We start from the raw sequence: 115,343 nt of genomic DNA, 5'->3' as shown, positions 1-115,343 counted from the left end.
TGTACGAGACGCCGATGGCGCGCTGGCCGGAGAACAGGATGCGGTCCGCCAGCGCGCGCGTATGCACGGTCAGGTTGGGCCGGTCCTTGGCCTGGTCCAGATAGGCCAGCGAGGTGCTACAGCGGCGCCCGCGCGCGGTGGTGGTGCGGTCCATCGGGCCGAAGCCTTCCTGCTTGTAGCCGTTCAGGTCATCGGTCTGGCCATAGCCGGCCTGCTCGCCGGCCTTGATAAAGGCGCGGAACAGCGGGCTGATATCGGCCTTGGGCGTGGTCACGTGCAGCGGGCCGTTGCCGCCGTGGTAGTCGTTGGCGCCCTTGTCATAGGTCTCGGCCTTGCGGAAATAGGGCAGGCAGTCGGCGTAGCTCCAGTTCTCCAGCGAACGGTTTTCGGCCCAGCCGTCGTAGTCCATCGCGTTGCCGCGGATATAGACCATGCCGTTGATCAGCGACGAACCGCCCAGCCCCTTGCCGCGGCCCTGCGTCATGCGCCGGTTGTTCATATGCGGCTCGGGCTCGGTCACGTAGGCCCAGTTATAGGTGGTGCCCTGCAGCGGATACGCCAGCGCGGCCGGCATCTGGGTGCGCCAGTCCAGGCGCCAGTCGGGGCCGCCCGCTTCCAGCAGCAGCACCGAGACATCGGCATCCTCGGTCAGCCGCGCGGCCAGCACGCAGCCGGCCGAGCCTGCGCCGACGATGATGTAGTCGTACTCATGGATTGCCTGCATGGTGCAATCTCCTTGTTTGCTTGACGCCGTGCGTGGCGGGCCGGGGGAGGGCCTGCCGCGCGCGCGATTGCGAAGTCAGCTGCGCTCAGGCGCCGAACCAGCCCATCGCCTTGGGGGCCAGGTTGATATAGCTGTGCTTGAGTTCGGTGTACTCGTCCAGGCCGATGCGGGCCAGCTCGCGGCCGATGCCGCTCGCCTTGTAGCCGCCCCACGGCGCTTCCGGGAAGTACGGGTGGTAGTCGTTGACCCACACCGTGCCGAAGCGCAGCCCGCGCGACATCCGGTTGGCCTTGTCCAGGTCGCGGGTCCAGACCGCGCCGGCCAGGCCGTACGGGGTGTCGTTGGCGGCACGCAGCACCTCTTCCTCGGAGCGGAAGCGCTCGGCCGTGATCACCGGCCCGAAAATCTCCTCCTTCGCAATTTTCATGTCTGCCGTCACGTCGGCCAGCAGCGTCGGTTCCAGCCAGTAGCCCGTCTTGAAGACGTCGCCAGCCGGCCGCTTGCCGCCGTGGACCAGCCGTGCACCCTCGGCAATGCCGGCCTGCACCATGCCCAGGATCTTCTCGTGCTGTTGCGCCGACTGCACCGGGCCCATCTGGGTCTCGCCGTGGAAGCCGTTGCCGATCACGATGCGCGGCAGGCGCTCGGCCAGCCGGCTGATGAATGCATCATAGATGCCGTCCTCGATCATCAGGCGCGAGCCGGCGGAGCAGACCTGCCCGGCGTGGAAGAACGCGGCATTGAGCGCGTAGTCGACCGCTGCGTCCAGGTCGGCATCGGCAAACACGATGTTCGGGTTCTTGCCGCCCAGCTCCAGGCCGATGCGCTTGAAGTTGCCGGTGGCGGCCTTCATGATGCTTTCGCCGGCATAGGCGCCGCCGGTGAAGGACACCAGGTCCACGTCCAGGCTCTCGGCCAGCTCGGCACCGACTTCGGCGCCGCCGGTCACCAGGTTGAACACGCCCGGCGGCAGGTCCAGCTCGGCCACCAGTTGCGTGAAGTGGTGCGTGGTCAGCGGCGTCAGGTTGCTGGGTTTGATCACCACGGTATTGCCGGCGCCCAGCGCGGGCGCGATCTTCCACGCGGCCTGCAGCAGCGGGTAGTTCCACGGCGTGATCAGGCCGCACACGCCAACCGGCTCGCGCAGGGTGCGGCTGATCACATGGTGCGGGGCTTCGTTGACGGCGCCCGACTCGGATGCGACCAGCCCCGCAAAGTAGCGGAAGGTGGCGGCGATATCGCCCATGTCGGTGCGGCTCTCGGTCAGCGTCTTGCCGGTGTTGAGCGACTCCAGTCGGGCGAGCTTCTCGGCATCGCGGTCAATCAGTTCGGCGATCTTGTTCAGCAGCCTGGCGCGGTCACGGATCGTCGTCTGGCGCCACGGGCCGTCGAAGGCCTTGCGCGCAGCGGCGATGGCCAGGCGCGCGTCGGCGCGGGTGGCTTCGGCTGCCTGGGCGATCACGGACTCGTCGGCCGGGCTCAGGATGGCGCGCGTGCCTTGGTCGATGGGCGACTGCCACTGGCCGTCGATATAGAGCTGGGTCAGGATCATTGCTGCGGTTCCGGTTCGGTGGTTCGTTTCAGGCGGCCAGGGCGTCGAGCACCATCTGCTGGAAGTGCTGCACGCCGTGCTCGCCGATGGCGGAGGTCTTGTCGTCGGTGACCAGTAGCGGGCCCTGCCCGTTGCGGTAGCCGCGCGACTTCAGGCCGCGCTGCACCGATTCGACGATGCTCAGGTCTTCGGGCTTGAGCACGTTCTTGTAGTACTCGATCAGTTGCTCCTGCTCGGCCGTGGGCGTGCTGTCGCGGAAGTAGAACTCGAAGTGCTGGATGGTGGTGTCGGCATCCACCGGGAACATGTAGAACACGCCGTAGTTGCCATCGCCCGGCAGCACGTTCAGCGTCACGTTGGGCCACAGCCAGTAGGCGGCGAAGTCGGTGTTGGGGGCGTCGCTGTCATAGGTGAAGGCGTCGCTGCCCGAGCGCGTCTGGCCGACCTGGCTGGTGTAGAGGCCGCGCACTTCGTGCTTGTAGGTCTCCATCCTGATCGACTCGACCAGCGCCGGGTGCGCGGTCTGGCAGTGCAGGCATTCCAGGTAGTTGTCGACCACCACCTTCCAGTTGGCCTTCATCTCGTAGGTGAGCTTGTGCGCGGGCACCAGCTTGTCGACATCCGGGCAGCGCGCGCGGATCTCGTCGTTGAGGCCGCCTGCCAGCTCGGCCAGCGGTTTCGCGTCCATGTCCAGGTTGACGAAGACCAGGCCGCAGAATTCTTCCACGCGCACCGGCGTCAGGCCGGCGTTGTCCTTGCAGAAGCCCGGCACGTTCTCGGCGTTGCGCACGTGGATCAGCTTGCCGTCCAGGCCGAACGACCAGGCGTGATACGGGCAAGTGATCACGTTCTTGGCCTTGCCCGCGCCATCCGCAAACAGCTCATGGGCGCGGTGCGGGCAGACGTTGTAGAACGCGCGCAACACGCCGTCGCGGCCGCGCACTACGAACACGTTCTCGCCGGCCACTTTCACTGTGGCGTACTGGTTGTTCTCGGCCACCTGGCTCTTGTGCATCACACACACCCAGCTGCGCGCGAAGATGGTCTTCTTCTCCTGCTCGAAGACTTCCTGCGAGGTGTAGTAGTGGGCCGGCAGCGTATAGGCCAGCGGCGGGGTGGTGCCGCAGGCGGGGGCGGTGGTCTCTTGCATGGGTTGTCTCCTTGTTGGTCTCGTTGCCTTATCGATTCACTAACAGTTAATTAAATTACTGTTGGTGATGTGAAGTGAAGTCTAGTGAGGAGCGCCGGGGTATTGCAATTCAAAAAACCGATGAAATCTGCTCGCTTGATGGTCCATGGCTATCAATTCGCGCGATTTGCGGTGATGGTGTAAGGTTCGAGTTACTCAATTCACCATCGGTTGAAAAAAAGCGGAGGGGATGCCCATGACGGAAGACACTTTTGCCACGCGCCTGAAGGGGGTGCTGGAAGGCAAAAGGATCATGCTCAAGCAGGTGGCAGAGGCGCTGTCGGTATCGCCGTCGGCGGTGCACAAGTGGACCCGCGGCGGCGAGATCGAATACGAGCGGCTGCTCGCGCTGGCGCGCTTCCTGGGCGTCAACTGGCTGTGGCTGCGCTACGGCGAGCAGGCCATCGCCGACCTGGAGGCCAGCACCGCCTCTGACCCACACATCAAGGAACTGCGCCAGAAGCACCTGGCGGAGATCATGGAGAGCGAGGCGCGCATGAAGTTCGCGCAGGAGGTCTCGGGCATCGTCACCTGGGAATGGAACGTGCTGACCGATGGCCTGACCTACTCGTCCAACGACGTCACGCTGTTCGGCCGCCACATCCGCAACATGGACGACTTCTGGGCCTGCGTGCATCCGGCCGATGTCGCGCGCCTGCGCGAGGTGCTGGCACGCACGCTGGGCGCGCAGGAGATGCACGAGTGGGAGTTCCGCGTCGTGCACGGGGACACCACGCGCTGGATCTCGTCGCGGGCCACGCTGGTGCGCGACTTCGACCAGCGCCCGGTCAAGATGATCGGCGTCAGCCTGGACATCACCGAGCGGCGCCGCGCCGAGGCTGCGCTGCGCCAGAACGAGGCGCTGCTGGCCAAGGCGCAGGAGATTGCCCACCTGGGCGGCTGGTACTGGAATATCCAGACCGACGACTGCGCCTGGACCGACGAGGCCTACCGCATCTTCGGCTGGGCCCCGCAGGCGTTCAAGGTGACCATGGAGCGCTACCTGGCGTCGATCGTCGAGGAGGACCGCGCGCGCGTGCAGGCGGCCATCCGCGCGGCCATCGTCGACAAGGCGCCGTACAGTGTCGACTACCGCATCCAGCTGCCCGACGGCAGCCATCGCGACATCCATGAGGAAGGCGAGGTCACGCTGGACGAGCACGGCAACGCCCTGACCATGGTCGGCGCCTCGCAGGATGTCACCACCGGGCCGGCAGCGCCGCCGGCAAGAGGCGGCGGCAAGGCCCCGCGCAAGCGTGCGGCGGACAAGCCGCGCGCACCAGCCTGACAGCGCCACAGGGCGGCATGCATTGCCGCCCTTTTTCATTGGGCGGGTCTTCCGCGTCACGTGAAGGAATAAAACCGTTTGTTTCAGTGTAAACGTTAGTGGAACGTTTGTTTCATATTCCGCTATGATGGCATCTCCATGGCGCCGGATACCGCGCGCCCGTACAAGGAGGAGATCCATCATGTCCCTGGCCAAGCCAGCCATCCCGCAGTCCCCGGGCCACGCCGCGGTGTTGCCGGACGCCGCCGCTACCGCGTTCGCCAAGGTCACGCGCCGCATCGTGCCGTTTATCGTGCTGTGCTACTTCTTCAGCTACCTGGACCGGGTCAACGTGGGCTTCGCCAAGCTGCAGATGCAGCAGGCGCTGGGGCTGAGCGACGTGGTCTATGGCCTGGGCGCGGGCATCTTCTTCTGGGGCTACATGCTGTGCCAGGTGCCCAGCAGCCTGCTGATCTACCGCCTCGGCATGCGCCGCAGCATGGCGGCCATCATGATCCTGTGGGGGCTGGTATCCGCCGCGACCATGTTCGTGACCACGCCGATGGAGTTCTACGCGGCGCGCTTCCTGCTGGGCGTGACCGAGGCCGGCTTCTTCCCGGCCGCGGTGATGTACCTGAACAAGTGGTACCCGGCCGACCGGCAGTCGCGCATCATGTCGATCCTGTTCCTGGCGATGCCGCTGGGCATGGTGCTGGGCGGCCCGATCTCCGGCGCGCTGATGTCAGCCACGCATGACCTGCACGGGCTGCAAGGCTGGCAGTGGATGTTCCTGATCGAGGCGCTGCCGGCCATCGTGCTGGGCCTGCTGCTGTTGCGCATGCTGCCCGAGTCGCCGGAGGCCGCGCCATGGCTCACGCCGGCCGAGGCGGGCGCCATCACCCACACGCTGACCACCGAGAACGCGAAGAAGAACACCCGCTTCATCGCCGCGCTCAAGTCGCCGGTCCTGTGGATGCTGATGGCGATCTGCCTGCTGTTCAATATCGGCAACTACGGCCTGGTGTTCTGGCTGCCCACCATCATCCAGTCGACCGGGATGTCGTCGCCGCTTGAGATCGCCATGCTGACGGCGATCCCGTATGCGGTCGCGTGCGTGGCGATGAACGTCAACGCCGCGCACGCCGAGCGCACCGGCGAGCGCCGCCTGCACTCCGCGCTGCCGCTGCTGGTGGCCGCCGTCGGCATGTGGGCGAGCGCGCTGTTCCCGCACAACACGGTGATGGCGATGGTGTTCCTGACTATCGGCATTTCCGGCCTGATGGCCACGCTGTCGATGTTCTGGGGCCTGCCGGGCCGCGTGCTGGCCGGCACCGCCGCGGCTGGCGGCATTGCCATGATCAACAGCGCGGCCAGCCTGGCCGGCCTGATCGGCCCGGTGCTGATGGGCGGCATCAAGCAGAGCACCGGCAGCATCTCGCTGGGCGTGCTGGCGCTGGCCGGGCTGATGCTGGCCGCGGCGGTGCTGATCCTGGCGATTCCACGCCAGCTGATGCAATCGCGGAGCTGAGGGATGGCGCAAGCAACCATGGCACAAGCAAGCGATGACGATCCCGCCGGCCTGGTGGCACAAGCCGCCGCGGGCCTGCAGATGCCGGTGGCACCTCAGGATTGCGAGCAGGCCGCCGCGCTGCTGGCCGGCATGGCGGCCATGGTGGCGGGCCTGCGCCAGGCGCTGGCGCAAGCGGAGGGGCAGCATGGTTGCTGACACGCTGACCGCCGCCGCCATGGCCGCGCAAGTACGCAGCGGCGAGCGGCTTGCCCTCGACCTGGTGCAAGACGCCCTGCAGCGCGCCGAAGCCGCCGCGCCGCTCAATGCCTGCTCGGCGCTGCTGGCGGACAGCGCACTGGCGCAGGCCGCCGCGCTGGACCGGCTGCGCGCGCAGGGCCGGCCGCTGCCGCCGCTGGCGGGCGTGCCGTTCGTGGTGAAGAGCCTGCTGGACGTGCGCGGCCACGCCACGCTGGCCGGCGCCGCGCCACGCGCGCAGGAGCCGCCGGCACTGCGCCATGCCGATACGGTCGAGGCGCTGGTCGCCGCGGGCGCGGTGCCCGTTGCGCTGGCGGCGATGGACGAATACGCGTGCGGCGCCACCGGCGAGAACGTGATCGGCGGTCCGGTGCGCAATCCGCTCGATCCGTCGCGCATCACCGGCGGCTCGTCGGCCGGCACCGCGGCGCTGGTGGCTGCCGGGGTGGTGCCGTTCGGGCTGGGTTCGGATACCAATGGGTCGATCCGCGCCCCGGCCGCGTTCTGCGGCATCTGGGGGCTGCGCCCGACCACGGGGCGGTTGTCCCTGGCCGGATGCGTGCCGTATGCGCAGAGCCTGGATACGGTCGGCCCGATGGCCGGCAGCGCCTGTGACCTCGCGCTGGCCTATGCGGCAATGCTCGGCGTGGACGCGCCTGCTGATCCGCAAGGCCGTGGTGCCGCGACGCTGCGCGTCGGCGTGCTCGGCCGCGGCTTCTCCGATTTTGCCGAGCCCGCGGTGCAGGCGGCGGTGCTGCGTGTGGCCTCGGCCTTTGGCGCGGTGCGCACCATTGACCTGCCCGACGCCGACAGTTCGCGCGATGCCGCCTCGGTGATCTCCGCCTACGAAGTCGGGCGCAACCACCAGGCCATGGGCTTCTCCGAGCGCCATGGCGGCTACAGCGCCTTCGTGCGCCAGCGCATCCTGGCCGGGCTGGCGATGCCGCGCGGCTGGTATGACATCGCGCGCCAGTACCAGTCAGCGTGGCGGCAGCGGCTGCTGGCGCTGTTCGATGACGTCGACCTGCTGCTGGCCCCTTCGACGCCCTATGCGGCCACGCCGATCGGTGCCGACACCGTTAACGGCACCGGCCGCATCTATTGCCCACGTGCCGATGCCGGGCACCTGACGCGCCCGTTGTCGCTGGCGGGCCTGCCCGTTGTAGCCGCGCCGTGCGCGGGCGAGGGCTTGCCCGCAGGCATCCAGATCGTGGCCGCGCCCGGGCTCGAGAGCCAGGCACTGGCGGCGGCGCGCTTCCTTGAGGCGCAGGGGCTGTGCCGCAGCGCGACGCCCCGATGGCTGTAACGACTGTTTCATGGAGTTCGGGCCGTTGCGGCAAAGGCATTCGTGCCGGCGCTGCTATTGTTTCATGATGACAATTTAAGAAACAAATGTTGCATTGGCTCGGGTCATGCCCCTATACTGCAAACGCGTAGCCGGGTCCAACCCAGGTACTGAACGGGATATCGAGATGCAAGATCAAAGGCAGCAGCAAAAGCGACGGTTCATGGCCACCCTGTTGTGGCTGGGCGCCGTGGGCCTGGCTGGCCCGGCAATGGCGGACAGCTATCCGTCGCGCCCGATCCGCCTGGTGGTGCCGTCAGCCGCCGGCGGCAGTCCCGACGTGCTGATGCGCGCATTGGGCGCCGAAGTCGGCAAGTCGCTGGGCCAGTCGTTCGTGATCGACAACAAGCCCGGCGCCTCGGGCGTGATCGGCATCTCCGAACTGGAACGCGCCGCGCCTGACGGCTACACGCTCGGCTATGCCAACAACGTGACGCTGTCGATCAACAAGAGCACCTTCCGCAAGCTGCCGTACCGGCCCGATGCCTTCGTGCCGGTGGTGCTGCTGTTCAAGGTGCCGAATGTGATCGCGGTCAGGCCGGAGATGCCGGTGAAGACCTTTGCCGAGCTGGTGGCCTACGTCAAGGCCAACCCGGACAAGGTCACCTATGCCTCGCCGGGCCAGGGCACGTCCGGCCACCTGACTGGCCAGCTGCTCGCGGACAAGGCGGGGCTGGCCTGGACGCACGTCGGCTACAAGGGCAGCCCGCAGGCCGCCACCGATGTGATGGGCGGCCAGGTCAATGTGCTGATCGACAACATGCCGACCATCCTGCCGCTGATCAAGGCCGGCAAGCTCAAGCCGCTGGCGGTGACCAGCCTGGCGCGCTCGCCGCTGCTGCCGGCGCTGCCCACCATCGCGGAGTCCGGCGTGCCGGGTTTCGAGGGGGTGGCCTGGGGCGGCCTGGTCGCGCCGCAAGGCACGCCCGCCGGGGTGGTGGGCAAGCTCAACGGCGCCTTCAACCGCGCGCTGGCGGATCCGGCCATCAAGGACAAGTTCGCCGCACTGGGCGCCGAGACGGTCGGCGGCACGCCGCAGGCGCTGGCCGGCTATGCCGCGCGTGAAACCGACAAATGGGCGGCCGTGGTCAGGCAGGCCGGCATCACGCCGCAGTAAGGCCCGCCAACGAGACAAGGATTGACGATGGCATCGCAACCAGCCGCGCCCCGGCGCGCCGACCTGATCTTCCGCAACGCCACGGTCGTGGACGGCACGGGCGCAGCCCGCCGCGCGGCCGATGTGGCAGTCGCGGGCGACCGCATCGTCGCCGTAGGCGACTGCGCTGACATGACCGCGGACCATACCGTGGACGCAGCCGGCCGCGTGCTGGCACCGGGCTTTATCGATGCCCACACGCACGACGACGGCTACCTGCTGGTGCATCGGGACATGACGCCCAAGGTGTCGCAGGGCATCACCACCGTGGTCACCGGCAACTGCGGCATCAGCGTGGCACCGCTGGTCAGCAGCGCGCCGCCGCAGCCGCTGGACCTGCTGGGGCCGCCCGCGCTGTTCCGCTTCGATACCTTCGCGCAGTGGCTCGACGCATTGCGCGCGACGCCGGCCAACGTCAACGTGGTGCCGCTGCTCGGGCATTCGACGTTGCGCGTGCGCGCGATGCCGGAGCTGAACCGGGCCGCCAATGCAGAAGAAATCGCTGCGATGCGCGACGAGGTAAGGCTGGCAATGGAGGCGGGCGCCTTCGGTGTCTCGACCGGCACGTTCTATCCGCCCGCGGCAGCCGCCACCGAAACCGAGATCATCGCCGTGTGCGAGCCGGTCCGCACCCACGGCGGCGTCTATTCCACCCACCTGCGCGACGAGACCGACGACATTGTGCCGTCGATCGAAGAAGCGCTGCGCATTGGCCGCGCGCTTGACTGCCAGGTGGTGTTTTCCCACCACAAGGTCGCGGGCAAGCGCAATCATGGCCGCTCGGTCGAAACCCTCGGCCTGCTGGCCGACGCCGCGCGCTTGCAGCCGCTGTGCCTGGACTGCCATCCCTATCCCGCGACCTCGACCATGCTGCGGCTGGACCGCGTGCGCCAGTCCACGCGCACCATGATCACCTGGTCCACCGGCTACCCGCCCGCGGGCGGCCGCGACTTCCACGAGCTGATGCAGGAGCTTGGCCTGGACGAGGACGCGCTCTTGGCAAAGCTGCGCCCCGCGGCGGCGATCTACTTCATCATGGATGAGCGCGATGTCGAGCGCATTGCGCAGTTCCCGCTGACCATCTTCGGCTCGGACGGCCTGCCGTTCGATCCGCGCCCGCATCCGCGCCAGTGGGGCACCTTCCCGCGCATCCTGGCGCGCATGGTGCGCGAAGACCAGCTGATGACGCTGGAAACCGCAATCCACAAGATGTCCGGCCTGGCCGCGCAGCAATACGGGCTGGCGGACCGCGGCCGGATCGTGCCAGGCGCGTTTGCCGACCTGGTGCTGTTCGATGCGGACCGGGCGCAGGACCGTGCCACCTTTGAAGACCCGCTGCAACTGAGCACCGGCATCCACGGCGTCTGGGTCAACGGTGCCAGGGTCTGGGAACAGTCCACACAGACGGACAGCGAAGGCAGCGCACTGCCCGCGTTTTCCGGCCGCGTGCTGGAGCGCCACCCCGCCGACACCGATTCCGCTCTGCGCCGCTGACGCGCGGCACCACCACCACACCATCATGACCCACGTATTCCATCGCAATCCGCGCCAGAAGCTGCCCGTTGCCGTTGCCGGGCAGGGCATCGAACTGATCGACAGCGAAGGCCGGCGCTATCTCGACGCCTCCGGCGGTGCCGCCGTGTCGTGCCTGGGGCACGGCCATCCGCGCGTGATCGAGGCGATCAAGTCGCAGCTCGACACCATCGCCTACGCGCATACGTCGTTCTTTACCACCGAGGTATCGGAAATGCTGGCCGAGACGCTGGCGCAGGCCGCGCCGGGCGATCTCGACCATGTCTACTTTGTCTCCGGCGGCTCCGAAGCGGTGGAGTCGGCGCTGAAGCTGGCGCGCCAGTATTTCGTCGAAGCCGGGCAGCCCAGCCGCCGCCACTTCATCGCGCGCCGCCAGAGCTACCATGGCAACACCCTGGGCGCGCTGGCCATCGGCGGCAACGCCTGGCGGCGCGAGCCCTTCCTGCCGCTGCTGGTGCCGGCGCACCACGTGTCGCCGTGCTATGCCTACCGCGACCAGCAGGCCGGCGAGACCGACGCGCAATACGCACGGCGCCTGGCCGACGAGCTGGAAGCCAAGATCCTGGAACTTGGCCCCGACACGGTGGCCGCCTTCGTTGCCGAAACCGTGGTGGGCGCCACCGCCGGCGCGGTGCCGCCGGTGGGCGACTACCTGAAGCGCATCCGCGCCGTGTGCGACAAGTACGGCGTGCTGCTGATCCTGGATGAAGTGATGTCAGGCATGGGCCGTACCGGCTTCCTGTTCGCGTGCGAAGAGGATGGCGTGGTGCCCGATATCGTCACCATTGCCAAGGGCCTGGGTGCGGGCTACCAGCCGATCGGCGCGATGCTGTCGACGCGCAGGATCTACGACGCCATCGTCGGCGGCAGCGGCTTCTTCCAGCATGGCCATACCTATATCGGCCATGCCACGGCCTGCGCCGCGGCGCTGGCGGTGCAGCGGACCATTGCCGAAGACAACTTGCTGGCCAACGTGCTGGCGCGCGGCGAGCAACTGCGCGCACGGTTACGCGAGGTGCTGGGTGACCATCCCAACCTGGGCGATATCCGTGGACGCGGCTTGTTCGTCGGTGTGGAGTTCGTGGCCGACCGCGACAGCAAGGCCACGCTCGATCCGGCGCTGAAGACGCATGCGCGCCTGAAAGCCGCCGCCGTGCAGAACGGCCTGCTGGTCTATCCGATGGGTGGCACGGTCGATGGCGTGCATGGCGACCACGTGTTGTTCGCACCGCCGTTTATTTGCACGCCGCAGGATATCGACAGGATTGTCGAGCGCTTTGCGGCGGCGGTGCAGGCGGTGCTGCCGGCTTGCGTGACGGCTTGAATTGCTGAAGGGTCCTGCCTCCCGCTGGTTTGCTCCCCTCTCCCGCTTGCGGGAGAGGGGGCGCGCATCAGTCAGCAATCCGCGCTGCCCACATCAGCCGAACGCCGCAACCTGCCTGAATGCGCCATGCCCCGGCGCCTGTGCTGACGCCGGCTTCGCATCCAGCTTGAACTCGCCCACCACGCGCTGCAGCTCAGTGGCCTGGCCCGCCAGTTCGTGCGAGGCACTGGCCGCCTGCTCCACCAGCGCCGCATTCTGCTGCGTCACGGTGTCCATCTGCGCCACCGCCTCGTTGACCTGCGCAATCCCGGCACTTTGCTGTTCAGAGGCCGCAGTGATCTCGCCCAGCAGCCCGGTCACGCTGGCCACTGCCTGAACGATCTCCTGCATGGTCTCGCCGGCCTGGCCCACCAGTGCCGAGCCGCTGTCCACCTGCTGCACCGAATCGTCGATCAGTTGCTTGATCTCCCGCGCCGCCGACGCACTGCGTTGCGCCAGCGTTCGCACCTCGCCGGCCACCACGGCAAAGCCGCGCCCCTGCTCACCCGCGCGCGCGGCTTCCACCGCCGCGTTCAGCGCCAGGATATTGGTCTGGAAGGCAATGCCTTCGATCACTTCGATGATGTCCGTGACCTTGCGCGAGCTGGCGCTGATCGCCGACATGGTCTGCACCACGTTGCCCACCACTTCGCCACCGCGCGCGGCGATTCCCGATGCGGTTGCCGCCAGCCCGTTGGCGGCGCGCGCGCGTTCGGTGTTCTGCTGCACCATCGAGGTCAGCTCGCCCATGCTTGACGCGGTCTCTTCCAGCGCCGCCGCCTGCTCTTCCGTGCGCTGCGACAGGTCGGTATTGCCCGCGGCAATCTGGTGCGAAGCGGCGGTGATCGAATCGGTGGAAGCGCGGATGCGTGTCACCAGGTCGGTGAGCATGTCTTCCATCTCTCCCAGGCCGCCCAGCAGCCGCCCAAACTCGCCGCCGCGCTCGGTGTCGAACTCCTGGCTGAGGTCGCCAGCCGCCACGGTCTCGGCTATGTAGACGGCTTCTGACAACGGCGCCTCGATGCTGCGCGCCAGCGCCCAGACCGCGCCCACCGCCAGGCATAGCCCACCCACGCCCAACGCGATCAGCAGGCGCCGCGCATCGGCCGCCTCCTGCATCCGCGGCAAGGCCACCGCGATCCCGATCGCCATCAGCGACCACATGGCGCCAAATGCCGCGCCCAGGCGTATGCGAATCCCCAGGTTTTGCATGTCTCTCCCCCGTTTCCACCCCAGAAGTGCAGGCGCCGGCGTGCCGGCTGCCTGTCTTGCCAATGTCTTCGCTGGCCAACTCTTGCTTAACGGCGGGAACGGTGCAGTCTTTAGCGGCTTGCAGGACAGGCTTGTCGCGGCATCGACTTACAATTGCAATTGAGTTGCGTTAATATGGCGCCGGTCGACACAGCCAGCGCCTCCATCAATGCGTAAGCATGCGAACTTCGTTCGTCTCATCTGGGCCGTGCTCCTGCTCTTGCTAGTGCAGGCGTGGGCCGCGGTGACGCACGTGCATGCGGTACCGGGAACGCGGTTGGAGGCTGTCGTGGCGAACACAAGCGCAGGCGCAATCCCCGATACGGCCGCCACGCCGGACACGTCCGACACGGACCGCGTGCCTGCCGATGGCACGACGGATTGCGATTGCCTGTGGTGCTCGCCCCGGTTGCATCTCTTCATCAGCGCCGCCATCGCGGTGCAATTGCTCTGCGTCATCCTGCGCCTGTTGTCACGGGTACGGCAGGTCGATGTCGCCGCGCCGACATGGCGTACCCGCTTCCTCTCTCCGCCCGCCTTGCGCGCGCCACCGGCGCTGGCCCGCGCCGCCGGCTAACCCCCGGCCGCATCCCTTTCCCGTATATCTGATTGCGCGTCCGCTGCGTCATGCCAGGCGGGCGGCATGCTCACGTCTGAATTTTGTACGGCAAGCCCGGTGCCCGTAGCGGATACCGCCGGGCTGCCGCGAGGCCTCATGAACAAGAACGAAAACATGGGTGCCGCGCGCCCCCTGGCCTGGACACTGCTCTCGCTCTCGTCGGGCGTCTTCAGTCAGGCCGCATTTGCCGAAGGCCAGCATACGGTGCTGCCGGAAGTCAGCGTGGTGGCGACGCAGGACACCAGCCTGCAAGGCAAACGCAAGCTCGTGACCACGGACAGCACCGGCCTGCCGGCCGCGGTCTCGGTCGTCACCGCCGACGAGTTGGGCACCATCAATATCGGCCGGGACATCTCCAACATGTTCCGTCGTGTACCTGGGGTGGTGGCCAACAACATCGACCAGGGCGACACGGGCAACGGCTTCCGCATGCGCGGCTTCGCCACCCAGGGCACGCACGGCGCCGACACCGCAGTCTATGTGGACGGGGTGCCGCAGAACATGCCGTCCAGCCAGGCCGGCGCCGGGCATGGGCCTGCATTCCTGGAATGGCTGACCCCGGACATGATCGGCCAGATCGACGTCATCAAGGGGCCGGTGTCCGCGTTGTATGGCGACCAGAACCGGGCGGGTGCCGTGCCGATCAGCACGCAGCCGGGCGACGTGCCCTCCAGCATCGGCATCGGCTTCGACCGGTACCACGGCAAGCGCGCAACACTGGTCCTGTCAGGCAGCCATGCGTTCCGGCCCGGGTCTGAGCCGATCAAGTCGCTGTTCGTGGCCGATATCTACCGCACCCATAGCTACCGGTACGACGGCAGCACCGACCGCGACAACTTTTTCTGGAAGCTGTCGACCAGGATCGGCGACGGCGTCTACAGCCTGCGGCTCAACCACTATCGCTCCGAATCGACAGCCGCCGGCTACCTGCTGCTGAGCGACCTGCAATCCGGCAAGGTGGACCCGCGCTCCACGCAATACGGGCTGCCGGGCTTCGGCAGCGGCAAGCGTTCGATGTTCGCGCTGAATCGCGCCCCGGCGCATGGCGAGGACGGCTGGTATGCGACGTTGTACGGGGAAGCCTTCGAGCGCGAGCGTGGCATTGCCACCAGCAGCGTGCAGCACACCGTGGGTTCGGATGACCGGAACATCTTCGGCGGCCGGCTGGCCAACAACTTCACCTTCGGAGACCGGGCCGCGCTCATGGTCGGCGCGGAAGTGCGCCGCGACCGCGGCGACGCGCAGCGCCAGATCTGGGTGCGTGGCGTGCCCACTGCGAACTATATCAACGCGCAGCAGCTCGACCTGCTCACCTACGGGCTGTTCGTGCAGGGGCAGTTCAGGCCCGTCGAAGCGGTCAAGCTGACCGCCGGCCTGCGGCGCGACTGGTTCGACTACGACATCGTCAACCGCAAGCTGCCGGCAGCGAGCACCGACTACTTCTCGGGCGTCACCACGCCGAAGCTCGGCGCGGTCTGGTCGGTGCTGCCCCGGCTCGACCTGTTCGCCAACGTCGCGCAGGGCTTCCGTTCGCCGGCTGCGGAGCAGATCAGCAGCAGCGGGGCCACGGGCCCGCTGGGCGCTCCCGGCGGCACAGTCTATGACGTATCGCCGTCGAAGGTGAAATCCTACGACGTGGGCTTTACCGCGACGCCGGCCAACAACCTGACCGTGACCGCAGCAGCCTACTACACGCTGAATGAGGACGAGATCGTGGGGCAGCCGGACGGATCGTTCAAGTCGGTCGGCGACACGACGCGCAAGGGATATGAGCTCGAGGCCCGCTGGCGGCCCATCCGCCCGGTGTCGGTCTACGCCAGCTATGGCCAGATCATCCAGGCCGAAGCGAACAACCCGCTGCCCAACACGGGGGCCAGGCTGTCGGTTCCCCGGCACCTGCTCAAGCTGGGCGCCGAGTACCGCCAGCGGCTGCAGGGCGCGCAGCTGACCGTCAATGCCGATGCCTATCTGACTACCGGTATTCCCTACTACATGGGAACGCCGCAGACCCAGCTGCGTTTCATGCCGGCCTACACGCGCTTTGACCTGCGCGCGGTGCTCGACTGGAAGCAATACCAGTTGTCGCTGTTCGCGGTGCTGCAGCCGCACCGGTTCTCGACCGAGGCCGCGTATGGGTCCGCAGCGGGGCTGCTGGTAGCGCCGCAGCCGAAATGGCAAGCCGGCATGGCGGCACGCTATTTCTTCTGACGTATTCGACGGAGACACGACATGCTTGAAATTCGTGACCTGGTTGTCCATCGCGACGGGCGTCGCGTGGTGGACGGTCTGAATATTACCGTGCCGAAGGGCTGCATCTACGCCTTGCTGGGCGGCAACGGCGCGGGCAAGACCACCACCATCGATGTGACGCTGGGGTTTGTCCCGCCGGCCGGTGGCACGGTGCTGGTCGACGGACTGTCGCCCGTTGCCGATCCGGCTGCGGTCAGGCGGCGCGTCGCCTACCTGCCCGAGAACGTCGCGCTGTATCCCTACTTGTCCGGCGCGGAAAACCTGGATTACTTCTGCGCGATTGCCGGCATCAGCCTGTCGCGTGCCGAGGCCACGGCGCTGCTGGACGGCGCGGGGCTGGCCCGCGACGCGCACGGCCGGCGCGTAGCGAAATACTCGAAGGGCATGCGCCAGAAGGTGGGCCTGGCCATCGCCCAGGCCAAATCCGCGTCATTGCTGCTGCTTGACGAGCCGACCTCAGGGCTGGACCCGGCCGCGGCCGATGACATGGCAAGCCGTGTCCGGCAAGCGGCGGACGCGGGCACGGCGGTGCTGATGGCCACGCATGACCTGTTCAACGCCAGGCAGCTCGCCGACCGCATCGGCATCCTGCGTGCCGGCGTGCTGGTGGCCGAGTTTGACGCGGCCACCGTCGGCCACGAGGCACTGGCCTCAACCTACCTGGCCCATGCGCGCGCGCAGGGTGTTGCGCCATGATCAGGACCGTGGTTGTGAAGGAACTCAGGGCGATGGCCAGGGAGGGGCGCTTCGCAGCCCTGCTTGCGATCGGCGCCGCGGTATTGGCCGTCGCCATCCTGGCCTCGCTGCAGCGGCATGCCGCCGTCGCCAGCGAGGTGGCGCAGGTTACCGCCGCCACGCGGCAGCAGTGGGACGACCAGGGTGACAAGCATCCGCATCGCGGCGCGCACTTCGGCTTGTACGTGTTCCGGCCCGCCTCCGCGCTGACGGTGATCGAGCCGGGGCTGGGCAACTACTTTGGCCAGGCGCTGTGGCTGGAGCCGCACCGGCGCAATGTGGCGCGCTTCGAGCCCGCGCAGGATGCGCTGCCATCCACCCGCTTCGGCGACCTGAGCGCCGGCTTCGTGTTCGCGGTGCTGTTGCCGCTGCTGGTGATCGCAGTCACTTTCGATGCCGTCAGCGGCGAGCGGCAGCGCGGCACACTGCGCATGATGCACGGCGCAGGCGTGGCGCCGGCCAGGCTCGTGGCCGGCAAATTCCTGGCGCTGGGCGCGGGCTTTGCCGTGTTTGCGCTGGCCGTCGCGCTGGCCCCGGTCATCGCGGCCAGCGCCGGCGGCACGCTGGATGGTGCGGTCTGGTGGCGGGCAGCGGGCCTGGGTGCCGCCTATCTGCTATACACCGCGATTCTGGTGGGACTGGGCCTGGCGGTGTCGGCCTGGCTGGCCGACGGCAGGAGCGCGTTGTTCGTGCTGGTGGGCCTGTGGCTGGCCTTTGTCTTCGTGATCCCGGGCATTGGCGCGGCGGTTGCGCGGCATGCCGTGCCGCTGCCGTCGGCGCAAGCGTTCTGGGCGGCGATCCAGCGCGACTTCACGGAGGGATTGCCGGGCGACGGCAACCTGGCGGCCCGCACCGAACGCCATGACGCGGCGCTGCTGTCGCGCTATGGCGTCACGCGCCTCGAGGACCTGCCCGTGGGCGCGGCGCCGCTGCGGCGGCTGGAGCGCGACGCCTACGCCGACCGGGTCCATGCGCTGCATTTCGATGCGCTGTGGCAGCGCTATGCGGCGCAGGAGAACGTGATGCGCGCCGCCGCGCTGCTGAGCCCCACGCTGGCGATCCGCAACTTCGCCATGAAGATGGCGGGAACGGATCTCTCGCACCAGCGCGACTACGAGGCCGCCGCGGAGCGCTATCGGCGCAGCGTCAACACGGCCATCGATGAATGGGATGCCAGCCACACGCGCGGCATGACTTCGTTCGATGCCAGGTACGCAGGCGCTGCGCTTTGGCGCGCAATCCGGCCCTTTGCCTACACCATGCCGTCGGCGCTGTTCGCGCTGCGGGCAGCGTTGCCGGAGATCGCGATCATGTTCTGGTGGTGCGGGCTGGCCGTGGCCGGCCTGTTCTTCTCTCTTCGCAGGATACAGCCATGAACCCCATAAGACAGACCAGGCAGGCGCTTGCCGCGCAATGCCGCCGCTTCTGCGCGGCGGGCAGTGCCCGTTGGGCGCTGCTGCTGTTTGCTGCCGCCCTGTGCGCGTGCGCGCTGGCATCGGGTCTCAGTGCGCGCGCATGGCATGAGAAGCTGCAGCAGCTGGAAGCAAACGGGCAGGCGGCGTTGCGCCTTGCCCAGGCCAAGGCATTGCCGGCATCGCGGGAGCAGGCCGCCATGGCGGCATTCCGGTTCGCCAGGTCGGAAGCCCCGGTGGCGCAGCTGCCGCCAGGTGGCGGGTTGGCGCTGGCGAGCAGCGTGCTGGACCTGCTGCCGCCGTCGGTTCGCGTCACTGTCGAGAGCCGCCACACCGACGCGCGCAACGAGGAGCGGCTGGCCAACCCGCTGTTGCAGCGCTATGGCACCTTCGACCTGGCGACGGCGATCGCGCTGCTGGCGCCGCTCATGCTGGTGTGCCTGTGCGCAGGCATGGTCCAGGGCGAGCGCGAACATGGCACGTGGCGGATGTTGATGGCTCAGGGTGCGGCCGGCGGGCGTGTGCTGTTCGCCGCCATCGCGGTTCGGGCGGGCGCCGTCTGGCTGATTGCAGTGCTCGCTTCCACGCTGGCATTCGTGCTGGACCCCGCAGCAACGCTGTCGGCGTATCTCGCATGGCTGTTCTGCGTGACGGCGTTCATCGCGTTCTGGAGTGCGGCCAGCGGTGCGCTCAACCTGCTGCCCGGTTCCGGCGCCACGGCGGTGCTGGCCGGGCTTGGCCTGTGGGCCATCGCCACCTTCGGCACGCCTGCGATGGTCGCGGCGCTGGCGGATCGCGCGGCGCCGATGCCGTCACGGCTGGCGGCAATCGTCCAGATCCGCGCAGCGCAGCAGAGCGCGGAAGCCAGGATGTCGGCCCTGGTGGACGAGTGGTATCAGGCTAATCCGCAGTGGGCCCCGGCCACGGCACGACAGCACGCATGGCCGGTCAGCTTCATGCCGCGCTACCTCGAGCAGGCAGCGCATATCCGGCCGGTCGTGTCCGCGTTCGACCAGGCGCGCGCGCTGCGTTTCGAGCAGGCGGAACGATGGGGCTGGTTGTCGCCGCCACTGTCGCTGCTGCTTGCTGCCGACCGGCTGGCAGGCAGTGACGCGCCGCGGTACGCCAGCTTCATGGCACGGGTAGACCGCTTCGAAGCGCAGTGGCGCGCGTACTTCGTCCCGCGCATCATGGGCTATCGTGGCGTGTCGACGGACGAGTACCGGAATGCGCCGCGGTTCGAGTGGATTGAAGGGGAGCGCGGGGAGGTGGGGATTGGCGGGCTGCAGCAATTTGGGCTGGCAGCGGCAATGCTAGGCTTGCTCGTGGTGTTCCGGGCGCGGTTGGCGCGCCCTTGAACGCCGCGCTCAGTCCACCTGCGCGCCCGATGTCTTGACGATGCGGGCCCACTTGTCCATGTCGGACGCCAGCATCTTGCTGAACTGCTGCGGCGTGCCCGTCATCACTTCGGCGCCCTGTGCCGCCAGCTTGTCGCGCAGGGTCTTGTCCGCCAGGATCTCCTGCATGGCCTGGCCGAGCTTTTGGGTCACGTCCTTCGGCGTATTCTTGACCGCGAACAGGCCGACCCAGAGGTCGCCGCTATACCCGGGCACGGTTTCGTTGATCGCGGGAATGTCCGGCGCGAACGGCGAGCGCTTGGCGGAGCTGACGCCGAGCGCGCGCACCTTGCCCGCCTTGATATGGGCCAGCACCGACGGCAGGCTGGCGAAGGCCAGCGGCACCTGGTTGCCCAGCACATCGTTCAGCGCCGGCGCGACGCCCTTGTAGGGCACATGTTCGAGCTTGATGCCGGCCATGCTGTTGAGCATCTCGCCCAGCAGGTGGTTCAGCGTGCCATTGCCGGCGGAGGCGTAGCGGTAGTAGTCCGGCCTGGCCTTGGCCATCGCGATCAATTCGGGCAGCGACTTGGCGGGGAAGGCGGGATTGGCCACCAGCACGTTCGGCACGCTTGCCACCGGGGCGATCGGCTCGAAATCCTTGACCGGGTCGAACGGGATGCTGCGGTACAGCGACGGGTTGATGGCCTGCGTGCTGCTGATGGTCATCAGCAGCGTGTAGCCGTCCGGCGTGGCGCGGGCCGCTGCCTGGGTGCCGATATTGCCGCCGGCGCCCGGGCGGTTTTCCACCACCACCTGCTGGCCGAGCCGTTGCGACAGGATCGCGGCGACCAGTCGCGCGACGATGTCGTTGGTGCCGCCCGGTGCCTGCGGCACGATCATCTGGATGGGCTTGGACGGATAGGGGGCGGCGGCGAGGGCCCTGGCGCTGAACAGCGGCAGGCATGCGGCCAGGGCAGCGGCGGCTGCCAGGGCGCGGCGGGTGCGTTGCATGGTGTCTCCTGGAATTGCGGGGCCGTGAATGCCGGCCCAGGCTGGTGGCAACTCTAGCCGACTGCCGCGCCGGCGTGAAATTCAATCGCCGACTACGGGCATAAGTTTTATTGATCGGCCGCAGGCGGCGAAATGAGCGGCTTGAGCGACCCGCCCGCCGCAATGCGCTCGGCCACCAGCTCACGCAGCACCTCCGCCACGGCCTCGGCTGCGCTGGTGCGCGGCAGCGCGCGTGGCCAGCACAGCGACAGCGTGCGGCGCAGTTCCGGCACGATCAGGTGCCGCGGCACTTCGCTGTCCGCGTCGGACAGCGACGACGCGGGCAGGATGGTGCAGGCCAGGCCCTCGCGCGCGGTCGCCAGCAGGAAGGGCAGCGAATCCAGGTCGGCCACCACGTTCAGCGACACGCCGGCCTGCGCGAAGGCAAGCTCGACCACTTCACGCAGGCCCTGCGAGCCGCTTGGCAGCACGAGTGGCAACTCGCCCAGTGCCTTGATCGCGACCGTAGCGCCTTCCGCACCGGCCAGCGCCCGAGGCTTCGCTTGCGCCTTTGCGCGCCCGCGCGTCACGGGAAGCGTCCCGACCAGGTATAGCGATTCGCTTGCCAGCCGCTCCAGTTCCACCGCGCGCGACGGCACATCGCGGAACAGGATGGCGAAGTCCAGCCGGTTGTGGTCCAGCAGCTCCGAGATATAACCGCTCATGCTCTCGAACAGCTGCAGCCGGATCTGCGGATAGCGGGCGCGCACTGCGCGGATCAGCGGCATGCCGAATGCCGCTGCCGCCGTGGTGGGCAGGCCGATGGCAACCATGCCGGTGACATCCGTGCCCGCCACCCGGGCCTCGGCGCCGGCGATCTCCACCTGCCGCAGGATATTGCGGGCGTGGCGATAGAGTGTGCGGCCGGCTTCGGTGGGTTTGACGCCCTTGGCGCCGCGATGGACCAGCGGCACGCCCAGCTCTTTTTCCAGCGCCGCCAGCTGCTGGCTGAGTGCGGGCTGCGCCACGCAGACCACTTCGGCTGCCCGCGTCAGGCTGCCCTGGTCGACGATGGCGATGAAATAGCGCATGGCGCGCAGGTCCATGGCAGGCTCCGGGAGAATTCCAAAGTATTCATTTTACTTATGATCCCCTCGGCAATCGGTATTTCCCAGGTGCGGCCCGCTCCGGTAGATTGCTGTCAGGACATTGCGCAAAACCGGATACCACCATGCCCCATCCCCTCGAAGGCATCACCGTCGTTTCCCTGGAGCAGGCGATCGCGGCCCCGTTCTGCACCCGCCAGCTGGCGGACCTGGGCGCGCGCATCATCAAGATCGAGCGGCCTGGCAGCGGCGACTTTGCCCGCGCCTACGACACGCGCGTGCGCGGCTTGTCTTCGCACTTCGTCTGGACCAACCGCTCCAAGGAGAGCCTGACGCTCGACATCAAGCACGCCGCGGCCGCCCCCGTGCTGGCCGGACTGCTCGAACGCGCGGACGTGCTGGTGCAGAACCTCGCGCCCGGCGCGGCCGCGCGCCTGGGCCTGGACTTCGACAGCCTGAGCGAAAAGTACCCGCGCCTGATCGTGTGCGATATCTCGGGCTATGGCAGCGACGGACCGTACCGCGACAAGAAGGCCTACGACCTGCTGGTCCAGAGCGAGTCCGGCTTTGTCTCCGTGACCGGCACGCCGGACGACGGCGTCAAGGCAGGTGCCTCGGTGGCCGATATTGCGGCCGGCATGTACGCCTATACCAATATCCTGGCCGCGCTGCTGGAACGCGGCAAGACCGGGCGCGGCAAGCGCATCGATATCTCGATGCTGGAATCGATGGTGGAGTGGATGGGCTTCCCGCTCTACTACGCCTTCGATGGCGCCGAGCCGCCGCCGCGCGCGGGCGCGGCACATGCCACCATCTATCCCTATGGCCCGTTTCCGACCGGCGATGGCAAGACCGTGATGCTTGGACTGCAGAACGAGCGCGAGTGGGTCGTGTTCTGCGAGGCGGTGCTGGGCGAACCCGATCTCGCCACGCATCCCGACTTTGCCAGCAACAGCCTGCGCAACCAGAACCGCGCCGCGCTGCGCGCGCGCATCGTCAACAGCTTCTCGGGCCTGACCGCCACCGAAGTGGTCGACCGGCTGGAGGCCGCCAGGATCGCCAATGCGCACGTCAACACCATCGCTGACGTATGGGATCACCCCCAGCTGGCGGCGCGCCAGCGCTGGCGCCAGGTCGACACGCCGGTGGGTCCGGTGCCGGCGTTGCTGCCGCCGGGCATGACCGAGGCACGCATGGACCCGATTCCGTCGCTCGGCGCGAGCACCGATGCCATCCTGGCCGAACTGGGCCAGACCGCGGCGCAGATTGCCGCGTTGCGCTCGGCCGGCGCAGTCTGAAAGGAGCAGCCATGCCGATCGCCAATCCTCGCAGCTACCTGTTTGTCCCGGCCTCGCGCCCGGAGCGCATCGCCAAGGCGATCGGCTCCGGCGCCGATGCCGTCATTGTCGATTTCGAGGATGCGGTCGCGCCCGCCGACAAGGGGCAGGCCCGCGACGGGCTTGGCGCCCCGTGGGCGGCGCTGGGCCAGCAGGCAGCGGCAGCCGGCGTCGCCATGCTGGTGCGCATCAACGGCGCCGATACCGCGTACTACGAAGACGACCTCGCCTGGTGCCGCGCACAGGGTGTCTCGGAAATCGTGCTGCCGAAGGCCGACCCGGCCGGCGCTCAAGCACTGGCTGCGGCATTGCCCGGTGTGCGCTGTTTCCCGCTGGTCGAGAACGCCGCCGGCTTCGCCGGCTTACGCGAGCTGGCCCGTGCTGGCGGCGTGGTCCGGCTGCTGTTCGGCAGCATCGACCTGATGTTCGATCTCGACGTGCAGGACGACGGTGAGGCGTTGCACTACTTTCGCAGCCGGCTGGTGCTTCATTCCCGCGCGGCGGGTTTGCCCGCGCCCGTGGATGGCGTTTGCACCGCAATCGGCGATGACGCTGCACTTGCCGCGGAAACGCGCCGCGCCCGGGCCTTCGGCTTTGGCGCCAAGCTGCTGATCCACCCGGGCCAGGTCCGCGGCGTGCACGACGGCCTGGCGCCGTCGGCCGATGAACGGCACTGGGCCGGGCGCGTCATGGCCGCGGCCGCCGCTGCCGATGGCGCCGCGGTGGCGGTGGACGGCAAGATGGTGGACCGCCCGGTGCTGGAGCGCGCGCGCCGGATCTTGTCCGGTGGGTAGTCTGCCACAGTCAGTCCAGCCGCTTGCCCGCCGTCTCCGGCACCATCGCCAGCCCGACCAGCGAAATCAGGCCGCAGCCGATCACATATAGCGCAGGGGCGCTGGCATTGCCGGTCAGTTCGATCAGCCAGGTGGCGATCAGCTGCGCGAAGCCGCCGAACACCAGCACGCCGATGCAATAGACCACCGACAGCCCGCTCGCGCGAATGCGGCGCGGGAACAGCTCGGTGATCAGCACCACGGACGGCACGACGTTCAGCACCAGCGGCAGGGCCAGCATCGCGACCACGGCCAGCAGCGTGCCGAGCGACGGCCGCGCGTTGAGCAGCAGGAAGGCGGGGTAGACCAGCACCAGCATCGCCACGCGCGACCACAGGATGGCGGGCTTGCGGCCGATGCGGTCGGACAGCCTGCCGGCATACGCAGACAGGGCCACCTGCACCAGTGCGGCGACGCAGCCGGCGGCCATGCTGAGCCCGAGCGGGATCTTCAGTACCGTCACCGCGTAGCTGGTCATGTAGTGCAGCACGATATAGGTGGCGGAGGTGCCGCCGATCGTCACCAGCACGCCGGCCACCACCACGCGGCCGTGCCCACGGAAGATTTCAGTCAGGCCTGCGCGTTCATGGCCCGGCGCGCCGGCGGCCGGCGCTTCGGCGGTTTCTTCCAGGTGGCGGCGGATATAGAGACCGAGCGGGATCACCAGGACGAGACCAGCCGGCTCGGCATCATCACGCGCCATAACGCGGTGCGCAGCCCCGCGGCGCAGTGCTTCACCGACTGCCTGCTGCAGGAAATCCGGCGCCGCGCGCGCTCGGCGGCGCAGAAGGACAGCGAGTTGTTCGACGAGCTGGAAGTCTTGTACTGAGCGCCCAGGCTCGCGACTGCCCGGAAAAGAAAATCGGCCCCATGTGGGGCCGATGTGTCTGGGTGCGACCGGATCAGGCAGCTTCTTTCAGTTCCGCCAGCGCGCGCCGGCCCGCGACCAGTTGCTGCGCCACTTCGGCCACGCGGGCACCCAGGTGCTCGGCGGTGCGCAGGTCGGCCAGCGGCGGCACCACGTCGGCGCTTTCATCGGCGTTGGACTGTGCGGCGGCGCCCAGGAAGAAGCCGTGGCGGTTCAGCGAGTCCTCGGTCGACTTGGAGTTGTTGTGGCCCGGGGGCAGGCCCAGGTTGACCCAGTGCATGCCGTGCTGCGCCGCAAAGATCGCGATCTGCTGCAGCGTGGCCAGCTTGTCGCCGGAGCGCGAAGCCGCGTTGGTGAAGCCGGCTGCGACCTTGTTGGCCCACTTGCCGCCCTTGGCAAAGACATTGCGCGAGGTGGCGTCCATAAAGCCCTTGAACTGTGCCGAGGCGCTGCCCATGTAGGTCGGCGCGCCGAATATGATGGCGTCCACCTGTTCCAGCGTGTCCCAGTGCTGGTCGATGTCCTCGACCGGGATCAGCAGGCTTTCAGTGCCTGCGACATTGCCGGCGCCGCGCGCAACGGCCTGGGCCTGCTTGGCGGTGTGGCCGTAGCCGCTGTGGTAGACGATGGCGACGCGGGTTTGTGCGGTGGTCATGATGGCGGATCCCCTTGGTAGTAGCGAAAATCTGAATACCCTTATGCTGCATCGCGTGATGGACTGGTGCGGTTGCGGCGGGTGGTGAAAGCAGTGTAGGGAGCCGTGGGGCGGACTGCGTGAGCGTCCATGCAATCAGTTGTTGAATTTTTCTGAACAACCGGAATCCGGTGCCGGCTCCATCTCCTCCGCGGGTTTTCCCCGCGGCCAAGCGCGTGGCAATAGTGCTGTGGACACGATAAAGTTGCGACACATTCACCTGTGCCCGGCGCCTCCATCCTCCGCGCCAGAACCCGCAACCGCTTCCGATCCCCATGAAACCAGGCGGCAGGCAGATTTTGGCGGTCCGGCAGCAGCGCCGTTCCGGTATCCCCCGCATCCCGTTCGCGAACCGCTCCGCGCTGGCGTTCGCCGCGCTGGTCCTGGCCAGCGCCGGCGCGCGTGCCGCCGACCCGCCCGGCACGGCAGTGGCCGCCGCCACCGCCGAAACGCTGCCCGACGTGGTGGTCAGCGCCACCCGCAGCGAGCAGCGCCGCTTTGACGCGCCGGCGGCGGTGGACAGCGTGCCGGTCGATCCGCTGCGCAGCGCCACGCCGCTGGTGAACCTGTCCGAGGTGCTGGCCGGCGTGCCGGGCGTGGCGGTGCGCGACCGGCAGAACTACTCGCAGGACCTGCAACTGGCGGTGCGTGGCTTTGGCACGCGCTCCACCTTCGGCGTGCGCGGCGTGCGCCTGTATGTCGACGGCATCCCGGCCACCATGCCGGACGGGCAGGGCCAGGCTTCCACTGCCGACCTTGCCAACGCCAGCCGGGTCGAGGTGCTGCGCGGCCCGTTTGCGCAGATGTATGGCAATGCGTCGGGCGGCGTGGTGCAGGTGTTCACGCCCGATCCGCCCAAGGACGGCTTCAGCGGGCGCGCATCGACGGGCTTCGGCTCGGATGGCCAGTGGCAGGCGGGCATCGCGCTGGCCGGCGGCAACGACCGGCTCGGCGGCTCGCTCGACGCCTGGACCTACCAGACCGACGGCTACCGCGACCACAGCGCGGCGCGCCGCTACCAGCTAAATGCCAAGGTAGTGGCGCAGCCGGCGAGCGGCACGCGCGTGACCGGCCAGTTCAACTATTTCAACCAGCCGCTGGCGCAGGACCCGCTGGGGCTAACGCGCGCGCAGGCTGATGCCAATCCGCGCCAGGCGGTGTCCGCGGCGACCCAGTTCGATACCGGCAAGAACGTCGAGCAGACCCAGGCCGGCGTGGTGGTGGACCACCAGCTGACCGGGACCGACAGCGTGTCGGCACGCCTGTACGGCGGCACGCGCAACCTGTACCAGCGGCTGGGCTTCAGCGGAGCCGCGCCGAATTCGGCCGGCGGCATCGTCGACCTGGACCGCACCTACGGCGGCGCCGCGCTGTCATGGAGCCGGCGCACCGCCACCGCCGCCGGCCTGGCGCTGCTGTGGAGCGCCGGGCTCGAAGCCAACGGCATGCGCGATGGCCGCAACGGCTACATCAACCAGAACGGCACGCAGGGCGCGCTGCGCCGCGACGAGACCAATACCGCGACCGACCTCGGCGCGTTTGCGCAGTTCGACTGGACCTTCCACCCGGCCTGGCAACTGGTGGGCGGCGTGCGCGCCAGCCGGGTGCGGCTTGGCATTGACGACCACTTCATCAATGCGGCCAGCCCCGATGACAGTGGCAGCGCGACCTACAGCAACGTCAGCCCCGTGCTTGGCGTGGTGTGGCACGCGCTCGATTCCCTCAACGTCTACGCCAACCTCGGCCGCGGCTTCGAGACCCCGACGCTGACCGAAGTTGCCTACGGACCCGGCGGCGTAGGCAGCAACCTGGGGCTGCAGGCCTCCACCAGCCGCCAGGGCGAGATCGGCATCAAGTGGCTGGCGGCGGGGCAGCGGCTGGAGGCGGCGCTGTTCGATGCCGACAGCCACGACGAGGTGGTGCCCCAATCGAACAATGCCGGGCGCACCGTCTACCAGAATGTCAGCGGCGTGCACCGGCGCGGCTTCGAACTGGGCTGGCGCGGCGGCTTTCTCGGTGAGGTGGGCACGCCGGGCAAGGGCGGCGGCAGCCGTATCGAGGCAGGACTGGCCTATACCTGGCTCGATGCTTACTTCGGCGACAGCTTCGTCAACGCGCAGGGCCAGACTGTGGCGGCCGGCAAGCGCCTGCCCGGCACCGCGCGCCACAGCCTGGGCGCGGACTTGTCATGGCGGCCGGCTGCGCCGCTGACGCTGGGGGCAGAGATGCGCGTGGACAGCCGCGTCTACGCCAATGATCTCAACACGCAGGCCGCGCCAGGCTATGCGGTGTTCAACCTGCGCGCTGGCTATGAGTTCCGCATCGGCCCGACCCGGCTCTACGTCTTCGGCCGCATCGACAACCTCACCGACCGGCGCTATATCGGCTCGGTGATCGTCAACGAGGCCAACGGGCGGTATTTCGAACCCGCGCCGGGGCGGCGCTTCTTCCTGGGGCTGCGCGCTGCCCTTTGAGGCGCGCCGGATAGCGGTCAGCCTGCGGATCAGGACTCTATGCCGTCAGGCTGGCAAAGCTGTCCTGTATCCCTCAGAGCGGGCTAATGCCACTGGTTCCGGCACACCGTTGGTGTGCTCCCCCCTATGCTCTCACCACCATCGACAACTCGCTCGCCAGCGACGCCCAGTACGACGCAGGCGCGCTGGTGGCACACACTGACCGTGTAACCCCCATTGCAAGAAATCGTCATGGCATCGCGGGAGACTCGCGCGCGCCGGCCTGTCCGCTCATACCAGCCAACGAAAATCCCGCCTGAAAACTAAAATTTTTTTTAATTCTTATTTAAATGGATCGCATTCATTTATAGGAAACGTCCGATATCCGGCTGTACTCCACTTCCATATAAAAGGCGTATTGATGCGCATCAAGTGCGGGCGCAGCGATCGCCCCGCAAAATAGCTAGCCATTGGCTGCCTGTGGCAGTCACCAATCCATTCTCACGGAGCGTGTTTGCATGGGCAGCCGATCGCTTTCCTCTCGTACCGTCACTGTCAAGGGCAATGGCCTGCCCGAATTGATGGGGCAGCCCGCGTTGGTGCTTTCCAAGCTGTCTGGCACCGAGCGCCTGTGCGAACTGTTCGAATACGAGTTGGAGCTGAAGACGCCGGACGACCGCCACGCGCTGTTCGGCCCGGCGGCGGACCTCGATACGAAGGCGCTGCGCGGCCAGGAGCTGACCGTCACGATTCAGCTCGACGGCATGGGCACCGGAATGGCGGGCGGTGTCGGCGCGGGCACGCGAGAAATCACGGGCATGGTCACCGATGTGCGTGGCCCCATTGCAGTCGGTCACCAGATTGTCTACTGCCTCACCCTGCGCCCCTGGCTGTGGCTGGCGACACTGACCAAGGACTTCCGCATTTTCCAGCAGCAAAGCGCCGTCGAAATCCTCGACACGCTGCTCTCGGACTATACCTTCCCGGTCGAGCGGCGCCTGGACGTGGCGCGCTACCCCAAACGCGAATACCAGGTCCAGTATGGCGAGAGCGATTTCGACTTCTTCCAGCGCCTCACTCAAGAATGGGGGATTTCCTGGCACATCGAACACAGCGAGGGCAAGCACCGGCTGGTGCTGACCGACGGCAACGGCGCCTTTGCCCCGTTTGCCAGCTCCGCCTACCATTCGATCCGCTGGGCACGCTCGTCCGACCGCATCGACGAGGAACACCTCCATGAGTTCGAGCTGCACGACCGGCTGGTGTCGGGCCAGTGGACCAGTTCCGACTACGATTTCGTCAAGACGCGGGCCGACTTGACGGTACGCGCTGCTGATCCACTCGACACCGCGCACGCCGGCCAGGAAATCTACGAGTTCCCTGGCGACCACAGCCAGCCGGCCACCGGCAACGACCCGTGGAAGGAAGGCGACCAGGTGGCCCGGCAGCGCATGGAAGCGCTGCGCCAGCATGGCAGCCGCGCCAGCGGGCGCGGGAATGTGCGCGCCATGGTGCCCGGCTGCACCTTCACGCTGGCGAACTTCATCCAGCCCAAGGCCAACCGCGAATACATCATTCTCGGCACGCACCTGCTGATCGAGGACGTACCGGAAGCGTCGGGCGGCAGCCAGCCGTGGCGCTGCGAGGTGGCATTCACCGCCCAGCCGTCCAACGAACTGTTCCGCCCCGAGCGCACCCAGCCCAAGCCGCGCACCCACGGGCCGCAGACCGCCACCGTGGTCGGTCCAGAGGGCCAGGAAACGTGGACCGATGAGTACGGGCGCATCCGTATTCAGCTGCACTGGGACCGGCAAGGCAAGCGCGACGCCAATAGCTCATGCTGGGTGCGGGTGGCCTCGTCCTGGCAGGGCGAGCGTTTCGGCGCCGTGCACGTGCCGCGCATCGGTCAGGAGGTGATGGTCGAGCACCTGAACGGCGATCCGGATTGCCCTATCGTGACCGGCAGCGTGCCCAACAAGCTGAACATGCCGCAGTGGCCGCTACCGGAGTTCCACGCGCTGTCGGGCTTCGTCAGCAAGGAGGTGCACGGGAATCGCACCAATACCTTCGTGCAGGACGCCAGCGAAGGACAGATCCAGACCCAGCTGCAGAGTGACCATCAGACCTCGTGGCTGGGGCTGGGCTTCCTCACTCGCATCATCCGCGGCAGTGGCCGCAAGGACAAGCGTGGCGAAGGCTTCGAGCTGCGCTCCGACGCGCAGGGCGTGGTGCGTGCCAATGGCCTGCTGCTTACCACCGAGCCCCGCGCCAACGCCAGTGCCCACCACAAGGACATGGGCGAGACGGTGCAGCGCCTCGCGGTGGCGCGTGACCAGCAGGAGACGCTGGCGGAACTGGCGCAGGAACACGACGCGCAAGAGTGCACCGACCAAGCCGAGGTCGCGAAGATCATCAAGGCGCAGAACGACGACATCCGGGGCAATGGTACCGCCAACGCCGAGACCGGCGACTTCCCAGAACTGGCCGCGCCCCACCTGGTACTGGCTAGCCCGGCCGGCATCGAGGCCAGTACCGCGCGCTCGACCCACTTCGCCGCTGGAGAGCACCTGGCCTTCACCAGCGCCGGGCACACGAGCCTCGCCATCGGGCAGCGCCTGCTGGCGAGCGTAAGCCGGGGCGTGCGCATCTTCATCCAGAGCATGGGCTGGCGGCTGGTCGCCGCTGGTGGCGACATCGACCTGCGCGCGCTGCAGGACAGCATCAACCTGCTGGCGAAGCTGAACGTCACGGCCACGGCCAACCGCATCACGCTTTCGGCCAAGGAGGAACTGGTGGTGGCGGGCGGTGGCAGCGCCACCATCTACAACGCGGGCGGCATCACCCACAAGACGAGCGGCGCGTACACCATCCGCGCGGCCAGCTATACCTTCACCAGTGCGCAGAAGTATGTCGCGCAGTTCCCCGAGCCGCCCAAGCCCGGCAAGGGCAATCTCGAACTGTTCAATCGCTACGCCAACCGCTTGGGTATCGATGGTGGCGACTTCACGGTCGAGGACGCCTTGGGCAAGGTCACCACTGGCAAGCTCGACACCAAGGGCTTCGCGGCGGTTAGCGGCATCGCACCGGGCCCGGCCAGGGTCAGCTTTGGTAAGGACCCGACCGATACCTGGGCCGAGGGCAGCTATGTCGCCAAGCCAACCTGGCCGCCGGCCGGCGCATCGGCCGACGGCGCAGGCGCGCTGACGCAGGCTTCAGGCATTGCTGTCGGCACCGCCGCCGGCGCCATGGCAAGCCAGGTGCTGGCAGCCGCTGGACAGGCCACCCAGGCACTGCAACTGGCGCAACAAGTGGCCGGCGCGGTCAAGGCCGGTCCTGCCGGCTTGGTTGGCCTGGGCCTGTCCGGTGCGCAGAGCCTGCTGGGCGAGGCCATGCCAACCGCAGGCACGCCGACGCTTGCCAAGGCCAGCCCGCATCCCACGCAGACCACGATGCGCGTGCCCGGCTTTGTCTGAGCACATCGAGCCAAGAATACGAACAATCCTTGACTTGACCTATGGCTGAACCTACACCCGCAGCAAAGCCGCGCGAGCCGCAAACCGCCGTCGTGCCCCTGAACACCATCGCGCTCGAGGACATCGGCAAGGGCGCCGCCAGGTTCGACGCCTGGCTGCAAAGCGCCAGCGGCGGCCTCGTGACGCTGGAGCGCATCAAGACCGTGGCGGGCAGCCTGCCGGTGGTGGGCAACATTATCGCGCTGGTCGACGCCTTGGGCGATGTCGTCACGCTGGTACGCACCAAGTCGCAGAACTTCCTGGACTGGGTGAGCCTGGGCATCAACCTGATCGGCGTGTTGCCCGCGCCGCCGACCATGGCCGCCGCGAGGATGAGCCTGCGCCCGACGCTGGCGCTGGTGCGCCAGGAGCTACGCCAGGCGGCCAAGGCCGCGCTGGGGGATGGGATCATCGAGGTGCTGGTCGGGCACCTGAACGCCACCATCATCGGTGAGATCGATGACTTCGTGGCCAAGGCGCAGGCCAAGCTCGCCACCATTCTCAATGATGCCGGGGTGCTGGGCGAGAAGATGGTGCTGGAGGTCGCCGGCGGCCTGGAGAAGGTGGCGCTGGGCAAGCTCAACGCTGCCGGCAATGCGCAAACAGCGGTCAGCCAGGCACGAGAAGGTGCCAGCCAACTCCTGCATGATCCCAAGAAGGCCATTGGCAACTTCTTGAACGCTACCTGGAACGCCTACAAGGCCGCTGGCAAGGCCGTTGTCAACACGGCGGTCAAGGTTGGCATGCCGGCCGAAATCCGGCAGACGGTGGTGGCCCATGTCGGCCAGTTGCGGACCATGGGGCCCGTGCTGCGCGCGCAGATGACCAGGCTCGCCGACCCGAGGCTACAGCACAGCATTGGCTGGCTGCTGTCGATGCTGGTCCAGGCGGTGGCTGCCTGGCGCAAGAGGAAAGGCAACCATCAGGCCGCCAACGTCCACCCGAAGCAAACCAGCCAGGCCCGCAAGACCGGCCACGAAGGCGAACTGGAGGTGAGCAGCCACCAGGCGCCGGCCAAGGCCAGCCCCGGCTGCAAGAACTGTCCCGCGCCGGCGGGCAGCACCAACAGCATCAGTTTTGCAATGGGCGACGAAACGCTGTCGCACACCGATTTTGTCTTGCCGGGGCTGTTCCCCATCGACTGGGCGCGCACCTACCGCTCCAGCCTGGGCGTCTATGACGGCGGTGAACAGGGCGCGCGCTGGATCACGCCGTACACCACGCGCTTTGATGTGATACGCAAGGAGGGCCAGGAAGCGCTGCGCTACCATGCCGCCGACGGGCGCAGCCACGACTACCCGCTGCCGGCGGTGGGCAAGTTCCACCACGACCCCATCGATAACGTGACGCTGGTGCGGGTGTCGGAGAACGGCCTGACGCTGGCGCGCGGCTTCGAGAGCCAGGAAACCTACCGGCGCCATGGTCAGCGCTTCCGCCTGACCGGCATTACGCTTAGAAGCGGTGCAGGTGTCGCGCTGCACTACGACCACCGCATTGACGGCGACACCGTGCTGTCGGACGTGATCGCTTATCAGGGCGAGACCGTCTTCGCCCACGTTGGTGTGCGCCCGGATGCCAAGGGCCGCATTGCCGAGTTGTGGCAGATCGCAGACAGCAAGCTGGTGCGCCAGCTTTCCCGCTACACCTACGACGATGCGGGCGACCTCACCATGGCGCAGGACGAGAACGCCGCGCATTGGGAGTACACCTATCAGCACCATCTCGTCACGCGCTATACCGACCGCACCGGGCGCGGCATGAACCTGCAGTGGCAAGGTGACGGCCCGGACGCCAGGGCCGTGCGCGAATGGGCCGACGATGGCAGTTTCGATACCCGCCTGGAGTGGGACGAGAACATCCGGCTGACCTACGTTACCGATGCCCATGGCAACGAGACCTGGCATTACTACGACATTCTCGGCTACACCTATCGCATCCAGCACCCGGATGGCTTGTCGGAGTGGTTCTTCCGCGACCACGCCAAGAACGTGGTCAAGCATGTGCACACCGATGGCGCGGTCGATCGCTATGCCTACGACGAGCGCGGCAATCTGGTCGAACACATCCGCCCCGACGACAGCGTGGTGCACTACGCCTGGGATGATAAGGACCAGCTCATCAAGATCCGCGACGCCGAGGGCGGGCTGTGGCTGCGCGATTACGATATCAAGGGCAACCTGACCGAGGAAATCGATCCGCTCGGGCACAAGACAGCATACGCCTACAACAAATCGGGCTTGCCGGTGGAGATCACCGATGCCAAGGGCGGCAAGAAGCAGCTCGCCTTCACCGCCACCGGACAGCTGGCCAGCTACACCGACTGCTCGGGCAAGACCAGCGCCTGGAAGTACGGCGAGCGCGGGGAACTGGTCAGGTTCACCGATGCGGCGGGCAATGCCACCCAGTACCACTACGAGGCCGGGCAGCTCGCCAGCGTTACCCATCCCGACCAGCGGGTGGAGCGCTTCGAGCGCGACGCCGAGGGGCGGCTGCTGGTGCACACCGATGCGCTGCACCGCCGCACCGCCTGGCGCTATAACGAGGTCGGTCTGATTGCCGAGCGCACCGACGCCGCCGGCCAGACGCTCGGCTACCGGTGGGACCGGCTGGGACGGCTGGCCACGCTCACCAACGAGAACAGCGCCAGCACCGAATTCCAGTACGACCCGGTGGGGCGCCTGCTGCGCGAGAGCGGTTTCGACGGCAAGACGACCGAGTACAACTACGACCCGGCAAGCGGCTTGCTGGATTGGACGGTGGACTCGGGCCAACTGATGACGGATTTCGTCTTTGACGCCATGGGTCGCCTCACGCGCCGCCGTGCGGGGCTGATCGACGCCGACAACCGGGTGCCGCATGTACTGACGGAAACCTTCGCCTATAACGGCAACGGGCGCCTGATCCTGGCCGAAAACGCCGACAGCCGCCTGCAATGGTTCCACGATGCAGCGGGCAATGTGGTACGCGAGCACCAGCACTACCGCTGCCTGAAGGAGCCGCTGGTGGCCGTGTGGCGGCACGAATACGACGCGCTGAACCAGCGCATCGCCACCGTTCGCCCGGACGGGCACCGCGTGGGCGTGCTTACCTACGGCTCGGGCCATGTGCACGGCGTGATGCTGGACGACCGGGAGTTGGTGCAGTTCGAGCGCGACAACCTGCACCGGGAGATTGCCCGCACGCAGGGCAACCGGCTGGCGCAGTCGCAGGTGTACGACCCCGCGGGACGCCTCCTGGAGCAGACGCTTTCACACGTCGAGGGCGCCCATGCGGGCCAGCGCATGCTGCGCCGCGAGTACCAATACGATGCGGCGGGGCAACTGTCCAGCATCCGCGACCTGCGGCGCGGCACGCTGCAATACCGCTACGATCCGGTGGGGCGCCTGCTGGAGGCCAACAGCGCGCTCGGGGTGGAAACCTTTGACTTCGACCCGGCGGGCAATCTGCTGCACGACCCCGACACGCGCGTATTCAAAGCCGACCCGGCCCGTGGCCGGCCCGAGTTCCACAGCCGCCTGCAAGGCCGCCCGAAGCTGGTGGACAACCTGCTCAAGCAGTACGCCGGTACCCACTACGAGTGGGACGAGCGCGGCAACCTGAGTTTGCGCGTGGTCAACGGTGTCCATGAGCGCTTCGCCTGGGATGCCTTCAACCGGCTGGTGGGCTGGCACAATCCGAAGGTGGAGGTGCGTTACCGGTACGACGCACTTGGGCGGCGGCTGTCCAAGTCGTCATCGGCCAACTACTTCGAGAATCAGAATGACGGCGAAATCTACCGGCGCAACGAGCGGGCACGGCTGAACCAGGAATACGGCTGCGCCTTCACGCTGTATGGCTGGGACGGTGACCAACTTGCGTGGGAGAGCCGCCAGGAACCCGAGGCCGGTGTCGGCGACCACTTCCGGATAATACCGGGTGCGGAGCGCACCACGCACTACCTGTACGAGCCGGGCAGTTTGGTGCCGCTGGCGCAGGCGGTGCGGCGCGAGGCCATCGACCTGCTGCCTGAACCCGCCTGGGAGGGCGACTACGACCTGGACGACGATCCGCTGTGGACCCGCGAGATTGCGCCGCAGCCGTTCGAGGCGCTGGCGTGGTATCAATGCGACCACCTGGGCACGCCGCAGGAACTGACCGACGAGGCGGGCGAGCTGGCGTGGAGCGCGCAGTACAAGGCATGGGGCGCCGCGCAGGAGGCAATCTCGAACGCCGCGAGGAAGGCCGGCATCCAGAATCCGCTGCGCTTCCAGGGGCAGTATTACGATCACGAGAATGGGCTGCACTACAACCGGCACCGGTATTATGATCCGGGAACCGGGCGCTTCGTCTCCAAAGACCCTATCGGGCTGGCTGGCGGGCTGAACCTGAATCAGTACGCGCCGAACCCGATAAGCTGGGTTGATCCGCTCGGGCTGGCATGCAGTCAGACGCGGCGCGCTAGTCTGAGAGAAGTTCGGCGACAGCTTGGCATTCCAATGTCTCAGCAACCAACAAGTCAGAAAATGGTTCCATTAACTGACTCAAGCGGTGCTTGGATCCTCGGCAACGACAAGCACCCGATCATGACCAGAGAGTTGACCTATCAGTTGAATGGGAAGAACGTGATTATTCAAGACCACTCGGCAGGGCACTACTACAATGAAGGAGGTGTTGGCGACCAGCCGTCGCACCATAATGTACGCCCCGAAGACAATACTCGGACGGGCAAAGTCGATGGTATGGACGATCATTACCATTTCAATTGCCGGAATAAGAAATGAAGACAACTGCGAGGTTAATGAATCCCAAAGCCATGATTTCCATATATGGTGAGTTTCCGTCACTTAGTGGATCTGAACTTTCTGACGTCCATGTCAAGCGCGATGAGCCGCGGCTATCGGTCAAGCTTATAACTGAAGAGAAGCCAAAATCTTGCCCTGACCGATGGCCCAAGAACTATGACGTGGTTCATATTAAGCTATCATTTGTCGGCTTGAGCTGCTTGTCCTTCAGCCACTGGGGGCATGAGAACATCATCGACAAGTTCGAATGGGAGGATATGGAAGAATCAGTATCTGTGCGGTTTGTATGCAAAAATCAAACTACGTTGGCATTCTCATGTGATTGGATTCGCATCGAGAGCATTACTTACGGGCATGTTGGCAGTCCGTGAAAGACATACGAAGGGGCCGCAAGCTGACGCCGCGCCCTCGAATCAGTAACGTGTCGAACCCGGTAGGCCCTGTGGAATTGAGTCACGGCAATCAGCCTGCCCCCGACCAACGGGCTATCAGAACCACAATGTTATCCATGATCGATGGACGGCATATCCGATACATTAGTGGGGCGACAAAATGATTTGCCACAAGGTGTGGATAGGATGAAATTGTTGAAGCAAGGATTAACAGGTCGCTGAAATACCTCCAGCGGACGTCAGCGTGACAACTGGCTGAAGCGTTGATTTGAGGACCCCATCCAACCCCACATTCATGCGCGGCGGAGACACCTTCACCGAAAGTTTGTTCACCATGCGGCGTCTGGATGATTTCGTGCCGAAGTCGCACCCGCTGCGCTCGATCCGAACCATGGCCAACCAGGCGCTGGTGAAGATGGACCGGTTGTTCGCGCAGATGTACGAGGCCGACATCAAGGGTGGCCGGCCTAGCATCGCGCCGGAGAAGTTGCTGCGCGCCATGCTGCTGCAGGTGCTCTACAGCATCCGCTCCGAACGTCAATTGATGGAGCAGACGCAGTACAACCTGCTGTTTCGCTGGTTCATCGGGCTATAGATGGACGCCCCAGTTTGCGTGCCAACGGTCTTCACCAAGAACCGCGAACGGCTGACTAAGCATGATGCTGTGATCGAGTTCTTCAACGAGGTGCTGGCTATCGCGCAGAAGAAGAACTGGCTGTCGGGGGAGCACTTCAGCGTCGACGGCACGCTGATTCAGGCGTGGGCAGGCCACAAGAGCTTTGTGCGCAAGGACGGCGGTGACAAGGACGATAACGACGGCGGTAACTTCAAGGGTCGCAAGCGCAGCAACGACACGCACGAGTCCAAGACCGATCCCGATGCCAGGCTGTACCGCAAGGGCAAGACTGCGAGTGAACTGCGCTACATGGGCTATACCCTGAGCGACAACCGCCACGGCCTGGTGGTGAACGCCATGGTGACCAATGCGGACGGACACGCCGAGCGCGAGGCCCGCGAAGGTCATGCATCAACGATGCCAGGCAGGTGACTGAAGATCTGAATGTGGAAGTCACCGTGGGCGCGGATAAAGGCTACGACGCGCAGGAGTTCATTCAAGCCTGCCTGGAGATGAAGGTGACGCCGCATGTGGCGCAAAACACCTCGGGTCGGCGCTCGGCGGTTCCTGATGCCATTGCCCGCAGCGAGGGATATGCCATCTCGCAGCAAAAGCGCAAGCTGATCGAGCAAGGCTTCGGCTGGGTCAAGACGGTCGGGCGCATGCGCCAGGTGATGGTGCGCGGACTGAAGCGAGGCGACTAGATGTTCGTGCTGAGCATGGCCGCCTACACCTCGTGCGCATGCGTTCGCTGGGAAAAATCCGTCCGCAGTTGCAGTAAGCGGGCCAAGAATGCCGGAAACGGGCGCCCAACAGCCGAAAAAAACGATTCAGGGGCGCATAGCTTCCGGATTGTGAAATCAAGCAGTGCTTACCTGCACAGGCGGAAAGCATTCCGTTTGTGCGGCAGTACTTCAGCAGCCTGCTAGTCTGCTATTACCTTGAGCGTAGCGCCGACAGCGGGTCACTGCTGGCGTTGGCCTATTGCGGGCTTCTTCCTGAACCTGTTTAACCTGGTTCCGCTTTCACCCTTCGATGGCGGGGGGCGGGCTGTGGCAATGACAGCACCAGCCCGTTACTGTTACGGTCACTGCGGCGGCGCGCAAGCCACCGAGGTAAAATCGCCCCGGCCGCACAATCCGGCGAGGCGCCGGGTGCTCTGCGATCTGTAGCCAGACTCCAGCAATTCCCAGTCAACCGCGCCAGCTGGAGGCATTGGTTTGCGAGGGGAAGCAAACCGCCAGCAGGCCAGTTTTCTCAGCGATCAGAGGGCACTAGCTCCTGACCAGCAACACCGGGCAGTGCGCATGGGCAAGCACTCGCCTGGCGACCGAGCCGATGATGGCATCCAGGAAGCCGCCGCGGCCGTGCGAGCCCATCACGATCAGGCTGGCGCCGATGCTGCCCGCGTACTCGACGATGCGGGCCGGTGCGAAGCCGACGAAGCCGTGGCACTCGCAAGCGATACCGGCCTCGCCCAGGATGCTCGCCACGGACTGCATCGCCTTGTCGTTCTGTTCGCGATGCCAGGCATCCAGGGTGGACCGGTCGATGAAGGTCTTGATGTCGCCAGCCACATCCGGTTCGCAGTGCACCACGTGCACCACGAAATCGCGGCTGAACAGGGGATTCTGTACCAGGTAGCGGGCGGCCGCGTCGCTATAGGCCGACCCGTCGGTCGCAAGCAGGATCTTGTTCATGGAATCGCTCCTTATGTGCGCCGGTTCCCTGCCCTGCGCTCGCGCGGGGCGCAGTGGCCGCCCAGTTCGTCCCCGGCGTGCGCAAGCGTGCGCCTGGCCCTGGCCCGGCTGACCAGGACGGACACGAACAACGTCATGGCGACGGCGCCGAGAGACCAGTGCACCGGCACATGGAACCACGGCTCGGCCAGCATCTTGGCGCCGATAAAGGACAGCACGATGGCCAGGCCGTACTTCAGATAATGGAAATGCTGCGCCAGGTTGGCCAGCAGGAAATACAGCGCCCGCAGCCCCATGATGGCGAAGATGTTCGAGGTGAAGACGATGAACGGGTCGGTGGTGACGGCGAAGATGGCCGGAATGCTGTCGACGGCAAACACCAGGTCGGTCGCCTCGACCAGCAGCACCACCAGGAACATCGGTGTCGCATGGCGCAGGCCGTCGACGCGCACGAAGAAGTGCTCGCCGTGATAGTCCGCGGTGATCCGCATATGCGCACACAGGAAGCGAACGATGGGATTGCGCGAGAGATCGGGGGCACGCCTGGAGACGAACAGCATCTTGATGCCGGTGAACAGCAGGAACACGCCGAACACGTAGAGGATCCACGAGAATTCGCTGATCAGCCACACGCCGAGCAGGATCATGACGGCGCGCATCACGATCGCGCCGACCACGCCGAACAGCAGCACCCTGCGCTGCAACTCCGGCGGCACCGCGAAATAGCCGAAGATCATCGCGAACACGAACATATTGTCGACCGACAGCGACAGCTCGATCAGGTAGCCGGTATAGAACTCCAGCACCTTGCGGTCTGCGGTCTCGCGTCCGGCGCTTCCGGCCAGCAGCCACCACAGGGCGATGCCGAAGAGCACCGCCAGCGTCGACCAGGCCAGGGTCCAGCCCAGCGCCTCGCGCGTTGAAACGCGGTGCGCGTGCCGGCCGCCAAGGACGAACACGTCCACCACCAGCGTCCCCAGCACCAGGACCAGGAAGCCGGCCCACATCGGGGCGGTGGCAAAGGTATCCATGCCGCTAGGGTCCTGCTCCGTCGGCAGATGTCATGGCAAGTTCCTCGCGGCGCGGGGCACTAGGCCCGCCTCGCATCCCGGTGCGTCGTGCGCCGCGCATCCGGTTCGCCGCAGTAATGGAGGATCTCGGCGCGGGCGGTGTTGCGCAGGCGCATGGCGGCGGGCCAGTCTGCGCCGTCCGGCCAGAGCGGGCTGCCGATGACCACGCCGATTGGCCCGCGGCGCGGCAGCCACTGGCCGTCGCGCAGCACCGAGCGGGTGCCGCGGATGGCGACCGGCACCACAGGCGCGCCGGCCCGCGCGGCCGCCAGGAAAGCGCCCGAGCGGAAGGCCTGCAGCCCCGGCGCACGGCCGAAGGTGCCTTCGGGGAAGAACAGCGCCGAATGCCCGGCGCGCACCGCGGCCACCACGCGCTCCACGTCCTCGTGCTCGCGCACGTTATCGAAGCGGTCGATGAAGTCCGCGCCGATGCTGGCCAGGTAGGTGCCGGGAATGCGCTGGCGCTGCAGCTCGCGCTTGGCGACCATGCATACCGGCGTGGGCAGCGCGGCCACCAGCACGATGCCGTCCAGGTAGCTGGCGTGGTTCGAGACCAGGATGCAGGGCCGGTTGCGCGGCAGGTGCTCAAGCCCTTGCACGAACCAGGGCACCGCGCCCAGCCTGAGAAACAGCCGGGCGGCGTGGTGGCTGAGCGTCCAGCCCAGTGCCGGCCGGTGCAGCGCAACCGATGCCAGCCAGGTCGCCGGCGCCAGCGTTGCGAACAGGAGCCAGGTGTAGAGCGCGTAGGACAGGCTCGCGGCGGTCTGCCGGCCGCGCCGCAGTTCCGGCCGCAGCGCGCGCCAGCCAAAGCGCGCGATCTGCAGCCAGGGCGCTTCCACGCCGCGGCCGGGGCGTCCGTGCTCGAAGCGCTCGCGGCAGGCGGCGCGCCGGATCTTGCCGCTCGATGTCTTCAGGATGCTGTGCGGCGGCACCAGCGCGATATGGTCGGGCGGCATGCCCAGCACGTCGAGGGCGGTCTTCAGCGCCTGCCGGTGCAGCGCGCGGCGCGCCTGCACATCCTTCTCTGCGGTTTCCGCCATCACCACGATGCGTTCCGTGCCGCTATCCGGATCGGGACTGCCGAACACGGCCACGCAGCCCTTGCGTATGCCGGGGATGGCGCCGACCGCCTGCTCCAGTTCATAGGGATAGATATTGCGGCCGCCGCGAACGATGGTTTCCTTGGCGCGCCCGGTGATATAGACCTCATCGGCGGCGATATAGGCATAGTCGCCGGTGTTCAGCCAGCCGCGGTCGAACAGCTGGCGGGTCTGCACGGGATTGCGGAAATAGCCGCTGGTGGCTGAAGGGCCGCGGAACTGCAGCAGGCCTTCATGCCGCTCGCCCAGTTCGCGTCCTGTGGCGTCGACGATGCGGACTTCGTGGCCGGACAGCGGCCGGCCGCAGGACGGGAATTCCAGTGTCTCGCGCTCGCCAGTGGGCCCGTGTTCGCCCGCGGGCACGGCCACGGCAGTACGCGTGAATTTGTCGCGGTCGATGCGGTCGGCCGCCAGCCCTCGGCCAAGCGGCGGAAAGGTCAGGCCCAGCGAGGCCTCCGCCAGCCCGTACACCGGCGCGGCAGCCTGCGGGCGCAGGCCGTAGCGGGCAAAGCGCTCCATGAAGACGCGCATGGTCTGCAGGCTCACCGGCTCCGCGCCATTGAAGACGAAGCGCCAGCTGGACAGGTCCAGCCCGGCCAGGTCGGCATTGGCGAGCTTGCGCAGGCACAGTTCGAAGGCGAAGTTGGGCCCGCCCGAGAGCGTGCCGCGGTACTTGTGGATCGCCCAGAGCCAGCGCTCGGGCCGCGCCAGGAAGGCAAGCGGCGACATCACCACCAGCGGGTAGGCGTAGTACAGGCTGCCCAGCCAGGCGCCGATCAGGCCCATGTCGTGATAGAGCGGCAGCCAGCTGACAAAGACGTCCTGCGAGCCGACGGCCAGGGTCTTGCCCATGGCGCGCAGGTTGGCCAGCAGGTTGGCATGGCTGAGCACGACCCCCTTGGGCGAGCCGGTGCTGCCTGAGGTGTATTGCAGCAGGGCGATGTCGTGCGCGCGCAGCATCGGATGGACCGGGGCGCCGCCGCCGTCCGCCAGCTCCTGCGGCGTGAGCACGCTATGCAGCGTTCCCGTGCTGGCCTTGAGCAGGGCCGCCAGCGGCCGCGCCTGTGCCACCGTGATCAGGACCGGCGCCTGCGCGTTGGCCAGGATGCCGGCGTGGCGCTGCAGGTGGTCGCCGATCTGCGCCAGCCGCGCCGGCGGGTAGAGCGGCACCGGAATCCCGCCCGCCAGCAGCACGCCGCAGAAGCTGTAGAAGTATTCGGGGCTGGTGGGCAGCATGATGGCCACGGCCGTGCCCGCGCTCACGCCGCGGGACACCAGCCCGGCCGCGATGGCCGCGGCGCCGCGGTGCAGCTGGGCAAAGCTGATCTGCGTGTCTGCGCCGTCGCCGTCCTGCAGGATGATGTGGGTGCGCTCCGGGTGGCTGCGCAAGTGCCAGCGCAGCACGTCCGGCAAGGTGGCGGCACTGTCGGGCGCCTGTGCCGCCGGGGCAGGGCGGGCCTGGCGCAGGTGCGTGCCGCTCGCTCCGGGCGGCAGGTCCTGGGCGGCGAGCAAGGCGCGCAGCAGCGCGCGCGGGGTGTCGGCCTGGGCCAGCACCTGCTCCGGCAGGCTGACGCCGAAGCGGTGTTCAAGGCGGGTCAGCAGCTCGGCGCGCGTGAGGCTGTCGAAGCCCAGGTCGCCTTCGAGCGTGCTGTCCAGCGCGACCGTCACTTCGGACTCTGCCGGCGGGCGCATGGCCGAAGACATCTCCCGCACGATGCCGAGCAGGGCATCTTCGTAGTTCTGCCTCGGGGGAGAATCCGCTTTCATGCGCGTACGGCCTCTGTCCACGCGACACCGCGGCCGCCGCCGAGTGCTGGCTGGCACGGCGGCCCTTGTCGATGACGCCTGGACTGACACCCTAAAGATAGGCTGCGTGCGGAAATTGTCGAGGCAGGTGCCGAACCGGGCACAGGCGGGCAAGCCCCGACTGCACGCCGATCCGGCAGCATCGTGCACATGACAATGAAATCCGCGCCCGCGTACGGGTTGCCTCTCTATGCTGGAAGGTAGAGCGCGGACGCGCATTCCCGAGGATGGCAAAGCCATGAACGCTGACGCAGCCCTGGCCGGCCGGATCCTGGAGGTTGCCCTGATGCTGGGCGAGCGCAGCGGCTGGGATGCCCTGCACCTGCATGACGTTGCCGACGACATGGGCATCGGCCTGGACCAGATCCATCGGCATTACCGGCAGAAGGACGACCTGGCCGAAGCCTGGTTCGAGCGGGCCGACCTTGCGCTCGTGCGCGCTTCCTCGCGTGAAGGCTGGGCCGCCCTGTCCCACCGCGAGCGCCTGGAGCAGGCCATCCTCGCCTGGCTCGAGGCGCTGGCTCCGCACCGGCAGCTCACCGCCCAGATGCTGCGCTACAAGCTGCAGCCGGAGCACGTGCATCTGCAGGTGCAGGGCCTGCTGCATATCAGCCGCACCGTGCAATGGCTGCGGGAATCGGCGCGCCTGCCCGAATCCGGCTGGCGCCGCGAATTGGGCGAGGTCGTGCTGACCGGAATCTTCCTTTCCACCTTTGGCTGTTGGCTACGCGACCGTTCTCCGGATTCCGGCCACACGCAAGCGTGGCTCGAACGGCAACTGCGCTGCGCCGAGCGCCTGGCCTGGCGCCGCCCTGGCGACAAGGGAGCCCGGTCCGGATGGACACGATCACCCATGCCTTGATGGGGGCGCAGGCCGCGCTCGCCATCCCTGTCGCCGAGGTTCCCGGCCGGCGACTCAGCACGCGCGAACGCCTGCTGCTTGGCGCTGCGGCCGGTGCCTTTCCGGATATCGATTTCCTGGGTTTTTTGGTCCATCCGCTGCGTTTCCTGGCGCAGTGGCACCAGGGGCCGACCCATTCGCTGCTGCTGCTCCCCGCCTGGGGCGCGCTGCTTGCCGGCCTGTTCTGCCTGGCGGCGCACCGGCGCGAGGCCTGGAGGGAAGCGTTCGCCGTCAGTTGCCTCGGCGTGGCCAGCCACATCGCGCTGGACCTGGTCACGGTCTATGGCACCCGCATCTTCTATCCCGGCTCCGAACGGCGCTTCAGCCTTGGCACCAGCTTCCTGATCGATCCGCTGTTGAGCGGCATTGTCGTGTCCGGACTGGTCCTGGCACTGTTGCTGGCGCTGCAGTGGCGCGGTCGGGCGGCACTGGCGGGCATGGCGCTGCTGTGTGCCTATGTCGGCGTCCAGGCTGTGCTCAGGCAACGGGCGCTGGAACTGGGCAACGAATCCTTGCGCACTGCCGGTATCCAGGCGCAGCGCGTGGATGCGCTGCCCCAGCCGTTCTCTCCGTTCAACTGGAAACTGATTGCCCGCGCGGAGACGGACTACCGCGTCGCCCACGTCAACCTGGCCGGGCATCGGGCCTGGGTGCCGCAATGGCAGGTGCTGGGGCGCCTGCCGGCCATGGCCAGGGCCTACGAACCGCCCGGGCGCATGGTCTGGACCGAGCGGCCGCAGCTGCTGGAGGCGCCGGCTGAGCAGGCGCTGGCATGGCAGCTCTGGGTGCGGCCGGACTTTGCCGATTTCAGGCAGTTCGCGGTCTATCCGGCCTTGTCCGCCATCACGGCGATGCGGGCATCGCCATCCGTGCCGCCGGGCGCAGCGGTCGCCTGCGTCTGGTTCACCGACCTGCGCTACGACCTGCCCGCGCTGGAAGACATCTTCCGCTATGGCTATTGCCGCGACAGTGCGCAGGCACCGTGGCGGCTGTACCGGCTTGCCTATTTCAGCCAGGACCAGCGCCAGCGCCTGGAGTAGGGCAGCGAGGCGCTTGGCCACGCATCGATTTGCCTGTTCCGCGATAGACCTTTAAGGTGTCGGCTTTGGCCGGCGCATACCGGGATTCCGGGGCCCGGCCGGCCCGGAGCCCGCCACATGACCGCACCCCAGCCCGACGACCGCACCCGCCGCATCATGCTGTGGGTGGTGGCGGTCGGCTTCTTCATGCAGACGCTGGACTCGACCATCGTCAACACCGCGCTGCCGTCGATGGCGCACAGCCTGGGCGAGAGTCCGCTGCGGATGCAGTCGGTGGTGATTGCCTACTCGCTGACCATGGCGGTGATCATCCCGGCATCGGGCTGGCTGGCTGACCGCTTCGGCACCCGCACCATCTTCCAGACCGCCATCGGGCTGTTCGTGGTGGGTTCGCTGTTGTGCGCCTACGCGCCTACGCTGAACTTCCTGATCGGCGCGCGCGTGGTGCAGGGCGTGGGCGGGGCCATGCTGCTGCCGGTGGGGCGGCTCTCGGTGCTGCGCACCTTCCCGCGCGAGCAGTACCTGCAGGCGCTCAGCTTCGTCGCCATCCCCGGCATGATCGGCCCGCTGATCGGGCCGACGCTGGGCGGCTGGCTGACGCAGGTGCTGTCGTGGCACTGGATCTTCCTGATCAACGTGCCGGTCGGGCTGCTGGGCGCACTGGCCACGGTGCGCTATATGCCCAACGCGCGGCTGACCGGCATCGGGCCCTTTGACATCGCCGGCTACCTGCTGCTGGCCATCGCCATGCTGTCGCTGTCGTTCTCGCTCGACGGGCTGGCCGGGCTGGGCTTTCAGCATGCCACCGTGCTGATGCTGCTGATCGCCAGCATGGCCGCGCTGACCGCCTACGGGCTGCACGCCAACCGGCGCAAGCAGCCGCTGTTCCCGCTGCGGCTGTTCCGCATCCACAGCTTCAGCGTGGGGCTGCTGGGCAACCTGTTCGCACGGATCGGCAATGGCTCGATGCCGTTCCTGATCCCGCTGACGCTGCAGATCAGCCTGGGCTATTCGCCGTTCGATGCGGGCCTGATGATGTTGCCCGTCACCGCCGCCGGCATGGCCTCCAAGCGCCTGGCCACGCGCCTGATCCAGCGCCACGGCTACCGCCGCGTGCTGGTGGCCAATACCTTCGTGGTGGGGCTGGTGATGGCAGCCTTTGCGCTGATCACGCCGCAGTTGCCGCTGTGGCTGCTGGTCCCGCTGCTGGCGCTGTTCGGCATGGTCAATTCGATCCAGTTCACGGCCATGAACACGGTCACGCTGAAGGACCTGAGCGGGGCAGGCGCCAGCAGCGGCAACAGCATGTTGTCAATGGTGCAGATGCTGTCGATGAGCCTGGCGGTGACCGCGGCGGGCGCCTTGCTGGCGACCTTCCAGCACCGCTTCGGCGGCGATTCCACGGCGGTGCTGCCGGCGTTTCATGCCACCTTTGTCTGCATGGGGCTGATCACGTGCGCGTCGGCCTGGATCTTCATGCAGCTGGGGGTGCGCGAAGCCGCGCCGGCGATACCGGTGCAGCATGGCGAGAAGGAGGTGTGAACGCCTGCGCCCGGGCGCCTGCGTGACACATGGGGCGCTTTGCGGGGGCGGCCGCGAACTTACCCGCACTTCGCGGCTCCTATCCACATGAGCCGGCAGCGCCCGGTGCAAGGAGGCGCCCATGCAGCCGACAGGCAAGCCCGAGACCGAACCCGCCATTCCGCCGTCGTCCGGCGCCACTTCCGGCGGCAGCACGGTGCCGCACACGGCCCCGGCCACCCCTGACGGCGCCGGCGCGGTGCCGGGGCCATCGGCGGCGCCCGGCAAGGTCCATGCGGCGGCGCAGCCGGCGCTGGTCACGGACCGGGACTGCCCGCCGCCGCACACGCTGCCCGGCTGCGCTTGCGCCGACATGCTGTCGCCCGCGGCGCGCTACTGCGAGCTGTTCGTCGACGTCCAGCACAGCGGCCTGTTTGCCGACAGCAAGACCTTCCCTGACTGCATTCCCAACTGCGACCCGGACCTGATCGTGGCACGCTACCGCGAAACGCGCGACACGCCGGGTTTCTGTCTGGCGGATTTCGTGCAGGCGCATTTCACCCGCGCCACCGTGCCGGAGAGCCACTACGTGTCAGACCCGGCCAGCACCCTGCGCGAGCATATCGACGGCCTGTGGCCGGTGCTGACGCGCGAGCCCGTGGCCCATCCGCCGTTGTCGTCGCTGTTGCCGCTGCCGCACCGCTACGTGGTGCCGGGCGGGCGCTTCGGCGAGCTGTATTACTGGGACTCCTACTTCACCATGGAGGGGCTGGCCGGCAGCGGGCGCGGCGACCTGATGGTGGAGATGGCGCGGAACTTCGCCTACCTGATCGACACCTATGGCCTGGTGCCGAACGGCACGCGCAACTACTACCTGAGCCGCTCGCAGCCGCCGGTGTTTGCGCTGATGGTGGACCTGCTCGAGCGCGAGCAGTTGGCCAGCGCCATCGACTTCCTGCCGCAGCTGCGCCGGGAATACGCCTTCTGGATGGACGGTGCCGACTGCGTGCGGCCGGGCCACGCGCACCGACGGGTGGTGTGCCTGCCCGACGGCGCGGTGCTGAACCGCTACTGGGACGACCGCCCGTGGCCGCGCGAAGAGGCCTTCCTGGAAGACATGGAGACCGCAATGCGCAGCGGCCGGCCGCATCACCTGGTGTTCCGCGACCTGCGCGCCGCGGCGGAATCGGGCTGGGACTTCAGCTCGCGCTGGCTCGATTCGCCATCCACGCCCACCGGCCAGCCCGCGGACCTTGCCACCATCCGGACCACGGCGATGCTGCCGGTCGACCTCAACGCATTGCTCTGGCACCTGGAAACGCGCCTCGCCGTGCTGTGCGAGCAGGCGGGCGATGCCGCGGCGGAGGCTTACCGCGTGGCGGCGCAGCGGCGCGAGGCAGCCATCCTGCAATACATGTGGAACGACACCGCGGGCGCCTTTGTCGACTACGACTGGTGCCGCGGCGCGCCGCGGCTGTGCCTGACCGCGGCAATGGTGATGCCGCTCTATCTCGGTCTTGCGTTGCCGTCGCAGGCGCAAGCCGTGGCGCAGGCGGTGAAGGACCGGCTGCTGGTTGACGGCGGGCTGGCCACCACGGAATGTGCTTCGGGCCAGCAATGGGACCATCCCAATGGCTGGGCGCCACTGCAATGGCTGGCCGTGCGCGGGCTGGCACGCTATGGCCATGACGACCTGGCGCGTGAGATTGCGCAGCGCTGGCTGGCGACCGTGGCCAGTCTCTACACCCATGAATGCAAGCTGGTGGAGAAATACCGCATCCGGCATATCGAAGGGCCGGCCCGGGGAGGGGGCGGGGGCGAGTATCCGTTGCAGGATGGCTTTGGCTGGACCAACGCGATTGCCGGCGCGTTGATGGCTCTATACGGAGAGGTGCCGGCAAGATGCCGGGCGGATGATTTGGCGAGCTGAGGTGGGCACACTGCGCTTGCATCGCGTTGGGGGGATTTGGGGATTGCTGCTCAATGCGGTCGGGGTGTCGCTCTTGACTAGCGTGGGCTGTTTTGCCGGCTGCGCCGGCGAAACAGCCCACGCCTGCCAAGAGCCACAGCCGAATCGCATGGCAACAACAAGAACAGCCACCTTCAAAATTTCACGGACACACTCATCCAGTACCGGCGCCCATCCTCGACATGCCCATAGTCGGTGTAGTTCACCTGCTTGTCGAAGAGGTTGTAGATCCCGGCAAACACCGACACGTTCCTGGTAACCGTGTAGGTCGCCCCCAGGTCGACAGAGGTGTACGACGGCGCCACCACGGTGCTGGATGACGGCCCCGTGATCGGCTGGCTTTCCTTGCCGCGGTAGTTGACGCGCGCCCAGGCATTGACCTTTTCGCTCGGCCGCCAGTTCAGCGTGGCCACCAGCAGGTGCATCGGCAACTGGTTCAGCGGCTGACCCTGGTACTGGCCGCTCTTCTGTTCCGACTTGGTATAGGTATAGCTGCCGGTCAGTGACCACGCCTGCGCGATCGGCCAGCGCAGGCTGGCTTCCACCCCGCGCGAGTAGGCGCGGTCCACGTTCATGTAGGTGGTCGGGTTGGCGCCGAACCGGTTAGGTCCGTCGGTGCACTGCGTGGCCGGGCAGGCGACGCGCGTGATCTTGTCCTTGAAGTCGTTGTTGAACAGCGTCACGCCCGCCTGCAGGCCGTTGCCCTTGTCATAGAGCAGGCCCAGTTCCTGCGACAACATCGTCTCGGGCTTCAGGTCCGGGTTGCCGTACATATTGCCGCCGCGGCTGGTCTGGCCCCAGCCGGCCACGGTCTGGCGCAGGTCCGGCGCACGGAAGCCGGTCGACACCCCGCCCTTGACCGTCCAGCGCTCGGCCGCATGCCACACGCCGTACAAGCGCGGGCTGTAGTGCTGGCCGAAGTTCTGGTCGTGATCCATGCGCACGCCGCCGGTCAGGGCAAAGCTCTGCGCCAGGCGCCACTCGTCCTCGGCAAACAGCGCCCACTGGTAGCGCTCGACCTGGTTTGGGCCGCCGGCGATCTGGTTGCCGGTCTGGTCGTTCAGGCGCTGGTTCAGGTATTCGCCGCCGACCGACAGCATATGGTTGCCCAGTGGCATGGCCCAGCTGGTGCGCAGGTCCAGGTTCTTGATCTTCATCCGGCGGCTGCGGTTGTCGAACTCCTCCTGCTGGATATAGCTGTCGGAGACGCCGAAGCCCCAGCGGCCGGTATGCGACAGCGCGTATTTCTCGCTGCGGTAGTCGGTCTCGGAGGAGGTGGGGCAGCCGGAGCGCGGGCAGGCGGTGCCGGGCGGCAGCGGCGGCACGGTCTTGCCCACGGTCTCGCTGCGCAGCTGGCGCATGCCGGTGGCCTCGAACACGATGTCGTGGTTGCGCGTGGGCGTCAGCGCCAGCTTGGCGGTCAGGCTCTCGGCGCGGCGGCCGCGGAAGCCGTAGTCGATATCGTCTTCGATGCGGTGCGTGCTCTGGCCGTACAGCTGCAGGCCCAGCAGCTCGCTCTTGAGCGGCCCGGCCAGGTAGAAGTTGCCCTGGTAGAGATTGCCGGAGTCGCTGTTCTCCTGCAGCGTGGCGTCGCCGCGCAACTCGCCCGTCCACGTCCTGGGCACCTTGCGCGTGATGATGTTGATCACACCGCCCATGGCGTCGGAGCCGTACAGCGACGACATCGGCCCGCGCACCACCTCGATGCGCTCGATCGCGGACAGCGGCGGCGTCCAGCTGCTTTCCACGCCGGACGAGTCGGAGTTGGTGCGGGTCTCACGCGAGTTCTGGCGCTTGCCGTCGATCAGGATCTGGGTGTACTTGGCGCCCATGCCGCGCAGGCTGATGTCGGTCCGGTCGCCGCCGCCGCTGACGATCACGCCTGGCACTTCCACCAGCGCATCGTTGATGTCGCGATAGGCCTTGTTCTCCAGGTCTTTGCGCGTGACCACGCTGATCGACGCGGGCGCGTCGCGGATGTCCTGCTCACTGCCGGCCGCCGTCACCACCACGGTGGCGAGGGTGGCTTCCGTCTTCAGCGCCTGCGCCTGTGCCCAGGCTCCCGTCATGCCGGAGGCGGCGCATGCCGCCGCCAGCATCCGCATCCATTGACCCCGTTGTACGCCCGCCGGTGCTGGCAACCCTGCCGCCGCTCTTGTTGCCGCCCCGATCCCGGCGACCTGCCTGAACTTCATCATTTTCCCTGTCTTCTGTAAATAGCAATCATTCTCATATTAAAATTCGAGATGAAGGTGCCTACCAGTCACTTTGGATAGCTTTTGTTTTCTTGACGTTTCTTGACGGAACCGGGGACCGGCGGCCACGTCCACGTCCGCAAGGCCCCGGCAAGCTGCATGCTGATGTGCTTCCACACGCCGCTCGCGCGCGTGCTGCTGATCGACGACGACCTGGAACTGGCGCAGATGCTGCGCGAGTACCTGGAGCCCGATCACTGCACCGTCACGCTGGCGCACACCCGCCAGCAGGGCGAGACCCTGCTGGCCCGCAACGACTACGACGTCGCCCTGCTGGACCTGATGCTCCCCGACGGCAACGGCCTGGACCTGCTCAGGCTGCACCGCGCGCGCTCGCAGCGCCCGGTGATCATGTTCACCGCGCACGGCGATGAAGCCGACCGCGTGCTGGGGCTGGAACTGGGCGCCGACGACTACCTGAGCAAGCCGTTCAGCCCGCGCGAGCTCAAGGCGCGCATGCATGCGGTGCTGCGCCGTTTCCACCGCGCCGCGCCTGCCGCGCCCGCACAGGCGCCGTGGCTGGAGGCTGGCGCGCTGCGCCTGAACCTGGCATCAGGCCTGGCCATCCACGGCAACGCCGAGGCGCCGCTGACCGGGGCCGAGCAGCGCGTGCTGGAAATCCTGATGCGGGCGCCGGGCCGGGTGGTCGCGCGCGCCGAGATCGGCCGGTTCGCGCTGGGCCGCGCGCCGGAACGCTACGACCGCAGCCTCGACACGCATATCAGCGCGCTGCGCCGCAAGCTGGCGCTGGACGGCATCACTTCGCCGCTGCTGATCCGCAACCTGCGCGGGCAGGGCTATTTGCTGGTGCAGGCGCCGTGAACTGGCGCCGCCGCGTGCGCGCGCTGTTTCCGCTGCCGCTGTTCTGGCGCAACTTCCTGACCTTCTGGCTGGGCATGGCCGCGATCGTCGGCATCGGCATGGCGCTGACGGCCGCGGTGGCCTGGTACCGCTTCGACGCGCTCGATGGCCTGAGCCCCGCGGCCCTGACCGAGGATGCGCTGGAAGTCGCCCAGACCCAGGGGCGCCCCGGACTCGAGCGCTGGCTGCGGGCGATGGATTCGCACGCCTCGGCGCTGGACATCTACATTGTCGACGACACGCTGCAGGAACTGCTGGGCCGCCCGTTGCCGGCGCGGCTGCGCAACCGCCTGGCCGACCGGCTGGTGCCGATGTGGCGCGCGGGGTTGATCGGCCATGCTGTCGCGCATGTGCCCGGGCCCGGCGCGCGCGTGTCATGGTGGGACCCGCAACCCATCGCGCTGCCGCAAGGCGGCGAGCTCCTGATGCTGTTCCTGCCGTTCGATTCGTCGCGTTGGGAGGTGCTGCACCTGTCGCCTGTGGTGCTCTCCCTAGGCCTGTTCGCGCTGGCCGTCTCGGCGCCGCTGTGCTGGGCGCTGACGCGGCATGTCACCGGCCCCGTGCGGCGCCTGCGCGAAGCCACGCAAGCGCTTGCCGACGGCGAGCTGGCCACGCGCACGCCGCCGGTGCTGGCCCGCCGCGCCGACGAGCTGGGCCAGCTCGCGCGCGATTTCGATGCCATGGCCGACCGCCTGCAGCGCCTGATGGACTGGCGCGAGCAGCTGCTGCGCAATATCGCGCATGAACTGCGGTCGCCGCTGGGGCGGCTGCGCCTGTCGCTGGAACTGGCGCGGCGGCGCGATGCCATGCTCGACCTGCAGTTCGAGCGCATCGAGCGCGAGACGGAACGGCTCGACGCGCTGGTCGAACGCACGCTGCAGCTGGCGCGGTTGCATGCGATGGCGCCGGTGCTCCGCCCGATCGACCTGGCGGAACTGCTCGACGTCATCGTCACCGATGCCCGCTTCGAAGCCGTGGCCCGGGGCGTGGCGATCTGCTGGACTCCCCCGGATGAACTGATCGTCGAGGCAGATGCCGCGACGCTGGGCAGCGCCATCGAGAACATCCTGCGCAATGCGATCCGGTACACCGACCCCGCCGCGCCCGTGACCGTGACGCTGCAGGCTGATGAGACGGCGATCCGGATCGACATCGTCGATGGCGGGCCCGGCGTTCCGCAAGACGCGCTGGCGAGCCTGTTCGAACCCTTCTACCGCGTACGCAGCGGTCCGGGGCATCCGACCGGGGCGGGACTGGGTCTCAGCATCGCGCAGGCGGGTATTGCCGCGCATGGCGGCACGGTGTCGGCGCACAACGTGGCGCCGCGCGGGCTGGCGCTGCAGGTCTGCCTGCCGCGCAGGACGTGTGACGGCGCTGTTGGCACGGCCGGGACTTTGGCCAGTTAAGGGCGGACGGATGCTGCGGAGATGGCCTTTGCACCATGCAGCCGCTGCAAGCGGCGCGTACTCCTTTGGCGTGGATGCAGCGCTTCAATGCGGCTGCCATGATGCAGATCAATCCGGCGCCTCTCTCCTCACCGTCCAGGCTCTTCGCAGGCACATCTGCCTTGCGCCGGCAAGCCAGATTTACACCTCATGACGCATAAGAACCACGGCGAGCTGTTCGCGGCAAAGGAAAAAATTCCGAGCAAGATCTAAGGCTTGCCTGATTGGTGGCATTAGGTGCCATACATATAGTTCAGCTGTCCCCGGGGCAACCGGCAACTGCAACACAGATCTGGCGGTTCAATGGCGGCACGGGGCGGGGCGGGATCCGTTGGATCCGAAAGCCATCTACCTATCAACTTATTTGAATCACCCATCATGACCCATACCAAGCTCCTCGCTGCTCTGATCGTCGCCGGTACCGCCATGGGCGCGCAGTTTGCACATGCCGCAAATGCCGACGGCCAGATCACCTTCAACGGCCAGATCACCGCCCAGACCTGCACGATCAACGGCAACGGCACGGGCAGCAAGAACTTTACCGTGACACTGCCGACCGTTTCGGCCTCCACCCTGGTCCAGGCTGGTGACACCGCTGGCCAGACGCCGTTCTATATCGCCCTGACCAACTGCACGCCGAACACAGGCAACGTGCATACCTACTTCGAGGCTGGCCCGACCACCGACACCACCACCGGTAACCTGATCGTGGACGCCGGCGGCGCCACCAACGTGCAGATCCGCCTGCTGAACGGCGGCACCGATAACAGCCCGATCAAGGCCGGCTTTGCCGACGCCGCGCAGAATTCCGGCGTAGTCGCCATCAACAGCGGCGCGGCCAAGCTGGAGTACTACGCACAGTACTACGCAACTGGCGCGGCAACGGCCGGTGCCGCCAACTCGACCGTGATGTACTCGATCGCTTACCAGTAAGCCCTGGTACCACAGGGCGCGGAGCGTGTTACCGGCGCGCTCCGCGCCTTCCGAACATTGAGTGTGTGCCGCTTCACCCGGTCAAGTCCGCTGCAACCATCATGAAAACGTCCATCAAGTCCCTGATTTCCGCCGGCGTGATTGCGCTGGGGCTCATGAGCGCGCTGCACGCGCAAGCTTCCGTGGTCATAGCGGGCACGCGGGTCATCTACAAGGCAAAAGACACCGAGACCACGATCAAGCTGACCAACGAAGGTCAGTCGCCGGCGTTGACGCAGGCGTGGATCGACAAGGGCGATGCGAAGGCTGCGCCGTCGTCCATCGACGTACCGTTCACCGTGACGCCGCCGGTGTCGCGCATCGACCCGAAAAAGGGCCAGACGCTGCGCATCATCTACACCGGCGAGCCACTGCCGCAGGACCGCGAATCCGTGTTCTGGCTCAATGTGCTGGAGATCCCGCCAAAGCCCACCGCCGAAGAAGCCGATGTCAACAAGCTGCAGCTGGCTTTCCGCTCGCGCATCAAGCTTTTCTTCCGCCCCGCGGGCCTGGAGGGCAACGCCGACGACGCCCCTGGCAGCATCAGCTGGCGCGTTACCCAGGCAGGCGGCAAGCCGGCGCTTGAGGCAAGCAACCCCAGCAAGTATCACGTTTCTTTCGCCAACCTCGAACTGGTTGGCGGCGGCAAGACCGCGAAGTTTGAAGAAGGCGGCATGGTCGGCCCGGGCGAAGCCAAAACGTTCCCGCTGACCGGCGATGTTGCGCAAGGCACCGAAGCCAGGGTTCGCTACAAGGCCATCAATGACTACGGCGGCGCCGTAAGCGGCGAAGCCGCACTGGGCAGCAGCGCCACCAAGGCCGCTTCGCGCTGACCACACGCCGGGCCGCGTCCGGCGTTCTTCCGAGCTGATTTCTCCGATTGACGATGCCGCAACCAGCGGCAGGGGCAAGTCTTGCCCGCGCAAGGCCAGATATCCGGCATAAACCCATGAAAACCCAGAAGACCTCTTCCTTCCCGTCCCGGCTGCGTCCGGCCAGTGCGGTGGTATTGTCCTTGTTCGCCGGCGTGGGGGCATGGGCCGCGCCCGGTGGTAACAGCGCGCCGACGCTGGTGGCGGAAGTGGAATTCAACGACACCTTCCTGCAGCAGCCCGGCGGTGCCCGCATCGACGCGAGCCGCTTCAACAAGGGCAACGTGGCCTTGCCGGGCAACTATCGCGCAGAGCTGTACGTCAACCAGGCCTGGTTGGGCCGTGCCGAAGTGACGATGCGCCAGGTGGGCGAAGACAGCCGCAACGTGCAGCCGTGCTTTGACCGTGCCGCGATCGAGCGCATGGGCGTGGACCTGGCCAGGTTGTCACCGGAGGCGTCGGCGCGGCTGGACACGGGGTGCGTGTCGCTGCCCGACCTGATCCCCGATGCCACGGCCAGCTTCGACAACGGCGAGCAGCGCCTGGACGCCTCGGTGCCGCAGATCGCCATGTCGCGCTCGGCGCGCGGCTATGTCGATCCCAAGTACTGGGACGAAGGCGTGACCGCGGCGCGCCTGCAGTACAACGCCAACGTCTATCACTCCGACTCCAGCGGGATATCGACCACGCAGAGCTACGTCGGGGTGAACGCCGGACTCAACTTCGGTGGCTGGCGCTTTCGCCATCTGGGCAACCTGACGCACGGCGACGTCGAGGGCACGCGCTACCAGAGCGTGCAGACCAACCTGCAGCGCTCGATTGCGCCGATCAGGAGCCAGCTGATCATCGGCGATGCCTTCACCGACGGCACCCTGTTCGACAGTTTCGGCTTCCGTGGCGTGCAGATTGCCAGCGACGACCGGATGTACCCGGAATCCCAGCGCGGCTATGCGCCGGTGGTCCATGGCATTGCCAACAGCAACGCCCGCGTGCAGGTCCGCCAGGGCGGCAACATCATCTACGAAACCACGGTTGCCCCCGGCGCATTCGAGATCAATGACCTGTATCCGACCGGCTACGGCGGCGATCTCGAGGTGGTGGTCACGGAAGCCGATGGCAGCGTCCATACCTCGCGCGTGCCCTACGCCGCAGCCGTCAATGCGCTGCGCCCGGGCGTCACGCGCTACAGCGTGACCGTCGGCCAGTATCGCAATACGTCGATCCAGAGCAGGCCGATGCTGATGCAGGCAACCGTTCAGCACGGCATCAGCAATATGGTGACCGGCTACGGCGGCGTCATCGCGGCACAGGACTACACGGCGGTGATGGGCGGCGGGGCGCTGAACACGGACTTCGGCGCCTTTGGCGCCGACGTGACCCAGGCCTGGACCAACCTGCAGAATGCACCCAACCGGAGCGGCCAGAGCATGCGGCTGTCGTACAGCAAGCTGGTGGCACCGACCAACACCAACCTGACGCTGGCCGCCTACCGCTATTCCAGCAGCGGCTACCTGAGCATGACCGATGCCATGGCGCTGCGCGACCTGGACCAGCGCGGCCTGGGCCCTGGCACGTTCCTCGGCGGCATCCAGCGCGGGCGCCTGCAGGTAACCATCAACCAGATGCTGCCGCAAGGCTATGGCTCGTTCTACCTGTCCGGCTCCACGCAGAACTACTGGAACCGCGGCGGTTCCGATACCCAGTTCCAGACGGGCTATAACAACAGCTACAAGCGCATCAACTATGGCGTCTCGGCGTCGCGCCAGTTCAACGTCGGCTCAGGCAAGTGGGACACCCGGGTGATGCTCAACGTGGGTATCCCGCTGGGCAAGGGCCAGCACGCGCCGTACTCGATGACCAGCCTGAGCCACGATTCCACCGGGGGCACGTCGCTGCAGGAAACAGTGACCGGCACCCTGGGCCAGGACAGCGCCTTCACCTACGGCGTGAACGCCGGCTACACCGGTGGCGGCGACACCAGGGATGCAGCCACTGTCGGCGCCAACGTCGGCTATGTGTCGCCGATGGCTACCATGACGGCCAGTGCCAGCAAGGGCCGCGACTTCTCGCAAGCAGGCCTGGGCATCAGCGGCGGCATCGTGGCCTATGCGGGGGGCGTGGCCTTCACGCCCACGGTGGGCGACACCATGGCCATCATCGAGGCCAAGGATGCCGCGGGTGCGCGCCTGGCCAACGGCAGCGGCCTGCGCGTGGACCCCTGGGGCCACGCCGTGGTGCCGACCCTGACGCCATTCGCCACCAACCAGATCGAGATCGACCCGAAGGGGCTGCCCATGAGCGTTGAGCTGAAGACGACGCAGCAGAACGTGGCGCCGACCGCAGGCGCGATTGTGAAGATGAAGTTCGAGACCGACAACCCTGGCCGTGCGGCGCTTCTGCGGGCCAACGGACCGGATGGCAAGCCGCTGCCGTTCGGGGCGGAGGTCTTCGATGCACAAGGCCAGAGCGTCGGCACTGTCGCTCAGGGCGGGCGCATCATTGCGCGCGGGCTGAAGACGGATGCAGGCCAGCTGAGCGTGAAGTGGGGTAGGGCCGTTGCGGAAGCATGCAAGCTGGATTATGTCCTGCCGAAGCTTGAAAAAGACGCGAATGCCTCGTATCAGACCGTGGAAGCGGTTTGCCGCTAAAGCTGGAGCGAATGGTGCCGCCCCCATTTTCTTAATGCATGCCAGCCACGGCATGCGCAGGACGTCAGGATGTTGAATTCTACAAGCCCATATCAAAGCCAGCGCGGTGGCGCCTTGCACAAGATATTGTCTGTCCTCACACGATCAGTGAGCAGAGGCCAGGCGACGGCCAGGCCATGGCACGGCATACTGAAGGCAGCTGCGCTGCTGTTTTGCCTGGCACTGCATGGACAGTCGTTCGGCGCGACCTTCTCCTGCACACCGAGTGCCGGTACACTGGACTTCACCGCGCCCACTGGTACATACGGCGTGCCGCGCGATACCCCGGTGGGCACGCATCAGAACAAGGAGTTTGCCGGGCCGGGCACTTATACGTCATCGCCGGGATTCAATATCGCGCTGAACAACTGCCCGGCCGGCATGACTTCGGTGAGCTATCGCATCGATGCCGTGACCCCGGCTCTCGATGCCGCCAACTCGGTGGTATCGCTCGATGCCTCCTCGACGGCATCCGGCATCGGCGTGCAGTTGCTCGATGATTCCGGCAATGTTTTCGGCTGGGGACCACCAAGGTCTTGAGCGACTATAGCCAGCACTGGTGGCAGCTACGTCATTCCACTGAAGGCACGCTACTACCAGACCGGAAGCACGGTGGCGGCCGGCGCCGCCAACTCGGGAATGACGTTCACCATGACCTACCAGTAGGGACGAGTCCCTCCGCGTAATGCCACTGAGCCCTGTGCGGCGCTGTATGCTGCCGCGCTGGGTTTCTTGTTTTGGCCGGCGATGGGATTGGTGAGGACATCTGTCGTGCTGCAATGTGATGCATAATCCCAGAGACAGTATTTCACCCACTTTGGGCGCTTGCCGATCCCCGCGCCGGGCGCTACGCGGCGTCAGGCAGGCTGCCGAGACGGAGCCCGCCAATGGTCAACTGGCTGTCGCGCGCGAACCGGCAGGTGCACAGCCGCCTGCTCACCGTTGTCGTTGGCCTGCTGATCCTCGTGATGAGCGGCTTCCTTGCCCTGTTTCTCCATAGCCTGTTCCAGCGCATCCTGTGGGAACAGGCGTCGGCCAACCGCTTGCATTTTGGCGCGGTGCTGGAAGTGAAGGCCATGCACGAGTATTTCATACGGCGCATGGCAGAAATCTCCGGGCCGGAGTATCGGCTGGTGCGCAGCGACCGGCTGGCTGGCCAGCTCGAAGCCATGCTGACGGGCGTGCCTCCAGGCAGTGCCCGTGCCGTCGAAGTGCCTGGACTGACCAATCCTGCCACCATGCTGATGGGCACGTCCGCGCCAGCGGCGCAGCGTCCCGCCACGGTTTCGCACATCGTTCGATTCGCCATCTTCGAGCGCGCGTACTGGGGTAAGGCGCCGCAGAGGATGCGCTCGGCTTTCCTGGCTGCCGACGGGAGCCAGGCATACGTGACACCAGCGCTTCCGGGTGCGCCGGGGTTGAACGGGCCGCTGCTCGCTGAGGTTGTCAGCAACTGGGCCAAAGCGCTGGCGAACCGGTCGCGCGAAGCGCAAGCCGAGACGCCGGTCGCCTCACCGCTGTGGACCGGGCCGTACCAGGGCACCATCGAGCGGGGCCCTATACTGAGCTGCTTCCTGCCAGTCCTTGACGCCAGCGGCAATCTCGTGGCGTATGGCGCGACTGCCATTCCCGTACGCGCGCTGATGGACGACGTCAGTATCCCGGATGCCACGCATACCGCGTCAGGCAGCCGGGCAATGTTCTTCGATGGGCAAGGGCGCCTGCTGTACCGGGGCAGCGACGCCGGCTGGCTGCGCCCGCAAGCGCTGGGTGAGCGGGTGGCGCGTGAGTTGGGCGGCGGCGGGCAAAGCGTAGCCTACTGGTTCGAGCAGGGTAGCCTGATGATTGGCCGCATGGAGCGCGACCATGGCTGGCGCGCGGCCTACGCCTATCCGCTGTCGCAGGCGCTGGCCGATCATGGCTCGGCGCTGGCGGCCGCGCTTCTGCTCTACGGGCTTGGTGTGCTTGCGGTGCTGACCGGTGCCGGCATACTGCAGCGCCGGATGTTGGTGCCGATGCAGGAAGACGCCGAACGGATCGAGGACAGCGAACGCTTCAACCGTACCGTGATGCAGGCCGCTCCGGTAGGCCTGCGGGTGGTGCGCACAGCCGATGCCCATGTACGGCTCGAGAACGCGCTGGCTGCGCAATGGCTGCCGCTCGACACGCGCACTGCGGGCCGCCCGTGGCTGGACCAGATGCTGGCGCGGCGGGGCGACCAGCCCGCGCGGCTGGAGCTGCAGGTGCCATCCGGCCATGGGGGTGCACGCGACGTGCTGGTAGTCGGCCGCCACACCCGCTTCGAGGGTGAAGACGTGCTGCTGTGTGCCATCCACGATGTCACCGGCGAACGCGAAGCGCACCGCGCTCTCGCGCGCGCGCGTCGGCTGGCGGATGAGGCAAGCGCCGCCAAATCGCAGTTCCTGGCCGCCATGAGTCACGAAATCCGCACGCCGCTGTACGGGATGCTGGGCACGCTGGAGCTGCTGTCCCTGACACAGATGGCGCACAGCCAGCGCGAGATGCTGTCGACCATCCAGTCCTCGTCGCAGGTCCTGCTGCAGATACTGGATGACCTGCTGGACTACTCCCGCGCGGAAGCCGGCCAGATCGAACTGGACGCCGTGCCGTTCGATCCGGTCGACCTGCTGGAATCGACGGTTCGCGCGCAGGCGCCGATCGCGCTGCAAAAAGGCATCGCGCTGCCGTGCTATCCACAGCCCGGCCTGCCTTGCCTGATCGGGGATCCGGTGCGGGTGCGCCAGATTATCGGCAATCTGCTCGACAACGCGCTGAAATTCACGGCACAGGGCCATGTCATTGTGCGCCTGCAGCGCGCGCCGCAGAGTGAAGCGCCCGATGCGGACGGCAGGATCGGCATCCAGCTTGAGGTGGCGGATACCGGGCCAGGCATTGCGCCCGAGGTCCAGGCGCGGCTGTTTGAGCCTTTCGTGCAGGCAGATGCTTCCACTGCAAGGCGGTTTGGCGGGTCGGGCCTGGGCTTGTCGATCTGCAGACGCCTGGCCGCCCTGATGGACGGCAGCATTTCCGTGCAGAGCGAACCGGGCAAGGGCAGCGTCTTCCGGGTATTGCTGAGGTTGCCGGAAGCCGGGCCGCGCGAACAGGTGGAGCCGGTGCTGCCGCCGGTGGCCGTGCTGTCGGAAAATGATGAAATCCGCAACAATGCCATCGACAATCTGCGCGCCATGGGCTGCAGGGCGATCGCTTGCCGCGGGCCGGCGCCGGAACCAGGGATGGTGCTGTTGGTCGCCACCCGCCACGTCGAGGCCATTCCCGATGGCTATGCCGGCGTGGTCTTTGCGCGCGCCGACGGCCCGGCGGAACCACAGCAGATCGCTGGCAGCTGGCTGGTCAGTGCCTATCATCAGGCGGGCATCCTGCGGGCTTTTTGCAAGGCGGCCGGCATGACGCCGGTCAGTGCGCCACCGCTGGCTGCGCCTGTCGACCCCACGCCGCAGTTGGGGCTGGAGATACTGGTGGTCGACGACCATCCCTACAACCGGCTGCTGATGCAGCAGCAGCTTGAGCGCCTTGGCTGCCGGCCGACGCTTGCTGCCAGTGGCGAAGAAGGGCTTGCGGTGTTGCGCCAGCACAGGTTTGACCTGATGCTGACGGATATCCATATGCCCGGCATGGACGGCTACGAACTGAGCCGCACGCTGCGTGCGCAGGGGGCGACGCTGCCCATCGTCGGGCTCACCGCGAGCATCGCGCAGGGTGAGGCCGAGCGCTGCCTCGAAGCCGGCATGAATCGCTACCTGTCCAAGCCCATCCTGCTGGGCGACCTGGCCGAGTGTCTGCGCGCCGTGCTGCCGGCACAGGCATCCGGCCTGGCACAAAGGGCCGCGGGCGCGGCGGGCGCCGCCCATGTGGAGGATAACGTTGCCAGCTTGGCGTTGCTGGAGCGCACCATGCGCGAGGATTTCAGGCAACTGTCCGCGGCCGCAGCCAGCGGGGAAATGAAGGCGATCCGCCACCATGCCCATCGTATGAGGGGCGCCATGGCGCATGCCGAAGATGGCGAGGAGATTGTCGAACTGTGCCGGGAACTGGAGCTGGGTGCGGCCCAGGCGCTGGCGGTCGTGCAAGCCCATGTCGACAACCTGGCGTTGTATCTTGCAGCATACTTTGACGACCCTGAAAGCGATAAGGGCAGCCAGGATGCGGCACGACGCAATTGGCCGGATACTATTTAAGGAATTCCTTAATTCAGTCTTCTCGGAAGACTCCTAATATTCAGAGCAGCGAAGATGACCGGCATTGAATGCCGGCAGTTCGGCGGCGCACCGCTACGCGGCCGCAGAACCGATAAAAAACAGGGGGATCGTAAATGATCAAGGTAATCATTGCAGATGACCACCCCGTCGTCCTTGACGGGATGAGCCGGGTGCTGGCGAACGAAGTGGGCGTGCAGATCGTGGGGAGTGCCGCCAATTCGACCCAGTTGGTGGAGTTGCTTGAAAGCACGGATTGCGACGTTATCGTGACCGACTACTCCATGCCGGGCGGCCAGTTTGGCGACGGCCTGCCAATGCTGCAGATGCTGCGCCGCCGTTATCCCACCACCCGGATCGTGGTGATGACCATGCTGGATAATCCGGCGCTGATTCGCAATATCCAGAAGGTCGGCATTTCCGTGATCCTGAACAAGACCGATCCGGTCCAGGAGTTGGTGCCGGCGGTGCGTGCCGCGTTCAGTGGGCTGAGCTACCAGCCCGCATCGGTGCGTGCGATCCTGGCTTCGGGCGGCCTCGACGAGCCGTCACAGCGGCCGGTCCTGACGCGCCGCGAACTGGAAGTGATACGGCAGTGTGCGGCCGGTGTCCCGGTCATCGAGATTGCGCGCCAGGCCAACCGCAGCAGCAAGACCATCAGCGCGCAGAAGAGCATCGCCATGAAGAAGCTGGGCCTGACCAACGACTACGAACTCTACGAATACGCCAGGACAAACGGCCTGCTGGGCGGCCCCTGATCCTGGCATCATCCCCTTCCTTGCGGCCGGTCCCCGGGCCGCGTTGCATTTCCCCTCCCTCCGCTGAATAGCATCCCTGGCTGCGCCGATGCCGGCCGGCTCCTCCCGTGCGGCGGCGCGTGCGCTATTCCTCTCCTCGGAAATATCCCCGCTTTTTTCAGGCTTGGCTGATTTCGAAAGCCAGGCGCATGGTTCATCCTGAATGCAGGAACGACAACGCTGGAGCCTAAGGCGGCCATGGAAAAAATCCGGGTGATCATCGCGGACTCGCAACCTGTCATGCGGCGCCTGCTGGGCCGGCGGCTCGCGGCCAGCGCCTGCATCGAGCTGGCTGGCGTGGCGGGCGACGAACCGAGCCTGGTGCAAGCGCTGCAGCAAGGCTCGTGTGATGTCGTGACACTGCGTTACCCGCTGTGGGACACCAAAGACCGCGAGCCTTCCGGCTATGCGCGCATTGGCACGCGGCTCGCCGAGCTGGGCGGGCAGCGCGTGGTCGCGATCGCCAACGTCGTCGACCGTGCCGCCGTGCTGCAGTTGCTCAAGGACGGCTGCCGCAATGTCGTGACAGCCAAGGACGGTGTCGACGAGATCATGAAAGCGGTCTGGATGGCATACCTGGGGCTGGCTTCCGTATCGGAAACCGCTTGCACGCTGATCTGGGGCAGGCCCTGCAGCGGTCCGCCGGACGGCGATTGGGCGGAGCTGCTGACCAGGCGTGAAAGCGAAGTGCTGCGCCTCTACCTGTCGGGCATGTCCGTGACCGGGATCGCCATGCGCACCGGCCGGACCGTCAAGACGATCAGTACGCAAAAGCAGAGCCTCATGCGCAAGATCGGCGCCGAGAACGACGTGGAGCTTGCCGCCATTGCCATCCGGCGCGGCATGTTGTGAGGCCCGGTACGTCGCTTGCCAAGTGCACTACGACCCATGCACTGTCCGGACGCTCCGGACAGTCTCGATGTCAAAACGAGGTATTCAATGAAACGGCTGATGTCGATCGACAGCAGCTCCGCGTTGCCGTTGAGCATTCGCCAGATCCGTTATCTGGTCTACCTGTTCTCCGCCTGCGTGCTTGGGCTGACCGTGTTGTCGTGGGGGGTGCTGCTGCGCTACCGCCTGCACGAGGCGGTCGAGCGTCAGGAGATGGTGCTGCAGTCGCAGTCCGAGCAATTGCAGGCAAAGCTGCACGGGGCCGAGGCGCTGACCGTGCGCGCGCTGGGATCGCTGACGCGGCTTTCCGATATCGGCCTGGCCGATGAACTCGCCGCCGTCAGCGATGAGCAATGGACCGACCGCCTGCGGCGCCGGGGCGACCGGCAGTACATCCCGCTGCTGGTCCCGCCCGCCAGCGCCAGGGCGCCGGGCGCCAGGCTGAAGAGCCTGGCCGACGTGATGACATTCACCTTCCGCGTGAACAACCTGCAGTACCGCGACGTGCAGAACGCCTACCTGGTCGACCTGCAGGCCGACCAGCTCTATGTCATCCCGCGCCGGCTGGACCCGGCACGCGCGCTCATGCAGCGCGATGACGTGCGCCAGACCTTCCTGCGTGACACGCTCGCGCGCCTGCGCAATGACGCGCTGGTCGCACGCCTGCGCGCCCATCCGGGCCAGGCGGTGGTGCTGCCGCCGGCGCTGGACTGGGTCAGCGGCATGCGCACCGTCACTTTCGCCACGCTGGTGCAAGTCGGTGGCGAACCGGCCGCGGTGCTGGCCATGGAGTTCCCGCTGTCGCCGATGCTGCCGGACGGACAGACCATTGACGGCGATTTCGTGCTGGTGACCGATGCCGGCATGGCACTGAGTGCGGATGGCATGCCGGCCGGCACCCTCGGCCAGTCGGTCACGGCATCGCTGGCCGCGCCCGGTACGCGCCCGGGTAGGGTGAGTTCGGCGCTGGTACGGCAAGGGCTGCTGGACTATGTCGTCGTGCTGGAATACCAGTTTGACGCGTGGGGCTGGCGCACGGTCGGCGTGATCGCACTGGGCCAGGTATGGCACCAGTTCCGGCAGAACGCCTTATGGATGCTGGGGCTGACCGGCTCGCTGTCGATGCTGATCCTGGCGTGGATCTGGCTGATCGACCGCCGCATCATGCGCCCTGCGCAGCGTCAGTCCTTGCGCCTGCAGGAAAGCGATGCGCTCGGGCGCTTCGTGATCGAAGTGGCCGGCGTGGGCCTGATGATCGTCGAGCGCAGCACCCGGCAGGTGCTGCTGGCAAATGCCGCGGCCCACTCGATTACCGACCAGGCCACGCCCGCCGGCCTGGCGCAGTTGCAGGATGCCTGTGACGCGCGGCTGACGAGCGAGGGCACCACAACCGAAGGCATGCCGCGGGTGCAGCCTTGTTTCGATGTCGATCTGGTCGGCCGCAACGGCCAGACCCGGTACCTGGAAGTGCGCCAGGTGGAGATTACCTATGAAGGGCGGGCGGCCGTGCTCCGCGCGCTGAACGACGTGACCGACGCGCGCCGCAGCGAGGCGCGCCTGCGCGAGGCGATCCGCGCCGCGGATGCCGCCAACCACGCCAAGTCCTCGTTCCTGGCCACCATGAGCCATGAAATCCGCACACCGCTCAACGGTATGCTGGGCAGCATCGAGTTGCTTGGCCTGACCCGGCTCGATTCGCGCCAGCGCGACCAGCTGGCGGTCATGCAGCACGCGTCGCAGTCGCTGATCTACATCATCAATGACGTGCTCGACTTCAGCAAGATCGAGGCAGGGCAAATGTCATTGCAGTTGCGGCCCTGCCGCGTCGAGGAGATCGTCGAGGACGTGACCCGGCGCTTTGCCGCGGAAGCGGCGCGCAAGCAGCTGCGCCTGCTGTGCGTCAATGATCCTTCGCTGGTTGAGCCGGTGATGGCTGACGTGGTCAAGCTCGAACAGATCCTGAACAACCTGGTCAGCAATGCGGTGAAATTTACCGAGCAAGGCAAGGTGATCGTCACGGCCATGCGCAAGCCGGGCGGCGGCGTGGAAATCCGCGTCATCGACACCGGCATCGGCATCGCCGCGCGAGACCAGCGCCGGCTGTTCGAGCCCTTCGTCCAGGCCGAGCAGCCGGACACGCGCCACTACGGCGGCACAGGCCTCGGGCTGTCGATCTGCCGCCGGCTGGTCGGGCTGATGTCTGGCGAGATACGGCTGGTCAGCGAGCCCGGCCTGGGCAGTTGCTTTACCGTCAGCCTGCCGCTGGCCAGCGCTGGCGCCGAGGCGCCGGCCGATGCCTGGCCGCGGACCGCGTTGCGGGGACTGACGGTCGGCCTCAATGTCACCTTGCGCGAGCTCTACCAGGGCGTGGAGCAGTTGCTGCAGTTCTATGGCGCACGGGCGGTCAAGTATGACCCCGCCGCGCCGCCGGCCACGCCGGTCGATGTCCTGGTGTGCGATGAGCAGGCCATGCCTCGCTGCAACGACGCCGATGTGGTGGTGTCGGCCATGGCGCCGGCAGTGCCGGACCTGACGCAGACCCCGGTGGTGGCATCGCCCTATGCCTGGCGCGGCTTGCTGGCGGCGATCGCGGCAGCGGCAGGCGTGGAGGTGACGGCAACGCAGGCGCCCGTGCCGGCGCGCGACGATACGCCTGCCGTGCAGCTGGCGCTGCTGCTGGTGGAAGACCATCCGATCAACCAGGTGGTGATGCGGGAACAGCTTGAAAACCTGGGGCAGAAGGTCGATCTGGCCGGTGACGGGCCCGAGGCCCTGTTGATGGCATCGGGCCGGCATTACGACCTGGTCCTGACCGATCTGCAGATGCCTGGCATGGATGGCTTCACGCTGGCGCGGTGCCTGCGCGATGCCGGCCTCGCCACGCCGATCGTTGCCGTCACCGCCAGCGTGGGGCCCGATGTCGCCGAGCGATGCCAGCAGGCCGGCATCGACCGATGCCTGACCAAGCCGGTGGGGCTGGGCACGCTGCGCAAGCTGCTGGAAGATCTGTCCGGCACCCATATGGCGACGCGGGCAGCGCCGGGCGCGCATGCAGGCGGCGACACACTGCTGCATGCCGACGCGCTGCGGCGGGACCAGCGCGCACTGGCCGAGGCGCTGCTGGCGGGCGACGCCGAAGCGTTTGCCCAACGTTTGCACGGCTTGGCCGGGGCGCTGTCGGTAATGGGCCATGCGCTGCAGAGCCAGGCGTGCCGCTGGCTGGAGCAGGCGGTCCGGCGCTCGGGGCTGGTTGCCATCGGTCCGGACTGGCAGGCCTTCCATGCCGAACTGGAACTGCTGGCAGACGGGCTGGAGTCGCAAGGCGGCACGCAGGGTGCCAACTACACGGCCGATTTAAGGCATGCCTGATGGAGCGGTCACGCGCCGGGCGCGATACTGCATTTGTGGAGCGTCTTCCCGATCGCTCCGCATTCTCCCGGGTGCGTCCCGTCGCGAGAATTTTCCCTGCCGCCTGCTTCCCCAGCAGGCGTTTTTTTGCGTGTTTCACAAATTCGTGAAATGAAAGCGCTTCGCCGAGCCCGGATGCGCGGATGTGCTCGACGACGCGACCGCCCGCAATCTGGAGCCAGCCCCGCTTAGCCTACCTGCGGACCTCCCAGCAGATGTTGGATCTTGCCCCTCTGAGCTTGCTTTCAATATCAGTCGCCCAATAGCACGAGGAGATGCCCAGCTCAGTGCCTTCGAACCTGCCGATGATGAAGATGTTTCCCGAGGCGCCGCTGAGGAAGACCTTCTCGCCATTGCTCTGGATGATGACCCGATTCAGCACCCTGCTGGTTTCAATGGCAACGTCCCGATAGGGCCTAAGTGCCTGTTGCAGGGCAAAATCGGCAAGCTGAGGTTCGTCATTGAATGCCTGATGGATGAGAAAGCGGCGCAAGTGGTCGCCAGCCAGAGGGTTCAGGCCATCAAACAGGCTTTGAACCAGTGGTTTCGGGTTGACGGCGAGGCGGTTGTAATCTGCCAGGGTCAGCTGTATGCGCAGGAAATCCCACCAGAACATGGTTTCGGCAACGCCGACTTCGAGCAGCAACGGTTGCCGGCAGACATGCTTCAACGCATGGGCGCGCAGGTTGGCATCGGGATTGCCATGGTCGCCCGGCCCCCAGCGCGTATATCCCATGAATCCGCTCAACGGAGGATGGGCGCGCAGCATCCTGGCCAGCGCAACAATGGTTCTGGACGTGATGCCGGCAGCGTTGCCCCCGTTTTGCATTACGGCTTTCATCACGCGCAGCGCATCATCGCCCATTCCTTCCTTGTTGGCGGTGTAAAAGATTTCCTCGATATCCGACAGTGCGCTTCGGGCATTGCGAGTCCGATAGAAGCGATCGAGATAGATCCTGTCTTGCTGTGCCACGCGAGCGCATGCCTCGCCAAGCGCTTTCCATCGCGACAGGGAGTTGATCTCCGGGAGGGCGCTTGCCGTGATGTTGAATGCGGCATTTATGCGCTTGATTGCATCGACCTTGATGGTAGCGAACTGGCTGGGCCGCAGGTAATCCAGGAAGGAGACCAGCCACTGGTACTTTCTGTCACAGCAGGCTCGCAGTTCGTCGGCAGCATCGTACGCGGCATCCAGGATCGGGCGCCCATATCCCGTCAGCCGGGTGACCTGTCCATGTTGAATGTTGGCGATGGAGTATGCCTGGACCAGATGGGAGGCTGCTGTCATTAGCGGCATGGACAATGGAAGGGGCATGGGATTCTCTCCGGGTCGGTCAATGCGTGCCAGCAGGCGGCCAAGCCCGATGTTACTTATCGCAGGAATGGTCGGAAATCCCTGAAATCGGGTAGGCCGGCGGCATGGGCGCGGCGTCAAATTTGGTCGCGCCATGACGCGCTGGCCGAACCGTGTCTATAATGCTTGACAACGCAACGATTGATCGGGCAATAAAAGTGACCCCACAGCCAGAAAAGTCCGAGGCCAACGGCCAGGTGCTGCCGTTTCGCGAGTCCCTGCTGGCCATGCTGGGCGTGGCCTTTGTGGTGATGCTGGTGGCGCTGGACCAGACTGTGGTCGGCACGGCGCTACCGACCGTGGTGGCGGAGCTGCAAGGCTTCGAGTACTACGCCTGGGTAGCCACGGCCTACCTGCTGACATCGGTGATCACCGTGCCGGTGTTCGGGCGGCTGGGGGACTATTACGGGCGCAAGCCGTTCGTGCTGGCATCGATCGTGGTCTTCTCGGTGGCCTCGGCGCTGTGCGGCATGGCGCCGAGCATGCCGTTCCTGGTGCTGGCGCGCGCGCTGCAGGGGATTGGCGGGGGCATGCTGGTCGGCACTGCCTTTGCCTGCATTGCCGACCTGTTTCCGGATACGCATGTGCGGCTGCGCTGGCAGGTGATGATGAGCGCGGCTTTCGGCATTGCCAATGCGGTGGGGCCGTCGCTGGGCGGGCTGCTGACGGAGTGGTACGGCTGGCGCGCGGTGTTCTATGTCAACCTGCCGATCGGCGTGCTGGGGCTGTGGTTTGCGTGGCGCTACCTGCCGCACCTGCGCCAGCAGGCTCATAGCGGGCCGATCCGCGTGGACTGGCTCGGCGCCTTGCTGATCGCAGCCGGGCTGGGGTGCGTGCAGCTGAGCGTTGAACTGCTGCCGGCGCGCGGGTTCGATGCCTATACGGGGGGCTTGCTGGTGCTGGCGCCGTTGTTCCGGCTGGCGGTGTTCACGGGCTTCACCATGTTCGCGCTGCTGCTCTATGCGCCGCTGCTGTTCCAGGGCGGCTTTGGCTATTCGCCGAAGGAGGCGGGCATCCTGATCACGCCGCTGGTGGTCTGCATCACCGCGGGCAGCATACTTAACGGCCGCATCGTCACGCGCATCCACCGCCCGAATACCATGCTCTATGCCGGCTTTGGCATGCTGGCGGTGTCCTGCCTTGGCCTGTCGCAGGCCACGCGCAGCATGCCGCACGGCGTCTTGCTGACGATCATGCTGATCGGGGGGTTCGGGCTAGGCTTCATCATGCCGAACCTGACGGTGTTTGCGCAGCAGACGGCAGGGCGCGAGCACCTGGGCATTGCCACGGCCATGCTGCAATCGCTGCGCATGGTGGGCGGCATGGTGGGCACCGCCATCGTGGGCACGCTGGTCACGCGCAGCTATACCGGTGGTGTGGAACATGCGCTTTCCGCCGCCAACGCCGGACAATGGACGGCGCGCATGGCGGATCCGCAGGTGCTGATCGACAAGGCCTCGCAAGTCGCGTTGCTCGGCCAGCTGGAGCAGGCCGGGCACAATGGCGCCCTGCTGCTGGAACAGGCGCGCGTATCGCTGGTCAGCGCCATCCACCTCGGCCTGGTGGTGGCTGCGGTGGCTGCCGCGCTGGGTGTGTGGTGCGCCCGCCGGGTACCGTCGATCAAGCTGACCCGGGCGCCGGCGCCCGCCATGGCAGCCGACTGAAGAACGTAACCTGAGGAAAACGGATGGAACTGGAGCGACAAAGCGTGGCCGTACTGCAGCAGTTCGGCCGCACCTACCGCGCCTACGCGGCCGCGTTCGAACAGCGCCTGGGGCTGCCGCTGCCCCGCTGGCGCATCCTGCATGCGCTGCATCACCAGGAGGGCGCGATCGGCCAGAAGGCGCTGGCTGACCTGGTCGGCATGGACCCCGGCGCGCTGACGCGCCAGCTCAAGGCCATGCAGGAACTTGGCTGGGTGGAGCGCAGCACCTCGGAACGCGACAACCGCGTGACCCACGTCACGCTGTCACGGACCGGCCAGCAGGTGGTGGCGCACGCCATGCCGCTGCGCTCAGCCTTTCTGGAGGATGTGCTTGCCGAGGTGTCGCCGTCGACCATGCGCGAGCTGTCGCGCGGACTGGCGCGGCTGGAGGCCGGCATTGCATACGCGCAGGCCCATGCGGCACAGGCAGCCGACGCCGCCTGATACGGCCGCGCCCGTGCCGCTGGCGCTCAGGCAGTCAGCAGCATGCCGTTCAGCGCCGCGAATTCAAACAGTTCCCGGTCGTTGGTGACGCCGAGCTTCTGCATGGCGCAGTTCTTCTGCCGGCTGATGGTCTTGACGCTGCGGCAGAGCAGGACGGCGATCTCACTCACGGACCGTCCGGTCAGGTACAGCCGCAATACTTCCATTTCACGCCGGGACAGGCGCTCCGCGCCGGCCTGGCCGGGTGTGGCCGGGTTGCCGGGATCGGCCTGCGACAGTACTTCAAGCGCGGATTTGCCGATGTAGTGGAAGCCCCGCTGGATACGGCAAACCACAGTCACCAGTTCTGACAGGGGCGAGTCCTTGAGCAGCAGGCCGTGCACCTGGGTGTCCAGGATGGAGCGCAGCACCAGCGGATTGGTGATCATGGTCAGCACGATCACGGCCAGCGACGGATGCCGCCGCCGCAGGCTGGCAAGCAGGCGCAGGCCGTCGCTGTTGCCTTCGCCGTGCGCGGGCATGTGGTAGTCGGTGATCACGACATCGGGACGCAGGCTTTCCACGCTGTTCAGCAAGGCCGTCGCGCTGGTCACGCAGCCGCACACCTCCCACCCGGTCTGGGTATGCAGGCGGTCCGCGACGGCTGCGCTGACCAGGGGGTGGTCGTCGGCAAGCAGGATCCTCAATGTCATCTGGTTGCTCCTCGATTCTTGTTCGTGGCAGCGCCGGCATCAAGAAAACGCCGCACGTCAGCGAGACGTGCGGCGCAAAAACGACGCCAAACAATACGACGCCAGACAACTGCGTGCATTGCCCCGGGACCGGGCCAAACGGGAGACGGCCGGACCGCGGCAATGCCATTGCAGGATATCGGCCGCGCGGTCTGGCGAAACTAGGAGGATTCGCAAAGCGCCGCCGTGGCGCAGCGGCCTGCACCGGTCAAATTGGCGCGAGTGTAGCGCAGGGTCAGCGCTCGGAAAAATGTCTCAAGACTGTAATAAGAACGCCGCCGCTTCTGCGCAGCCAAAGAAAAAGGCGCTGGCGCCATGGGGCTGCCAGCGCCTTGCGGGCGCCGCCGCTGCGGGGCGTTGCGTCACGCCAGTGCGGATTGCGCGTGGGCTGCGGCGCGGCCGTTGCGGCGGCTGTCGATGGCCTTGAGAGGGGCGCGCAGCACGGCGCTGCCGACATCCATGATGTCGCGCAGCACGCCCTTGTCGCCGCTGCGCTCCGGTGCCCAGAAATGCAGTGCGGCCCATTCCGGGAAGCTGCTCGGCGGTGCCAGCAGGCGCGTCTTGCGCTCGCGCGTGACCAGCGGCACGTTGAAGTCCAGCACCGGGCAGATGCCCCCGGCCGAATGCAGCAGCGTGATCTGGGTATGCCATGATGGGACCACGGTCTCGCGATGCCCCGGAGTGCTGGCCTGGCGGCTCAGGAAGGCCCGCAGCGGGCTGCCGGCCTCGCAGTCTTCCTGCAGCAGGATCCAGTCGCTTTCGCCTTCGTCATGGCTGCCGCCGCGCGTGGCGCTGACCAGTCGGCGCGGCGTGGCCATGATGTTGTGCTGGCGCACGCGTTCGGGATCGTGGCCGCTGTCGACGATGAAGGCGCAGTCCAGTTCGCCGCTGCCGAGATGGCCGGCAAGGGTGGCGTCGGCGATCACCGGGCGCGTGATAAAGCTGTCGCGCGGAAACTGCTCGCACAGTGCGGTCAGGATCTCGGTGATGACCGGGTCGCCGATCGACGATGAAAAGCCGATCGAAACGCGTCTGCCGTCGTCACGGCGCTTGCTCAGGCCAGGCTCGCCGGGGCGCACCAGCTGGTTCCATTTGGCCAGGATCTGCCGCGCCGTCTGCTCCAGGCGCAGCGCATGCGGTGTGGGTTCGAGCATCCCGTTGCGCTTGACGAACAGCGGATCGCCGGTGATTTCGCGCAAGCGCGCGAGGCTGTAGGCCACCGTCGGCACGCGTCCCTGCGTGCAGGCCGCAACGGCGCTGAGGTCCCGGTATTCCATGACCAGGACAAAGACATGCAACAACTTCGTGCTGACGTGACGCATTCCGACTTCTCCCGATCCATGACTTTGTTTTCTCTATTTTCTTGTTGGTCCGACACCTACAGCACTGCGTCGAAACAAAGGGCGCAAGCGCGGCCTGGTGTCAGGGCAATGATCCGGTCCCTGACAGTGACAGGCGCAAGCGGCATGCACGGCGCGCGCTGCGGGCATGTCCGGATGAAAGACAGGTGGGCGAAAGCCCGGGCAGGATGCTGCGAAAACGCATGGCACGACTCCTGAATGTCCGACTTGCGTCGACAAATGGCGCAGTGACGATTCGATCCTTCAGGCCCGGTACTGTTGGCAGCGTGAACGCGCACCACGTCTGGGTGGTGCGGGCTGCCTGGCCGCTCTTCTGCCGGCGCCGCCAGGGCGCCGCGCGAAGGCGTGCGAAATTTAGTTGTGCCGAGGAATCTTAATACATGCTCAGCAAAAGTCATAGAAACTTGAATTGATGGCAGTCTTCTAATTTTGTTTAGTACCTCTTTGTCTGTACATCAATACATGGCTTGAAATCGGGGCCACCGGGCGATTCATCCACGATCACTGCCGTGCAGAAGGTCGTCATGCCCATGTGTTATCGCGGCCGGCATCTTCGTTTCCGCGATGCGCAGCGCGAATGATCTAACTGGACTCCAAATTGGCTTAACGAAATTTGGCAATGCGCGCCAGCGCCGGCGGCAGCTTGTGCAGAGATAATTTTCTTAACTCGCGCAGCGAAGACACTGAATTGCTTTTTGGCGCGGCCGTGGGCTAACGTAGGGCCAGAGTCGGCACGGTTGGCGGCGCGGCTGGCGCCGCTTGTGGCCCGCCGTTGTGATGCGGAGAGATTCGTGAACAGACGGTATTCGGAAGAGCAGATCCGCGGCTACCTGGCCGAGGCGGCCAGCGGCGTGCCGGTGCGTGAGCTGTGCGCGCGCTATGGTTTCAGCGATGCTTCGTTCTACGGATGGCGGGCCCGTTACGGCCAGCCCAGCCAGGGTGATGCACGTGACGGCCGCAAGCTGCGCGAGCTGCAGGAAGAGAATGCCCGGCTGAAGAGTATGCTTGCGGATGCGCTGCTCAAGCTTGAGCTGATGCGCAACCGTACCGGCCGCCGCAATGGCACTGGCAAGGATCGCTAGCGGCGGACGGTTCTTGCAACTTGCAATGCGCCGCGGTGTCGCTTCCACGTGCCGCGGAGGGTTCTGGAGTATTGGTTTGACGAAGTTTCTGATCAAGGCGGGCGTGCTGGCATGCGCCGCCATGGTGGTTGTCCCGGCGTGGGCAGCCAGTGCTGCATCGGCGGCTGCGGCCGCCGGCACTCCGATGGTGGCCCCGCCGCCGCCACGGATGCTGGACGAAGCCACGGCCGTGGTGGAAGGATCTGATGGCAAGGTGTCTGCGTCGCAGCGGCAGCACTGCCAGTCATTGCTGGACCAGGTCAACGCGCTGCCCGGCGGGCCGCAGTGGTCCACTGGCAAGTCGTCGGTAACCACTGCCGACGGGCGCACATATCCGACACTGGAACGCCAGGCAGACCGCAAGCGCCTGGAAGAGGCGTATCGCCAGGAATGCACGCAGCAGCGCCGCTGAGGCGCCCCCCGGCAGCGGGCCGTCACCTGCGTATTTGTGGAGAGCCGACATGCACCGTTTCAAACACCTCTTCGCATGGTGCCTGGCACTGATGCTGATGGCGCCGCTCGGGCCAGCGATGGCGCAGTCCAAGCTGAGCAATGCCCAGCTTGACCAGCTGACCGCGCCGATTGCCCTGTATCCCGATGCGCTGTTGTCGCAGGTGCTGATGGCTGCCACCTATCCGGCCGACGTCGCAGCTGCGGCGCAATGGTCCAAGGCCAATCCCAGCCTGTCTGGCGATGCCGCGACCAAGGCGGTCGCCAGCCAGGCCTGGGACCCCAGCGTGCAGTCGCTGGCCGCGTTCCCCTCCGTGCTCGACATGATGGGCCGCCAGCCGCAGTGGGTGCAGTCGGTCGGCGACGCTTTCCTGGCCCAGCCCAATGACGTGATGGATTCGGTGCAGCGGCTGCGGGTGCAGGCGCAGAAAGCCGGCACGCTGAAGACGACCGAGCAGCAGAAGGTCGTGACGCAGACCACCGGCGGCACCACGATCGTGCAGATCGAGCCGGCCAATCCGCAAGTGGTCTACGTGCCGACCTACAACCCGACCACGGTTTACGGTACCTGGGCGTATCCCGCGTATCCGCCGGCCTATTACCCGCCGCCGCCCGGCTCCGTGTTTGCCACGGCACTGGTAACGGGCATCGGCTTCGGGCTTGGCGTGGCGGCGGTCGATGCGATGTGGGGCGGGTTCAACTGGAATAGCCACGACGTCAACATCAATGTGAACCGCTACAACAACATCAACGTCAACCAGCGCCTGGACGTCAACCGTGCCAACGTGAACTGGCAGCACAACCCCGCCAACCGCGGCAACGTGCCCTACAACAATGCGGCGGTGCGCGGTCGCTATGACCAGCAGCGCCAGTCCGGCCTCGCCAGCCGCCAGCAGGCTGCGCAACCCGGCCAGCGCGTGGGGGCCGCCGGCGGCGGGGTGCAGCGCCAGCCTTCCGAGCGCGACCAGGCGCGTGAGCGCGCCGCGCAGTCGTTCGAGGGCCGTACCGGGCAATCCATACCGGGCCATGCGGGCGGGGTGGCAGACCGCTCGCGCCCGGGTGCCGCCGGCGGTGGCGTGCAGAATCCGCGGCCGGCCGGCGCCGACCGCCAGCGCGCAGACCAGGCCCAGGCCCGCGACCGTGCGCGCAATGCCAACCGGGACAGCGCGCTGCGCGATGCCGGCAACGGCGACCGCGTGCGCCAGCAGACCCAGCGCGCGGCGACGCCGCAGCGGGAAGCGCCGCATGCGCGCCCGGCCGGGCTCCACCAGGGCGGCGGGCACCAGGGCGGTGGTCTGGGCGGCGGCGGTGGAGGCCGGCTCGGCGGCGGCGAACATTTCGGCCATGGTCGGAGGTAAGTCATGATGCACATGACCGCTAATCCCTTCTCTGCCGCAGCCCGAGCGCGCGCGCTGCGCACGCTGGCGGCGGCCGCGGCCCTGTCCCTGGCCCTGCCGGCGATGGCCCAGCAGGTCTTCCCCAGCCCTGACGCTGCCGCCGAGGCGCTGGGTGATGCCATCGCGCGCAGCGACAGCGATGCATTGCAGCGCGTGCTGGGCAAGCAATACCAGTCGCTGGTGCCGGAGGGCTCCATCAACCGCGACGACGTGTACGAATTCCTTGGCGCCTGGGCGCGCCACCATGCCGTGCAGCCCGATGGCGAGCGCCGCGCGCTGATCGCGGTCGGGCAGAGCGGATGGACCTTCCCCGTGCCGCTGGCAAAGCAGAAGGACGGTTGGCAGTTCGACCTGCGTGCCGGCCAGCAGGAAGTGCGCCGCCGCCGGCTCGGGCGCAATGAACTGGTGACGATGGAAACGCTGCTGCAGCTGGCCGATGCCCAGCAGCGCTACGCGGAGCAGGTGGGGCTGGGGCGCTACGCGACCCAGTTGATCAGCGCGCCGGGCAAGACCAACGGCCTGTACTGGCCCGCGGCCAGCGAGCAGGACGCCAGCCCGATCGGCCCCGATGCGCTTGCCATGGGCCCGGATACGCCCGCCGCAGATGCTTTCTACGGCTACCATTACCGGATCCTGCCGCCGGCCAAGGGCAGCGATGCCAAGTACGGCCTGATTGCCTGGCCGGCCCGCTATGGCGATACCGGCGTGCATAGCTTCATGCTCGGCAGCGACCGCGTCTTCTATGAGCGCGACCTCGGGCCCGGCACCGCATCGCGCGCCAAGGCCATCCGCAGTTTTTCGCCTGCCGGCTGGCAGCGCGTGGCGGACCGCTGAGCCCTTGGCCCCTGCGCCCCGGCCAGCCGTCTAGGCCAGCCGGGGTTCGCCGAACTCCCCGCCGTAGGCTTCTGATCTGGCCGCCGCCTGGCGCGGGGCCGGATCCAGGTCGGCATAGACCGCGGCCAGCCCGTCGCGGTCGATGATGCGCAGGTGCCGCTGGCGCACCGAGATCAGCCCGACCGAGGCAAAGCGCGACAGCAGCCGCGACACCGTTTCCAGGGTTAGCCCAAGCAGGCTGGCGATGTCCGTGCGCGACATCGCCAGCGTCAGCGCGCCGTCGCGGTTGCCGTCGCGGCGCGCCTGCTCGCCGGCGAGGTCGAGCAGCAGCATCGCCAGGCGCTGTGGCGCCCTCATCGACCCCACCGCCACCAGCAGCACGCGTTCGCGCTCGGCGTTGCGGCGCATCGCTTCCAGCACCGTTTCACGGAATGGGGCGGCCTGCATGAGGGTGCGCAGGGATTCGACCGAGACCGCACAAACCATTGCATCCTGCAGCGCGATTGCACCAGTCCCATAGACCGGACCTTCGTGCGGCTCAAGCCCCAGCACGTCGCCGGGCAGCGAAAAACCCGTTACCTGCCGCCAGCCCAGCGGCGATTCATAGACCTGCTTGGCGCTGCCATGGCGCAGCGGGTAGACCGTCAGCGCAGGGCGGCCCTGGCGAAACACATGCTCGCCGGTGCGCACCTCTACCAGCTCCGGCTGCAGCGCCATCGGCGCGTGCGGCAGGGGGGCTTGTGGCCCGGCATTGTGGCAAACGTGGCGAAAGAGGCAGAGCAGGCAGGCTGGGGCGCCGCTGTCCGGCATGGTGTCATTGTCCTCCGGTGACGATGGCCAAGTATAAAACGCCGGCAACGCAAGCCATCTCGCTGCGATCTGCATTCTTTCGTATGGCTGGTTTAAAAATTTCGCATTACGGGGGCGAGGCTCGTTGCGTTTGTGCCATAAGCGCGGGAGCACGCCGGCGGGCGTAATGCGGATTGTGATATGCTGCAATGCAACAATAAAGGCATAGGAGGAGATCGCGTCACACGATCAGGAGTCCTCATGACCAAAAGCTTTGCCGCTGACTGGCACGCGCAGATCCGGCGACTGAGCCGTGCGCAAGCCCGCACGGAAGCCCAGGTGAAGTCCTGGCTGGACCGCGTGGATTCGCTTAATCCGCTCACGCCGGCTCGGCCTGACCGCCCGCCGGGCAAGGTCCGGCCCGCCCGGCCAGCACCCGCGCCGGGTTCCCTGCCCGGTACCTGGCAGGCGCACAGGCTGCGCCTGGCGCCGCTGCCGGGCGAACTGGTGCCGCAACTCTCGTATCACCTCTACATACCGTCCAAGGCCCATCGCGGCCCGTTGCCGGTGGTGGTGGTGCTGCATGGCTGTCGCCAGACGCCGGATGACCTGTCGGCCGGCACCCGCATGAATGCGCTGGCCGAGCGCGAGGGATTTATCGTGGCCTACCCGCAACAGCCCTTGCGGCGCCAGGTGCAGCGCTGCTGGCAGTGGTTCGACCTGGGCGCCGCTGAGGGCGGACGCGAGGCGCAGGCGGTGGCCGCGCTGATCGATGCGCTGGCTGCGCGCCACGACGTGCGCGAGCGCGAGATCTACCTGGCCGGCATGTCCGCCGGCGCGGCCATGGCCGCGGTGGTGGCGTTGCGCTACCCGGGCAAGGTGGCGGCCGCGGCGCTGCATTCCGGCGTGGTCATCGGCGCCGCCGACAACCCGCGCGCCGGCCTGCGGGCCATGCAGCAAGGCTCGGCGGCCGATCCGTCATGGCTGCTGGATGCCGCCGGCGTGACGCCGGGCGGTCCCGAGATGCCCGCGCTGGTGATCCACGGCCTGGCCGACGACGCGGTCCATCCGGTCAATGGCCGTCTGCTGGCGCGGCAGTTCCTGGCTTACAACGGCCTGGAAGACCGGCTCGCCGGTGCGCCCGCGCAGTCCGGCCCGGAGGACGAAGCGCCGGGCCGGTCTCATGAATACCGCTTCGGCCGCTGGCGCCGCGACCTGGTCACGCTGGTGGAAGTGGAGGGCTTGGGCCACGCCTGGAGCGGCGGCGATGCCAGCTATGGCTACCACAGCGATATCGGCCCGGATGCCAGCACGATGATGTGGCAGTTCTTCAGCCAGCACCGCCGTTGAAGTCGGGCAGCACCAATGCGCATCAAGCGCGCACAAGTAAAGGGAGGGCGCCTGCCCTCCCTTTTTCCTTGCAGCAGCCGCGTCAGCCGCGCGAGCGGTCCTTGACGAACAGCGCAGTCACCATGCCCAGCACGCACAGCGCGACCACATAGTGGGCCGGTGCCAGCGGATCCTGCTTCAGCATCAGCGTGACGACCATCGGCGTCAGCCCGCCGAAGATCGCATACGACACGTTGTACGAGAATGACAGGCCCGAGAAGCGCACCTGCGCCGGGAACGCATTGACCAGCACGAACGGCACCGCGCCGATGGTGCCGACCAGGAAGCCGGTCAGCGCATAGAGCGGCAGCAGCAGGTCGGGGCGGGTGAAGATCGTCGTGTAGAACATATAGGCGCAGATGGCCAGCAGCAGGCCGCCGACGAACAGCGTGCGGCGCGCACCGATGCGGTCGGCCAATGCGCCGGAGACGACACAGCCGATCGTCAGGCACAGCGTGGCGACGCTGTTGGCGACCAGTGCCGTGCGCGCGTCAAAGCCATACAGCTTCTGCAGGAAGGTGGGCGTCATCAGGATCACCACCACGATGCCGGCCGACAGCATCCAGGTCAGCAGCATCGACACCGCGACGCTGCCGCGGTGGTTGCGCACCACCGACTTCAGCGGCATTTCCGCGGCCAGCGCCTTGCGCTTCTGCAGTTCGGCGAAGACCGGCGTCTCATGCAGCCAGCGCCGCAGGTACATCGAGGCGATGCCGAACACGCCGCCGATCAGGAACGGCACGCGCCAGCCGTGGTCGGCCAGCTCGGCCGGGGTGAAGACGCTGTTGATGCCGGTGGCGACCAGCGAACCCAGCAGGATGCCGGCAGTCAGCCCCGCGGTCAGCGTGCCGCAGGCATAGCCGACATGGCGCGCCGGCACGTGCTCCGATACGAACACCCAGGCGCCGGGCACTTCGCCGCCGACGGCCGCGCCTTGCAGGATGCGCAGCACCAGCAGCAGCACCGGCGCGGCCAGGCCGATCGACTGGTAGGTGGGCATCAGGCCCATCAGCAGCGTGGGCACCGACATCAGCAGGATCGACAGCGTGAACATCTTCTTGCGGCCGAGCAGGTCACCGAAGTGCGCCATGATGATGCCGCCCAGCGGCCGGGCCAGGTAGCCGGCCGCGAAAATGCCGAAGGTCTGCAACTGGCGCAGCCAGTCCGGCACCGACGGCGGGAAGAACAGCTGCCCGATGACCGTCGCGAAAAAAACGAAGATGATGAAGTCGTAGAACTCAAGGGCGCCGCCAAGCGCGGCAAGGGCAAGGGTCTTGTAATCCTGGCCGGTCAGCGGGCGCGCGCTGGCTCGCGGCGCGCCGACACCTGCGGCGGTACTGCTGGTGGTAGACATGAATGGACTCGCATGGAAGAGATCGCATGCGAAGCGCGCAGCACGGAATACGTGATGGGTGTGGCCGGAGGGTACAGCGCAGGGGAGGCAGGCCCGATGTGGCGGGTAAGCCGCAGGCTTGCGACGAAACGCTTCGCAAAGGGCGTAAAGATACCAGATCGGCCTACGCAGCGTTGAGGGGTCAATTCTGATTTCTTTGCTTTGTCCGAAACCGTTGCCATAATGTCGAAAAATGTGAAATCCGGGGCACAAACGATCGTGCAGCGCCGGAATGCGGGGTCAGATCTTCTGGAACGACATGGCTTTCAAGCAATCCATCCAGGCAGTGGCTGCCACGCCACGCGGCCGGCTGACGACGCGCGTCGCCGGCGGCGTGGTCGCGGCGCTCGCGGTGTTTGGGCTGGCCGGGTATTTTGGCGGCCCGCCGCTGCTCAAATACCTGATTGAAAAGAACGCGACCGACGCGCTGGGGCGCAAGGTCAAGCTGGGCAAGGCCCACGTGCGCCCGTTCGAGCTGGCGGCCACGCTGACCGATCTCACTATCTATGAGCGCGATGGCAAGACCCCCGCGCTGACGCTGGGCGAGGCCGAGGCCAATACCTCGCTGGCCTCGGTCTGGCACCTGGCGCCGGTGGTGGACAACCTCCACGTCGACCGGCTGGCCGTGCACGTGGTGCGCGACGCCGACGGCCGCATGAGCTTTGCCGACGTCCAGGAGAAGCTTGCTGCCCTGCCGCCCAAGCCGCCCGATGCCAAGCCGGCGCGCTTTTCGGTCAACAACATCGCAGTTACCGGCAGCAGCTTCGGCTATGACGACAAGCAGCTCGGTTCCAGCCTGCGCGTCGACAACCTGACGCTGACCCTGCCGTTCCTGTCGAACCTGCCGCATGACGTCGAGATCGTGACGCGGCCCACGCTGAGCGCACGGGTCAACGGCACGCCGCTGGCGCTGGACGGCGAAGTGCTGCCGTTTGCCGATTCGCGCCAGACCCGGCTCAACGTCAACCTAGACGGCCTGGAGGTCGCGCGCGTGATGGCGTTCGCGCCGCCGCTGCGCGATGCCGAGGTCAAGTCCGGCAAGCTCGATACGCGCCTGACCGTGGCCTTCCGACAGCAGAAGGACACGCAGGAGATGCTGGTGATGGGCACGGCCGCGTTGCGCGATGCCGAGGTCGTCACGCGCGCCGGCCAGCCGCTGGTCAAGAGCGGCCGCCTGGCGGTGGATATCGGCAAGCTCGAGCCGCTGGCTCACCGCGCGCAGCTGCGCAGCGTTGAGATCGAGGGGCTGGGCGTGGAAGCCGCGCGGCGCGCGGATGGCTCGCTGAACCTGGCCACGGCGTTCCTGCCACAGGCGGTCAGCAAATCCACGGATGGCGTGGCGCCCGCGCCGGCGCCTGCCTCGGCGCCGGCAGCGGCCGCCGCCTCGGGGGTGCAGGCGGCGCCGGCCAAGGCGGCGCCAAAAGACGTGCCGTGGCGCTATGCGGTCGACCGCATCGTCGTCAGGCAGGCCCGGCTGGGGTTTGAAGATGCGCTGGCGCCATCGGGCCCGGGCAAGCTTGCACTCGGCCCGCTCGATGCCGAGGTCAAGGGCTTCGCCGGCACCGACGGCGACAAGCCGGCCAGGATCGAGGCCACGCTGACCGTGGCCGATGGCCAGACCCTGCACCATGCCGGCGACCTGCTGCTGCGCGACGGCTCGATGGCCGGCACGCTGGAAACCACCGGCCTGCGGCCGCAGGGGTTTGCCGCATGGTGGCCGCGCGAGCTGCGCAGCCAGTTCGGCACTACCGCGGTCAATGCCGAACTGAACTACCGCATGTCGTGGGGCACGCCGCAGTTCCAGTTCGTGCTGGAAAAATCGCGGCTGGAACTGGCGCCGCTCTACGTGGCCACGCGCGATCCGGTGACGATGCCGGTTCCGGCCGCCGCACGCGATGCCGATGCCAGTGCAAGACCCGCCGGCAACGACAATGCCGCCCCGCGCAGCGCACGCCGCGCGCGTGAGCGCGCCGCCGACCGCGAGGGCGCCAACCTGCCGCTGCTGCAGGCTGAAAAACTGGTGCTGGACGATATCCAGTTCGACCTGGCCAAGCAGACCTTCGCCACCAGCCAGGTCACCCTGGCCAGGCCGCAGCTCGCTGCCACGCGCGACCACAGCGGCGAGCTGATCGAGATGGCGCGCCTGTGGGCTACCGAATCGGCGCAGCAGGTGCGCGCCACGCCGCGCCGGAATGGAGCAGCCGCACCCGCCACCAACGGCAAGCCAGCGGGTGGCGGCTGGAAGGCAGACATCGGCAAGGTCACGGTGGAAGGCGGCAGCGCCCGCCTGGCCGACTACCAGCCGGCCGGGGCCAACCGCGGCCGCCCGGTGATCCACCAGTTCCGCAATATCGCGCTGAGCACCGGCTCGGTCGCCTGGCCGCTGACGCCGGCGGCGGTGCCGCTCAAGCTGCATGCCGAATCCGGTCGCCGCGGCGTGATCGGCGTCGATGGCACGGTGTTGCCGACCGTCCCCGCCAGCCGGCTGCAGCTGGACCTGCGCGAGGTCGAGGTGAGCCCGCTCCAGCCCTATCTGGCTGACCGCTTCAACGCCGCCCTGCGCACCGGCACGCTGACGGCAAGGGGCAAGCTCAATGTCGATGCGCCAACCGGCAAGCCCATCGCCGCGCAGTTCAGCGGCAACGTGCAAACCGGCAACGTGCGCACGGTGGACCGCGTCAGCGGCGAAGACTTCCTGCGCTGGCGTTCGCTGGCGGTATCGGGCATCGACTTCGCCATGGACGAGAGCAAGGGCCCGATGCGCGTGAGCCTGGGCAATGTCGCGCTGTCTGACTTCTATGCCCGCGTGATCCTGAACGCCAACGGCCGCCTGAACCTGCAGGACGTGATGGCCGGCGGCGCCGAGAAGGGCGAGGCGGCGCCATCGACCAGCCTGACGCAGGCCAACCCGGCCTCGGCGCCGGCAACGCCGCCGGTGCAGACCGGTGATACGCGTACGGCCCAGGTCGAGCAGAAGCCGGGCGGCCCCAAGCCGCAGGTGCGCATCGGCGGGGTCTCGGTCGAGAAGGGCAATATCAATTTCTCGGACTTCTTCGTCAAGCCCAACTACACGGCCAACCTGACCGGCATGAAGGGCAAGGTGTCCAAGGTGTCGTCGGGCGACCCCACGCCGGCCGACCTGGTGCTGGATGGCCGCATCGACGACGATGCGCCGGTCAATATCAGCGGCAAGCTCAATCCGCTGGGTGAGCAGCTGTTCCTGGACATTGCCGCCAAGGCCTCGGGCGTGGAACTGACGCGGCTCACGCCGTATGCGGCCAAGTACGCCGGCTACCCGATCACCAAGGGCAAGCTGACGGTGGACGTGGCCTACAAGATCGAGAACGGCAAGCTCGATGCGAGCAACCACCTGTTCCTGGACCAGCTCACCTTCGGCGAGCGCGTCGACAGCCCGGATGCGACCAAGCTGCCGGTGCTGCTGGCGGTGTCGCTGCTGAAGGACCGCAACGGCGTGATCGACGTGAACCTGCCGGTGTCGGGCTCGTTGTCGGATCCGGAGTTCAGCATCGGCGGCGTGATCGTGCGCGTGATCGTCAATCTGCTGACCAAGGCGATCACGTCGCCGTTCTCGCTGATCGCCTCGGCCTTTGGCGGCGGCGGGGGCGAGGAGCTGGGCTATGTCGAGTTCGCGCCCGGCACCGCGGCGCTGACGCCGGCGGCCAGGGACAAGATCACCAAGCTGGGCCAGGCGCTCAATGACAGGCCCGCGCTGCGGCTGGAAATCAGCGGCCGCATCGACCCGGCCACCGACGAGGCCGGCGCGCGCCGCGCGTGGCTGGATGCGCGCGTGGCCGAGCAGAAGCGGCGCGACCAGCGCGACAGCGCACAGGTGGGCGGCGAGGCCGACAACGACGAAGCCGGCGAGCAGGGCGCCGAGATCAAGGTCTCGAAACAGGAGTACCCGAAGTACCTGGAGCAGGTCTACAAGCGCACATCGATGAAGAAGCCGCGCAACTTCGTCGGCTTCACCAAATCCCTGCCGCCCGAGGAAATGGAAAAGCTGCTGATGGCCAACGCCACGGTCACCGAGGCCGACCTGAAGCGCCTGGCCGAGCAACGCGCACTGGTGGTCAAGCAGTCGCTCGAACGCGAGGGCAAGGTGTCGGAGAGCCGGCTGTTCCTGACCGCGCCCAAGCTCAGCGCCGAGGGCATCAAGGACAAGGGCGCGCCCAACCGCGTGGACTTCTCCATTCGCGGCTAGCCGGCGCGGCGGCGCCGCACGGTGCGGCGCCGCCACAGGCCCGGCCCGGAAAACCGGTATGATTCGGCCCGGACAATCCGTTCCATAGCCGATTCAGGAGTGTGTTTTGCAGCAGGATCAATTGGAAGCCGCCGTCGCCTACAAGACCTGGGTGTGCGTGATCTGCGGCTGGGTCTACGACGAAGAACAGGGCTGGCCGGAAGACGGCATCGCCCCCGGCACGCGCTGGGAAGACATCCCCGAGGACTGGCGCTGCCCGGAATGCGACGTCGGCAAGGCCGAATTCGCCATGATCGAGCTGTAACGCCGCACGCACTTTCCTGTCCGGCCGACCCATGCGGGCTCAGCCCCGGGCTTGCGCCAGCATGGCGGCAAGCAGCACATTGGCGCCCGCCTCGAGATGCTCGGGCCTGGCGTCCTCGATCTCGTTATGGCTGATGCCGTCCTTGCACGGCACGAAGATCATTGCCGCCGGCGCTACCCTGGCCAGGTAGACCGCGTCGTGGCCAGCGCCGGTGACGATGTCGCAATGCGTGTAGCCACGCGCCGCGGCCGCGTGCCGGACATGGGCCACAAGCTCGGGCGCGAAGGGCGTCGGCTCGAAGCGCTGGATCGCTTCAACTTCCACCGCCAGCGCGGCACCTGTAGTGCTGCCGCTGGCCAGCGCCGCGCACGCTGCGCGCAGCCTTGCTTCCATCCGGTCGAGCTGGCCGCCATCGAGATGGCGAAGGTCGACGCTGAACTGTACCCGCCCCGGAATGACGTTGCGTGAAGACGGGTGGACATTGACCACCCCGACCGTCCCCCGGCCATCGGGGGCAAAGTCGTCCGCGATCTTCGCCACTTCCTGGAACAGGAACGAAGCGCCATGCAGGGCGTCCCGGCGCAGCGGCATGGGGGTGGGGCCGGCATGCGCCTCCATGCCCGTCACCGTGACGTCATACCAGCGCAGGCCAAGCGACCCCGTCACCACGCCGATGACCTTGTCCTCGGCCTCGAGGATCGGGCCTTGCTCGATATGCGCCTCGAAGTACGCGCCAACCTTGTGGCCGACCGGCGCGGTGCCCGCATAGCCGATCGCCGCGAGTTCGCCGGCAACGGACTTGCCGGCGTTGTCGGTTGCCGTCAAAGCGGTGGCTTCGGGGAAAACGCCGGCGAACACGCCCGATCCCATCATCACCGGCACGAAGCGCGCGCCTTCCTCATTGGTCCAGATCGCCAGTTCCAGCGGCGCCTCGGTGGTCACGCCGTGCTGGTTGAGCGTGCGCATGACTTCCAGCCCGGCCATCACGCCATAGCATCCGTCGAACTTGCCGCCGGTGGGCTGGGTGTCGATATGGCTGCCGGTCATGACCGGGGCAAGCGCGTCGTTGCGGCCCGCCCGGCGCCCGAAGATATTGCCCACGCGGTCGATGCGCACCGCCAGGCCGGCGTCGCGCATCCAGCCGGTGACGAGGTCGCGCGCCTGCCCGTCCAGCGCGGTCAGGGCCAGACGCGCATTGCCGCCCCTGGGCGTGGCGCCGATCCGCGCCAGGTCCATCAGCGCTTGCGACAGGCGTTCGCCATTGATCGTGATTGCGTTCATACGCCCGTCCCTGACTGTTGGATGCCGCCGAAGAAGGCCGTTGCATTGGCGGCGAGCGAATCGAGGTGGTAGCCGCCTTCCTGCACGACCAGCGTGGGCAGGCCCAGTGCGGCAACGGCGCGGCCGAGGCGGCCGAAGCCTGCGGTGGACACGTCCACCAGCGACTGCGGATCCTCGCGGTAGATGTCGAAGCCGAGCGACAGCACCAGCGCGTCTGCCTGGAAGCGTTCGATGGCGCCGCGTGCGGTGTCCAGCTTGTCGAAGAAGACGGACTCGGGCGAACGGTGCGGCATCGGCAGGTTGAGGTTGTGGCCGGTGCCGGCGCCGCGGCCGTGCTCATCGTCGAAGCCCGCGACCACCGGATAGAAGTTGGTCGGGTCGCCGTGGATCGACACGTAGAGCACATCGGCCCGGTCGTAGAAGATCTCCTGGATGCCCTGGCCGTGGTGCATGTCGGTATCGAGGATGGCCACGCGGCCAAGGCGCGCGCGCAGGGCCTGGGCGGCGATCGCGGCATTGTTCAGGTAGCAGAAGCCGCCCGCCGCGTCGCGCCGGGCATGATGGCCAGGCGGCCGGCACAAGGCGTAGGCGCGGCGCGCGCCGTCCAGCAGCGCCCGGGCCCCGGCCACCGCGCTCTGCGCCGACCAGTAGGCCGAGCGCCAGGTGTTCAGGCCCACCGGGCAGCTGCCATCGGCGAGATAGCGCGCGGCCTGCGCCAGCACGCCGCGCAGGGCGTTGGGCTCGCGCACGAAGATATTGGACATGACCTCGTCGCCCCAGTCCTCCGGCAGCTCGCGCCAGCTGGCATGGGCGTCCTGCAGGAACTGCAGGTAAGGCTGGTCGTGCACCGCAGCAAGCGGCGCGAGGCCGTGGTCGGCGGGGGCGTGGAGCGCGAAGCCAAGCGCCTCTGCCGCCTGGACCAGCCGCTGCGCCCGCGCAGGCAGCTCCTGCGGCGAGCGCATCCTGCCGCGCGAGTAGTAGCTCTGCGGATGGTGCAGCAATTGCTCGGGATGGAAAAACGTCAGCATGGGGTTTGCAATGTCCGTGGAAAGGCGTCAGGCCTGCGCGGCTTGCGCGGCCGGTTGTGGTTGCTGGCGCTGGCGTGCATCGATGCTGGCGATGCACAGCAGCGACACGCCGGCCAGCAAGGTGTAGAACACCGCCAGCGGCCACCATTGGCCCTGGAAGCGCTGCGCGAGGACGGTCCCCACCAGCGGTGTCAGCCCGCCCGCCACCGCGCCGCAGACCTGGTAGGACAACGAGATCGCCGAGTAGCGCACGCGCGTTTCGAAGACACCGCTGACAAAGCCCGCGATCACCGAATAGAAGCTCGCCATGCACACCACCGCCAGCGCGATGCCGAGCACGATGGCCGGCGCCTGGCGCGTCTGCACCAGCAGGAACATCGGATAGGGTGAAGCCATCGCCAGCAGCGCGGCCAGCTTGAGGAAGCGCGCGCCGCCAAGCTTCTCTGCCAGCCAGGCGGCCAGCGGCTGCGCCAGGAACTGGATGATGGCGACGGCGAACAGGCAGTCGAGGATCAGCGTCCTGGGCAGCGACAGGTATTGCGTGGTGTAGGCAATCATGAAGGTGTTGGTGAAGTACACCCCCGCAATGCCGATGGTATTGGCGCCGATGCACAGCAGCACCGGCACGCGGGCCGTGCGCCAGACCTCGGCAAGCGGCAGCCTGGCGGTCTTGCGCTGCGCCTGCACCTGCGCGAACTCGGGCGATTCATTCACGCCCAGCCGGATCGCCACGCCCACCAGCAGCAGCGCCGCGCTGGCCAGGAATGGCAGGCGCCAGCCCCAGTCCATGAACACCTCGTGCTCCATCGACGTGACCGCGCGGAAAGCCAGCAGCGACAGGATCAGGCCGGCCGGGCTGCCGAGCTGCGCGAACGAGGCGAAGAAGGTGCGGCGGCCCTTGGGGGCATGCTCGCCCGCCATCAGCACCGCGCCGCCCCATTCGCCGCCCACGGCGATGCCCTGCACCACGCGCAGCAGGACCAGCAGCACCGGCGCGATCGCGCCCGCGGTGGCGTAGGTCGGCAGCAGGCCGATGCCGATGGTGGCCACGCCCATCATCATGAGCGTGATCATCAGCGCCTGCTTGCGGCCGATGCGGTCGCCCCAGTGGCCGAACACGATGCCGCCGAGCGGACGGGCAAAGAAGCCGACCGCGAAGGTGCCGAATGACGCCAGCGTGCTCAGGAAGGGATCGCCGCCGGGAAAGAACAACGGGCCGAACACCAGCGCGGCGGCGGTGGCGTAGATGTAGAAGTCGTACCACTCGATCATGGTGCCGACAAAGGCGGCGGTGGCGGCGCGCACGGGCTGGCGCGTGCCGGAAGGGGACACTTGCATGGACTGGCTCCTCACTATGTTTGTGCCGCTGCATCAGGGGCAGCTGTGGGAGGAGTTATCGCGCGTTGACAAATATCAGTCAAATTTCTAATATTTATTTTTCATATAACTTCAATTTATACGTGGCGTGATGGAGCGTTCTGCCCTGGACCGGGCCCTGCTGACCGACCGGCTCGACTGGAACCTGCTGCGCACCTTCCTGACCATCGTCCACGAGCGCAGCCTGAGCCGCGCCGCGGTGCGGCTGCATATCACCCAGCCGGCGGTGAGCCTGGCCTTGCGCCGGCTCGAAGAGCATCTGGGACACACGCTGATCGAGCGGCGCGGCAGCAATTTCCGCCTGACCCGGGCCGGCGAAGAAGTGCTGCGCATCGCCACCGACGTCTATGGCAGCGTGGCGCGGCTGGGGGCTGAACTGGCGGAGCAGCAGGACGAAGTCAGCGGCCTGCTGCGGCTGCTGACCGTGAGCCGTATCCATTCAGGCGTCTATGACGAATGCCTGGCCGCGTTCCATCGGCAGCATCCGCGCGTCACGCTGCAGGTGGACGTGATGCGCAGCACCGAGATTGCGGACGCGCTCGCGCAGAAGGCTGGCGGCGTGGGCCTGAGCCTGTACCGGCAGCCGGGCCGGCAGTCGGGCGACGGGCTTGAGCACATGCTGTTCCTGCGCCAGCGCTATGCCATCTTCTGCGGGCGCCATCACCGGCTGTTCGGGCGCACCGGGCTGGCCATTGCCGACCTGCTGGCCGAGCACTTCGTCTCGTTCAGCAGCGACCAGCTTGGCGACGTGCTGGCGCCATTGGCCGTATTCCGCGACCAGCACGGCTTTTCCGGCCAGATCGTCGCGACCTCGCCCAGCCTCGATGAAATCCGGCGGCTGGTGTTCGCGGGCTATGGCATTGGCTGCCTGCCCGAACATATCGTTGCCGACGATGTCGCCCAGCAACGGTTGTGGCGCCTGCCGCCCGAAGAGGGCGTGGCCGATATCGACATGTACCTGCTGTGGAATCCGGAGCGGCGCCAGACGCCGGCCGAGGCCGCGTTCATCGAGCACTTCCGCCACTACGTGGCGCGCTATTCGCTGATGGAGCGGCTGGGGGAGTCAGTGAACGCGCCGCTGGCGGCGTTGCGCGCGCCGACGGCATGATGGACTACTGCCCGGTTCGCGTACCGGGCAATGGTGCAGAAGAACGCTTGTTGGGGCCTAGCCGTGCCGTCGCAGCGTATGCCGGCACAGCCCGGCGCGTTGCCGTTGTGCAGCGCAACGCCGGTAGCGCATCCGGTACGGATGGCTGCAGCGCCAGATGGCCCGCAAGACGGTAATGAACAGCAGCGCCGCCATGACGGCAGCAAGCAGGCCGATCGACATAACGGCCCTCCTCCCCAAAAACCGTCTGTCCGACCTCTGGGGTCAGATCAGCAGCGGTAATGCCTCTAGCACCAACACGGCAACCAGTGCGCCGATCAGGGCGCCCATGGTCCGGCAACTGATGCGCAGGTACTTGGCAGTCACCGGGATCGAACCCATGGCGATCACGCCTACCAGCGCCATCGGAATCAGGAATACAAGATCATGCGCGGTGAAGTGCATGGCGGTCTCCTGTCTCTCTTTTGTGATTCCAGTATAGGCAGTGTGTGCCCGATGCATGGCTGCGTGCATCGGGATTGTCCCGAACACGGGAGATGCGGACACCACCCAGGTACCGATGCGCGCACTTAGGACGGTTCAGGCGTTGCGCTGCGTACGCATGCCCCACGTTTTTCGCCATGCGAACCCCCGAAGCGGGAAACACGTGTCCTATGCTGATCAGAGACGCGGGGCCCCGTTCCCATTCAAGTCCAATGCCCCGCGGACCGAGAGAGACGGAGGTGGCTATGGAACTTCACATGCAATCGCACCACTACGTGCGGCGGCAGCCGGACTGGACCGCGGCAGCGGTCTCGGGGCTGGCGGCCGGGGCGTTGCTGCTGGTGCTGGAGCTGTTCTGGTCGTCGATGGTGTCGGGCGTGAACCCGTGGATCGCCACGCGCATGATCGCCGGGATCCTGATGGGCCAGGGCGTGCTGCAGAGCGCAACGTTTACCGTCGGCACGGTGGCCGCGGCGCTGGTGATCCATTTCGTGCTGGGCGCCGTGCTGGGCATGATCCTGGCGGCCATCATCGCGCCATTCACGCTGGATTCGAGCCTGGGCATGGCAATGCTGGCGGGCGCCGTGTTTGGCATGGTAGTGTACTTCTTCAATTTCTATGTGATGACGTTGGCCTTCCACTGGTTTGTCGAGGTGCGCGGGTGGCATACCTTCATCGGGCATCTGATCTTCGGGATGGCCGCGGCGGCATGCTACTGGAAGCTGGAGAGCAAGGACGTATCGCACTGACAGCGCTTCGGGGCAGGGCGCGGCGAGCGCCGGCTCATGGCGGTTGCGTTGCGCGCGCCAGCTTTTGGGCGGGTACGCGCGCAAGACCTGCGGCGGCCGGAACCAGGGGTTCCCGCCGCCGCTTTTTCTCGCGCTGCGCGCTTGTGCAGTGCGACACCAATGCATTGGCATGTCGCCTTGCAGTGACCTGACGGCATGCACTAGTCTTATGTCTACCTGCGTGACTTGCGCATCCCTCGCCGCGCGCGAGGAGGAGGGTGGATATGGCGTTGGCCATCGCACTCGTAGTCATGGTCGTCGGTTCGGTGCTCTTCCATTTCATGAGCCCGTGGTGGGCGACCCCGCTGGCGTCCAACTGGCAGCAGATGGACGACACGCTGACCATTACCCTGGTCATCACCGGCATTTTCTTCATCGGCATCAACCTGTTTGTCGGCTACATCGTCTGGCGCTTCCGGCATGAGGCGCCGCATCCCAATGGCGGCACCGGCCACCGCGCGTCCTACCACCCGGAGAACAGCAAGCTCGAACTGTGGCTGATCGGCGGCACCACGCTGGGCGTGGTGCTGCTGCTGGCGCCGGGCCTGTTCGTCTACGCCGACTACGTGCGCCCGCCGCGCGAAGCGATGGTGATGGAAGTGGTGGGGCAGCAGTGGTCCTGGGCCTTCCGCTTTCCCGGCAAGAGCGGCCAGCTGGGTGCTTCCGATGTGCGCTTTGTCACCGGTGCGAATCCGCTCGGGCTGGACCCCGACGATCCGCGTGGCCTGGACAATATCGTGATCGTCGGACCGGAGGTGCACCTGCCGCTGAACAAGCCGGTCAAAGTGCTGTTGCGCTCCAAGGACGTGCTGCATGACTTCTACGTGCCGCCGTTCCGCGCGCGCATGAACATGGTGCCGGGCATGGTGACGTCGTTCTGGTTCACGCCGACGCAGGCGGGGCGCTTCGATATCCTGTGCGCGCAGCTGTGCGGCGTGGGGCACTACAACATGCGCGGCACGGTGGTGGTGGAAGAACCGGCTGCGTACGAGGCATGGCTGGCCAGGCAGCAGACCTTTGCCATGACGCTGGCGAAGGCCGCGGCACCGCCGGCGGCAATGGCCGCTGCCGCACCCGGCGCCGCGGGCGACGCCGGCACCGTCGAGAAGGGACGCGCGCTGGCGCAGAGCAAGGGCTGCGTCGGCTGCCACAGCATCGACGGCAATCCGGGCGTGGGGCCGACCTGGAAGGGCCTGTACGGCAAGACCGAGACCTTTGTCGACGGCAGCAGCGCCAAGGTGGACGATGCCTTCCTGCACAAGGAGATCTCCGACCCCAATGCGCGGCTGGTCAAGGGCTTCGGCCCGGTGATGCCGAAGTTGCCGATGAGCGAGGATGAGGTCGCGGCACTGACCGCCTATATCAAGTCGGCCGGCAGCGGCGCGGCGGAAGCCGGCACGGTGGCGCCGGTGGCGCCCGCGGACGTGCCCGCCGGCCCGGCTGCCGCGACCAGCGCCGCCACCACGGCAACCGCTGGCTCTGGGGCGCCCGCTGCCACGCCCGGGGCCGCGTCCGGCACCTATACGACTTCGACGGCCGTGGCCGTGCCGCCCTCGGCGGCACCCGCGCCCGCCAGGAAGTGAGGAGACCCGCATGGCTTACGCCGACGATGCCGCCCATCACGCGCCGCAGAGCTTCTGGACCCGCTATGTCTGGAGCCAGGACCACAAGGTGATCGCCGTGCAGTACACCATCGTGGCGATCGTGGTGGGCCTGGTGGGCGTGGCGCTGTCCAACCTGATGCGCATGCAGCTTGGCTTCCCGGGGCGCTTCGAGTTCATCGACGCCAACCGCTACTACCAGTTCGTCACCATGCACGGCATGATCATGGTGATCTACCTGCTGACGGCGCTGTTCCTGGGCGGCTTCGGCAACTACCTGATCCCGCTGATGGTGGGGGCGCGCGACATGGTGTTCCCCTTCCTCAACATGCTCAGCTTCTGGGTCTACCTGCTGTCGGTGATCGTGCTGCTGGCCAGCTTCTTCGTGCCCGGAGGGCCCACCGGCGCGGGCTGGACGCTATACCCGCCGCAGGCCATCCTGCCCGGCACCCCAGGCCATGACTGGGGCATCATCCTGATGCTGGTGTCGCTGGCGATCTTTATCGTCGCGGCCACCATGGGCGGCCTCAACTACGTCACCACCGTGCTGCAGGCGCGCACGGAAGGAATGACGCTGCTGCGCATGCCGCTGTCGGTATGGGGCATCTTCATGGCCACCATCCTGGCGCTGCTGGCGTTCCCGGCGCTGTTCGTGTCGGCGGTGATGATGCTGCTGGACAAGACCCTCGGCACCAGCTTCTTCATGCCGGCGATGGTGTCGATGGGGCAGCAGCTGCAGTACAAGGGCGGCAGCCCCCTGCTGTTCCAGCACCTGTTCTGGTTCTTCGGCCACCCCGAGGTGTATATCGTCGCGCTGCCGGCCTTCGGCATCGTCTCGGACCTGGTCAGCGTGCATTCGCGCAAGAGCATCTTCGGTTACCGCACCATGGTGTGGGCAATCCTGGCGATCGGGGTGCTATCGGTGGTGGTGTGGGCCCACCACATGTTCGTCAGCGGCATGAACCCGTACTTCGGCTTCTTCTTTGCCACCACCACGCTGATCATCGCCATCCCCACCGCGATCAAGGTCTACAACTGGGTCATCACGCTATGGCGCGGCGATATCCATTTCACCGTGCCGATGCTGTTCGCGATCGCCTTCATCAGCACCTTCGTCATCGGCGGCCTGACCGGGCTGTTCCTGGGCAATGTCAGCGTGGATATCCCGCTGTCCAACACCTACTTCGTGGTGGCGCACTTCCATATGGTGATGGGCGTGTCGCCGATCCTGGTGGTGTTCGGCGGCCTCTACCACTGGTACCCGAAGGTCACTGGCCGGATGCTGGACGACAGCATGGGCCGGATCCATTTCTGGGTCACCTTCGTCGGCACCTACGCCATCTTCTTCCCGATGCACTACCTGGGCGTGCTGGGCATGCCGCGCCGCTACTACGCCTACGAGAACTACGCCTTTATCCCGGAGTCGGCGCATGTGATGAACATGTACATCTCGGTGGCCGCCTTCATCGTCGCCACGGCGCAGCTGCTCTTTGTCTTCAACCTGGTGTGGAGCCTGTGGCATGGCCGCAAGGCCGACGCCAACCCGTGGCGCGCGGCCTCGCTGGAATGGCAGACGCCGCAGACGCCGCCCGCGCACGGCAACTGGGGGCCGCACCTGCCGGTGGTGTACCGCTGGGCCTATGCCTACAGCGTGCCGGGCGCGCGCGAGGACTTTATCGCGCAGAACGCGCCGCCGGAAGAGGGCGGGGCCGAGCCTGAACCGCATGCCAGCCGCGGAGCCGTCGCATGAACGCCGAAGCCCTGTACAAGGTCAGCCGCGACGATTTCGGCGGCAGCCCGTCCGACGAGAATGCCGCCAACCACCGGCCGCAAGGGCGCGCCCCCGCGAGCATCGGCCTGTGGGTGTTCATGGGCGTGGTGACCTCGCTGTTTGCGCTGTTCCTGACCGCCTATGCGCTGCGCATGGACAGCCCGGACTGGCACCGCATCGGGCTGCCCTGGCAGGTGTGGCTGTCCACCGCGCTGCTGGGCGCCGGCAGCGTGGCGATGGCGGTGTCGTCGCGCGCCGCGGGCCGGGGCGAGATGGCCGTGGCCAGGCAGGCGCTGCGCCTGGGCGGTCTGGGCGCGGCCGGCTTCGTCGCCTCGCAGCTGTGGGCCTGGCAGGCACTGGGCGCGATACAGGTGATGCCTGCCGGCAACCCGGCCGGCAGCTTCTTCTACCTGCTGACAGCGATGCACGGCCTGCACGTGCTGGGCGGCCTGGCCGGCTGGGGCTTTGCCATGTCGTCGCGCGGCAGCGGCGAGGCCGCGGTGCTGCGCATGCGGCTGTGCGCGCGCTACTGGCATTTCCTGCTGGCGGTATGGGTGGTGCTGCTGGCGGCGCTGGGGTGGCTTACGCCCGAACTGGTGCGCTATATCTGCGGCACGGCCTAGCGGCGGCGGCAGCAAGGAGGACCGGCATGTCAACGCAACTGTCTTCACCATCGAGCCCACCCGGCGTGGCGCCCGCGCCCCCGGTGGGCGGCGTGCGCGGCCTGCTGGCCGACTGGTCGTCGGACCAGCAGGCCTTCAAGGTGTCGTGGGGCAAGGCCATGATGTGGATCTTCCTGCTGTCCGACACCTTCGTCTTCAGCTGCTTCCTGACCGGCTACATGACCGTGCGCATGTCGACCACGGTGCCGTGGCCCAACCCCAGCGAGGTGTTCGCGCTGCACGTGGGTGGCGCCGACATTCCGTTGCTGCTGATCGCCATCATGACCTTCGTGCTGATCACCAGCAGCGGCACCATGGCGATGGCGGTCAACTTTGCCTACCGGCGCGCGCGCCGCGAGTGCGCGCTGCTGATGTTCGTCACCGCGCTGTTCGGCGTCATGTTCGTCGGCATGCAGGCCTTCGAATGGACCAAGCTGATCGTGGACGAGGGCGTGCGCCCGTGGACCAACCCGATGGGGGCGGCGCAGTTCGGCTCGACCTTCTTCATGATCACGGGCTTCCACGGGCTGCATGTGTCGTGCGGCGTGGTGTACCTGCTGATCGTGGCCACGCGCGTGCTGCGCGGACGCTACGAGGCCACCGGCAACTACCAGATCGTGGAGATCGCGGGCCTGTACTGGCACTTCGTCGACCTGGTCTGGGTGTTTATCTTTGCGTTGTTCTATCTCTGGTGACGGCCATGGCATCGAATCCGGCAACTCCCGCAACCCCGGTGACGCCAGCGCATGGCTCCGGCAACGATGCCGGGCATGCCGCGCACTCCGGCCAGCAGCATCCTATCGGGCTGTACCTGAAGATCTGGCTGCTGCTGTTCGTTCTGTCGACGCTGTCGTACCTGGTCGACTATTTCCATGTCACCGGCTACCTGCGCTGGACGCTGATCCTGGTGTTCATGGGGCTGAAGGCGGGGCTGATCGTGGCAGTGTTCATGCACATGGCATGGGAGCGCATGGCGCTGATCTGCGCCATCCTGGTACCGCCGCTGTGCCTGCTGGTGCTGGTCTGGCTGATGGCGGAAGAAGCGAATCATACGTTCCTGACGCGCGGTATCTTCTTCCGCTGACGGGGAGGCGCCGCCGGCCCCGGGGAGGGAGCCGGCGGCAAGCCGCCTTGCACCGCGCCCGGGCGCTCAGGCCTGGGTGATGAACTTGGTTACCAGGTAGCCATCGAAGGTCTCCTGGCCGCCTTCGCTGCCGATGCCCGAATCCTTGATGCCCCCGAACGGGGTCTCGGCCAGCGCCATGCCGAAGTGGTTGATGTTGACCATGCCGGCTTCCAGGCCGTTGGATACTTCGGTCGCGGTCTTCAGCGAGTTGGTGAACACATACGAGGCCAGGCCAAAGGGCAGGCTATTGGCGCGGCGCAGCACCTCGGCCGTGTCCTTGAAGCGCGTCACGGGCGCCACCGGGCCGAACGGCTCGTCGGTCATCAGACGCGAGTCGTCGGGCAGGTCGGTGACCACGGTGGGCGCGAAGAAATAGCCCTTGTCCCCCAGGCGCGAGCCGCCTGCCACCACCTTGCCGCCACGCTGGCTGGCATCGTCCAGGAACTGCTCCATTGACAGCACGCGGCGCTCATGCGCCAGCGGCCCCATCTGGGTGCCGTCCTCCAGGCCGTTGCCGACCTTGATCGAGCCGATCACCTCGGTAAAGCGCGCCAGGAAGCGGTCATAGGCTTTCTCCTGGACATAGAAGCGCGTCGGCGACACGCATACCTGGCCGGCATTGCGCAGCTTGAAGCGCGCCAGCATCTCGGCGGCGGGGTCGATGTCGGCGTCGTCGAACACCAGCACCGGCGAATGGCCGCCCAGCTCCATGGTCACGCGCTTCATATGCGCGCCGGCCAGCGCCGCCAGCTGCTTGCCCACCGGCACCGAGCCGGTGAATGAAATCTTGCGCACGATCGGCGATTCGATCAGGTAGGTCGAGACCTCGCTGGGCACGCCCCAGACGATGTTGAGCACGCCCGGGGGCAGGCCCGCATCATGGAACAGCTGCGCCAGCGCCACCACCGCGCTGGGCGAGTCTTCCGGCCCCTTCAGGATCAGCGTGCAGCCCGCGCCCAGCGCCGACGCGATCTTGCGGATGGCCTGGTTGAACGGGAAGTTCCACGGCGTGAAGGCGGCGCACACGCCGATCGGCTCGCGCACCACGATCTGGCGCACATTGGGCTGGCGCGGCGGGATCACGCGGCCGTAGATGCGGCGGCATTCCTCGGCATGCCAGTCGGCGTGCTCGGCGCAGACCATCACTTCGCCGACGGCTTCGGCCAGCGGCTTGCCCTGGTCCAGCGTGATATTGCGGCCGATCTCCTTGGCGCGCTCGCGGGTGAGCTCGCCCACGCGGCGCAGGATCCTGGCGCGCTCCAGCGGCGAGGTCTTCTTCCAGGTTTCAAAGGCGCGCTGCGCGGCGGCCAGCGCGCGGTCCAGGTCGGCGCGGCTGGCGTGCGGCAGCTTGCCCAGCACTTCCTGCGTGGCCGGGTTGATGACATCCTGCTCGCGCCGGTCGCCTCCCTTGATGAATTCTCCGTCGATATAGAGGGCGAGATCCTGGTACATGCGTGTTCTCCTGGTGGGCGGTGAAACCGCAAGCTTAACCCGGCGGCCGCGTTCATGCAGCGCGCCGGGTGTGTTCCCAGGAGGAATGTGCGGGAATGTCCCCGCGGCCGGTTCAGCCGATGTCAGGCGGCATCGCGCGTGCGCGCCACCGGCACGACTTCAGCCCCGGTGCGGGTGGCTTCCACCACCAGGATCACGAGCAGCGTGATCAGCGTCAGGCCGAACACCGCATAGCCGATGCTGTCGCCCTCGATGGCGAACAGGCTGGGCGCGTAGGTCGGGCTGGTGCAGATCATGGTGCCCGCAGACATGCCGGTGTAGTGCATGCCGCAGACGGCAACGCCCATGACCACTGCAGCTGCCAGCTGCTTGCCGCGGGTCTTCACCGTGGTGGCCAGCCACAGCGCCACCACCGACACCACCACGGCGATCACCACCGACAGCCCGATGATGGCCAGGTCCCAGTCGAAGCGGGTGTTGGAGCGGATCGCGGCCATGCCGGTGTAGTGCATCGCCACCACGCCCAGCCCGGTCAGCACGCCGCCCTTGACCACGTTGTCGGTACGGCTGCCGCACGGGCGCGAGGCGATCGCCAGTCCGGCGCCGGCCAGCACCATCACGACCACCAGCGAAGCCAGCGTCATGAACAGTCCGAACTCGCGGTGCGTCGGGGTCTGGTAGGCCACCATGCCGATGAAATGCATCGACCAGACCGCGCCGCCGCCCAGCGCCACGCTGGCGCACAACAGCCGGTCCACGTCCAGGCGGCCGTCGGGCATGCGCACGCGCCGCGACCAGCGCAGGCCCACGTAGGCGCCGCAGACAGAGATCAGGAACGACAGGCCCACCATCGGCCAGTCATAGGCAAACGGCACCAGGGCGCCGGAAACAGGCTGGAAACCGACAAACATGACCCCACCTCCTCGTTTTGACTGCGACTGAAGGGCGCACGCGCGTGCCGGGCATTGCTTCCGGCAGCCGGCCTGGGACGCGGTGGTCCCGTGCCGAGTATGCAGGGGGCCGCAACCGGAGGGGAATAACTCATTCAGGTAAAGAGCACGGCGCCGTGCCGGCCGTGTGTCCTTGTAGCTGCCTCCGGGCAGGAATAGACTGGGCGGATTTCCCCATGCGCGACGCCTCATGAAGCCAGACGCCAGACTGACCACCGGCCCGATCGGCCGCACCCTGCTGCTGTTCTCGCTGCCGGTGCTCGGCAGCAACATCCTGCAGTCGCTGAACGCCTCGATCAATTCGGTCTGGGTCGGCCGCTTCCTGGGCGAGGCCGCGCTGACGGCAACCTCCAACGCCAACATCATTCTGTTCTTCCTGCTGGGCGTGGTGTTCGGTATCAGCATGGCCAACACCATCATGATCGGACAGGCCGTGGGCGCGCGCGACCTGGACGAGGCGCGTCGCGTGGTCGGCACCAGCACCACCTTCTTTGTCGGGCTGTCGGTGCTGGCCTCGGCGCTGGGCTATTTCTATACGCCGGCCATCCTCGCGGCGATGCACACGCCGGAAGACGCCGCGCCGCTGGCGGTGAGCTACCTGCGCATCATCTTCCTGGCGCTGCCATTCATGTACTTCTACAACTTCGTGATGATGACGCTGCGCGGCGCGGGCGATTCGCGCACGCCGTTCTGGTTCATGCTGTTGTCGGTGGTGCTGGACGTGGCGCTCAACCCGGTGCTGATCTTCGGTATGGGCCCGGTCCCGCCGCTGGGTATCGCGGGCTCGGCGCTGGCCACGCTGATGGCACAGCTGGCGAGCCTGGCGGCGATGATGGTGCTGCTGTACCGGCGCCACCATTTCCTGCTGCTGCACCGTGGCCAGCTTGCACTGCTGCGGCCTGATCCGGCAATCCTGCGGGCGCTGGTGGTCAAGGGCTTGCCGATGGGCCTGCAGATGGTGGTGATCTCGTCGTCGGCGATCGTGATGATGGCGCTGGTCAATGCCTATGGCTCGCAGACCACCGCCGCCTACGGCGTGGCCTCGCAGCTGTGGACCTATGTGCAGATGCCCGCGCTGGCGGTAGGCGCGAGCGTGTCATCGATGGTGGCGCAGAACGTCGGCGCCGGACTGTGGCAGCGGGTGTCGCGCATCACGCGCGTGGGGCTGCTGATCAATGTGGTGATGACCGGTGCGCTGGTCGCGCTGATCTATCTGTTCAACCGGCATTCGCTGGGGCTGTTCCTGGGCACTGACGGCGTCGCCATCGGCATCGCGCAGCATATCAACGTGGTGGTGCTGTGGTCGTTCATCCTGTTTGGCTTCACCATCGTCATCTTCGGCACGGTGCGCGCCACCGGCGCGGTGATGGCGCCGCTGGTGATCCTGTTCCTGTCGATGTGGGTGATCCGGCTGCCGTTCGCGTGGTTGCTGGGACCGCGCATCGGCGCCGAGGCGATCTGGTGGAGCTTTCCGCTGGGCTCGGTGGTGTCGCTGGTGCTGGCGGCCGGCTACTACCGCTTCGGCAACTGGCGCCGCAGCCATATCCTGCCCACCGTGCCGCACCCGGCGCAAGCCGTGGGGCAGGCGCCCGATACCAGCATGGGAACGCCCTGCGAAGACGCGGGCGAGGTCGTCGAGGAGACCGCCTCTGCAACGCCCGAGCCCGCAGTCGTGCGCTGAGCTGCAGCGGCCCGCGATCGTGCCGCCGGCTTTGAAAGCCATTCGAAAGATCGGTGTGTCATCGTGTCATCGCTGGCACTCCCTCCCAGCGCACGTGTCGCCTGCCTGGCCAGAGCAGGCGCGCATCCTTCCGGCCGCGCCTTGCCTTGATGCAAGTGCGCGTGCCGTCTTGTTCGCCTGACATTCCCGTCGACTTTTCTTCCGGATTCTTCATCAAAAAATACATCACGTTGTGATGTATTTTTTTCATGAATAGGCTGGATTTGCCCTTGTTTCCAAGGGGTATCGGTGAATACCCCTAAACCAAGACAAATGAAAGGCACCTGAAAGATCACGTCTCTAAGGTTCGGGTCAACCGTCGGGGAGCATGCGCGCCGCATGCCTTGCCGCTCGAGCCAGTGCGTCCCCGGCATGGCATTTCGTGAACTTTGAGGAGAATCGTTTTGCGCATACGCAGCCAAAAGGACTTTGCCTCCGGCCTGATGTTCGTTCTGGTCGGTCTGGGCTTTTCCTGGGTCGCTCGCGGCTATTCCATGGGAACGGCCGCGAAGATGGGACCCGGATATTTTCCATTCCTGCTGGGACTGGTGCTGGCAGTGCTGGGGGCGGTGGTGCTGCTGTCCTCGCTGTCGCCCAAGGGCGAGGAAGACCATCTGGCGCGCTGGGACCTGAAGACGCTGCTGTGGATCCTCGGTTCGGTGGTGCTGTTCGGCCTGCTGCTCAAGCCGCTGGGCATGGTGCTGTCGGTGTTCGTGCTGGTGATGGTGTCGTCGATGGCCAGCCATGAATTCAGCTGGAAGGGCGCGCTGCTCAACGCCGTGGTGCTGGTGCTGATCAGCCTTGGCGCATTCGTCTACGGCATCAACCTGCAGATGCCGGTGTGGCCGGCCTTTATCACCGGTTAAGGAGCGCCGACCATGGAATTGTTTGATCACCTTGCGCTGGGCTTTTCCACGGCCCTGTCGCTGCAGAACCTGGCCTACGCCTTCCTGGGCTGCGTGCTGGGTACCCTGATCGGCGTGCTGCCGGGCCTGGGGCCGCTGGCCACCATCGCCATGCTGCTGCCGATCACCTACACGCTGCCGCCGGTGGCCGCGCTGATCATGCTGGCCGGCATCTACTACGGCGCCCAGTACGGCGGTTCGACCACCGCCATCCTGGTCAACCTGCCTGGCGAATCGTCATCGGTGGTGACCACCATCGACGGCTACCAGATGGCAAGGCGAGGACGAGCGGGGGTGGCGCTGGCCACCGCCGGCCTGGGCTCGTTCTTCGCCGGCTGCGTGGCCACCCTGATCCTGGCAGCCTTTGCCACGCCGCTGTCTGAACTGGCGTTCAAGTTCGGCCCTGCCGAATACTTCTCGCTGATGGTGCTGGGCCTGATCGGCGCCGTGGTGCTGGCCTCGGGGTCGCTGCCCAAGGCGATCTCGATGATCGTGCTGGGGCTGTTGCTGGGCCTGATCGGCACCGACGTGAACTCGGGCGCAGCGCGCTTCTCATTCGATGTGCCGGAACTGACCGACGGCATCGACTTCGTGGCGCTGGCCATGGGCATGTTCGGCTTTGCCGAGATCATCGCCAACCTGGAGCAGAAGGAAGCGCGCGAGACCTTCACCAACCGCGTGACCAACCTGTTCCCGACCAGGGAAGACTTCAGGCGCATGATCCCGGCTGTGCTGCGCGGCACCGCGCTGGGCTCCGCGCTTGGCATCCTGCCCGGTGGTGGCGCGGCGCTGGCCTCGTTCGCGGCGTACTCGCTGGAGAAGAAGACCTCCAAGTACGCACATGAATTCGGCAAGGGCGCGATCGAAGGCGTGGCAGGTCCGGAGTCTGCCAACAACGCCGCGGCACAAACCTCGTTCATCCCGCTGCTGACGCTGGGCATTCCGCCCAACGCGGTGATGGCGCTGATGGTGGGTGCGATGACCATCCACAACATCCAGCCCGGCCCGCAGGTGATGACCAGCAACCCGGCGCTGTTCTGGGGCCTGATCGCCTCGATGTGGATCGGCAACCTGATGCTGATCATCCTGAACCTGCCGATGATCGGCATCTGGGTGAAGCTGCTGACCGTGCCGTACCGCTTCCTGTACCCGGCGATCCTGGTGTTCTGCGGCATTGGCGTGTACTCAGTCAACAACCAGACCTTCGACGTGTTCATGGCCGCCGGCTTTGGCATCATCGGCTACCTGTTCCTGAAGCTGCGCTGCGAACCCGCTCCGCTGCTGCTGGGCTTCGTGCTGGGGCCGATGATGGAAGAGAACTTCCGCCGCACGCTGCTGCTGTCGCGTGGTGACTTCACCGTGTTCGTGACCCGGCCGCTGTCGGTCGGACTGCTGATCGCAGCCGCTGCCCTGGTTGCAGTAGTGGCGCTGCCGTCGATCAAGGCCAAGCGCGAAGAAGCGTTCCAGGAAGAATAGCGCCACGCGCGCTCCCCGGAAGGGCGCCGGCCTGTCTGATGCCGGCCGGCGCACGCAACGCAAGCAAACGGGGTGCCTTCGCGCACCCCGTTTGCTTTCGCGGGCCGATCGCGTATCCGCCCGCCATCAAGACCAGAGAGCGCCCGACTGCGGCAGCAGTCATGGGCTGCGCATGATGATCAGGATTCCCGCACCATCGGGTGCGCCGACAGCGCCCATGAAACCGCCCATCTTTGACCGGCTTTTCTCACGCATCCATGTGCTCAAGCTTGTCCAGTCGAGCCCGTCCACGGTCCTGAGCCTGGTCGACCGGCTGCGCGAGCGCGGCATCGACAAGAATATCCGCTCGTTGCGGCCGATCCTGCGCAGCCTGATGATGGCGCGGGCCATTACTGCCGAGCTGGTTGAAGGCTGTGGCCGCGTCTATTGCATCACCGAGCAGGGGCGGGCGGAGCTGGAGGCTTATATGTCGCACCTGGCGGTGCTGAAGGCGGAGCTGGAGCCGGGGGCAGAAGAGTAGGGGCAGTCAGCTGCCACCCGTCAGACAAAAAAGGCCGGCCCATCGGACCGGCCTTCTGCATGCTGCCCGCCTGCCGCAGGCAGCTGCAAGCACGCTGTTACTGCGTTACGAGTTCAAGACCAGCTTGCGACTCATCATCGCCGCGTGCCACCAGCACCTTGATCTTGTTCGGCGTCAGGCCGGCAATGCCATCCACCGGGATCGTGGTGATCAGCCAGTCAGCGTTGTTGGCCAGGGTCAGTGCGCCGGAATCGAAGATCACGGTCTTGGTCCCCGCGGTGGTGATGCGCAGGCGGTAGGTGGTGTTGCCATCCACGTCGATCGAGTCGGTGCCCGAGGCTGGCACAGCCTGCTTGTAGCCCACGTTGGCGAAGGTCGGGCCCACCGAGTTCAGGTCGATGGCCGGCAAGGTCAGGTAGATGTCAATGTTCTGCGCATTGAACGAGGCGTTCAGGCTGCGCACGCGTGCCTTGTGCGACAGCAGGCCCTTCTCGAACGGATCGTCGATCGTCAGCGTTTCAGCGGAGCTCGCACCCGGCAGCGCGACCACGGTGTATTTGTGGCCGGTGGCGGCGGTCAGGGTGGCGCGGCCCAGTTCCGTCTGCGTGCCAGCCGTGTTGAAGGAGATCAGCTGGTTGCCGGTTTCGACATTGAAGTAGGTCGAGACGAACTTGTAAGGCTTGTTCACGAAGCTGGTCAGGGTGCCGTTCTGCAGCACGTCGACGTTCGGGCCGCCGGTGATGGCGTGGATCACGCGGATCGTCGGCTTGCTCAGCCCGATGCGGTCGTCGATGCCGTCATCACCGCCGCCGCAGGCAGTCAGGACTGCAGTGGCAGCTAACGCGAGGCCGATAAACAGGGTCTTGGATCGGAACATGGGTCACCTCTTGCTGTTGGAGGAGTCAGAGACGATCTGGCCCATGCCCGCGCGGGGGCGCGCCGGTCGCGTGGCCAGTTGGCTGTCTGTTGTTGCAGGCGCAGCGATTGCACCTGTCGTGATGCAACGATAGGTATCAACCCAGGGGCGAGACAGGCGCGGGGCTCCGAATCGCATGTCGGACAATTCCGACAAGCGGTGACGCGTGCGTGCGTGGCGGGGCCGGCCAGGCCCGCAGGTGCGGGGCCTGGCGGGACGTTGGCCGGGCTGGTGGCCCGGTTGGCCGGTGGCCGCCAGTGTGTAACTGGTTGTTGCGGCTGTGCTGCTGCAGTGACTCAGCCTTGCGCCATCATCACCTGGTTGCGGCCATTGCGCTTGGCCTGGTAGAGGCCTGCATCAGCGGCTTCCACTACCTGGTTCGGCGCCTGGTCAGGCTGGGGCACCAGCACGGCGCCGCCGATGCTGACGGTGACGCAGTCGGCGGTGGGGGAGCCGCCGTGGGCAATGGCCAGCCCCTGCACTGCGCGCCGCACCTTTTCGGCCAGCAGCCGCACGCCGCCCGGCGAGGTCGCCGGCAGCACCATGGCGAATTCCTCTCCGCCAAAACGCGCGGGCAGGTCGGTGGGGCGCACGCAATTGTCGCGGATCACGGCGGCCACGCGGCGCAGCACCTCGTCTCCGGCGACGTGGCCGTAGGTGTCGTTGTAGGCCTTGAACGCGTCGACGTCGATCATCAGCAGCGCCACCTGGGTTTGCTCGCGCAGCGCGCGGCGCCATTCCGCGCCGAGGTATTCATCGAAATAGCGCCGGTTGGACAAGCCGGTCAGGCCGTCTGAATTGGTCAGCCGCTGCAGCTCCAGGTTGGTTTCCAGCAGTTGTTGCTGGCTTTGCCGCAGCGCGCGATAGGCTTCGTCGCGCTGCAGCTGGTTCAGGTAGGAGCGCGAGTGGTAGCGGATGCGCGCAATCAGCTCGATGCTGTCGGGCAGCTTGACCAGGTAGTCGTTGGCGCCGGAGGCAAATGCCGCGCCCTTGGTCGCGGCATCTTCCTTGGTCGAAAGCACGATGATGGGGATGTCGCGCGTGGCGGGGTTCTCGCGATAGCGCTGCACCAGCGTCAGGCCGTCCACGCCCGGCATCACCAGGTCCTGCAGGATCACGGTGGGCTTGGTCCGCTGCGCCACCGCCACGGCCTCGTCGGGCTGCGCGCAGTAGTGGAAGTCGATGTCGGCTTCGGTGGAGAGCGCGCGGCGCACCGCTTCGCCGACCATGGCCTGGTCGTCCACCAGCAGCACCATGGCAAGGTAGTCCTTGTCGGCCGCAGGCGCTGCGGGTCGGTTGGGTAATTCGGGTTGCATGTTCAGTTCCTGGGTGTCACGGTCCCGGTGCCGGCCGCGACGTATTGCATCGGGTCAAAGCGGCACGGTGCCGCCGCATGCCTGCACCAGCCGCGGCGCAATGCGCGGCAGCGGCAGGATCTCCGCGGCCGCGCCCATGGCTGCGGCGGCCTTGGGCATGCCGTACACGGCGCTGGTGGCGCGGTCCTGGGCGATGGTCAGGAAGCCGCGCTCGCGCATCGCCTTCAGCCCCAGCGCGCCGTCGCGGCCCATGCCGGTGAGCAGCACGCCGATCACGTCGCCGCGCCAGTGCTCCACCACGCTTTCAAAGAACACATCGATGGAGGGGCGGTACAGGTAGTCGCAGGGCTGTTCGGAGTAGGCCATGCGCGTGGGACTGGCCAGGCGCAGGTGGTCGTTGGTGCCGGCCAGCAGCACCGTGCCGGCCTGGGGCGCGTCGCCGGCGCGGGCAATGCGCACCGGCAGCTTGCACTGTCCGTCGAGCCAGTCGGCCATGCCGGCGGCAAAGGCTTCGTCCACATGCTGCACGGTGACCACCGCGGCGCCGAAGTCCGCCGGCAGCGCGCCCAGCAGCGTGGCCAGCGCGGCCGGGCCGCCGGCCGAGGCGCCGATCGCCACCAGCCGTGGTGCGGCCACTGCGCGCGGCGCTGCCGTCAGCCTATGCTGCGGGGCCACGCGGCCGGCCAGCAGGCGGCCGATATTGCGCAGCTTGCGCAGCAGCGGCCCGGCGGCAAGCTGGGCGTCGGGCTCGACCAGCGTGGGGGTGTCGACCGCGTCGATGGCGCCGTGGCCCATTGCGTCGAACACCTGCGAGGCATTGCGGCCCAGGTCCATGGTCACCACCACGATGGCGCAGGGGGTGGCGGACATGATGCGCCGGGTCGCCTCGACGCCGTCCATGACCGGCATCAGCAGGTCCATCAGGATCAGGTCCGGGGTCTGGCGCGCGGCCATCTGCACCGCCTGTTCGCCGTCGCCGGCGACCCAGGCGATCTCGAACGACGGATCCAGCGCAAGCGCGCGGCGCAGCGCGGCTACCGCAAGCGCCGAGTCATTGACGATGCCGATCTTCATGGGCGTGCCTCGCCGATCAGGTCATGGACCGCGTCGAGCAACGCGGCGTCGTGGAAACTGCCCTTGGCCAGATAATAGTCCGCGCCGGCCTCGAGCCCGCGCTGGCGGTCCTGTTCGCGGTCCTTGTACGACACCACCATCACCGGCAGCTGCCGCAGCGCGGCGTCCTGCCGGATCCGGCGCACCAGCTCGATGCCGTCCATGCGCGGCATGTCGATATCGGTGATGACCAGGTCGAAGGGCTCGGCGCGCAGCACATTCCAGCCGTCCATGCCGTCGACCGCCACCGCCACGTCATAGCCGCGCCCGGCCAGCAGCTTGCGCTGCAGCTCGCGCACGGTGAGCGAGTCGTCCACCACCAGCACGCGCCGCGCGCGCGCCTGGACGCTGGCCACGGCCGCCTGCCGCACGCCTTCGATGCGGCCCTCGGAGACCAGCTTCTCGACCGAGCGGATCACGTCCTCGACATCGAAGATCAGCACCGGCGTGCCGTCGTCGGTGAGGCTGCCGGCGGCGATGTCGCGGACCTTGCCCAGTGCCGCCGGCAGCGGCTGCACCACCAGCAGGCGCTCGCCCAGCATGCGGTCGACGGCAATGCCATAGATGCGCTCGGCCTCGCCGATGACCACCACTGGCACTTGCGCGTGCGCATTGGCAGCGTCAGCCTCGCGGCGTTGCAGCACCTGCGCCGCGCTGACCAGCCCGATGGCGCGGCCTTCGTGGCGGAAATGCTGGTGCCCTTCGGTCTGCTCGATCTCGCTGCGCGCCACCGAGGCCGCGCGCAGCACGCGGCCCAGCGGGAAGGCATAGGCTTCGCCCGCGACCTCCACCAGCAGAGCGCGCACCACCGACAGCGTCAGTGGCAACTCCATCCGGAAGTGCAGGCCCTGGCCCGGCTGCTGCGTCAGGCGCAGGCTGCCACGCACGCGGCGCACCATCTCCTGCACGGCATCGAGGCCCACGCCGCGGCCGGAGACCTCGGAGACCGAGTCGCGCATGCTGAAGCCCGGCAGCAGCAGGAAGTCGAGCAGCTCTGCCTGCGACAGCCGTGCCGCGGTCTCTGCGGACGCCAGCCGCCGCCGCACGATGGCGTCGCGCAGGGCTTCCAGGTCGACGCCGGCGCCGTCGTCGAAGATTTCGATCACCAGGCGGCCCGCGTTGTGGCGCGCCTGCAGCGTGACGCGGCCTTCCGCCGGCTTGCCCTGCGCCGCGCGCACCTCCGGCGCTTCGATGCCGTGGTCCACCGCGTTGCGCAGCAGGTGCGCCAGCGGCGCGTCCAGTGCTTCCAGGATATCGCGGTCCACCTGGGTGCCGGCGCCGATCAGGTCCAGGTGCACCGGCTTGCCGAGCGCGCGCCCGAGGTCGCGCACCATGCGCGCATAGCCGGTCAGCGCGTCCGCCAGCGGGCGCATGCGCGAGGCCAGCGCGCTGTCATAGAGCCGGCGTGCCAGCCGCGTGGCGCGGTGATCGTACTGTTCGAACTCTTCCAGCCGCGCGGCCAGCTGATCGTGGCTTTCGTCCAGCAGCTGGCGCAGTTCGGCCAGCGCGGTGTGCGCAGCCGCGCCCGCGTTGCCGTCCTGCAAGGCTTCCTGCAGCGCATCGACGGCGCGCAGTGCGCGTGCCTGTTGCCGCCTTGCCTTCTGCAGCGAGGTGCCGAAGGGGCGCAGCCAGTGCGACTCGACCATGGCCTCGCCGGACAGCGCCAGCAACTGGTCAAGCGCGTCGGCATTCACGCGCAGCATGCGCTCCTGTGTGTCGTCTGCCGGTGCCGGCGGCGCCGGTATCGCGGGCGCTGGTTCCGGTAATGGGGCCGGCGCTGGCTGTGCCTGCACGACCGGCGCCGCGGCACCGCCATCGACCGTGCCCAGCCGCTGCACCACTGCATCGATCTCGGCGCGGCCCGCGTGCTCGGCCCAGCCCGGATTGCCGCCGGGCGGATGGCCGATGCGCAGCAGCAGGTCGGTGCCTTGCAGCAGCGCGTCGATATGCGCGGCGGTCAGCGGCATGCCGCCCTGTGCGGCGACCAGGCAGTCTTCCATGGCGTGTGCTACGCGCACGCCGCCATCGAGCCCGACGATGCGAGCCGCGCCCTTGAGCGAGTGGGCGGCACGCATGCAGGCTTCGAGCTGCTCGGCGGCTGCCGGGTTGCGCTCCAGCGCCAGCAGACCGGCATTGAGGACTTCGGCCTGGGCATCGGCCTCGAGCGCGAACAGTTCCAGCAGCGAGGCGTCGCGCAGTTGCTCGGAATTCATGCCAGGCTCCTGGCCAGCGCCTGGCGTACCAGTGCGGCATCGAGCAGCCCGACGCTGCGGCCCTGGTCGAGGAACAGCGCCTGCGTGTAGCGCGCCGAGGCCCGCGCAAGGGTGGCGGGCAGCGGCTGCAGCGCGGGCTGCGGCACGCGGGCGATGCCTGACACCTCGGCCACCGGCAGCGCGATCGCGGCGCGGCCCTGCCCGAGGATCAGGAAGCGGCTGCCGCTGGCACTTTCACCGGCGCCCGCGTCGAACAGCCGGGCCAGCGACAGGCAGGCCAGCAGGTTGCCGCGCACCGCGGCCAGCCCCAGCACGGCGGCATCGCGCCGGTGCGGCAGCGAATGGATCGGGCAGGGGGCGGTGATTTCGCTCAGCGCTGCGGTTGGCAAGGCCAGCCACTCATCGCCGATGCGGAACACCAGGCAGGCCTGCGCGGTGCCGCGTTCTGCCGGCAAGGCCCCGTCATCGTCGGTGAACGTGGCGGCATCGGGCAGTGCCTCCGGCATTACGTCCAGCCGTTGCGCGTCCAGCAGCATGGCCGCGGCCCGGGCGTAGGTGGGGCAGTTGCGGCAGTGCGCGTGCTCGGCCAGGGCGGGGCACGAGCCGTCGCCGCGCACGCCGATGCGCCGCCAGCAGTCGTCGACGTTTTCGGTGCGCAGGAGAATGCCTGGGGGCTCAGCCATGGTGCTTGCGGGTGTGGCGTTGCGCGCGCTGGCGCAGGTGCATGGCGCCAGCGTGATCGCCTTCGGTATCGAGCAGCGCGGCCAGGTGGTACAGGCTTTCCTGGTGCGCCGGGTCCAGGTACAGCGCCTTGCGGTAGGCGGCATGGGCCTGCGCGGCGCGGCCCGCGGCGTCGTGCAGCACACCCAGCATGCAATAGGCGTCGGCGTTGGCATCCGCGGTGCGCTCGAGCAGCGCCAGGCAGGCTGCGGTGGCAGTCTCCAGCTCGCCGCGGTCGGCCTGGGCGGCAATGGCAGCCAGCGCGGCGCGCTGATCGTTGCCAGGCGCGGGCGCTGCGGGCCGCAGGGGCGGGGGCGTGACCGGGACGGGCCGCATCGAGGCAGGCGGCCGCGGCAGCCGTGGCGGTGCGGCCATGCGCGGCGGCTGGGCCGCGTGCACGGGCGCACGCGGCGCCGCCCTGGCGGCGGGCACGGCGGACGGCTTGCGGAAGGCAAAGGTCAGCGGCAGGCCGACCGGCTCCAGGCCCTGCGCGCTCAGCACGCTGGCCTCGGCCGGCCCGACAAAGAGAATGCCGTCGGCAGCGGCCAGCCGCGCCAGCGTCTGCACCGCATGCCGCTGCCCCGGCGCGTCGAAGTAGATCAGCAGGTTGCGGCAGAACACGAAGTCATAGGGCCGCTCGCCGGCCAGCAGGCCGGGATCGACCAGGTTGCCCTGCAGCAGCCGCACCTGTGCGCGCACGCGTGCATCCAGCACATAGCCGCTGGGCGTGGCCGTGAAATAGCGGTCGCGGAAATCCAGCGGCGCGCTGCGAAACGCGTTTGCGCCGTATTCGCCCTGGCGTGCGCGGGCCAGCGCGCGGGCGCTGATGTCCACCGCATCGATGGCAAAGCGGCCCGCCGGCACGCCCGCATCGAGCATGGCCATGGCGATCGAGTAGGGCTCTTCGCCGGTGGAGCAGGGCAGGCTCAGCACGCGCAGGGTGCGCCTGCCGTCGGCAAAGGCGCGCTCGGCGGCAAGGCGGCCCAGCGCCAGCAGTGCTTCGCGATGCCGGAAGAACCAGGTCTCGGGCACCACCACGGCCTCGATCAGGGCCTGGAATTCATCGGCGGTGCCGTGCAGCAAGTCCCAGTAGGCCTGGGTGTCCGGCGCCTGCCGTGCCTGCTGGCGCTCACGCACGGCACGTGCTACCGCGCCGGTGCCGATGGCGCCGGCGTCCAGGCCGATGCGGGTCTTGAGCAGGGCCTCGATGTGCGTGGCAGTGCTCATGCCGCGGCCTCCCCGGAGGTGTCGGCAAACAGCATGGCATGGACGTCGTCCGGCAGCAGGGCATCGACCCGCACCCACTGCAGCAGGCCGCGCGCGTCGTGCCGCACCGGCCCAAGGTAGCGCGGGCTGGCTCCGGCGATGCCGCCGTCGACAAACGATTTCACCGGGCAGCGCAGCGTCTGGGTGGCCGATTCCAGGCGCAGGCCCAGCAGCCGGCCGGCCTCGCCGCCATGGCGGCGGTAGTGGACCAGCACCGTGCGCGTGCTGGTGCGCAGCGCCGCCGGCACGCCGGTGGCCAGCGCCGGCAGGTCGATCACCGGCACCGGCTGGCCGCGGCGCTCCATCAGGCCCGCCACCCAGGCCGGCGCGCCGGGGATCTGCTTGAGCCGCGTGAGCGGCAGCACCTCGGCCACCTCGGCGGCATCGAGCGCATAGTGGTCAGCGCCGAGGCGGAACAGCAGGAAAAGTTTCATGGCGGCGGGGCACAGGCCCTAGACCTTGAAGCGCGAGACGCCGCTGCGCAGGTCGTTGGCCACCAGCGTCAGTTCGTCGATCGCCTGGCTCGACTGGCGCAGCGACTCCACGGTCTGCTGCGCGGCCTCGGACAGCTGCATCAGCGCCTGGTTGATCTGCTCGGCGCCGCCGGCCTGGGCCTGCATGCCTTCATTGACCATCAGCACGCGCGGCGCCAGCGACTGCACCTGCGCGATGATCTGCGACAGCTGGTCGCCGACCTGCGTGACCTCGGACATGCCGCGGCGCACTTCCTCCGAGAACTTGTCCATGCCCATCACGCCCGCCGACACCGCCGACTGGATCTCGCGCACCATCTGCTCGATATCGTAGGTGGCCACCGCGGTCTGGTCGGCCAGGCGGCGGATCTCGGTCGCCACCACGGCAAAGCCGCGGCCGTATTCGCCGGCCTTCTCGGCCTCGATCGCGGCGTTCAGCGACAGCAGGTTGGTCTGGTCGGCCACCTTGGCGATGGTGGTCACGACCTGGTTGATATTGCTGGCCTTTTCGTTGAGCGTGGCCAGCTTGGCATTGACCGAGCCGGCGGCGTCCATCACATGCTGCATGGTGCCTTCCATGCGCGACAGCCCGACCTGGCCGGTGCCGGCCAGCCCGGCCGCCTGCTCGGCGGCGCTGGAGACTTCATGGATGGTGCGCACCAGGTCGCGCGCGGTGGCCGAGATCTCGCGCGAGGTCGCGCCGATCTGGGTCGTGGTGGCGGCGGTCTCGGTGGCGGTGGCCTGCTGCTGGCGCGCCGTCGCGGCGATCTCGTTGACCGAGGTGGTGACCTGGATCGCGGTGCGCTGCGCCTGGCCCACCAGCGAGGTCAGCTCTCCCGTCATCTGGTTGAAACCTGCCTCCACTTCCTGGAATTCGTCCTTGCGGCGCAGCGCCATGCGCAGGCGCAGGTCGCCGCCGCGGATGCCGGACAGCAGGTTGACGATCGACTGCATCGGCACTGTGATCGCGCGCAGCAGCAGGTAGCCGCAGACGATGGCGACCACCAGGGCCACGATCAGTGCCGCTTCGATGCCGATCTTGGCGGCATTGACGGCGTCGTCGATGCCGCGCGCCGCCCGCGCATTGACCGCGCTGTTGTCGTCCACCAGGTGCTGGGCGGCCTTGCGCGCCTCGATCCAGCGGTCATGCACGGTGCCGCGCAACGCGGCTGAGGCGGCGGCGCCGTTCCACTCGCCCGTCCGGGTCAGGATCTGGGCTGCCTGTTCGTATTGCGCGCGCACGTCCCGATAGGCCCTGAAGGCGGCGCGGTCTTCGTCGCGCGTGATTGAGGTCTCGTACTGCTGCTCGACCTTGTCGAGCCGGCTTGCGGCGTCCTGGCCCTGTTGCTGGAAGCTGCGCCGCTCGGCCTCGTCGGCGGCATTGATGGTCTGCCACGCCAGCACGTAGCGCTCGCCCCAGATGCCGCGGATGCCGGTACTGTGGTTCAGTCCGGGCAGCGCGTCCTTCAGCATCAGCGTGGTTTCGCGCTCAATGGCGCTCAGGCGGGTGTAGGAGACAACGCCCATCAGCGCCATGACAAGCAGGATCAGCGAGAAGCTTGCCAGGATGCGCGTGCGGATGGTCCATTCGTTCACGGTGTGGTCCCGGTGATGTTCTTGTTCAGGAGCGGCCATTCCCCGCAAAGCCGCCTCAGGGGCGCCTCTCGGGGTAGCAAGGGGCAGCGCGGCGGCGGCGGGCGGCCTCGATGCGCGGTAGGGTACTGTAAGCCGGGACCCGATTCAACGCGCAATGCGGCGCCGTTGCGCGGGCGCATAGCCATTCCCGCCACAATCGGAACTGCTTGATTTTTTCCAAGTTTTCGTCACACTTGCTAAATTGCTAGCGGGTAACAATGTCGACAATTACAGATGGGGCAGGGATGGTGGCCAAGTCGGGGGCGAAGGCGACTGGCGCCTCGCCAGGCTCGGATCTCGATCCGCTGACCGGCGTTGACAATCGCCAGGGATTTCTGAAGCGGCTGGAGGCACGCCTGCAGAGCGAGGCGGTGCCCCGCTGTGCTTTGCTGTTGATCGGCATTGACGATTTCCGCGCCTTCAACGACATGCACGGGCATGCCGAAGGCGACCTGATCCTGCAGCGCGTGGCCCGCCGCCTGCGCGACGCCTCGCCGCGCGACGCTGCCATCGGCCGCATTGGCAGCGACGAGTTCGGTGTGCTGCTTCCCTCCATTGCGGATCCCACGCTGGTGCGCCATGTCGGTGCGGCGATCCTCTCGATGCTGTCCTCCCCGCATGAGAACGCGGGTGGCCGCCACCATGTGCTGGCCAGCATCGGCGCCTGCGTGATCCCCGCCGCCGGCGAACAGGGGTCAGACGTGCTGGCCGCGGCCAGCCTGGCGCTGGCCCGCGCCAAGCACGACGGCGGCCGCACCATCCGCTTCTTCAAGCCGCAGATGCGCTCGGACGTGACCACGCGGCTGTCGCTGGTGCAGGCGTTGCACGAAGCCTATGCCCAGCGCCAGTTCGAGCTGCTGTACCAGCCGCAGGTCGACCTGCGCGACGGCCGCGTGCACGGTGCCGAGGCGCTGATGCGCTGGCGCCATCCGACCCGCGGCCTGCTGGCGCCGGCCGCCTTCATCGACGCGCTGGCCGGCAGCAGCATCGCCAGCGATGTCGGCATGTGGCTGCTGCAGACCGCCTGCGCCCAGGCGCGCGCGTGGTCGCTGGCCTTTCCCCAGCCGCCGCGGGTGGCGATCAACCTGTTCGCGGCCCAGCTGTCCGAAAGCCGGCTGCTGACCGAGGTGCGCCACGTGCTGCGCGCGCTGGAACTGGCCCCGGACTGCCTGGAGATCGAGATCACCGAAACCATCGCGCTGCAGCAGGGCGACGAGGTCGCAGACCAGCTGCAGGCGCTGCGCCGCGACGGCGTGACGCTGACTTGCGATGACTTCGGCACCGGCTATGCCTCGCTCAGCTTCCTGAAGTCGTTCCCGGTGGACCGGCTCAAGATCGACCAGTCCTTTATCCGCAACGTGACCGAAGACCCGGTCGATGCCGCCATCGTGCGCTCGGTGATCAGCGTGGGCGCAAGCCTGCACATTGGCGTGGTCGCCGAAGGCGTGGAAACGCCCGAGCAGCGCGACTTCCTGCTGGCCAACGGCTGCCATGAGGCGCAGGGCTACCTGTACGGCCGCCCGATGCCGGCCGAGCGCCTGACCGAAATGCTGCGCCAGCAGTCCGGCCGCTGAGCCGCCCCTGCCCCCGTTTCGTCCCCGCCCTGTCAGGGAAGTTGTTTCCACCTTTGACGGCGAGCCTGCCCGTCCCGGGCACCCGCTGACCCCCCGCCCGCCCGCAGCCTGCCTGGCATAGCGGTCCTGCCTGCGCAGCATGGCCGCATGGCGAAATACGAACTTACAAAGTCTGCCGCGCCGCGCGTGCCGCGGCCTCCGAGGCAATGTATGGTGACATTAGGGTTGCCGCTGACATCGGCCGGCCACCCCGGTGCGTTATGCGTATTGTCCCGGTCCTGACTTCCATGTTCGATCCTTCCCAATCTGTCCGCCCTGCTCGTGGCCAACGCCGTGGCAGGCTGGCGCTGACGGCCCTGGCCGCAGCCGCCGGCCTGGCGGTGGCGGCTGCTGCACTGGCCCAGGTGCCCGCCGGCCCCCCCGGCGAGGCCTATCTTGATGCGCCGGGGGCTGATGCCCCATTCCAGCAAGCCGATCCTTCCTCGCGCATTGCCACGCTGACCGCCGTCGACGGCAATCTCAGCTTTGCGCCGGCAGGCTCGGACGACTGGGCTGCCGCAGGCCTGAACCGGCCCTTCACCACCGGCGACCGGCTTTGGCTTGACCACGGCGGCCGTGCCGAGGTGCATGCCGGCACGGTGGCGGTCCGGCTGGGCGGTGCCACCGCGGCCAGCATCCTGAACCTGGACGACAGCGCCACGCAGGTCAAGCTGACCCAGGGCACGCTGCAGCTGCGCGTGCGCGCGCTGCCGCCGGGCCAGACGGTCGAGGTCGACACCCCCAACCTGGCCTTCGTGCCGCGCGAGCCGGGCGACTACCGGCTGGACGTGGCGCCTGACGGCAGCACCACCACCGTGACCATGCGCCACGGCAGCGCCGTGGTCTACGGCGACAGCCGCTCGATCGAGCTGCAGCGCGGCGACCGCATGCGCTTTGCCGGCACCGACCTGGCCGACGCCGGTGGCGGCGGCGCGCCGGAAGACGCCTTCGACCGCTGGACCGCGGCCCGCGACGCGCGCGAAGACGCCTCGCCGTCCGCCCGCTACGTGCCGCGCGAGATGCCGGGCTACGCCGCGCTGGACGGCTACGGCGACTGGCAGGAAGACCCCGGCTACGGCGCGGTCTGGTTCCCGCACGTGGTCAGCGCCGGCTGGGCGCCGTACAGCGCCGGGCACTGGGCCTGGATCGCACCGTGGGGCTGGACCTGGATCGACGACGCGCCCTGGGGCTTCGCGCCTTCGCACTACGGCCGCTGGGCCTATGTGGGCTCGCGCTGGGGCTGGGTGCCGGGCCCGCGCGTGCGCCCGTGCTACGCCCCCGCGGTGGTGGCCTTTGTCGGCGTTAGCGGCCCGAACTGGAGCGTGCGCGTTGGCAGCGGGCCGGGCGTGGCCTGGTATCCGCTGGGGCCGCATGACGCGTACCGGCCGGTCTATCGCGCCAGCCCGACCTATGTCGCCCGCATCAATCGCGTCACCGTGAACAACTTCGTGATGGGCGACCGCCGGCCTCCGCCTTACGCCAACCGCAACGTGCCCGGCGCCATCACCGGCATGCCGGCACGCAATTTCGTCGAAGGCCGCCCGGTGCGCGGCATGCATCGCGACGAATGGCGCAACCTGCCGGCAGGCGAGGCCAGGGGGGCGCCGCCGGTGGCGCCGGTCAAGGGCAGCCTGGTGGGATCGGCCCCGATGCGGCCGCTGCCGCCGCAGGCCCGCCATGGCTTCGAGCGCCAGGCCATCGCCGCCCGCCCGCCGGGCCGGCC

The 115,343-nt window shown here is 67.3% G+C and carries 87 protein-coding genes and 2 pseudogenes (1 of these 89 running past the window's edge); 57 read left to right on the top strand and 32 right to left on the bottom strand.

Going from position 1 to position 115,343, the window contains the following annotated elements; genetic code table 11:
• The 3 genes from betA to C265_RS18460 all read right to left on the bottom strand — a co-directional run.
• Nucleotides 1–724: the beginning of a choline dehydrogenase gene (betA, locus tag C265_RS18470; RefSeq protein ID WP_010811005.1), read on the bottom strand. The gene continues 1,013 nt to the left of window position 1, outside the view; only the first 724 of its 1,737 coding nucleotides appear in the window; the start codon lies at nt 722–724; the stop codon falls past the left edge of the window.
• An 85-nt stretch (nt 725–809) separates the two neighbouring features.
• Nucleotides 810–2,276, bottom strand: a complete 1,467-nt coding sequence (locus C265_RS18465) for an aldehyde dehydrogenase family protein (protein WP_010811006.1) — start codon at nt 2,274–2,276, stop codon at nt 810–812.
• Between the two features lie 28 nt (nt 2,277–2,304).
• Entirely contained in the window at nt 2,305–3,426 is a 1,122-nt protein-coding gene (locus tag C265_RS18460) for an SRPBCC family protein (protein ID WP_010811007.1), read from the bottom strand.
• Between the two features lie 235 nt (nt 3,427–3,661).
• Here C265_RS18460 and C265_RS18455 point away from each other — a divergent pair, with 235 nt between their 5' ends.
• The 7 genes from C265_RS18455 to C265_RS18425 all read left to right on the top strand — a co-directional run bounded on the left by C265_RS18455 (nt 3,662) and on the right by C265_RS18425 (nt 11,855).
• Nucleotides 3,662–4,753 (top strand): helix-turn-helix transcriptional regulator, encoded by a 1,092-nt coding sequence (locus C265_RS18455; RefSeq protein WP_010811008.1) that lies wholly within the window; start codon nt 3,662–3,664, stop codon nt 4,751–4,753.
• Between the two features lie 181 nt (nt 4,754–4,934).
• Complete coding sequence (locus C265_RS18450) at nt 4,935–6,260, top strand: MFS transporter (RefSeq protein WP_010811009.1); 1,326 nt, start codon at nt 4,935–4,937, stop codon at nt 6,258–6,260.
• 18 nt (nt 6,261–6,278) lie between these two features.
• A complete protein-coding gene (locus tag C265_RS18445; protein ID WP_144062259.1) occupies nt 6,279–6,458 on the top strand; it encodes a hypothetical protein in 180 nt (59 codons plus the stop codon).
• Nucleotides 6,448–7,803 carry an amidase family protein gene (locus C265_RS18440; RefSeq protein ID WP_010811011.1) on the top strand — a complete coding sequence of 452 codons (1,356 nt, stop codon included), beginning with the start codon at nt 6,448–6,450 and terminating at the stop codon, nt 7,801–7,803. Before C265_RS18445 ends, C265_RS18440 begins: the two co-directional genes overlap by 11 nt.
• Nucleotides 7,804–8,005: 202 nt before the next feature.
• Complete coding sequence (locus C265_RS18435; RefSeq protein ID WP_010811012.1) at nt 8,006–8,959, top strand: tripartite tricarboxylate transporter substrate binding protein; 954 nt, start codon at nt 8,006–8,008, stop codon at nt 8,957–8,959.
• 27 nt (nt 8,960–8,986) lie between these two features.
• Nucleotides 8,987–10,492 carry an amidohydrolase family protein gene (locus C265_RS18430; protein ID WP_010811013.1) on the top strand — a complete coding sequence of 502 codons (1,506 nt, stop codon included), beginning with the start codon at nt 8,987–8,989 and terminating at the stop codon, nt 10,490–10,492.
• A gap of 25 nt (nt 10,493–10,517) precedes the next feature.
• Nucleotides 10,518–11,855 carry an aspartate aminotransferase family protein gene (locus C265_RS18425; RefSeq protein ID WP_010811014.1) on the top strand — a complete coding sequence of 446 codons (1,338 nt, stop codon included), beginning with the start codon at nt 10,518–10,520 and terminating at the stop codon, nt 11,853–11,855.
• A gap of 93 nt (nt 11,856–11,948) precedes the next feature.
• Here C265_RS18425 and C265_RS18420 read toward each other — a convergent pair whose 3' ends face one another.
• Nucleotides 11,949–13,106, bottom strand: coding sequence for a methyl-accepting chemotaxis protein (locus C265_RS18420; RefSeq protein ID WP_010811015.1), 1,158 nt, complete (start codon nt 13,104–13,106; stop codon nt 11,949–11,951).
• A 208-nt stretch (nt 13,107–13,314) separates the two neighbouring features.
• Here C265_RS18420 and C265_RS18415 point away from each other — a divergent pair, with 208 nt between their 5' ends.
• From C265_RS18415 to C265_RS18395, 5 genes are all read left to right on the top strand, one after another.
• A complete protein-coding gene (locus tag C265_RS18415; RefSeq protein WP_010811016.1) occupies nt 13,315–13,722 on the top strand; it encodes a DUF2946 family protein in 408 nt (135 codons plus the stop codon).
• 138 nt (nt 13,723–13,860) lie between these two features.
• The gene (locus tag C265_RS18410) at nt 13,861–15,972 is read left to right on the top strand and encodes a TonB-dependent receptor (protein ID WP_010811017.1); all 2,112 of its coding nucleotides are present in this window, start codon (nt 13,861–13,863) and stop codon (nt 15,970–15,972) included.
• A gap of 21 nt (nt 15,973–15,993) precedes the next feature.
• Nucleotides 15,994–16,710, top strand: a complete 717-nt coding sequence (locus C265_RS18405) for an ABC transporter ATP-binding protein (RefSeq protein WP_010811018.1) — start codon at nt 15,994–15,996, stop codon at nt 16,708–16,710.
• A complete protein-coding gene (locus tag C265_RS32960) occupies nt 16,707–18,125 on the top strand; it encodes a DUF3526 domain-containing protein (RefSeq protein WP_037024672.1) in 1,419 nt (472 codons plus the stop codon). The genes C265_RS18405 and C265_RS32960 overlap by 4 nt, the downstream gene beginning before the upstream one ends.
• Nucleotides 18,122–19,519 (top strand): DUF3526 domain-containing protein, encoded by a 1,398-nt coding sequence (locus tag C265_RS18395; protein WP_010811020.1) that lies wholly within the window; start codon nt 18,122–18,124, stop codon nt 19,517–19,519. Before C265_RS32960 ends, C265_RS18395 begins: the two co-directional genes overlap by 4 nt.
• Nucleotides 19,520–19,528: 9 nt before the next feature.
• Here the strand turns inward: C265_RS18395 and C265_RS18390 are convergent, their stop codons facing one another.
• Together C265_RS18390 and C265_RS18385 are read right to left on the bottom strand one after the other, a co-directional pair.
• Nucleotides 19,529–20,512 (bottom strand): tripartite tricarboxylate transporter substrate binding protein, encoded by a 984-nt coding sequence (locus C265_RS18390; protein WP_010811021.1) that lies wholly within the window; start codon nt 20,510–20,512, stop codon nt 19,529–19,531.
• Nucleotides 20,513–20,619: 107 nt separating this feature from the next.
• Nucleotides 20,620–21,597, bottom strand: coding sequence for a LysR substrate-binding domain-containing protein (locus C265_RS18385; RefSeq protein WP_010811022.1), 978 nt, complete (start codon nt 21,595–21,597; stop codon nt 20,620–20,622).
• Nucleotides 21,598–21,722: 125 nt separating this feature from the next.
• On the opposite strand from C265_RS18385, the gene C265_RS18380 reads away from it, so the two are divergent.
• Both C265_RS18380 and C265_RS18375 read left to right on the top strand, forming a co-directional pair.
• The gene (locus C265_RS18380; protein ID WP_010811023.1) at nt 21,723–22,895 is read left to right on the top strand and encodes a CaiB/BaiF CoA-transferase family protein; all 1,173 of its coding nucleotides are present in this window, start codon (nt 21,723–21,725) and stop codon (nt 22,893–22,895) included.
• An 11-nt stretch (nt 22,896–22,906) separates the two neighbouring features.
• Complete coding sequence (locus tag C265_RS18375) at nt 22,907–23,728, top strand: CoA ester lyase (protein ID WP_010811024.1); 822 nt, start codon at nt 22,907–22,909, stop codon at nt 23,726–23,728.
• Between the two features lie 10 nt (nt 23,729–23,738).
• Here C265_RS18375 and C265_RS18370 read toward each other — a convergent pair whose 3' ends face one another.
• On the bottom strand, nt 23,739–24,431 hold the full coding sequence (locus tag C265_RS18370) for an MFS transporter (protein ID WP_081050139.1): 693 nt from the start codon (nt 24,429–24,431) through the stop codon (nt 23,739–23,741).
• On the opposite strand from C265_RS18370, the gene C265_RS31650 reads away from it, so the two are divergent.
• A complete protein-coding gene (locus C265_RS31650) occupies nt 24,399–24,596 on the top strand; it encodes a hypothetical protein (protein WP_081050138.1) in 198 nt (65 codons plus the stop codon). The genes C265_RS18370 and C265_RS31650 overlap by 33 nt on opposite strands.
• A gap of 73 nt (nt 24,597–24,669) precedes the next feature.
• Here C265_RS31650 and C265_RS18360 read toward each other — a convergent pair whose 3' ends face one another.
• Nucleotides 24,670–25,290: a flavodoxin family protein gene (locus C265_RS18360; RefSeq protein ID WP_010811027.1), complete on the bottom strand. Its 621-nt coding sequence runs from the start codon at nt 25,288–25,290 to the stop codon at nt 24,670–24,672.
• A gap of 314 nt (nt 25,291–25,604) precedes the next feature.
• Here C265_RS18360 and C265_RS18355 point away from each other — a divergent pair, with 314 nt between their 5' ends.
• The 6 genes and pseudogenes from C265_RS18355 to C265_RS33215 form a co-directional block, all read left to right on the top strand.
• On the top strand, nt 25,605–27,803 hold the full coding sequence (locus C265_RS18355) for a TonB-dependent receptor (RefSeq protein WP_037024670.1): 2,199 nt from the start codon (nt 25,605–25,607) through the stop codon (nt 27,801–27,803).
• A 497-nt stretch (nt 27,804–28,300) separates the two neighbouring features.
• The gene (locus tag C265_RS18350; RefSeq protein WP_010811029.1) at nt 28,301–31,255 is read left to right on the top strand and encodes a type VI secretion system Vgr family protein; all 2,955 of its coding nucleotides are present in this window, start codon (nt 28,301–28,303) and stop codon (nt 31,253–31,255) included.
• 179 nt (nt 31,256–31,434) lie between these two features.
• Nucleotides 31,435–36,054: an RHS repeat-associated core domain-containing protein gene (locus C265_RS18345; protein WP_246840227.1), complete on the top strand. Its 4,620-nt coding sequence runs from the start codon at nt 31,435–31,437 to the stop codon at nt 36,052–36,054.
• Nucleotides 36,051–36,446, top strand: a complete 396-nt coding sequence (locus C265_RS31645) for an immunity 50 family protein (RefSeq protein WP_136227881.1) — start codon at nt 36,051–36,053, stop codon at nt 36,444–36,446. Before C265_RS18345 ends, C265_RS31645 begins: the two co-directional genes overlap by 4 nt.
• Nucleotides 36,447–36,762: 316 nt before the next feature.
• A pseudogene (locus C265_RS18340) lies at nt 36,763–37,864 on the top strand (IS5 family transposase).
• 144 nt (nt 37,865–38,008) lie between these two features.
• Nucleotides 38,009–38,153 (top strand): annotated as a pseudogene (locus tag C265_RS33215) (site-2 protease family protein); the annotation flags it as partial.
• Nucleotides 38,154–38,357: 204 nt separating this feature from the next.
• Here the strand turns inward: C265_RS33215 and C265_RS18335 are convergent.
• The 3 genes from C265_RS18335 to C265_RS18325 are packed head-to-tail and all read right to left on the bottom strand — an operon-like array spanning nt 38,358 to nt 42,720.
• Nucleotides 38,358–38,783, bottom strand: a complete 426-nt coding sequence (locus C265_RS18335; RefSeq protein WP_010811034.1) for a universal stress protein — start codon at nt 38,781–38,783, stop codon at nt 38,358–38,360.
• A gap of 11 nt (nt 38,784–38,794) precedes the next feature.
• A complete protein-coding gene (locus tag C265_RS18330) occupies nt 38,795–39,814 on the bottom strand; it encodes a TerC family protein (RefSeq protein ID WP_010811035.1) in 1,020 nt (339 codons plus the stop codon).
• Nucleotides 39,815–39,873: 59 nt separating this feature from the next.
• On the bottom strand, nt 39,874–42,720 hold the full coding sequence (locus tag C265_RS18325; RefSeq protein ID WP_010811036.1) for an AMP-binding protein: 2,847 nt from the start codon (nt 42,718–42,720) through the stop codon (nt 39,874–39,876).
• Between the two features lie 277 nt (nt 42,721–42,997).
• On the opposite strand from C265_RS18325, the gene C265_RS18320 reads away from it, so the two are divergent.
• The 4 genes from C265_RS18320 to treF all read left to right on the top strand — a co-directional run bounded on the left by C265_RS18320 (nt 42,998) and on the right by treF (nt 48,151).
• Nucleotides 42,998–43,621, top strand: coding sequence for a hypothetical protein (locus C265_RS18320; protein WP_010811037.1), 624 nt, complete (start codon nt 42,998–43,000; stop codon nt 43,619–43,621).
• A complete protein-coding gene (locus C265_RS18315; RefSeq protein ID WP_010811038.1) occupies nt 43,597–44,700 on the top strand; it encodes a metal-dependent hydrolase in 1,104 nt (367 codons plus the stop codon). Before C265_RS18320 ends, C265_RS18315 begins: the two co-directional genes overlap by 25 nt.
• Nucleotides 44,701–44,817: 117 nt before the next feature.
• Nucleotides 44,818–46,242, top strand: coding sequence for a multidrug transporter subunit MdtD (gene mdtD / locus C265_RS18310; protein WP_010811039.1), 1,425 nt, complete (start codon nt 44,818–44,820; stop codon nt 46,240–46,242).
• 121 nt (nt 46,243–46,363) lie between these two features.
• Complete coding sequence (treF, locus tag C265_RS18305; RefSeq protein WP_010811040.1) at nt 46,364–48,151, top strand: alpha,alpha-trehalase TreF; 1,788 nt, start codon at nt 46,364–46,366, stop codon at nt 48,149–48,151.
• 173 nt (nt 48,152–48,324) lie between these two features.
• Here the strand turns inward: treF and C265_RS18300 are convergent, their stop codons facing one another.
• Nucleotides 48,325–50,295 carry a ligand-gated channel protein gene (locus C265_RS18300; RefSeq protein WP_037024666.1) on the bottom strand — a complete coding sequence of 657 codons (1,971 nt, stop codon included), beginning with the start codon at nt 50,293–50,295 and terminating at the stop codon, nt 48,325–48,327.
• Between the two features lie 249 nt (nt 50,296–50,544).
• On the opposite strand from C265_RS18300, the gene C265_RS18295 reads away from it, so the two are divergent.
• The 10 genes from C265_RS18295 to C265_RS18250 all read left to right on the top strand — a co-directional run bounded on the left by C265_RS18295 (nt 50,545) and on the right by C265_RS18250 (nt 66,574).
• Nucleotides 50,545–51,267, top strand: coding sequence for a response regulator transcription factor (locus C265_RS18295; RefSeq protein ID WP_010811042.1), 723 nt, complete (start codon nt 50,545–50,547; stop codon nt 51,265–51,267).
• The gene (locus tag C265_RS18290; RefSeq protein ID WP_010811043.1) at nt 51,264–52,712 is read left to right on the top strand and encodes an ATP-binding protein; all 1,449 of its coding nucleotides are present in this window, start codon (nt 51,264–51,266) and stop codon (nt 52,710–52,712) included. The genes C265_RS18295 and C265_RS18290 overlap by 4 nt, the downstream gene beginning before the upstream one ends.
• Nucleotides 52,713–53,129: 417 nt before the next feature.
• A complete protein-coding gene (locus tag C265_RS18285) occupies nt 53,130–53,684 on the top strand; it encodes a fimbrial protein (protein WP_010811044.1) in 555 nt (184 codons plus the stop codon).
• Between the two features lie 101 nt (nt 53,685–53,785).
• Entirely contained in the window at nt 53,786–54,556 is a 771-nt protein-coding gene (locus C265_RS18280) for a fimbrial chaperone (protein ID WP_010811045.1), read from the top strand.
• Nucleotides 54,557–54,672: 116 nt separating this feature from the next.
• Nucleotides 54,673–57,243 (top strand): fimbria/pilus outer membrane usher protein, encoded by a 2,571-nt coding sequence (locus tag C265_RS18275; RefSeq protein WP_010811046.1) that lies wholly within the window; start codon nt 54,673–54,675, stop codon nt 57,241–57,243.
• A gap of 69 nt (nt 57,244–57,312) precedes the next feature.
• On the top strand, nt 57,313–57,822 hold the full coding sequence (locus tag C265_RS31030) for a fimbrial protein (RefSeq protein ID WP_144062258.1): 510 nt from the start codon (nt 57,313–57,315) through the stop codon (nt 57,820–57,822).
• A gap of 347 nt (nt 57,823–58,169) precedes the next feature.
• Nucleotides 58,170–61,499 (top strand): hybrid sensor histidine kinase/response regulator, encoded by a 3,330-nt coding sequence (locus C265_RS18265; RefSeq protein ID WP_010811048.1) that lies wholly within the window; start codon nt 58,170–58,172, stop codon nt 61,497–61,499.
• Nucleotides 61,500–61,633: 134 nt separating this feature from the next.
• Nucleotides 61,634–62,275, top strand: a complete 642-nt coding sequence (locus C265_RS18260) for a response regulator transcription factor (RefSeq protein ID WP_010811049.1) — start codon at nt 61,634–61,636, stop codon at nt 62,273–62,275.
• Between the two features lie 279 nt (nt 62,276–62,554).
• Nucleotides 62,555–63,166 (top strand): response regulator transcription factor, encoded by a 612-nt coding sequence (locus tag C265_RS18255; protein WP_246840226.1) that lies wholly within the window; start codon nt 62,555–62,557, stop codon nt 63,164–63,166.
• An 87-nt stretch (nt 63,167–63,253) separates the two neighbouring features.
• The gene (locus C265_RS18250; RefSeq protein ID WP_037024664.1) at nt 63,254–66,574 is read left to right on the top strand and encodes a hybrid sensor histidine kinase/response regulator; all 3,321 of its coding nucleotides are present in this window, start codon (nt 63,254–63,256) and stop codon (nt 66,572–66,574) included.
• Nucleotides 66,575–66,806: 232 nt separating this feature from the next.
• Here C265_RS18250 and C265_RS18245 read toward each other — a convergent pair whose 3' ends face one another.
• Nucleotides 66,807–67,928, bottom strand: a complete 1,122-nt coding sequence (locus C265_RS18245; RefSeq protein WP_010811052.1) for a hypothetical protein — start codon at nt 67,926–67,928, stop codon at nt 66,807–66,809.
• Nucleotides 67,929–68,194: 266 nt separating this feature from the next.
• Here C265_RS18245 and C265_RS18240 point away from each other — a divergent pair, with 266 nt between their 5' ends.
• The gene (locus C265_RS18240; RefSeq protein ID WP_371258366.1) at nt 68,195–69,631 is read left to right on the top strand and encodes an MDR family MFS transporter; all 1,437 of its coding nucleotides are present in this window, start codon (nt 68,195–68,197) and stop codon (nt 69,629–69,631) included.
• A gap of 23 nt (nt 69,632–69,654) precedes the next feature.
• On the top strand, nt 69,655–70,116 hold the full coding sequence (locus C265_RS18235) for a MarR family winged helix-turn-helix transcriptional regulator (protein ID WP_010811054.1): 462 nt from the start codon (nt 69,655–69,657) through the stop codon (nt 70,114–70,116).
• Between the two features lie 26 nt (nt 70,117–70,142).
• Here the strand turns inward: C265_RS18235 and C265_RS18230 are convergent, their stop codons facing one another.
• Nucleotides 70,143–70,808, bottom strand: a complete 666-nt coding sequence (locus C265_RS18230; protein WP_010811055.1) for a response regulator — start codon at nt 70,806–70,808, stop codon at nt 70,143–70,145.
• Nucleotides 70,809–71,209: 401 nt separating this feature from the next.
• The gene (locus tag C265_RS18225) at nt 71,210–72,169 is read right to left on the bottom strand and encodes a LysR family transcriptional regulator (protein ID WP_010811056.1); all 960 of its coding nucleotides are present in this window, start codon (nt 72,167–72,169) and stop codon (nt 71,210–71,212) included.
• A gap of 830 nt (nt 72,170–72,999) precedes the next feature.
• On the opposite strand from C265_RS18225, the gene C265_RS32560 reads away from it, so the two are divergent.
• The 4 genes from C265_RS32560 (at nt 73,000) to C265_RS18205 (ending at nt 76,010) form a co-directional block, all read left to right on the top strand.
• Nucleotides 73,000–73,290, top strand: coding sequence for a transposase (locus tag C265_RS32560; RefSeq protein ID WP_010811057.1), 291 nt, complete (start codon nt 73,000–73,002; stop codon nt 73,288–73,290).
• 76 nt (nt 73,291–73,366) lie between these two features.
• The gene (locus C265_RS18215) at nt 73,367–73,741 is read left to right on the top strand and encodes a hypothetical protein (protein ID WP_010811058.1); all 375 of its coding nucleotides are present in this window, start codon (nt 73,367–73,369) and stop codon (nt 73,739–73,741) included.
• Nucleotides 73,742–73,790: 49 nt separating this feature from the next.
• Entirely contained in the window at nt 73,791–75,137 is a 1,347-nt protein-coding gene (locus C265_RS18210; protein WP_010811059.1) for a DUF3300 domain-containing protein, read from the top strand.
• A 3-nt stretch (nt 75,138–75,140) separates the two neighbouring features.
• Entirely contained in the window at nt 75,141–76,010 is an 870-nt protein-coding gene (locus tag C265_RS18205) for a DUF2950 domain-containing protein (protein ID WP_010811060.1), read from the top strand.
• A 30-nt stretch (nt 76,011–76,040) separates the two neighbouring features.
• Here C265_RS18205 and C265_RS18200 read toward each other — a convergent pair whose 3' ends face one another.
• Nucleotides 76,041–76,820 carry a Crp/Fnr family transcriptional regulator gene (locus C265_RS18200; protein WP_011617627.1) on the bottom strand — a complete coding sequence of 260 codons (780 nt, stop codon included), beginning with the start codon at nt 76,818–76,820 and terminating at the stop codon, nt 76,041–76,043.
• A gap of 240 nt (nt 76,821–77,060) precedes the next feature.
• Between C265_RS18200 and C265_RS18195 the strand changes: the two genes are divergently transcribed.
• A complete protein-coding gene (locus tag C265_RS18195) occupies nt 77,061–78,149 on the top strand; it encodes a PHB depolymerase family esterase (protein WP_010811062.1) in 1,089 nt (362 codons plus the stop codon).
• A gap of 82 nt (nt 78,150–78,231) precedes the next feature.
• Here the strand turns inward: C265_RS18195 and C265_RS18190 are convergent, their stop codons facing one another.
• Nucleotides 78,232–79,542: an MFS transporter gene (locus tag C265_RS18190; protein ID WP_010811063.1), complete on the bottom strand. Its 1,311-nt coding sequence runs from the start codon at nt 79,540–79,542 to the stop codon at nt 78,232–78,234.
• Nucleotides 79,543–79,813: 271 nt separating this feature from the next.
• On the opposite strand from C265_RS18190, the gene C265_RS18185 reads away from it, so the two are divergent.
• Both C265_RS18185 and C265_RS18180 read left to right on the top strand, forming a co-directional pair.
• Entirely contained in the window at nt 79,814–83,803 is a 3,990-nt protein-coding gene (locus C265_RS18185; protein ID WP_010811064.1) for a DUF748 domain-containing protein, read from the top strand.
• Nucleotides 83,804–83,924: 121 nt separating this feature from the next.
• Entirely contained in the window at nt 83,925–84,107 is a 183-nt protein-coding gene (locus tag C265_RS18180) for a rubredoxin (RefSeq protein WP_010811065.1), read from the top strand.
• A 39-nt stretch (nt 84,108–84,146) separates the two neighbouring features.
• Here C265_RS18180 and C265_RS18175 read toward each other — a convergent pair whose 3' ends face one another.
• The 3 genes from C265_RS18175 to C265_RS18165 are packed head-to-tail and all read right to left on the bottom strand — an operon-like array spanning nt 84,147 to nt 87,754.
• Entirely contained in the window at nt 84,147–85,388 is a 1,242-nt protein-coding gene (locus tag C265_RS18175) for a Zn-dependent hydrolase (RefSeq protein ID WP_010811066.1), read from the bottom strand.
• On the bottom strand, nt 85,385–86,416 hold the full coding sequence (locus C265_RS18170) for a histone deacetylase family protein (RefSeq protein ID WP_010811067.1): 1,032 nt from the start codon (nt 86,414–86,416) through the stop codon (nt 85,385–85,387). The genes C265_RS18175 and C265_RS18170 overlap by 4 nt, the downstream gene beginning before the upstream one ends.
• Before the next feature lie 27 nt (nt 86,417–86,443).
• Nucleotides 86,444–87,754, bottom strand: a complete 1,311-nt coding sequence (locus tag C265_RS18165) for an MFS transporter (RefSeq protein WP_010811068.1) — start codon at nt 87,752–87,754, stop codon at nt 86,444–86,446.
• Between the two features lie 130 nt (nt 87,755–87,884).
• Here C265_RS18165 and C265_RS18160 point away from each other — a divergent pair, with 130 nt between their 5' ends.
• Nucleotides 87,885–88,901, top strand: coding sequence for a LysR family transcriptional regulator (locus tag C265_RS18160; RefSeq protein ID WP_010811069.1), 1,017 nt, complete (start codon nt 87,885–87,887; stop codon nt 88,899–88,901).
• A 57-nt stretch (nt 88,902–88,958) separates the two neighbouring features.
• Here the strand turns inward: C265_RS18160 and C265_RS32555 are convergent, their stop codons facing one another.
• Both C265_RS32555 and C265_RS18155 read right to left on the bottom strand, forming a co-directional pair.
• The gene (locus C265_RS32555; RefSeq protein WP_010811070.1) at nt 88,959–89,123 is read right to left on the bottom strand and encodes a hypothetical protein; all 165 of its coding nucleotides are present in this window, start codon (nt 89,121–89,123) and stop codon (nt 88,959–88,961) included.
• Between the two features lie 42 nt (nt 89,124–89,165).
• On the bottom strand, nt 89,166–89,345 hold the full coding sequence (locus tag C265_RS18155) for a hypothetical protein (RefSeq protein ID WP_010811071.1): 180 nt from the start codon (nt 89,343–89,345) through the stop codon (nt 89,166–89,168).
• Nucleotides 89,346–89,629: 284 nt separating this feature from the next.
• Here C265_RS18155 and C265_RS18150 point away from each other — a divergent pair, with 284 nt between their 5' ends.
• The 6 genes from C265_RS18150 to C265_RS18125 all read left to right on the top strand — a co-directional run bounded on the left by C265_RS18150 (nt 89,630) and on the right by C265_RS18125 (nt 95,290).
• Complete coding sequence (locus tag C265_RS18150; RefSeq protein ID WP_037024661.1) at nt 89,630–90,133, top strand: membrane protein; 504 nt, start codon at nt 89,630–89,632, stop codon at nt 90,131–90,133.
• Nucleotides 90,134–90,396: 263 nt separating this feature from the next.
• Nucleotides 90,397–91,755 carry a cytochrome c oxidase subunit II gene (locus C265_RS18145; protein WP_010811073.1) on the top strand — a complete coding sequence of 453 codons (1,359 nt, stop codon included), beginning with the start codon at nt 90,397–90,399 and terminating at the stop codon, nt 91,753–91,755.
• Between the two features lie 10 nt (nt 91,756–91,765).
• Nucleotides 91,766–93,523, top strand: a complete 1,758-nt coding sequence (gene ctaD / locus C265_RS18140; protein WP_010811074.1) for a cytochrome c oxidase subunit I — start codon at nt 91,766–91,768, stop codon at nt 93,521–93,523.
• Nucleotides 93,520–94,167, top strand: coding sequence for a bb3-type cytochrome oxidase subunit III (locus C265_RS18135; RefSeq protein ID WP_010811075.1), 648 nt, complete (start codon nt 93,520–93,522; stop codon nt 94,165–94,167). The genes ctaD and C265_RS18135 overlap by 4 nt, the downstream gene beginning before the upstream one ends.
• A gap of 26 nt (nt 94,168–94,193) precedes the next feature.
• Nucleotides 94,194–94,901 carry a heme-copper oxidase subunit III family protein gene (locus C265_RS18130; protein WP_011617619.1) on the top strand — a complete coding sequence of 236 codons (708 nt, stop codon included), beginning with the start codon at nt 94,194–94,196 and terminating at the stop codon, nt 94,899–94,901.
• A gap of 5 nt (nt 94,902–94,906) precedes the next feature.
• Entirely contained in the window at nt 94,907–95,290 is a 384-nt protein-coding gene (locus tag C265_RS18125) for a cytochrome C oxidase subunit IV family protein (RefSeq protein WP_010811077.1), read from the top strand.
• A 66-nt stretch (nt 95,291–95,356) separates the two neighbouring features.
• Here the strand turns inward: C265_RS18125 and C265_RS18120 are convergent, their stop codons facing one another.
• Both C265_RS18120 and C265_RS18115 read right to left on the bottom strand, forming a co-directional pair.
• Nucleotides 95,357–96,784, bottom strand: a complete 1,428-nt coding sequence (locus tag C265_RS18120) for an NAD-dependent succinate-semialdehyde dehydrogenase (RefSeq protein WP_010811078.1) — start codon at nt 96,782–96,784, stop codon at nt 95,357–95,359.
• 122 nt (nt 96,785–96,906) lie between these two features.
• A complete protein-coding gene (locus C265_RS18115; RefSeq protein WP_010811079.1) occupies nt 96,907–97,695 on the bottom strand; it encodes an MHYT domain-containing protein in 789 nt (262 codons plus the stop codon).
• A 229-nt stretch (nt 97,696–97,924) separates the two neighbouring features.
• Between C265_RS18115 and C265_RS18110 the strand changes: the two genes are divergently transcribed.
• The 4 genes from C265_RS18110 to C265_RS18095 all read left to right on the top strand — a co-directional run bounded on the left by C265_RS18110 (nt 97,925) and on the right by C265_RS18095 (nt 102,355).
• Nucleotides 97,925–99,415 carry an MATE family efflux transporter gene (locus C265_RS18110; RefSeq protein WP_010811080.1) on the top strand — a complete coding sequence of 497 codons (1,491 nt, stop codon included), beginning with the start codon at nt 97,925–97,927 and terminating at the stop codon, nt 99,413–99,415.
• Nucleotides 99,416–99,858: 443 nt separating this feature from the next.
• Nucleotides 99,859–100,320, top strand: coding sequence for a tripartite tricarboxylate transporter TctB family protein (locus C265_RS18105; protein WP_010811081.1), 462 nt, complete (start codon nt 99,859–99,861; stop codon nt 100,318–100,320).
• Between the two features lie 12 nt (nt 100,321–100,332).
• Nucleotides 100,333–101,835 (top strand): tripartite tricarboxylate transporter permease, encoded by a 1,503-nt coding sequence (locus C265_RS18100; protein WP_010811082.1) that lies wholly within the window; start codon nt 100,333–100,335, stop codon nt 101,833–101,835.
• 217 nt (nt 101,836–102,052) lie between these two features.
• A complete protein-coding gene (locus C265_RS18095; protein ID WP_010811083.1) occupies nt 102,053–102,355 on the top strand; it encodes a helix-turn-helix transcriptional regulator in 303 nt (100 codons plus the stop codon).
• A gap of 97 nt (nt 102,356–102,452) precedes the next feature.
• Here the strand turns inward: C265_RS18095 and C265_RS18090 are convergent, their stop codons facing one another.
• The 8 genes from C265_RS18090 to C265_RS18055 form a co-directional block, all read right to left on the bottom strand.
• On the bottom strand, nt 102,453–103,232 hold the full coding sequence (locus C265_RS18090) for a DUF4397 domain-containing protein (RefSeq protein WP_010811084.1): 780 nt from the start codon (nt 103,230–103,232) through the stop codon (nt 102,453–102,455).
• A gap of 335 nt (nt 103,233–103,567) precedes the next feature.
• Nucleotides 103,568–104,587, bottom strand: a complete 1,020-nt coding sequence (locus C265_RS18085; protein WP_010811085.1) for a PleD family two-component system response regulator — start codon at nt 104,585–104,587, stop codon at nt 103,568–103,570.
• A gap of 54 nt (nt 104,588–104,641) precedes the next feature.
• Nucleotides 104,642–105,661 (bottom strand): chemotaxis response regulator protein-glutamate methylesterase, encoded by a 1,020-nt coding sequence (locus C265_RS18080; RefSeq protein WP_010811086.1) that lies wholly within the window; start codon nt 105,659–105,661, stop codon nt 104,642–104,644.
• A complete protein-coding gene (locus C265_RS18075; protein WP_010811087.1) occupies nt 105,658–107,913 on the bottom strand; it encodes a hybrid sensor histidine kinase/response regulator in 2,256 nt (751 codons plus the stop codon). Before C265_RS18075 ends, C265_RS18080 begins: the two co-directional genes overlap by 4 nt.
• Nucleotides 107,910–108,596 (bottom strand): chemotaxis protein CheW, encoded by a 687-nt coding sequence (locus tag C265_RS18070; RefSeq protein WP_010811088.1) that lies wholly within the window; start codon nt 108,594–108,596, stop codon nt 107,910–107,912. The genes C265_RS18075 and C265_RS18070 overlap by 4 nt, the downstream gene beginning before the upstream one ends.
• Nucleotides 108,589–109,860, bottom strand: a complete 1,272-nt coding sequence (locus C265_RS18065) for a protein-glutamate O-methyltransferase CheR (RefSeq protein ID WP_010811089.1) — start codon at nt 109,858–109,860, stop codon at nt 108,589–108,591. The genes C265_RS18070 and C265_RS18065 overlap by 8 nt, the downstream gene beginning before the upstream one ends.
• Nucleotides 109,857–110,333, bottom strand: a complete 477-nt coding sequence (locus tag C265_RS18060) for a chemotaxis protein CheW (protein ID WP_010811090.1) — start codon at nt 110,331–110,333, stop codon at nt 109,857–109,859. The genes C265_RS18065 and C265_RS18060 overlap by 4 nt, the downstream gene beginning before the upstream one ends.
• An 18-nt stretch (nt 110,334–110,351) precedes the next feature.
• Nucleotides 110,352–112,007: a methyl-accepting chemotaxis protein gene (locus C265_RS18055; RefSeq protein ID WP_011617610.1), complete on the bottom strand. Its 1,656-nt coding sequence runs from the start codon at nt 112,005–112,007 to the stop codon at nt 110,352–110,354.
• Between the two features lie 245 nt (nt 112,008–112,252).
• On the opposite strand from C265_RS18055, the gene C265_RS18050 reads away from it, so the two are divergent.
• Together C265_RS18050 and C265_RS18045 are read left to right on the top strand one after the other, a co-directional pair.
• Nucleotides 112,253–113,581, top strand: a complete 1,329-nt coding sequence (locus C265_RS18050; protein WP_010811092.1) for a bifunctional diguanylate cyclase/phosphodiesterase — start codon at nt 112,253–112,255, stop codon at nt 113,579–113,581.
• A gap of 287 nt (nt 113,582–113,868) precedes the next feature.
• On the top strand, nt 113,869–115,343 hold a 1,475-nt coding region (locus C265_RS18045; RefSeq protein ID WP_010811093.1), incomplete at its 3' end, for a DUF6600 domain-containing protein.

Origin of the sequence: Cupriavidus sp. GA3-3 (assembly GCF_000389805.1) — a bacterium.
GTDB classification, from domain to species: domain Bacteria; phylum Pseudomonadota; class Gammaproteobacteria; order Burkholderiales; family Burkholderiaceae; genus Cupriavidus; species Cupriavidus necator_D.
Note: the sequence above shows the minus strand (reverse complement) of the source record. Positions and strands in the feature narration are given on the sequence as shown.

What these genes read in the sequence shown, in the direction of transcription:
- C265_RS32960 (WP_037024672.1), top strand. Translation starts at nt 16,707, where the DNA reads ATGATCAGGACCGTGGTTGTGAAGGAACTCAGGGCGATGGCCAGGGAG.
- C265_RS18465 (WP_010811006.1), bottom strand. Translation starts at nt 2,276, where the DNA reads ATGATCCTGACCCAGCTCTATATCGACGGCCAGTGGCAGTCGCCCATC.
- C265_RS18080 (WP_010811086.1), bottom strand. Translation starts at nt 105,661, where the DNA reads ATGAAGATCGGCATCGTCAATGACTCGGCGCTTGCGGTAGCCGCGCTG.
- C265_RS18375 (WP_010811024.1), top strand. Translation starts at nt 22,907, where the DNA reads ATGCCGATCGCCAATCCTCGCAGCTACCTGTTTGTCCCGGCCTCGCGC.
- C265_RS18315 (WP_010811038.1), top strand. Translation starts at nt 43,597, where the DNA reads ATGGACACGATCACCCATGCCTTGATGGGGGCGCAGGCCGCGCTCGCC.
- C265_RS18405 (WP_010811018.1), top strand. Translation starts at nt 15,994, where the DNA reads ATGCTTGAAATTCGTGACCTGGTTGTCCATCGCGACGGGCGTCGCGTG.
- C265_RS18165 (WP_010811068.1), bottom strand. Translation starts at nt 87,754, where the DNA reads ATGCAAGTGTCCCCTTCCGGCACGCGCCAGCCCGTGCGCGCCGCCACC.
- C265_RS18455 (WP_010811008.1), top strand. Translation starts at nt 3,662, where the DNA reads ATGACGGAAGACACTTTTGCCACGCGCCTGAAGGGGGTGCTGGAAGGC.
- C265_RS18350 (WP_010811029.1), top strand. Translation starts at nt 28,301, where the DNA reads ATGGGCAGCCGATCGCTTTCCTCTCGTACCGTCACTGTCAAGGGCAAT.
- C265_RS18090 (WP_010811084.1), bottom strand. Translation starts at nt 103,232, where the DNA reads ATGTTCCGATCCAAGACCCTGTTTATCGGCCTCGCGTTAGCTGCCACT.
- C265_RS18280 (WP_010811045.1), top strand. Translation starts at nt 53,786, where the DNA reads ATGAAAACGTCCATCAAGTCCCTGATTTCCGCCGGCGTGATTGCGCTG.
- C265_RS18255 (WP_246840226.1), top strand. Translation starts at nt 62,555, where the DNA reads ATGCGGCGCCTGCTGGGCCGGCGGCTCGCGGCCAGCGCCTGCATCGAG.
- C265_RS18085 (WP_010811085.1), bottom strand. Translation starts at nt 104,587, where the DNA reads ATGCAACCCGAATTACCCAACCGACCCGCAGCGCCTGCGGCCGACAAG.
- C265_RS18445 (WP_144062259.1), top strand. Translation starts at nt 6,279, where the DNA reads ATGGCACAAGCAAGCGATGACGATCCCGCCGGCCTGGTGGCACAAGCC.
- C265_RS18430 (WP_010811013.1), top strand. Translation starts at nt 8,987, where the DNA reads ATGGCATCGCAACCAGCCGCGCCCCGGCGCGCCGACCTGATCTTCCGC.
- C265_RS18425 (WP_010811014.1), top strand. Translation starts at nt 10,518, where the DNA reads ATGACCCACGTATTCCATCGCAATCCGCGCCAGAAGCTGCCCGTTGCC.
- C265_RS18170 (WP_010811067.1), bottom strand. Translation starts at nt 86,416, where the DNA reads ATGCTGACGTTTTTCCATCCCGAGCAATTGCTGCACCATCCGCAGAGC.
- C265_RS31645 (WP_136227881.1), top strand. Translation starts at nt 36,051, where the DNA reads ATGAAGACAACTGCGAGGTTAATGAATCCCAAAGCCATGATTTCCATA.
- C265_RS18075 (WP_010811087.1), bottom strand. Translation starts at nt 107,913, where the DNA reads ATGAATTCCGAGCAACTGCGCGACGCCTCGCTGCTGGAACTGTTCGCG.
- C265_RS18100 (WP_010811082.1), top strand. Translation starts at nt 100,333, where the DNA reads ATGGAATTGTTTGATCACCTTGCGCTGGGCTTTTCCACGGCCCTGTCG.
- C265_RS18070 (WP_010811088.1), bottom strand. Translation starts at nt 108,596, where the DNA reads ATGGCTGAGCCCCCAGGCATTCTCCTGCGCACCGAAAACGTCGACGAC.
- C265_RS18145 (WP_010811073.1), top strand. Translation starts at nt 90,397, where the DNA reads ATGGCGTTGGCCATCGCACTCGTAGTCATGGTCGTCGGTTCGGTGCTC.
- C265_RS18190 (WP_010811063.1), bottom strand. Translation starts at nt 79,542, where the DNA reads ATGTCTACCACCAGCAGTACCGCCGCAGGTGTCGGCGCGCCGCGAGCC.
- C265_RS18320 (WP_010811037.1), top strand. Translation starts at nt 42,998, where the DNA reads ATGAACGCTGACGCAGCCCTGGCCGGCCGGATCCTGGAGGTTGCCCTG.
- C265_RS18420 (WP_010811015.1), bottom strand. Translation starts at nt 13,106, where the DNA reads ATGCAAAACCTGGGGATTCGCATACGCCTGGGCGCGGCATTTGGCGCC.
- C265_RS18235 (WP_010811054.1), top strand. Translation starts at nt 69,655, where the DNA reads ATGGAACTGGAGCGACAAAGCGTGGCCGTACTGCAGCAGTTCGGCCGC.
- C265_RS18240 (WP_371258366.1), top strand. Translation starts at nt 68,195, where the DNA reads ATGCTGGGCGTGGCCTTTGTGGTGATGCTGGTGGCGCTGGACCAGACT.
- C265_RS18065 (WP_010811089.1), bottom strand. Translation starts at nt 109,860, where the DNA reads ATGAGCACTGCCACGCACATCGAGGCCCTGCTCAAGACCCGCATCGGC.
- C265_RS18120 (WP_010811078.1), bottom strand. Translation starts at nt 96,784, where the DNA reads ATGTACCAGGATCTCGCCCTCTATATCGACGGAGAATTCATCAAGGGA.
- C265_RS18380 (WP_010811023.1), top strand. Translation starts at nt 21,723, where the DNA reads ATGCCCCATCCCCTCGAAGGCATCACCGTCGTTTCCCTGGAGCAGGCG.
- C265_RS18460 (WP_010811007.1), bottom strand. Translation starts at nt 3,426, where the DNA reads ATGCAAGAGACCACCGCCCCCGCCTGCGGCACCACCCCGCCGCTGGCC.
- C265_RS18185 (WP_010811064.1), top strand. Translation starts at nt 79,814, where the DNA reads ATGCGGGGTCAGATCTTCTGGAACGACATGGCTTTCAAGCAATCCATC.
- C265_RS32555 (WP_010811070.1), bottom strand. Translation starts at nt 89,123, where the DNA reads ATGTCGATCGGCCTGCTTGCTGCCGTCATGGCGGCGCTGCTGTTCATT.
- C265_RS18115 (WP_010811079.1), bottom strand. Translation starts at nt 97,695, where the DNA reads ATGTTTGTCGGTTTCCAGCCTGTTTCCGGCGCCCTGGTGCCGTTTGCC.
- C265_RS18055 (WP_011617610.1), bottom strand. Translation starts at nt 112,007, where the DNA reads ATGGCCGCTCCTGAACAAGAACATCACCGGGACCACACCGTGAACGAA.
- C265_RS18355 (WP_037024670.1), top strand. Translation starts at nt 25,605, where the DNA reads ATGAAACCAGGCGGCAGGCAGATTTTGGCGGTCCGGCAGCAGCGCCGT.
- C265_RS18150 (WP_037024661.1), top strand. Translation starts at nt 89,630, where the DNA reads ATGGAACTTCACATGCAATCGCACCACTACGTGCGGCGGCAGCCGGAC.
- C265_RS18285 (WP_010811044.1), top strand. Translation starts at nt 53,130, where the DNA reads ATGACCCATACCAAGCTCCTCGCTGCTCTGATCGTCGCCGGTACCGCC.
- C265_RS18385 (WP_010811022.1), bottom strand. Translation starts at nt 21,597, where the DNA reads ATGGACCTGCGCGCCATGCGCTATTTCATCGCCATCGTCGACCAGGGC.
- treF (WP_010811040.1), top strand. Translation starts at nt 46,364, where the DNA reads ATGCAGCCGACAGGCAAGCCCGAGACCGAACCCGCCATTCCGCCGTCG.
- C265_RS18275 (WP_010811046.1), top strand. Translation starts at nt 54,673, where the DNA reads ATGAAAACCCAGAAGACCTCTTCCTTCCCGTCCCGGCTGCGTCCGGCC.
- C265_RS18295 (WP_010811042.1), top strand. Translation starts at nt 50,545, where the DNA reads ATGCTGATGTGCTTCCACACGCCGCTCGCGCGCGTGCTGCTGATCGAC.
- C265_RS18440 (WP_010811011.1), top strand. Translation starts at nt 6,448, where the DNA reads ATGGTTGCTGACACGCTGACCGCCGCCGCCATGGCCGCGCAAGTACGC.
- C265_RS18245 (WP_010811052.1), bottom strand. Translation starts at nt 67,928, where the DNA reads ATGCCCCTTCCATTGTCCATGCCGCTAATGACAGCAGCCTCCCATCTG.
- mdtD (WP_010811039.1), top strand. Translation starts at nt 44,818, where the DNA reads ATGACCGCACCCCAGCCCGACGACCGCACCCGCCGCATCATGCTGTGG.
- C265_RS18205 (WP_010811060.1), top strand. Translation starts at nt 75,141, where the DNA reads ATGATGCACATGACCGCTAATCCCTTCTCTGCCGCAGCCCGAGCGCGC.
- C265_RS18130 (WP_011617619.1), top strand. Translation starts at nt 94,194, where the DNA reads ATGTCAACGCAACTGTCTTCACCATCGAGCCCACCCGGCGTGGCGCCC.
- C265_RS18450 (WP_010811009.1), top strand. Translation starts at nt 4,935, where the DNA reads ATGTCCCTGGCCAAGCCAGCCATCCCGCAGTCCCCGGGCCACGCCGCG.
- C265_RS18050 (WP_010811092.1), top strand. Translation starts at nt 112,253, where the DNA reads ATGGTGGCCAAGTCGGGGGCGAAGGCGACTGGCGCCTCGCCAGGCTCG.
- C265_RS18135 (WP_010811075.1), top strand. Translation starts at nt 93,520, where the DNA reads ATGAACGCCGAAGCCCTGTACAAGGTCAGCCGCGACGATTTCGGCGGC.
- C265_RS18335 (WP_010811034.1), bottom strand. Translation starts at nt 38,783, where the DNA reads ATGAACAAGATCCTGCTTGCGACCGACGGGTCGGCCTATAGCGACGCG.
- C265_RS18260 (WP_010811049.1), top strand. Translation starts at nt 61,634, where the DNA reads ATGATCAAGGTAATCATTGCAGATGACCACCCCGTCGTCCTTGACGGG.
- C265_RS18360 (WP_010811027.1), bottom strand. Translation starts at nt 25,290, where the DNA reads ATGACCACCGCACAAACCCGCGTCGCCATCGTCTACCACAGCGGCTAC.
- C265_RS18175 (WP_010811066.1), bottom strand. Translation starts at nt 85,388, where the DNA reads ATGAACGCAATCACGATCAATGGCGAACGCCTGTCGCAAGCGCTGATG.
- C265_RS18225 (WP_010811056.1), bottom strand. Translation starts at nt 72,169, where the DNA reads ATGCGTCACGTCAGCACGAAGTTGTTGCATGTCTTTGTCCTGGTCATG.
- C265_RS18330 (WP_010811035.1), bottom strand. Translation starts at nt 39,814, where the DNA reads ATGGATACCTTTGCCACCGCCCCGATGTGGGCCGGCTTCCTGGTCCTG.
- C265_RS18230 (WP_010811055.1), bottom strand. Translation starts at nt 70,808, where the DNA reads ATGACATTGAGGATCCTGCTTGCCGACGACCACCCCCTGGTCAGCGCA.
- C265_RS18395 (WP_010811020.1), top strand. Translation starts at nt 18,122, where the DNA reads ATGAACCCCATAAGACAGACCAGGCAGGCGCTTGCCGCGCAATGCCGC.
- C265_RS18095 (WP_010811083.1), top strand. Translation starts at nt 102,053, where the DNA reads ATGAAACCGCCCATCTTTGACCGGCTTTTCTCACGCATCCATGTGCTC.
- C265_RS18200 (WP_011617627.1), bottom strand. Translation starts at nt 76,820, where the DNA reads ATGCCGGACAGCGGCGCCCCAGCCTGCCTGCTCTGCCTCTTTCGCCAC.
- C265_RS18060 (WP_010811090.1), bottom strand. Translation starts at nt 110,333, where the DNA reads ATGAAACTTTTCCTGCTGTTCCGCCTCGGCGCTGACCACTATGCGCTC.
- C265_RS18250 (WP_037024664.1), top strand. Translation starts at nt 63,254, where the DNA reads ATGAAACGGCTGATGTCGATCGACAGCAGCTCCGCGTTGCCGTTGAGC.
- C265_RS18435 (WP_010811012.1), top strand. Translation starts at nt 8,006, where the DNA reads ATGGCCACCCTGTTGTGGCTGGGCGCCGTGGGCCTGGCTGGCCCGGCA.
- C265_RS31030 (WP_144062258.1), top strand. Translation starts at nt 57,313, where the DNA reads ATGTTGAATTCTACAAGCCCATATCAAAGCCAGCGCGGTGGCGCCTTG.
- C265_RS18110 (WP_010811080.1), top strand. Translation starts at nt 97,925, where the DNA reads ATGAAGCCAGACGCCAGACTGACCACCGGCCCGATCGGCCGCACCCTG.
- C265_RS18195 (WP_010811062.1), top strand. Translation starts at nt 77,061, where the DNA reads ATGACCAAAAGCTTTGCCGCTGACTGGCACGCGCAGATCCGGCGACTG.
- C265_RS18325 (WP_010811036.1), bottom strand. Translation starts at nt 42,720, where the DNA reads ATGAAAGCGGATTCTCCCCCGAGGCAGAACTACGAAGATGCCCTGCTC.
- C265_RS18155 (WP_010811071.1), bottom strand. Translation starts at nt 89,345, where the DNA reads ATGCACTTCACCGCGCATGATCTTGTATTCCTGATTCCGATGGCGCTG.
- C265_RS18415 (WP_010811016.1), top strand. Translation starts at nt 13,315, where the DNA reads ATGCGTAAGCATGCGAACTTCGTTCGTCTCATCTGGGCCGTGCTCCTG.
- C265_RS18210 (WP_010811059.1), top strand. Translation starts at nt 73,791, where the DNA reads ATGCACCGTTTCAAACACCTCTTCGCATGGTGCCTGGCACTGATGCTG.
- C265_RS18390 (WP_010811021.1), bottom strand. Translation starts at nt 20,512, where the DNA reads ATGCAACGCACCCGCCGCGCCCTGGCAGCCGCCGCTGCCCTGGCCGCA.
- C265_RS18300 (WP_037024666.1), bottom strand. Translation starts at nt 50,295, where the DNA reads ATGCGGATGCTGGCGGCGGCATGCGCCGCCTCCGGCATGACGGGAGCC.
- C265_RS18265 (WP_010811048.1), top strand. Translation starts at nt 58,170, where the DNA reads ATGGTCAACTGGCTGTCGCGCGCGAACCGGCAGGTGCACAGCCGCCTG.
- C265_RS18160 (WP_010811069.1), top strand. Translation starts at nt 87,885, where the DNA reads ATGGAGCGTTCTGCCCTGGACCGGGCCCTGCTGACCGACCGGCTCGAC.
- C265_RS18410 (WP_010811017.1), top strand. Translation starts at nt 13,861, where the DNA reads ATGAACAAGAACGAAAACATGGGTGCCGCGCGCCCCCTGGCCTGGACA.
- ctaD (WP_010811074.1), top strand. Translation starts at nt 91,766, where the DNA reads ATGGCTTACGCCGACGATGCCGCCCATCACGCGCCGCAGAGCTTCTGG.
- C265_RS18125 (WP_010811077.1), top strand. Translation starts at nt 94,907, where the DNA reads ATGGCATCGAATCCGGCAACTCCCGCAACCCCGGTGACGCCAGCGCAT.